General features: G+C 62.1%; 104 protein-coding genes, 1 tRNA gene and 4 pseudogenes (1 of these 109 only partly in view). 41 read left to right on the top strand and 68 right to left on the bottom strand.

Annotated elements, in window-relative coordinates; translation table 11 throughout:
• Positions 1-351, top strand: partial view of a hypothetical protein gene (locus tag FJ938_RS12235; protein ID WP_140693988.1) — the end only. 363 nt of this gene lie to the left of the window's left edge; the window shows 351 of its 714 coding nt (coding positions 364-714); the start codon falls outside the window, past its left edge; it ends in the stop codon at positions 349-351.
• Here FJ938_RS12235 and FJ938_RS12240 read toward each other — a convergent pair.
• Positions 317-1,357, bottom strand: a complete 1,041-nt coding sequence (locus FJ938_RS12240; RefSeq protein WP_140693991.1) for a 2-dehydropantoate 2-reductase — start codon at positions 1,355-1,357, stop codon at positions 317-319. The two genes, FJ938_RS12235 and FJ938_RS12240, sit on opposite strands and share 35 nt — an antisense overlap.
• 128 nt (positions 1,358-1,485) lie before the next feature.
• Here FJ938_RS12240 and dapE point away from each other — a divergent pair, with 128 nt between their 5' ends.
• Positions 1,486-2,679, top strand: coding sequence for a succinyl-diaminopimelate desuccinylase (gene dapE, locus FJ938_RS12245; RefSeq protein WP_140693994.1), 1,194 nt, complete (start codon positions 1,486-1,488; stop codon positions 2,677-2,679).
• A gap of 2 nt (positions 2,680-2,681) precedes the next feature.
• Complete coding sequence (locus FJ938_RS12250) at positions 2,682-3,314, top strand: transporter (protein ID WP_140609875.1); 633 nt, start codon at positions 2,682-2,684, stop codon at positions 3,312-3,314.
• Positions 3,315-3,349: 35 nt separating this feature from the next.
• Here the strand turns inward: FJ938_RS12250 and truA are convergent, their stop codons facing one another.
• From truA to FJ938_RS12275, 5 genes are all read right to left on the bottom strand, one after another.
• On the bottom strand, positions 3,350-4,126 hold the full coding sequence (gene truA / locus FJ938_RS12255) for a tRNA pseudouridine(38-40) synthase TruA (protein ID WP_140693996.1): 777 nt from the start codon (positions 4,124-4,126) through the stop codon (positions 3,350-3,352).
• Positions 4,127-4,247: 121 nt separating this feature from the next.
• Positions 4,248-4,754, bottom strand: coding sequence for an N-acetyltransferase (locus tag FJ938_RS12260; protein ID WP_140693999.1), 507 nt, complete (start codon positions 4,752-4,754; stop codon positions 4,248-4,250).
• Positions 4,751-5,704 (bottom strand): methionyl-tRNA formyltransferase, encoded by a 954-nt coding sequence (gene fmt, locus FJ938_RS12265; RefSeq protein ID WP_140694001.1) that lies wholly within the window; start codon positions 5,702-5,704, stop codon positions 4,751-4,753. The genes FJ938_RS12260 and fmt overlap by 4 nt, the downstream gene beginning before the upstream one ends.
• Positions 5,705-5,748: 44 nt before the next feature.
• Complete coding sequence (locus FJ938_RS12270) at positions 5,749-6,174, bottom strand: type II toxin-antitoxin system VapC family toxin (RefSeq protein WP_140694004.1); 426 nt, start codon at positions 6,172-6,174, stop codon at positions 5,749-5,751.
• Entirely contained in the window at positions 6,171-6,458 is a 288-nt protein-coding gene (locus FJ938_RS12275) for a plasmid stabilization protein (protein WP_140694007.1), read from the bottom strand. Before FJ938_RS12275 ends, FJ938_RS12270 begins: the two co-directional genes overlap by 4 nt.
• Before the next feature lie 125 nt (positions 6,459-6,583).
• Here FJ938_RS12275 and FJ938_RS12280 point away from each other — a divergent pair, with 125 nt between their 5' ends.
• Positions 6,584-6,841, top strand: a complete 258-nt coding sequence (locus tag FJ938_RS12280; protein WP_140694009.1) for a hypothetical protein — start codon at positions 6,584-6,586, stop codon at positions 6,839-6,841.
• Positions 6,842-6,844: 3 nt separating this feature from the next.
• On the opposite strand, the gene def is transcribed toward FJ938_RS12280, so the two are convergent.
• Complete coding sequence (gene def / locus FJ938_RS12285) at positions 6,845-7,375, bottom strand: peptide deformylase (RefSeq protein ID WP_140694012.1); 531 nt, start codon at positions 7,373-7,375, stop codon at positions 6,845-6,847.
• Positions 7,376-7,478: 103 nt separating this feature from the next.
• Between def and FJ938_RS12290 the strand changes: the two genes are divergently transcribed.
• Positions 7,479-8,750 carry a DNA recombination protein RmuC gene (locus tag FJ938_RS12290; RefSeq protein ID WP_140694014.1) on the top strand — a complete coding sequence of 424 codons (1,272 nt, stop codon included), beginning with the start codon at positions 7,479-7,481 and terminating at the stop codon, positions 8,748-8,750.
• Between the two features lie 491 nt (positions 8,751-9,241).
• On the opposite strand, the gene FJ938_RS12300 is transcribed toward FJ938_RS12290, so the two are convergent.
• Entirely contained in the window at positions 9,242-9,436 is a 195-nt protein-coding gene (locus tag FJ938_RS12300) for a hypothetical protein (RefSeq protein ID WP_140694017.1), read from the bottom strand.
• Between the two features lie 408 nt (positions 9,437-9,844).
• On the opposite strand from FJ938_RS12300, the gene FJ938_RS12305 reads away from it, so the two are divergent.
• On the top strand, positions 9,845-10,834 hold the full coding sequence (locus FJ938_RS12305; RefSeq protein ID WP_140694019.1) for a hypothetical protein: 990 nt from the start codon (positions 9,845-9,847) through the stop codon (positions 10,832-10,834).
• Positions 10,835-10,844: 10 nt separating this feature from the next.
• Here the strand turns inward: FJ938_RS12305 and FJ938_RS12310 are convergent.
• Positions 10,845-11,042, bottom strand: a pseudogene (locus FJ938_RS12310) (transposase); the annotation flags it as partial.
• Positions 11,043-11,052: 10 nt separating this feature from the next.
• Here FJ938_RS12310 and FJ938_RS29905 point away from each other — a divergent pair.
• The gene (locus tag FJ938_RS29905) at positions 11,053-11,226 is read left to right on the top strand and encodes a DUF6471 domain-containing protein (protein ID WP_246673284.1); all 174 of its coding nucleotides are present in this window, start codon (positions 11,053-11,055) and stop codon (positions 11,224-11,226) included.
• Positions 11,227-11,720: 494 nt separating this feature from the next.
• Entirely contained in the window at positions 11,721-12,290 is a 570-nt protein-coding gene (gene dcd / locus FJ938_RS12320) for a dCTP deaminase (RefSeq protein WP_140694022.1), read from the top strand.
• Between the two features lie 121 nt (positions 12,291-12,411).
• Here the strand turns inward: dcd and FJ938_RS12325 are convergent, their stop codons facing one another.
• From FJ938_RS12325 to FJ938_RS12340, 3 genes and pseudogenes are all read right to left on the bottom strand, one after another.
• Positions 12,412-13,224 (bottom strand): class I SAM-dependent methyltransferase, encoded by an 813-nt coding sequence (locus FJ938_RS12325; protein WP_140694025.1) that lies wholly within the window; start codon positions 13,222-13,224, stop codon positions 12,412-12,414.
• A gap of 79 nt (positions 13,225-13,303) precedes the next feature.
• Positions 13,304-13,707: pseudogene (locus FJ938_RS12330) on the bottom strand (GFA family protein).
• A 179-nt stretch (positions 13,708-13,886) separates the two neighbouring features.
• A complete protein-coding gene (locus FJ938_RS12340) occupies positions 13,887-14,840 on the bottom strand; it encodes a cation diffusion facilitator family transporter (protein WP_140694028.1) in 954 nt (317 codons plus the stop codon).
• A 215-nt stretch (positions 14,841-15,055) separates the two neighbouring features.
• Between FJ938_RS12340 and FJ938_RS30265 the strand changes: the two genes are divergently transcribed.
• On the top strand, positions 15,056-15,181 hold the full coding sequence (locus FJ938_RS30265; protein ID WP_081294138.1) for a hypothetical protein: 126 nt from the start codon (positions 15,056-15,058) through the stop codon (positions 15,179-15,181).
• Positions 15,182-15,390: 209 nt separating this feature from the next.
• The gene (sugE, locus tag FJ938_RS12350) at positions 15,391-15,705 is read left to right on the top strand and encodes a quaternary ammonium compound efflux SMR transporter SugE (RefSeq protein ID WP_010912766.1); all 315 of its coding nucleotides are present in this window, start codon (positions 15,391-15,393) and stop codon (positions 15,703-15,705) included.
• 149 nt (positions 15,706-15,854) lie between these two features.
• Here sugE and FJ938_RS12355 read toward each other — a convergent pair whose 3' ends face one another.
• Positions 15,855-16,283: a DUF6481 family protein gene (locus FJ938_RS12355; protein ID WP_140609884.1), complete on the bottom strand. Its 429-nt coding sequence runs from the start codon at positions 16,281-16,283 to the stop codon at positions 15,855-15,857.
• Positions 16,284-16,564: 281 nt separating this feature from the next.
• Between FJ938_RS12355 and FJ938_RS12360 the strand changes: the two genes are divergently transcribed.
• The 5 genes from FJ938_RS12360 (at position 16,565) to FJ938_RS12380 (ending at position 21,786) form a co-directional block, all read left to right on the top strand.
• Positions 16,565-17,626 carry an LLM class flavin-dependent oxidoreductase gene (locus FJ938_RS12360; protein WP_140694031.1) on the top strand — a complete coding sequence of 354 codons (1,062 nt, stop codon included), beginning with the start codon at positions 16,565-16,567 and terminating at the stop codon, positions 17,624-17,626.
• A 168-nt stretch (positions 17,627-17,794) separates the two neighbouring features.
• The gene (locus FJ938_RS12365) at positions 17,795-18,964 is read left to right on the top strand and encodes an AI-2E family transporter (RefSeq protein WP_140609886.1); all 1,170 of its coding nucleotides are present in this window, start codon (positions 17,795-17,797) and stop codon (positions 18,962-18,964) included.
• A 71-nt stretch (positions 18,965-19,035) separates the two neighbouring features.
• Positions 19,036-19,869: an arylamine N-acetyltransferase gene (locus tag FJ938_RS12370; protein WP_140694034.1), complete on the top strand. Its 834-nt coding sequence runs from the start codon at positions 19,036-19,038 to the stop codon at positions 19,867-19,869.
• Positions 19,866-20,867 carry an LLM class flavin-dependent oxidoreductase gene (locus FJ938_RS12375; protein WP_140694036.1) on the top strand — a complete coding sequence of 334 codons (1,002 nt, stop codon included), beginning with the start codon at positions 19,866-19,868 and terminating at the stop codon, positions 20,865-20,867. Before FJ938_RS12370 ends, FJ938_RS12375 begins: the two co-directional genes overlap by 4 nt.
• A gap of 127 nt (positions 20,868-20,994) precedes the next feature.
• Positions 20,995-21,786, top strand: a complete 792-nt coding sequence (locus FJ938_RS12380) for an inositol monophosphatase family protein (protein WP_140694039.1) — start codon at positions 20,995-20,997, stop codon at positions 21,784-21,786.
• A gap of 15 nt (positions 21,787-21,801) precedes the next feature.
• Here FJ938_RS12380 and FJ938_RS12385 read toward each other — a convergent pair whose 3' ends face one another.
• Positions 21,802-22,821, bottom strand: a complete 1,020-nt coding sequence (locus FJ938_RS12385; protein WP_140694162.1) for a LacI family DNA-binding transcriptional regulator — start codon at positions 22,819-22,821, stop codon at positions 21,802-21,804.
• 224 nt (positions 22,822-23,045) lie between these two features.
• On the opposite strand from FJ938_RS12385, the gene FJ938_RS12390 reads away from it, so the two are divergent.
• The 3 genes from FJ938_RS12390 to FJ938_RS12400 are packed head-to-tail and all read left to right on the top strand — an operon-like array spanning position 23,046 to position 26,928.
• A complete protein-coding gene (locus tag FJ938_RS12390) occupies positions 23,046-24,632 on the top strand; it encodes a sugar ABC transporter ATP-binding protein (protein WP_140694042.1) in 1,587 nt (528 codons plus the stop codon).
• Positions 24,629-25,963 (top strand): ABC transporter permease, encoded by a 1,335-nt coding sequence (locus FJ938_RS12395; protein WP_140694045.1) that lies wholly within the window; start codon positions 24,629-24,631, stop codon positions 25,961-25,963. The genes FJ938_RS12390 and FJ938_RS12395 overlap by 4 nt, the downstream gene beginning before the upstream one ends.
• On the top strand, positions 25,960-26,928 hold the full coding sequence (locus tag FJ938_RS12400) for a substrate-binding domain-containing protein (RefSeq protein WP_140694048.1): 969 nt from the start codon (positions 25,960-25,962) through the stop codon (positions 26,926-26,928). Before FJ938_RS12395 ends, FJ938_RS12400 begins: the two co-directional genes overlap by 4 nt.
• A gap of 259 nt (positions 26,929-27,187) precedes the next feature.
• On the opposite strand, the gene FJ938_RS12405 is transcribed toward FJ938_RS12400, so the two are convergent.
• Genes FJ938_RS12405 through FJ938_RS12430 form a run of 6 tightly spaced genes read right to left on the bottom strand, consistent with a single transcriptional unit; the run spans position 27,188 to position 34,495 of the window.
• Positions 27,188-27,649, bottom strand: a complete 462-nt coding sequence (locus FJ938_RS12405) for a MarR family transcriptional regulator (protein ID WP_140694051.1) — start codon at positions 27,647-27,649, stop codon at positions 27,188-27,190.
• Positions 27,646-28,230 (bottom strand): amino acid synthesis family protein, encoded by a 585-nt coding sequence (locus tag FJ938_RS12410; RefSeq protein ID WP_140694054.1) that lies wholly within the window; start codon positions 28,228-28,230, stop codon positions 27,646-27,648. Before FJ938_RS12410 ends, FJ938_RS12405 begins: the two co-directional genes overlap by 4 nt.
• Positions 28,223-29,107: a UPF0280 family protein gene (locus FJ938_RS12415; protein ID WP_140694164.1), complete on the bottom strand. Its 885-nt coding sequence runs from the start codon at positions 29,105-29,107 to the stop codon at positions 28,223-28,225. Before FJ938_RS12415 ends, FJ938_RS12410 begins: the two co-directional genes overlap by 8 nt.
• Positions 29,107-30,648, bottom strand: coding sequence for a 6-hydroxynicotinate reductase (locus tag FJ938_RS12420; protein ID WP_140694057.1), 1,542 nt, complete (start codon positions 30,646-30,648; stop codon positions 29,107-29,109). The genes FJ938_RS12415 and FJ938_RS12420 overlap by 1 nt, the downstream gene beginning before the upstream one ends.
• Positions 30,645-33,620 (bottom strand): molybdopterin-dependent oxidoreductase, encoded by a 2,976-nt coding sequence (locus tag FJ938_RS12425; protein ID WP_140694166.1) that lies wholly within the window; start codon positions 33,618-33,620, stop codon positions 30,645-30,647. Before FJ938_RS12425 ends, FJ938_RS12420 begins: the two co-directional genes overlap by 4 nt.
• A 17-nt stretch (positions 33,621-33,637) precedes the next feature.
• Positions 33,638-34,495: a xanthine dehydrogenase family protein subunit M gene (locus FJ938_RS12430; protein ID WP_140694060.1), complete on the bottom strand. Its 858-nt coding sequence runs from the start codon at positions 34,493-34,495 to the stop codon at positions 33,638-33,640.
• 297 nt (positions 34,496-34,792) lie between these two features.
• Between FJ938_RS12430 and pncA the strand changes: the two genes are divergently transcribed.
• Entirely contained in the window at positions 34,793-35,407 is a 615-nt protein-coding gene (pncA, locus tag FJ938_RS12435) for a bifunctional nicotinamidase/pyrazinamidase (protein WP_140694063.1), read from the top strand.
• A 45-nt stretch (positions 35,408-35,452) separates the two neighbouring features.
• Positions 35,453-36,865 carry a sodium:proton antiporter gene (locus FJ938_RS12440; protein ID WP_140694185.1) on the top strand — a complete coding sequence of 471 codons (1,413 nt, stop codon included), beginning with the start codon at positions 35,453-35,455 and terminating at the stop codon, positions 36,863-36,865.
• Between the two features lie 250 nt (positions 36,866-37,115).
• Here FJ938_RS12440 and FJ938_RS12445 read toward each other — a convergent pair whose 3' ends face one another.
• The 8 genes from FJ938_RS12445 to gcvA (FJ938_RS12480) form a co-directional block, all read right to left on the bottom strand.
• Positions 37,116-37,838, bottom strand: coding sequence for an ABC transporter ATP-binding protein (locus tag FJ938_RS12445; protein ID WP_140694066.1), 723 nt, complete (start codon positions 37,836-37,838; stop codon positions 37,116-37,118).
• Positions 37,835-38,560, bottom strand: coding sequence for an ABC transporter ATP-binding protein (locus FJ938_RS12450; protein WP_140694069.1), 726 nt, complete (start codon positions 38,558-38,560; stop codon positions 37,835-37,837). The genes FJ938_RS12445 and FJ938_RS12450 overlap by 4 nt, the downstream gene beginning before the upstream one ends.
• Positions 38,557-39,519, bottom strand: coding sequence for a branched-chain amino acid ABC transporter permease (locus FJ938_RS12455; protein ID WP_140694072.1), 963 nt, complete (start codon positions 39,517-39,519; stop codon positions 38,557-38,559). Before FJ938_RS12455 ends, FJ938_RS12450 begins: the two co-directional genes overlap by 4 nt.
• A complete protein-coding gene (locus tag FJ938_RS12460; RefSeq protein WP_140694075.1) occupies positions 39,516-40,397 on the bottom strand; it encodes a branched-chain amino acid ABC transporter permease in 882 nt (293 codons plus the stop codon). Before FJ938_RS12460 ends, FJ938_RS12455 begins: the two co-directional genes overlap by 4 nt.
• Before the next feature lie 115 nt (positions 40,398-40,512).
• Positions 40,513-41,817: an ABC transporter substrate-binding protein gene (locus tag FJ938_RS12465; RefSeq protein WP_140694078.1), complete on the bottom strand. Its 1,305-nt coding sequence runs from the start codon at positions 41,815-41,817 to the stop codon at positions 40,513-40,515.
• 183 nt (positions 41,818-42,000) lie between these two features.
• A complete protein-coding gene (locus FJ938_RS12470) occupies positions 42,001-43,362 on the bottom strand; it encodes a hypothetical protein (RefSeq protein ID WP_348642280.1) in 1,362 nt (453 codons plus the stop codon).
• 90 nt (positions 43,363-43,452) lie between these two features.
• Complete coding sequence (gene pncB / locus FJ938_RS12475) at positions 43,453-44,757, bottom strand: nicotinate phosphoribosyltransferase (RefSeq protein ID WP_140694080.1); 1,305 nt, start codon at positions 44,755-44,757, stop codon at positions 43,453-43,455.
• 135 nt (positions 44,758-44,892) lie between these two features.
• On the bottom strand, positions 44,893-45,867 hold the full coding sequence (gcvA, locus tag FJ938_RS12480) for a transcriptional regulator GcvA (protein WP_140609920.1): 975 nt from the start codon (positions 45,865-45,867) through the stop codon (positions 44,893-44,895).
• Positions 45,868-46,073: 206 nt separating this feature from the next.
• Here gcvA (FJ938_RS12480) and speB point away from each other — a divergent pair, with 206 nt between their 5' ends.
• The 4 genes from speB to FJ938_RS12500 all read left to right on the top strand — a co-directional run bounded on the left by speB (position 46,074) and on the right by FJ938_RS12500 (position 49,329).
• Entirely contained in the window at positions 46,074-47,135 is a 1,062-nt protein-coding gene (speB, locus tag FJ938_RS12485) for an agmatinase (protein ID WP_140694082.1), read from the top strand.
• Between the two features lie 80 nt (positions 47,136-47,215).
• Positions 47,216-48,022: a transporter substrate-binding domain-containing protein gene (locus tag FJ938_RS12490; RefSeq protein WP_140694084.1), complete on the top strand. Its 807-nt coding sequence runs from the start codon at positions 47,216-47,218 to the stop codon at positions 48,020-48,022.
• 6 nt (positions 48,023-48,028) lie between these two features.
• Positions 48,029-48,685, top strand: a complete 657-nt coding sequence (locus tag FJ938_RS12495) for an amino acid ABC transporter permease (protein ID WP_140694086.1) — start codon at positions 48,029-48,031, stop codon at positions 48,683-48,685.
• Positions 48,682-49,329, top strand: coding sequence for an amino acid ABC transporter permease (locus tag FJ938_RS12500; protein WP_140609908.1), 648 nt, complete (start codon positions 48,682-48,684; stop codon positions 49,327-49,329). Before FJ938_RS12495 ends, FJ938_RS12500 begins: the two co-directional genes overlap by 4 nt.
• A 37-nt stretch (positions 49,330-49,366) precedes the next feature.
• Here the strand turns inward: FJ938_RS12500 and FJ938_RS12505 are convergent, their stop codons facing one another.
• The 10 genes from FJ938_RS12505 to gcvA (FJ938_RS12550) all read right to left on the bottom strand — a co-directional run bounded on the left by FJ938_RS12505 (position 49,367) and on the right by gcvA (FJ938_RS12550) (position 60,983).
• Positions 49,367-50,770 (bottom strand): MATE family efflux transporter, encoded by a 1,404-nt coding sequence (locus FJ938_RS12505; RefSeq protein ID WP_140694089.1) that lies wholly within the window; start codon positions 50,768-50,770, stop codon positions 49,367-49,369.
• Positions 50,771-50,933: 163 nt separating this feature from the next.
• A complete protein-coding gene (locus tag FJ938_RS12510; protein ID WP_140609910.1) occupies positions 50,934-52,520 on the bottom strand; it encodes an FGGY-family carbohydrate kinase in 1,587 nt (528 codons plus the stop codon).
• Complete coding sequence (locus FJ938_RS12515; RefSeq protein WP_140609911.1) at positions 52,517-53,200, bottom strand: HAD-IA family hydrolase; 684 nt, start codon at positions 53,198-53,200, stop codon at positions 52,517-52,519. The genes FJ938_RS12510 and FJ938_RS12515 overlap by 4 nt, the downstream gene beginning before the upstream one ends.
• Positions 53,201-53,215: 15 nt before the next feature.
• Positions 53,216-54,694, bottom strand: a complete 1,479-nt coding sequence (locus FJ938_RS12520; RefSeq protein WP_140694091.1) for a mannitol dehydrogenase family protein — start codon at positions 54,692-54,694, stop codon at positions 53,216-53,218.
• 175 nt (positions 54,695-54,869) lie between these two features.
• The gene (locus FJ938_RS12525; RefSeq protein ID WP_140694094.1) at positions 54,870-55,640 is read right to left on the bottom strand and encodes an L-iditol 2-dehydrogenase; all 771 of its coding nucleotides are present in this window, start codon (positions 55,638-55,640) and stop codon (positions 54,870-54,872) included.
• A 2-nt stretch (positions 55,641-55,642) separates the two neighbouring features.
• The gene (locus FJ938_RS12530) at positions 55,643-56,641 is read right to left on the bottom strand and encodes an ABC transporter ATP-binding protein (RefSeq protein WP_140612714.1); all 999 of its coding nucleotides are present in this window, start codon (positions 56,639-56,641) and stop codon (positions 55,643-55,645) included.
• A 66-nt stretch (positions 56,642-56,707) separates the two neighbouring features.
• Positions 56,708-57,532, bottom strand: coding sequence for a carbohydrate ABC transporter permease (locus tag FJ938_RS12535; protein WP_140612712.1), 825 nt, complete (start codon positions 57,530-57,532; stop codon positions 56,708-56,710).
• Between the two features lie 10 nt (positions 57,533-57,542).
• Entirely contained in the window at positions 57,543-58,415 is an 873-nt protein-coding gene (locus FJ938_RS12540; RefSeq protein ID WP_140612710.1) for a sugar ABC transporter permease, read from the bottom strand.
• Between the two features lie 122 nt (positions 58,416-58,537).
• A complete protein-coding gene (locus tag FJ938_RS12545) occupies positions 58,538-59,848 on the bottom strand; it encodes a sugar ABC transporter substrate-binding protein (RefSeq protein ID WP_140612708.1) in 1,311 nt (436 codons plus the stop codon).
• A gap of 229 nt (positions 59,849-60,077) precedes the next feature.
• Positions 60,078-60,983, bottom strand: coding sequence for a transcriptional regulator GcvA (gcvA, locus tag FJ938_RS12550; RefSeq protein ID WP_140694096.1), 906 nt, complete (start codon positions 60,981-60,983; stop codon positions 60,078-60,080).
• A gap of 110 nt (positions 60,984-61,093) precedes the next feature.
• On the opposite strand from gcvA (FJ938_RS12550), the gene FJ938_RS12555 reads away from it, so the two are divergent.
• The gene (locus FJ938_RS12555) at positions 61,094-61,279 is read left to right on the top strand and encodes a hypothetical protein (RefSeq protein WP_140694191.1); all 186 of its coding nucleotides are present in this window, start codon (positions 61,094-61,096) and stop codon (positions 61,277-61,279) included.
• 64 nt (positions 61,280-61,343) lie between these two features.
• Here FJ938_RS12555 and FJ938_RS12560 read toward each other — a convergent pair whose 3' ends face one another.
• The gene (locus tag FJ938_RS12560; RefSeq protein ID WP_140612702.1) at positions 61,344-62,303 is read right to left on the bottom strand and encodes a sugar-binding transcriptional regulator; all 960 of its coding nucleotides are present in this window, start codon (positions 62,301-62,303) and stop codon (positions 61,344-61,346) included.
• Between the two features lie 244 nt (positions 62,304-62,547).
• Here FJ938_RS12560 and FJ938_RS12565 point away from each other — a divergent pair, with 244 nt between their 5' ends.
• Positions 62,548-63,180, top strand: coding sequence for an HAD family phosphatase (locus FJ938_RS12565; protein ID WP_140694098.1), 633 nt, complete (start codon positions 62,548-62,550; stop codon positions 63,178-63,180).
• 204 nt (positions 63,181-63,384) lie between these two features.
• Here FJ938_RS12565 and FJ938_RS12570 read toward each other — a convergent pair whose 3' ends face one another.
• The 8 genes and pseudogenes from FJ938_RS12570 to ureC form a co-directional block, all read right to left on the bottom strand.
• The gene (locus FJ938_RS12570; protein WP_140694100.1) at positions 63,385-64,152 is read right to left on the bottom strand and encodes a class II aldolase and adducin N-terminal domain-containing protein; all 768 of its coding nucleotides are present in this window, start codon (positions 64,150-64,152) and stop codon (positions 63,385-63,387) included.
• Positions 64,153-64,223: 71 nt separating this feature from the next.
• Positions 64,224-64,865, bottom strand: a complete 642-nt coding sequence (gene ureG, locus FJ938_RS12575) for an urease accessory protein UreG (protein ID WP_140694102.1) — start codon at positions 64,863-64,865, stop codon at positions 64,224-64,226.
• Positions 64,862-65,302 (bottom strand): DUF3995 domain-containing protein, encoded by a 441-nt coding sequence (locus FJ938_RS12580; RefSeq protein ID WP_140694105.1) that lies wholly within the window; start codon positions 65,300-65,302, stop codon positions 64,862-64,864. Before FJ938_RS12580 ends, ureG begins: the two co-directional genes overlap by 4 nt.
• Complete coding sequence (locus FJ938_RS12585) at positions 65,299-65,970, bottom strand: urease accessory protein UreF (RefSeq protein ID WP_140612694.1); 672 nt, start codon at positions 65,968-65,970, stop codon at positions 65,299-65,301. Before FJ938_RS12585 ends, FJ938_RS12580 begins: the two co-directional genes overlap by 4 nt.
• Positions 65,963-66,553: an urease accessory protein UreE gene (ureE, locus tag FJ938_RS12590; protein ID WP_140612692.1), complete on the bottom strand. Its 591-nt coding sequence runs from the start codon at positions 66,551-66,553 to the stop codon at positions 65,963-65,965. The genes FJ938_RS12585 and ureE overlap by 8 nt, the downstream gene beginning before the upstream one ends.
• Positions 66,550-67,155, bottom strand: coding sequence for a glutathione S-transferase family protein (locus tag FJ938_RS12595; RefSeq protein ID WP_140612690.1), 606 nt, complete (start codon positions 67,153-67,155; stop codon positions 66,550-66,552). Before FJ938_RS12595 ends, ureE begins: the two co-directional genes overlap by 4 nt.
• Positions 67,156-67,197: 42 nt before the next feature.
• Positions 67,198-67,792, bottom strand: a pseudogene (locus tag FJ938_RS12600) (hypothetical protein).
• 98 nt (positions 67,793-67,890) lie between these two features.
• Positions 67,891-69,603 (bottom strand): urease subunit alpha, encoded by a 1,713-nt coding sequence (ureC, locus tag FJ938_RS12605; protein ID WP_140694107.1) that lies wholly within the window; start codon positions 69,601-69,603, stop codon positions 67,891-67,893.
• A 167-nt stretch (positions 69,604-69,770) separates the two neighbouring features.
• On the opposite strand from ureC, the gene FJ938_RS12610 reads away from it, so the two are divergent.
• Together FJ938_RS12610 and FJ938_RS12615 are read left to right on the top strand one after the other, a co-directional pair.
• Positions 69,771-70,148, top strand: a complete 378-nt coding sequence (locus FJ938_RS12610; protein ID WP_140694109.1) for a hypothetical protein — start codon at positions 69,771-69,773, stop codon at positions 70,146-70,148.
• Between the two features lie 111 nt (positions 70,149-70,259).
• Complete coding sequence (locus FJ938_RS12615) at positions 70,260-70,754, top strand: hypothetical protein (RefSeq protein ID WP_140612684.1); 495 nt, start codon at positions 70,260-70,262, stop codon at positions 70,752-70,754.
• Positions 70,755-70,852: 98 nt separating this feature from the next.
• Here the strand turns inward: FJ938_RS12615 and FJ938_RS12620 are convergent, their stop codons facing one another.
• From FJ938_RS12620 to FJ938_RS12640, 5 genes are read right to left on the bottom strand one after another with little or no spacing between them, the layout of a single operon-like run.
• Complete coding sequence (locus FJ938_RS12620) at positions 70,853-71,158, bottom strand: urease subunit beta (RefSeq protein WP_140612682.1); 306 nt, start codon at positions 71,156-71,158, stop codon at positions 70,853-70,855.
• Positions 71,159-71,164: 6 nt separating this feature from the next.
• Complete coding sequence (locus tag FJ938_RS12625) at positions 71,165-71,752, bottom strand: HupE/UreJ family protein (RefSeq protein ID WP_140612680.1); 588 nt, start codon at positions 71,750-71,752, stop codon at positions 71,165-71,167.
• Positions 71,753-71,787: 35 nt separating this feature from the next.
• On the bottom strand, positions 71,788-72,042 hold the full coding sequence (locus FJ938_RS12630) for a DUF1272 domain-containing protein (protein ID WP_140694112.1): 255 nt from the start codon (positions 72,040-72,042) through the stop codon (positions 71,788-71,790).
• Between the two features lie 10 nt (positions 72,043-72,052).
• Positions 72,053-72,355, bottom strand: coding sequence for an urease subunit gamma (locus FJ938_RS12635; protein ID WP_140612676.1), 303 nt, complete (start codon positions 72,353-72,355; stop codon positions 72,053-72,055).
• 13 nt (positions 72,356-72,368) lie between these two features.
• The gene (locus tag FJ938_RS12640) at positions 72,369-73,211 is read right to left on the bottom strand and encodes an urease accessory protein UreD (RefSeq protein WP_140694114.1); all 843 of its coding nucleotides are present in this window, start codon (positions 73,209-73,211) and stop codon (positions 72,369-72,371) included.
• 202 nt (positions 73,212-73,413) lie between these two features.
• Between FJ938_RS12640 and FJ938_RS12645 the strand changes: the two genes are divergently transcribed.
• The 3 genes from FJ938_RS12645 to FJ938_RS12655 all read left to right on the top strand — a co-directional run bounded on the left by FJ938_RS12645 (position 73,414) and on the right by FJ938_RS12655 (position 75,734).
• A complete protein-coding gene (locus tag FJ938_RS12645) occupies positions 73,414-73,668 on the top strand; it encodes an acyl carrier protein (RefSeq protein WP_140491308.1) in 255 nt (84 codons plus the stop codon).
• 4 nt (positions 73,669-73,672) lie between these two features.
• Positions 73,673-74,881, top strand: a complete 1,209-nt coding sequence (locus FJ938_RS12650) for a beta-ketoacyl-[acyl-carrier-protein] synthase family protein (protein ID WP_140612672.1) — start codon at positions 73,673-73,675, stop codon at positions 74,879-74,881.
• Positions 74,882-75,029: 148 nt separating this feature from the next.
• Positions 75,030-75,734: a glutathione S-transferase N-terminal domain-containing protein gene (locus FJ938_RS12655; RefSeq protein WP_140612670.1), complete on the top strand. Its 705-nt coding sequence runs from the start codon at positions 75,030-75,032 to the stop codon at positions 75,732-75,734.
• A 53-nt stretch (positions 75,735-75,787) separates the two neighbouring features.
• Here the strand turns inward: FJ938_RS12655 and FJ938_RS12660 are convergent, their stop codons facing one another.
• The 3 genes from FJ938_RS12660 to FJ938_RS12670 all read right to left on the bottom strand — a co-directional run bounded on the left by FJ938_RS12660 (position 75,788) and on the right by FJ938_RS12670 (position 78,006).
• Entirely contained in the window at positions 75,788-76,105 is a 318-nt protein-coding gene (locus FJ938_RS12660) for a hypothetical protein (protein ID WP_140612668.1), read from the bottom strand.
• Between the two features lie 93 nt (positions 76,106-76,198).
• A complete protein-coding gene (locus FJ938_RS12665; RefSeq protein WP_140612666.1) occupies positions 76,199-76,810 on the bottom strand; it encodes a nucleoside triphosphate hydrolase in 612 nt (203 codons plus the stop codon).
• A 95-nt stretch (positions 76,811-76,905) separates the two neighbouring features.
• Positions 76,906-78,006, bottom strand: a complete 1,101-nt coding sequence (locus tag FJ938_RS12670; protein ID WP_140612664.1) for a hypothetical protein — start codon at positions 78,004-78,006, stop codon at positions 76,906-76,908.
• A 201-nt stretch (positions 78,007-78,207) separates the two neighbouring features.
• Here FJ938_RS12670 and FJ938_RS12675 point away from each other — a divergent pair, with 201 nt between their 5' ends.
• From FJ938_RS12675 to FJ938_RS12685, 3 genes are all read left to right on the top strand, one after another.
• A complete protein-coding gene (locus tag FJ938_RS12675; RefSeq protein ID WP_140612662.1) occupies positions 78,208-79,101 on the top strand; it encodes a D-alanyl-D-alanine carboxypeptidase family protein in 894 nt (297 codons plus the stop codon).
• Between the two features lie 423 nt (positions 79,102-79,524).
• Positions 79,525-80,454 (top strand): DUF1003 domain-containing protein, encoded by a 930-nt coding sequence (locus FJ938_RS12680; protein WP_140612660.1) that lies wholly within the window; start codon positions 79,525-79,527, stop codon positions 80,452-80,454.
• Positions 80,455-80,715: 261 nt separating this feature from the next.
• Positions 80,716-80,792, top strand: a tRNA-Arg gene (locus FJ938_RS12685).
• A gap of 62 nt (positions 80,793-80,854) precedes the next feature.
• Here the strand turns inward: FJ938_RS12685 and FJ938_RS29430 are convergent.
• Together FJ938_RS29430 and FJ938_RS12695 are read right to left on the bottom strand one after the other, a co-directional pair.
• Entirely contained in the window at positions 80,855-81,469 is a 615-nt protein-coding gene (locus FJ938_RS29430) for a site-specific integrase (protein ID WP_181169069.1), read from the bottom strand.
• Between the two features lie 818 nt (positions 81,470-82,287).
• Positions 82,288-82,509, bottom strand: coding sequence for a DUF6471 domain-containing protein (locus FJ938_RS12695; protein ID WP_140694118.1), 222 nt, complete (start codon positions 82,507-82,509; stop codon positions 82,288-82,290).
• A gap of 401 nt (positions 82,510-82,910) precedes the next feature.
• Between FJ938_RS12695 and FJ938_RS12700 the strand changes: the two genes are divergently transcribed.
• Positions 82,911-83,540 carry a hypothetical protein gene (locus FJ938_RS12700; RefSeq protein ID WP_140694120.1) on the top strand — a complete coding sequence of 210 codons (630 nt, stop codon included), beginning with the start codon at positions 82,911-82,913 and terminating at the stop codon, positions 83,538-83,540.
• Between the two features lie 333 nt (positions 83,541-83,873).
• On the opposite strand, the gene FJ938_RS12705 is transcribed toward FJ938_RS12700, so the two are convergent.
• Together FJ938_RS12705 and FJ938_RS12710 are read right to left on the bottom strand one after the other, a co-directional pair.
• Positions 83,874-86,174 (bottom strand): primase-helicase family protein, encoded by a 2,301-nt coding sequence (locus tag FJ938_RS12705; protein WP_140694122.1) that lies wholly within the window; start codon positions 86,172-86,174, stop codon positions 83,874-83,876.
• Positions 86,175-86,893: 719 nt separating this feature from the next.
• Positions 86,894-87,436 carry a bifunctional DNA primase/polymerase gene (locus FJ938_RS12710; protein WP_140694124.1) on the bottom strand — a complete coding sequence of 181 codons (543 nt, stop codon included), beginning with the start codon at positions 87,434-87,436 and terminating at the stop codon, positions 86,894-86,896.
• A gap of 654 nt (positions 87,437-88,090) precedes the next feature.
• Here FJ938_RS12710 and FJ938_RS12715 point away from each other — a divergent pair.
• Entirely contained in the window at positions 88,091-88,351 is a 261-nt protein-coding gene (locus tag FJ938_RS12715) for a hypothetical protein (protein ID WP_140694126.1), read from the top strand.
• 128 nt (positions 88,352-88,479) lie between these two features.
• Here FJ938_RS12715 and FJ938_RS29910 read toward each other — a convergent pair.
• The 8 genes and pseudogenes from FJ938_RS29910 to FJ938_RS12755 all read right to left on the bottom strand — a co-directional run.
• A pseudogene (locus FJ938_RS29910) lies at positions 88,480-89,028 on the bottom strand (extracellular solute-binding protein); the annotation flags it as partial.
• A gap of 636 nt (positions 89,029-89,664) precedes the next feature.
• On the bottom strand, positions 89,665-90,648 hold the full coding sequence (locus tag FJ938_RS12725; RefSeq protein ID WP_140694129.1) for an alpha/beta hydrolase: 984 nt from the start codon (positions 90,646-90,648) through the stop codon (positions 89,665-89,667).
• Positions 90,645-91,523 (bottom strand): DMT family transporter, encoded by an 879-nt coding sequence (locus tag FJ938_RS12730; protein WP_140694131.1) that lies wholly within the window; start codon positions 91,521-91,523, stop codon positions 90,645-90,647. Before FJ938_RS12730 ends, FJ938_RS12725 begins: the two co-directional genes overlap by 4 nt.
• Before the next feature lie 501 nt (positions 91,524-92,024).
• Positions 92,025-92,453: a metalloregulator ArsR/SmtB family transcription factor gene (locus tag FJ938_RS12735; protein WP_140694133.1), complete on the bottom strand. Its 429-nt coding sequence runs from the start codon at positions 92,451-92,453 to the stop codon at positions 92,025-92,027.
• A 653-nt stretch (positions 92,454-93,106) separates the two neighbouring features.
• Complete coding sequence (locus tag FJ938_RS12740; RefSeq protein ID WP_210243414.1) at positions 93,107-93,538, bottom strand: DUF2721 domain-containing protein; 432 nt, start codon at positions 93,536-93,538, stop codon at positions 93,107-93,109.
• Between the two features lie 414 nt (positions 93,539-93,952).
• Positions 93,953-95,479 (bottom strand): carotenoid oxygenase family protein, encoded by a 1,527-nt coding sequence (locus FJ938_RS12745; protein ID WP_140694135.1) that lies wholly within the window; start codon positions 95,477-95,479, stop codon positions 93,953-93,955.
• Between the two features lie 200 nt (positions 95,480-95,679).
• Entirely contained in the window at positions 95,680-96,495 is an 816-nt protein-coding gene (locus tag FJ938_RS12750) for a GNAT family N-acetyltransferase (protein WP_140694137.1), read from the bottom strand.
• Between the two features lie 77 nt (positions 96,496-96,572).
• On the bottom strand, positions 96,573-97,805 hold the full coding sequence (locus tag FJ938_RS12755; protein ID WP_348642279.1) for an ATP-binding protein: 1,233 nt from the start codon (positions 97,803-97,805) through the stop codon (positions 96,573-96,575).
• A gap of 1,122 nt (positions 97,806-98,927) precedes the next feature.
• Between FJ938_RS12755 and FJ938_RS12760 the strand changes: the two genes are divergently transcribed.
• The gene (locus FJ938_RS12760; protein WP_140694142.1) at positions 98,928-100,355 is read left to right on the top strand and encodes an efflux transporter outer membrane subunit; all 1,428 of its coding nucleotides are present in this window, start codon (positions 98,928-98,930) and stop codon (positions 100,353-100,355) included.
• Positions 100,356-100,946: 591 nt separating this feature from the next.
• Here the strand turns inward: FJ938_RS12760 and FJ938_RS12765 are convergent.
• Positions 100,947-103,907, bottom strand: a complete 2,961-nt coding sequence (locus FJ938_RS12765; protein WP_140694144.1) for a winged helix-turn-helix domain-containing protein — start codon at positions 103,905-103,907, stop codon at positions 100,947-100,949.
• A 407-nt stretch (positions 103,908-104,314) separates the two neighbouring features.
• Between FJ938_RS12765 and FJ938_RS12770 the strand changes: the two genes are divergently transcribed.
• The 4 genes from FJ938_RS12770 to FJ938_RS12785 all read left to right on the top strand — a co-directional run bounded on the left by FJ938_RS12770 (position 104,315) and on the right by FJ938_RS12785 (position 111,325).
• A complete protein-coding gene (locus FJ938_RS12770) occupies positions 104,315-105,844 on the top strand; it encodes an efflux transporter outer membrane subunit (RefSeq protein ID WP_140694147.1) in 1,530 nt (509 codons plus the stop codon).
• Between the two features lie 12 nt (positions 105,845-105,856).
• Positions 105,857-106,969, top strand: coding sequence for an efflux RND transporter periplasmic adaptor subunit (locus FJ938_RS12775; RefSeq protein ID WP_140694149.1), 1,113 nt, complete (start codon positions 105,857-105,859; stop codon positions 106,967-106,969).
• Between the two features lie 11 nt (positions 106,970-106,980).
• The gene (locus tag FJ938_RS12780; protein ID WP_140694151.1) at positions 106,981-110,058 is read left to right on the top strand and encodes an efflux RND transporter permease subunit; all 3,078 of its coding nucleotides are present in this window, start codon (positions 106,981-106,983) and stop codon (positions 110,056-110,058) included.
• A 571-nt stretch (positions 110,059-110,629) separates the two neighbouring features.
• The gene (locus FJ938_RS12785) at positions 110,630-111,325 is read left to right on the top strand and encodes a TetR/AcrR family transcriptional regulator (protein WP_140694153.1); all 696 of its coding nucleotides are present in this window, start codon (positions 110,630-110,632) and stop codon (positions 111,323-111,325) included.
• The last annotated feature ends 817 nt before the right edge of the window (positions 111,326-112,142 follow it).

The following is a 112,142-nucleotide window of genomic DNA, read 5'->3' on the forward strand; positions in this document are numbered from 1 at the left end:
CGCATCAAGCGCAAGAAGGTCTTTCGTCAGCTGCATGGCCTGCGCTCGCTGATCCACGTCATCGACATGCACCAGCTGACCAAGGATCCGGCGACGCTTTCGGCCAGTTTCAAGCCGACCGCTCACTCCCCGACTCGCCGCCTAACCACCGCCGCCGACCTGGCGCGTTATCTCGACTATTGCTCGGAGATGCTGTCGATCACCGGCAAGGTCGCCGCCCTGTTCGCGCAGTCGGTCAACGACGACGTGGTCATCGACGGCGTCAACGACATCGAGAATCTGAGCTCGAACCTGTCGCGCAAGATCTGGCAGAAGATCACCTTGATCGACGGCCGCCAGCTGCCGCGCTGACCAGCTCCGGCGCCAGGCCCGGCGAGCCGCGCACGCCGGTTTCCGCTTCGTGCACCAAAGCGATGACCCGCTCGACCACCGGCGCCGGCGTGCCGGCCTTTTCAGCCAGACGCAGGATGGCGCCCTGCAGGTCGTCGATCTCCGTCGGACGGCCGCGTTGCAGGTCATCCCACATCGACGACCGCGCTTGCGGGTCGATCGCCAGCATCCGCCGCGCCAGCAATTTGAACAGCCAGTCCGGCAGCCTCAGCACCATGGGTAAAAGCGCCGGCCGCAAGCCGGCGATCCGCGCCGGCTCGATGCCGCAGGCTCTCATCGCCCGCAGCGCCTCGTCGATCTGGCTGGCCAGAATCAGCCGCCAGCGGCGATCGGCGAGCTCGCTTGCCAGCGCCAGGCCTGACAGTGCCACCAGCGCGTTGTTCAGGTTCATCAACAGCTTGCCCCACAGCACGGCCTTGATGTCGCCACGGGTTTCAACGGCAAATCCTTCGACATCGAGAAGATTGGCAAGGCAGTCGCTGTTCTCGATCATGACCTTGCCGTCGCTGGCGCGGCGTACCTCGAGCGGCAGTTCGCCGTCCGACGATTGCACGACATTGAACGGCACCATTCCGGCCAGCACGGTCCGCCGGCCAAGCACGGCGCGCAGCCTGTCGGCATTGTCGACGCCGTTCTGCAGGCTGACCACGATGGCATCCGGGCGAGCATGCGCCTTGATGAGGGCTGCCATCTCCTGCGTCGCACCGCTTTTGACCGTGACCAGGATGACATCCGCCTGCGGCAAGGCGGCTGCGGGATCGGCGGAGATTCCAAGCGCCTCCGGCTTGACCAGGCGATCGCGGCCTTCAAGGTCGCTGATGCGCAATCCCCCCTGCCGCAACGCCGCCTCGATGCGCGGCCGGGCGAGCAGGACAACCTGACGCCCGGCAAGCGCCAGGCAGCCTCCGGCGTAGCAGCCGATGCTGCCCGCGCCGGCGACGACGATCCTTTTTTCCCAACCTGCCATCCTGCCGCTCCGCGCCTGCCGGTAACGATACGACGTGAATACCATAATGTCGGCGGTATCGTCGGGCATTGGGCTGGCCCGTATGTCTGGCCGTGACAGGCCCTCAGCTTTCGACTATCGCTTTTGCCATGACGCTGCCGACCGATCCCGCCACAAACCTCGCCGCCCTTATCCGTTGCGTTTCGGTGACGTCAACCGAAGGCGGTGCGCTGACCGCGCTGGAGACGATGCTGAAGCCGCTCGGCTTCGCGGTCGACCGGCCGGTGTTCTCCGAGGACGGCACGCCCGACATCGAGAACCTCTACGCAAGGCGGTCCGGCAACGGCCCGCATCTGATGTTCGCCGGCCATACCGACGTCGTGCCGGTCGGCGACGAAGCCGCCTGGACGCATCCGCCTTTCGGCGCCGAAATCGCCAATGGCGAGATGTTTGGCCGTGGCGCGGTCGACATGAAGGGCGGCATCGCCTGTTTCATCGCCGCCGTGGCGCGCCATGCCGACACTAATGGCGGCCTTAAGGGCTCGGTCTCGCTGCTGATTACCGGCGACGAGGAAGGGCCCGCCATCAACGGCACGGTCAAGCTGCTCGAATGGGCCACTTCCAGGGGCGAGACATGGGACGCCGCGATCGTCGGCGAGCCGACCAATCCCGATGCGCTGGGCGACATGATCAAGATCGGCCGGCGTGGCTCGCTATCCGGCGCCATAACGGTCAACGGCCGCCAGGGCCACGCCGCCTATCCGCAGCTTGCCGACAATCCGGTGCGTGGGCTGATGAGCCTGGTCGACGCCTTGCTGCATCCTGTCTTCGACAAGGGGACCAGGGATTTCCAGCCGACCAATCTTGAAGTCACCTCCATCGATGTCGGCAACCCGGCCACCAATGTCATCCCGGCCAAGGCGACAGCGACCTTTAACATCCGTTTCAACGACACCTGGACGGCCGAGACCGTCCAGGCCGAAATCCACAACCGTCTCGATCAGGCCGCCAAGCGCAAGAAGTATCGGTCAGGCAAGAAGACGCCGGTCGACTACGATCTTGTCTGGCGCGACCGGCCGAGCCATGTCTTCCTGACCCGCGACGACAGGCTGGTCGAAACGCTGCGCGGCTCGGTCGAGGCTGTGGTCGGGAGGGAACCGGCACTGTCCACCTCGGGCGGCACATCGGATGCGCGCTTCATCAAGGATTATTGCCCGGTGGTCGAGTTCGGCCTGGTCGGCAAGACCATGCATATGGTCGACGAGCGCGTCGCCATTGCCGATCTCGAAACGCTGACCCAAATCTACCAACGCTTTATTGAAGACTGGTTCGGGCAGGGCTGAGCATGCTTTCAGCGGACGAAACCCAAGCTTCGCTGACCGGCGCCTGGCGGCTGATGCTCGGCAAGGCCGATGGCCTGCGACTGCTCGACCTGTCGGCGGACGGGTTTTGGAATTCCTTCTTCGCCATCATTGTCGCGACACCGGCGCTGATCGTCGGCTGGGTCGGCATCGCCAATGAGATCGGTGATCCCGATGCCTTCGCGGGCCGCTTCAGCATGCTGGTGCGCCTGGCGACGGTCGATATAGGCTCCTGGGTTCTGCCGCTGGTCGCGCTCGCTCTGGTCGCGCCGCGTGCCGGCATTGGCGGCCGCTTCGTCCATTATGTCGTCGCCAGCAACTGGGCTTCGGCCATCACCGCCTGGCTGATGCTGCCCTCGGCGTTGATCAGGCTTTTCCTGTCGTCGGCAAACCAGGTCTCGAGCCTTGTGTCACTGCTGTTGTTTTCCCTGTCGATGGTGCTGACCTGGCGCATGACCAATGCGACGATCGGCAGGGGCGCGGCGGTCGGCACCGCCGTTTTCGTCGGCATGTTCACCGCCTCGCTGCTGGTGCTGTTCGGGCTGCAGATGTTGCTTGGCATCACCGTACCGGACGATGTCGGTGCTCAGAGCTTGTCGGGGTTCGTTCCAGGATAGAGCCGACTTTACCCGGGGGTAAAGCCCTTCCGGATTCAACCGGGGGTAGAGTCTTCCGGACTCTGGCTGGGGTAGTCGACCCCGATCAGGAAAAGCCCGTCGGGCGGCGCCACCTGGCCGCAGGCGGCGCGGTCGCGTGCCTCGAGCGCCGCCTTGAGGTCGCCGACGGTCCAACCGCCCTCGCCGATCCGCTTAAGCGAGCCGACCATGGAGCGCACCTGGTTGTGCAGGAAGGAACGCGCCGAGGCCCGCACCTCGATCAGGTCGCCCGTCCGGCTCACATCGAGCCGCTCCAGCGTCCTGACCGGGCTGTTGGCCTGGCACTGCGTCGAGCGGAAGGTGGTGAAGTCGTGCCGCCCGAGCAGGATCTTCGCTGCTTCGTGCATGGCGCCGGCATCAAGCTGCTTTGGCACCCACCACACCTTGCCCTTTTCCAGCGCCGAAGGCGCACGCCGGTTGAGGATGCGGTAGAGATAGTGACGGCCGGTGGCCGAGAAGCGCGCGTCGAAATCGTCCGAGACGGCCACCGCCCTCAGGATCGCGACACGTGCGCCGGCGGCCTGCAGATGGGCGTTGACGGCATCGCGCACCTTGTCGCCAGGCCACGCCTTGGCGAGGTCGACATGCGCCACCTGCGCGGTGGCGTGCACGCCGGCATCGGTACGGCCTGCGGCGCGCAGCCGGACTGCCTCGCCACAGAATTTTTCGATCGCCTGTTCGATCGCCTGCTGCACGGAAGGCTGATCGGCCTGGTGCTGCCAGCCGGCAAACCGGCTGCCGTCATATTCGATGTCGAGGCGAAAACGCGGCATTTGCGACCAGAGCTCTCGCCTCGAGCAATTCCAGGAAAAGTGTGAAGCGGTTTTCCGTCCGGAATTGCGTTTGAACAAAAACGCAGAGCAGTTCGCCGTTTCCGTGAAACGGTGGACTGCGCTACGCGGCGAGAGCGGTGAAGGCCGGGGCGTACACCAGTTTGCCGGCCTCCGGAGCGTCACCCCAGGCCAGTGCCTGCAGCGCCTCGCCCTGATACTCGCTCTCGAATTTCTCGGCGCGGGCGTGGCTGTAGCCGAAACGGCCGTAATAAGCCGGATCGCCCAGCACGACGGCCAGCGTCTCGCCGGCATCCTTGAGCCGAATATGCGCCTCGCGGATCAGCGCCCCGCCAATGCCGCTGCCATGGAACGAAGGTTCCACCGCCAGCGGCGCCAGCGCCACGGCCGCGAAACGCTTGCCGCCGTTCTGGACGAACAGGCGCGAAAACAGGATGTGGCCGATAACTTGGCCATCCTCTTCCGCCACCAGTTCGGCAACGGCATCGCCGCCGGTCACCAGCGCATCGACAAGCCCGGCTTCCGACTGCTGGCCGAAAGCGTGTTCCTCGACGAGGCGGATAGCCTCGCGATCCCGCGGCGTCGCCGCGCGTATCGACATCATGCTCATGAGAACTTCATTCCTTTTTCGATCTTGGCTCCGCGCAGGAATTCCGACGCGGCAGCGGGCCTTCCGCCCGCCCGTTGAACTTCGACCAGCCTGATCGCGCCTGTCCCGCAGGCGACCGTCAGACGGTCATCGAGAATTCCTCCCGACTCGCTCAAATCTTCCGAAAGCAACGGGCCTTCAGACAGCGTCGAGCGAAGCAGTTTTAGCCGCTCCGGGCGGCCGCCAATGTCAATCTCGGACCAGGCGCCGGGAAAGGGCGACAGGCCACGAAGGTGGTTGTGGACCTCGGCCGCCGGCCGAGTCCAGTCCATGCGCGTCTCGGATTTATCGATTTTTCTGGCGTAAGTCACCCCCTCCGCCGCTTGCGCGGTAAATGTAAGGGTGTTCTTTTCCAGCCGGGCCAGCGCTTCCACCATCAGGGCAGCACCGACGCACATCAACCGATCATGCAGATCGCCGGCTGTCATATCGGGGTCGATGGCACATTTTTCAACCAATCCCACCGGTCCGGTGTCCAAACCCTCTTCCATGCGCATCACCATCATGCCGGTTTCCAGGTCGCCCGCCATGATGGCACGCTGGATGGGAGCGGCCCCCCGCCAGCGCGGCAGAAGCGATGCATGGCCGTTGATGCAACCAAGCCGTGGCGCCTCCAGAACCGCCTTCGGCAGCAGCAATCCATAGGCCACGACCACCGCGACATCGGCCCGCAGGTCACGGAAAGCCGCCTGCTCGGCCTCGCCCTTGAGGGATGTCGGCGTACGCACCGCGATGCCCAGCCGCTCGGCCTGGCGCTGCACCGGCGACGGCGTCAACTCCAGCCCACGCCGTCCGGCGGCACGCGGCGGCTGGGTGTAGACGGCTGATATTTCATGCCCGGCTTCGGCGATGGCACGCAGCGTCGGCACCGAGAACTCCGGCGTGCCCATGAAGATGACGCGAAGGGGCATTCTTCTTCCGATATCCTGTTTCGGCATGCGCGCCTTGAGCCGGCTCACGCCTCCGCTTCAAACGGGTTTACGAGCTTCAGGTCAAGCCCGTCGAAGTCGCGGATGTTGCGCGTCGCAAGAGTCGCATCATTGGCGAGACAGATCGCCGCGATCATGGCATCGGAAAGACTGATGGGGCGCCCAATCCTTTCTCGTACTGCACGTAGCTTGCCGGCGAGTCGAGGGATCGAACCGGAAAATTCCACGATACGGCCCGCGAACTGCTGCGAAGTCAACTGATCGAGCACGCGAACATAACGGTCTGATCCCGTCTTGTTCAAAAACCGCTCGGCACCGAAAGACTGCTCCATGATGACTGGCCCGCACATGTAGAGTGCAAGAAGGTCCTGCTTGCGGAACCAGTTGGAGACATTCGGATCGGGCACCGGCTTGCTGGACTCGGACACGACATTGGTATCGAGGACAATCACTCGAAATCCTCGGCGGGACGACCGAAGTCGCGTTTCCTGTCTGCTTCGATTTCGTCCATTATCTCGGAGAACTCATTGCCGATTGCGTTTTCGGCAGTGAACGCCGAACGAATGGCATCCCATGCGGAAAGTCCCGGCTCAGGTTTGGCTTCCTTTTCCGCGACCATGCCTTTGCGCAAAAGATCGATAGCTTTTCCAGACAGGCTCTGGCCAGTCTTCCTCGCAGCCTGCTCGATTTCTCGTTTCAAGGGTTCAGGAATACCTCTAATTAGGATGTCACCCATCGAGAACCTCCAAGTGTGATATCAATGATATCGCCTTAAGAGGCATCTTTCAATGGGAGGCATTAAGTCTACGCTAACCAATGTCCCAGTATGATTCGAAGCACCTGTTCCTCGGGAGGCTTCACATGCTGCGCAGCCAAAAACCTTTCGGAAAACGACGTCCCCCAATCGCGGAATACAGATCGCGAGAGGAGGAATTTACGGAAGGCGAGCTGTCAAAACGAAGTGAGAAGACTTTTGCTATCTATCTGACGCCACTGTGCGCGGCAGCTATTGTCATAGCTTTGATATTCTCATCGGAATCTCGGGCGCTTGCTCTGGAAATTACTTCGAAAGTCATTGAGCTCGGGAAAGACTGGGTTTTGCGTGGTGCGCTCGAATGACCCCTATCCCACCAGCTTGCCCGGTGCCTTGTCCCTGGCGAGCTTCTTGAACTTTTTCACCACCATGTCGCGCTTCAGCTTCGAGATATGGTCGATGAACAGCACGCCGTTGAGGTGGTCGATCTCGTGCTGCAGGCAGGTCGCCATCAGCCCTTCGGCCTCGATCTCCTGCAGCTTGCCGTCGCGATCGAGATATTTCACCCGCACGGAAGCCGGGCGTTCGACCTCGGCATAATAGTCGGGGATCGACAGGCAGCCTTCCTCGTAGACGGAGCGCTGATCGGCGCTATCCAGGATCTCTGGGTTGATGAAGACATGCGGCGCCGGCGTTTCGTCTTCCTTGGCCAGATCGATCACCAGCATGCGCAGCGGTTCGCCGACCTGGATTGCCGCCAGTCCGATACCGGGCGCGTCATACATGGTCGCCAGCATGTCGTCGGCCAGCTTTTGCAATGGCGCGTCGACGCGTTCCACCGGCTTGGAGACCTGGCGCAGGATTGGATCGGGAAGGATGATGAGCGGCTTGATCGGCATGGCGCTCCACCTAAGACCTCGCAGGAATGGCGTCAACCGGTGCGCCCGAGCCTCGTTCACGTTTTGATCTGTGCTATCAGGCCGAATCGGCTATGCTGTCCACATGAATGACCTGAGCACCATCCTTTCGGAGCCCGTCGCACGGCTTGGCGCCTCGACAATCACGCTCGGCCACGCGCTGGCCTTCGGCACATTGCTGTTTTTCGGCCTGTTCGTGGCGCTCGTCGTCGCGCTGTGGCGGTCGGCCAAGGCGCGCGCGGTCGCCGCCGCAGAAGCCGCCGACCATGCCCGCGACGCCGAGGCGCGCATGGCCGGCATTCTTCAGGCACAAGCGGAAATGCAGGGCCGCATGGGCGCCATCGCCGAAGTGTTCGGCGCGCGCCAGGCGGAACTGACGCAGTCGATCGGCCAGAGGCTCGACGCCATGACCGGCCGCCTCGGCCAGACCATGACCGAGCAGACCAAATCCACCCACGAGAGTCTGGCGAAGCTGCAGGAGCGGCTGGCGGTCATCGACACCGCGCAAGGCAATATCCAGTCGCTTGCCGGTCAGGTCGTGCAGTTGCAGGCCATCCTTTCCAACAAGCAGACGCGCGGCGCCTTCGGCCAGTCGCGCATGGAGGCGATCGTCGCCGACGGCCTGCCGCATGGCGCCTATGAATTCCAGGCGACGCTGTCGAACGGCAGCCGGCCGGATTGCCTGGTGAAGATGCCGAACGGCGCGCCGTCGCTTGCCATCGATGCCAAATTTCCGCTGGAGGCGTGGAATGCCATCCGCGCCGCCGATGGCGCCGATTTGCAGAAGGTCGCCGCGCAGGCCTTCCGCCGCGATGTCGAAATCCACGTTCGCGATATTTCGGAAAAATACCTGATTCAGGGCGAGACGCAGGACACAGCCTTCATGTTCGTGCCGTCGGAATCGGTATTCGCCGAGATCCATGAAAATTTCGAGGCGGTGGTGCAAAGGGCGCATCGGGCCCGCGTCGTCATCGTGTCGCCGTCATTGCTGATGCTGTCGATACAGGTCATCCAGGCAATCCTGAAGGATGCCCGCATGCGCGAACAGGCGCATCTGATCCAGGGCGAAGTGATCCGCCTGATGGAGGATGTCGCGCGTGTCGACGAGCGCGTCCGCAAGCTGCAGGTCCATTTCGGCCAATCCGCCAAGGACATCGACGATATCCTCGTGTCGACCTCGAAAGTGACCAAGCGTGGCCAGAAGATCGAGGCGCTGGAGTTCGGTCCGCAGGCCGATGGCGATGCCGGCCCGGAGACGCCATCACGGGCACCGGCCGCGAAACTCGACCCCGGCCCGCGCGTTGCCGATTCAAAGACCGGACAGCTTAGGCTGCGGGTCGTCGAAGGCGACGACTAAAATTTCCGGTGACCGCCCAAACACCGTTGCCGGCCTGGTTGCCAAGCACCGTGAGCTTATGGCGTTGCGCGACAAGTACCGCGCCGAGATCAAAAAGCTGACGATCGATATGACCATCTGGACGCGGCTATCAGGCTGTTCGATCCTGACGTCGACACTTTCCCGCTGAAAGAGTACGTCACCAAGCGCCGGGCCGTGAAGGGCTCTGTGAAGCGGTTTGTACTCAACACCATGCGGGAAGCTACCGCGCCGATGACATCGCGCCAGACACCGAGCTGTGGGTTGCCGACCGTGGCCTAGCCGCCGACGAAGCGACAGTCACCACGATAAGGAAGCGCATCGGCGCCTGCATAAAGGTCTGTATTGGCCATGGGCTGATTGGAATGCGGCTGGGACGGAGGATCACGACATGTTCGGGCCATACAAGCTCTGGCAATTGAAAAGGGGCGGCCAATATTAGGACCGCCCCTTCCACAAAAGAAGTCGATAGCCTAGGCCGGCGGGAAGTCACCGGGCAGTTCTGCCGCCGGCGGGATTTCGGGGAACTTGCGTCCCGACATCACGTCAGCAATCCGGCCAAAGTTGAGGCCGGGGTAGTAGCCCGAAATCCACGAATACGGAATCCGCTTCTGACGGGCCAATTTAATAACCGGAACCATGTCCGGCGTTACCTTACGGTCGTGCATTGCCTTTCCTTTCTCGAAAAGGGTGTGACCGAATACCGGTTGACGTTGATTCGAAGATGAATCATTGTCTTGCTGTTGTGCGTGCGCCGATATTCGGTCGCATGTTTCTGATCCGGGATTATTCGCGGACCAGTGTGGAACCGGAGCATTCGCGCCCCGGCTCCTACCGCCCAGCGGCGGCTGCTGAAACTGACCAGGTCGGCAAACCTCGTCAGATCAGGAAGCGGTCAAGCTATATGGGTTCCATGCCGATTACCTTTGCTCGATGCACCGTGGGGAACGAATCTCCACGGTGCATCCTGTCGGCAATTTGGTCATAATGCAAGCCCGCGGGTTAGACATATTCTGTTTTTGACTTTGATAGCCTTTTCTTGTATGGAGGCTGCACGATTAGAAACGGAGGGCAAAATGTCGGACCAGAGCCAGACCAAGAGTGCCGAGACCAAGACCGCGCAGAAGCGCAAGGTCGGGCGCAGTCCTGCCTATCCCTACATCAGCGTTCAGAAGGCCGTGGAGAAGACGAAGGCCCTCTACGACAGGGAGGGAGAGTATGCCGCGCCGCTAGAATCGGCGTCGGCGGCATGGGGCTATGGGGCTAAGAGCAGCGGAGGTCGCCAGACCCTTGCAACTCTTAAGTACTATGGGCTTATCGACGTCCAAGGCGAGAACGACAAGCGCAAGGTGAAGGTCTCCGACGTCGCCCGCCGCATCCTGCTCGACCAGCGAGAGGATGACACAGAGAAAAAGCAGCTTCTACGGAAGGTCGCCCTAAGCCCATCTGCGCACAAGGCGCTCTACGAGCAGTATCCGTCCGGGTTGGCCTCGGATGGTTCGGTCGTGCATTTTCTCATGTTCGATCTCCACTTCAACAGAGATGCGGCGGCCGAGTTGCTTGCCGAATTTAAGGAAACAGCCAGATACATCGGCCTGTACGGGCCTGACAAAACCGTGGACAAAAATGCCAGCGAGATTCATAATGCTGGCACGGAAAAACCACCGCTCGACATCAAGGTCGGGGATAAGATCCAGTGGTCCAGTCAAGGCGTAGACCAGTTTCCGAACGGCGCGACCGTCCTAGGTTTTTCGGACGACAACCAGTGGGCTTTTACCGATCAGGGGATGTCGGGGATTCCAGTAAGAGAGATCAAAATCATGGAACCTTCCCCCGCACAGACGCCGCCGGCCATGCCGCAACACCTTGCCGACATCGTGGCTCGCTCTGGTCAGAACACCTTGGCGATTGAGGTCAAGAAGGGCTCACGAAAGGCCGTGTTCCCCGTAGACGAGGGGGACGTGACGCTGATCTTCCCGGAGAACATGTCCGCCGATGGGCTTGCCGAGCTTGGTCAGTATCTCGATATCTTTTTGAAGAAAGAGCAAAAGAAGGCGACCCCGTAAGGGTGCCGTCTCATTTTTCACGACGCTCCCAGTAGCCGCACCACTGACCAGACTTCGGGGCGACACCTGCCGCGCTGACAACCATCGCGTATTGAGTGCCATTGGCTTCGCGGCGGTTATCTTCGCGCCATGCCATCTCGGCGGCGTAGGAGCCGAGATAGTCGCCAGCGATGCGGTGATGAATACCGATCTCGGCGCGGCGAATTCTAAAAGGCGAGTTGAAGCGGCGCGGCATAACCTATGCGGCGCTGGCCGAGAAGCTGATAGCAAAGGGCGCGCATGAGAATGAGCGCAATTTGGCCAACAAGATAAGCCGGGGGAGCTTCACCGCCGCGTTTTTTATGATGTGCATGGATGCGATCGGCGCTCGGCAAGTCAGCCTGGAACTTTGATTCGCTGGCGACTCATAAACCGCCAACACGCGGCGTTAACCCCGACCAAGCGACACTTGAAACACGTTGTGATTCGCTTAGGTGTCCTAATTGAACCATAGTGTTCTTGTTATGTTCTCTGTGACTCGAAAGGCACGCACAAGGAGAATGTGACCAGATCGTGTCTGACTGGTTCACGAATCATGATTGCGGTGGTCAACTCGCAAAAAATCAAAAAGGGAGAAAAGAGATGAGGGTCAAGGTCCAAACAGTAGGGAGAGGCAGTCACCCGAGCGAAGTAATGGTGTCTGTAAAGACTGCAAGCGGAGGTGAGGAGCGCTTGGTTGTGCATCGCCGGGCACTTGATGGCGACACTTTGGATATCGGCTACCCAATTAACCAAGGTGATGATAGTTATCTTGTAGAATTGCCTCGCGAGACACTAAACGGATCATGGCGGGTTTGGGTCCCTGACAACTTGGTGACCTGACGCTCCGCCTTTAAAGGGAGGGGCTATGATACTAACCGATAGAGAGATCCAGATTTCTCTCGAAAGTAAGGCGATAATAGTAGAGCCGACGCCAACTGAGATCCAATATAGCTCAACTAGCTTGGACCTCACTTTGGATAAAACTCTCACCATATTTAAGAAACCGAAGATAGGCGTCAGCCTATGCATCGATCCTGCAACAAGTGGTTTTAATCACGAAGACGTATTATCCGAGCTTGGAACCGAATTCGAAATCGACGAGATAAAGGGCTACGAATTCCAACCTCATGAAATGCTGCTCGCTTGGACTAAAGAGTACGTAGAACTACCTTACAACTCAAGAATTGCTGCGCGAGTGGAAGGGAAGAGCTCCCTCGCGAGACTAGGAATTGGCGTTCATCTAACGGCGCCTACAATTCATGCTGGGTTTAAGGGCCAAATCAGACTGGAAATGGTGAACCATAACGTGATGCCTATTCGGCTTCGCGTCGACATGCGTGTCTGCCAGTTAATTTTCGAACAAACCGTAGGGACGCCCGTCCGAGGTTACAAAGGACGATTTGCGGGCCAAATGGCTGGCGCAAAGAAGGGTTAACACCTCATAGAATGGCAAACATCATCATATTTGGGTGAGTTTGCTCCATGATATCAATCCAATTCCTTGTTTTTGAGCAGTTTCGGGCGAAGAACCGCTCCAAGCTTTTCCGGGGATTGCTTTAAACCGCAGCCATGATTATGTGTGCCTGGATTTTGCCGGCGACCTCGCCGCTGCCATGCCTGTCGGCAATCGCCGATGCAGCGTAATCCGTGGCGGCGTCCAGCTTTCCTGGATCCCGGGCCTCGATTTCGGTGCGAAGAACGGTTCCCTGGCAATAGGCGACGGCCGGGATGCGCGGCGAGGATGCGCGGCTTTGTTCGGCTCGCGTCTCGATCACAACACCGGAGAAGCCTGACTCCTCCAATTCGCGGCGGATCAGCGCCTTATCGTGATAGCCGTGCGGCGTGCGTGCCAGAAAGCGCGGCGGATCGTCCGGAAAAATCCTTGCCAGCGCATTGGTCACATCATCGGCAAACACATTTTCCTCGATGCGATCCCAGACGTTGAACAGAAAATACCCACCGGGCTCGAGGACCCGCTTCGCCTCACGATAGGCGGACAGGCGGTTGGGAAAGAACATCGCCCCAAACTGGCAACAAACGAGATCGAAAGCCGCATTTTCAAACGGCAGCGCAAGCGCATCGGCCTGGCGCCATCGGATACGGCCGTCGGGAGCCTGTCGCGAAGCGGCATAGTCGAGCATCGGCTGGTTGAGGTCCGTCACGACATAGCTGGCGCCAGAGGACAGTTTTGGCGCCAATGCGCGGGTGACGACCCCGGTGCCCGCCGCGACTTCCAAAACGGCGCTGGGCGACAAGGCCCCCGCTCGTCGTGCAAGATCCGTGGCAAACGGCTCGAAAATCAACGGCACCATGTAGCGGTCGTAGTTTTCCGGAATCGAGCCGGAAAAAACCTTGTCGGCTTCGAGCATGACGATCACCCACCATGTCTATGGTGCACAGCCTAGCACATGCCTGCAGGTCCTTGGATACGATTTTCGAAAAGAGCGGCTACCGCTCTTCCGCGATCGTGGTCACCTTGAATTCCGGCAGCCACCGCAGGGCCGAGCGATGCCATATCTGTTGTGTCGGGACGAGATCCTCGCGTTGCCGCGCGGTTCCCACCCTAATCCCGTACACCTTCGGACCGTCGCCGACCGACGTCGCGTAAAGATGCGAACCGCAGTCGCCGCAAAACGCCTGGGCGCGCTTGGCGCCACTTGCTCCGGTCTTGATATAGATTCTTGGCGTGCCCCGAGTGATCCGGTAGTGATCCTCGGGCGCGGGAACGGTACGCGAAATGCGGTCCCGGTCAGTTGCTGGCAGTCCGTGCAGTGACAGATCGAGGTCTTCTCCGGGTCGACCTCCGCTTCATAGGTGATGGCGCCGCAATGGCACCCGCCGTCGATCCTCATCGTCGTTCCTCCAAAATTCATCCACTAATCTTAGCGGAGCAAGGCGGCGGGGCAACGGCGGAATGCTGCTGCAAGGTCAATGCATGTCGCCCAAAAGTGACCTCGGCTTTGGGAGAACGACAGGCATGAAAACAAAGAATCTAAAGCCCGTCGCACGAATCCGTTCCACGCGACGCGCCTTAGTCTGACGCCGCCTCGATCACCTGGCGCCGCTGCTCCCAAGTGCCGGTGGTCTGCGGTTTGACGAACAACCGCGTGATCTCCGGCATCTCCTTCTTCAGCCGCGCCTCGATGCGTTCGACACAGGCTTCGATCTCGGGTGCGGTCAGATGGTCCTCGAACTCGATGCTGAGGCCGGCAACGATCTCTTCCGGCCCCATGTGGACGGTCAGGACGCCGTTCGCCCGTTGCACCGCCTGGTCCTGCTGGACGATCTCCAGCACGCGTCTCTGCACTTCGGGTGAAGCCGGCTCGCCGATGAGCAGCCCCTTGCTTTCCCGGGCCAGGAAAATCGCCGTCGCGCCGAGGATAAACGCGATGCCGATCGAAGCCGCGCCGTCGAGTTCCGGCATCTCCAGCAGCTCCGCCGCCAATATGCCGGCAAAGGCGACGGTCAGGCCGAGAAGGGCAGCGCTGTCCTCGAACAGAACGGTATAGACGCTCGGATCCTTGCTCGATTGCGCGGCCTCCAGCCAGCCTTCTCCGCCCTTCTGCCGACGGAATTCCCTCAGCGCCACCAGCCAGGAGCTACCCTCGAACAGGAAGGACAGGCCGAGAACGATATAGTTCACCTTGACGTTGGCGGCAGGCTCGGGCGCCATGATGTGGGTGATGCCCTCGTAGAGCGAAACGCCGGCGCCCAGCGCGAAGACCAGAAGAGCGACGATGAAGCTCCAGAAATAGAGTTCGCGGCCATGTCCGAGCGGATGCGTGCGGTCGGCCGGGCGCGCGGCACGGTGCATGCCGTAGAGCAGAAGGCTGCCATTGCCGGTATCGACCAGCGAATGCACGCCTTCCGATAGCATCGCCGAACTGCCGGTGAACAAGGCGGCGCCGAATTTGGTCAGCGCGATGGCCAGATTGCCGGCGAGCGCTGCATAGATGACCGTTTTTGAGCCGCCGTGCCCGGCCATCGTTTCCTCACCGTTGCCGATGCGTGAGCTTAGCCCCCCGTCCGCCCAAGCTCCACACCTATCCTGAACGCACGAACAGCCAATGCGTTCAGGTCCCGTCGCGGACCCTCTCAAACCGATTGAGGCATCCGCGGAGCGCAAGGCCGCAAACAGCCCTCTTGCTTAGAGGCGTTTCTCTTGTTTCACTTCACTTACCACAATTGGAGGAACGAATCATGGCTAAAGGTGCGATGAAGGCTGGCAAGGAAGCCCGCAAGCCGAAAAAGGACGCCAAGAAACCCGCAGCCGCTCCGGCCCTCAAGGCGCCGCCGGTCAAGGCGATGCGGATCAAGGAAAAGTAGTCTCGGCTAACCGGCGCGGCGAGATCTCGCCGGCGGTATTCGACGATGCCGCCGGGCAGGTGTGATCGGGCGTCTGGACAACCCTATGTTTCCGGCGTGGGGACGACCCCGCGCCTTTCCGAAAATTCGGTCGGGACGACCCGCCCACTGTTGATCACGCATCGGCGGATCGGATCTGTTCCGGTCCGGTGCGGGATGGAGCGTCTCCGATGTCCTGGACTTTTCTGTTTTTCGCCGGCCTGTTCGAAATCGGTTGGGCGATCGGCCTCAAATACACCGACGGCTTCACAAGGCTCGTTCCGACCGTGCTCACGGTCGCGTCGATGATCGTCAGCCTCACCCTGCTCGGCCTGGCGTTGAAGGCGCTGCCCGTCGGCACCGCCTATGCGGTGTGGACCGGCATCGGCACCGTCGGCACGGCGCTGCTCGGCATCTGGCTGCTCGGCGAGCCGGCCACCGCGATCCGGCTCGCCTGCATCGCGCTGATCGTCTGCGGCATCATGGGGCTGAAATTCGCGGCCTGAGGGTGTTCCCCCGCCTCAAGGCCTGGCTCGAAAGTGAGCTCGCCTGACGTCGATGCCGGGCATCGTCCAATGACAGGGACCGACTAGCGCAAAAAAGGCCGCGCCTTGGCGCGTCCCTTTGTCCACTGCCTTCGAGGCGAATGCCGCGCTTAGCGGCCGGTAAAGCCGGGCGGGGCCCTGCCGTTGCGCGCCTTGCGCGCCGCGTAACGCGCGTCGCGCTTGGCCTTGCGTTCGGCCTCGTCGGCGAGCAGTCGGGCGATGCGCTCGGTCTCCTCGGCTTCGCGGATCTTCGCTTCAGCCGCGGCGGCTTCCTCGGCGGCGATGCGCGCCGTTTCGGCGGCGGCCTCGCGTTCAGCCTTCTCGGCCGCTTCGCGCGCCAGCTTTTCCTGCTTCAACCGGGCCTTCTCGGCCTCGCGTATTTCACGGGCCGCAAGGATCGCCTTGCGTTCGGCCTGTCGCGCCAGCACTGCGGGATCGTCTGCTGCCGGCTTTGACTTAAAGCGCTCCAGAAGCGCCTTCTTTGCCTCGTTCGCGGCATTGCGCCGCTCGAAAATGTCTTTTTCCCTGTAGATAGCCAAGTCCACTTCCCTGAAGTCAATTCGCGAGGCTTACATACGCGCGAAAACCGAGAGTTCAAGCGCCAAAACGGTATGGCAGCCATGAATTTCTGGGCTGTTGCGCGCGGGAGACGCCTTTCCTTCGGAAATCGGCATGCACTGTTCACCGTCCGCCCTCTGGCGACGGGGCTGGCGGATCGCTACCTCTGAAGCGAAACGCAAAGCGGCGCGGCGGTTCTGTCCCCGCGCCGCTTTGCACCCTCGCGAACTCCGAATTCGCCGAAAACCAGGATGACATTGACATGGAACTCGGTCTCTACACTTTTGCCGACGTCAGTCCGCAGCCCGGCCCGGGCGCCATCGGACCACATGAGCGCTTGCGCAATCTGATCGAGGAGGTCGAACTGGCCGACCAGGTCGGTCTCGACGTGTTTGGTCTTGGCGAGCATCACCGGCCTGACTACGCCGCGTCCGCGCCGGTCGTCGCCCTGGCGGCGGCAGCCGAGCACTCCAAACGCATCAAGCTCACCAGCGCGGTCACGGTGCTGTCTTCCGATGATCCGGTGCGCGTCTTTCAGCAATTTGCGACGCTCGATCTTCTCTCGGGCGGCCGCGCCGAGATCATGGCCGGGCGCGGTTCCTTCATCGAATCCTTCCCGCTGTTCGGCTACAATCTGGAGGATTATGACGAGCTCTTCGCCGAAAAGCTCGATCTGCTGCTTGCCATCCGCGATCAGGTGAAGGTCACCTGGTCCGGCAATCTGCGCGCGCCGATCAACGATCGCGGCGTCTACCCACGGCCCTTTCAGGACAAATTGCCCGTGTGGATCGCCATCGGCGGCACGCCGCAGTCCGCCGCCCGCGCGGGCGCGCTCGGCCTGCCCCTGGCGCTCGCCATCATCGGTGGCGAGCCGGCGCGGTTCGCGCCGCTGTTCGACCTCTACCGTGAGGCTGCCAGGCGTGCCGGCAGTGATCCGGCGGGCCTTGCCACCAGCATCAACGTGCATGGCTTCATCGCGGACACGACCGAGCAGGCGGCCGATGATTTTTACGGCCCGCAGGCCGAAGTCATGAACCGCATCGGCCGCGAGCGCGGCTGGGGCCCGACATCGCGGGCGCATTTCGACCAGTCGCGCGGTGCCAACGGCGCGCTCTTCGTCGGCAATCCCGAGCAGGTAGCCGAGAAGATCGTCGCCCAGCACAAGATCTTCAACAATGAGCGCTTCCTGTTGCAGATGGCTATCGGCACCATGCCGCATGCCAAGATCATGAAGGCGATCGAGCTCTACGGCACCAGGGTGGCGCCAATCGTGCGCAAGGAGACGGCGAAATCAACGCCGGCGGTGGCGTCGCCCGTCGCCTGAATCCGGCAAGTCCCGCCCGGGTGGCGCCTCGCTCCGCTTGGACTCTATGCGGTTGTTGCGCGACGATCTCGCGGCCTTCCGAAGCCGGCTTATGGAACCTTGCCCGTAACTCCGCGTTTTGGCAGCGCCCGCCATGCGTCCATTGCCGGGTGGCAGGCAAGGGGAAGTATGAAGACCGAGTCCGCCGCTTCGGGCGCAGGCACAGCCGCATCGGACGATCCGCGCGTCGAGGCCCGCGCCGACACGCATCTGATGCGATTGCTGCTTGTCGGCATCTTCACGTTCATGACCGTCTATGCGCTCTATTTCGCCCGCGCCTTCTTCATGCCCGTCATTCTGGCCTTCCTGCTGGCGCTGACACTGACGCCGATCGTCCGGCTTTTGCGCAAGCACGGCATTCCCGAGGTGGCCTCGGCGACCCTTCTGGTGCTGCTCTCGATCTGCGTCTTCGCCAGCGCCGGTTACCTGCTCGCCAGCCCGATCATCGACCTCATTAACAACACCTCGTCCATCGGCCAGCAACTCACCGAACGGCTGGCGCAGTTGCGCCGTCCATTCGAAAAAGTCATGCAGATCTCGCATCAGATCGAGCAATTGACCGAGACTTCCCAGGAACCCGACATACAGAAGGTCGCGGTCGCCCAGTCCGGCATTCTGTCGTCCGCCGCCAGCAACATCCTGTCGGCGGGAACCAGCCTCACCATCATCTTCGTGCTGTCGTTGTTCCTGCTCGCCTCGGGGACGATGTTTTACGAGAAGATCATCCAGTCGTTCGCCAGCCTCACCGAGAAGAAGCGGGCGCTGCGCGTCGTCTATGACGTCGAGCGCGAAATCTCGCACTATCTGCTCACCGTCACCATGATCAACGCGGGTCTCGGCACCGTCATCGGCCTTGGCCTGTGGGCACTCGGCATGCCCAACCCGCTGGTCTGGGGCGTCGCGGCGGCGCTGCTCAACTTCCTGCCCTATGTCGGCGCGCTGCTGACCATCGTGCTGGTCGCGGTGATGGCGCTGATCAGCTTCGACAGCATTTCCTACGCGCTTCTGGCACCGGCCTTCGTGCTGCTCTGCGACATCGTCGAAGGCCAGTTCGTGACGCCGATGGTGGTCGGCCGGCGCCTGGAGATCAACGCGGTGGCGATCTTCATCGCGATCGCCTTCTGGTCGTGGCTGTGGGGCTTCGTTGGCGCCCTGATGGCTGTACCGCTGCTGGTGGTCATCAAGGTGTTCTGCGATCATTTCGAGGGGCTCGGCCATGTCGGCAATTTTCTCGCCGCGCAACAGACCGCCGTGGTGGAGGACGAACCCGTCGAGGAGGACAGCAAGGCCGCCGCATGAGCGGCGCGCCGTGTTTGCGGCATCCTGACTGAATGCCTATATCCGCTCGGACAATGGCCGGTGCCCTTCCGATGAGTGATGTTCCCTTCGACCTCGACGCCTATTTCGCACGCATCGGCCATGCCGGGTCCAGGGATGTTTCGCTGGACATGCTGAAGACGCTTCATTTCCTCCACCCGCAGGCAATCCCCTTCGAGAACATCGATCCGTTTCTTGGCCGCCCGGTCCGTCTGGATCTTGCAGCGCTGCAGGACAAGATCGTCGTTGGCGGGCGCGGCGGCTATTGTTTCGAGCACAATCTCCTCTTCATGCATGCCCTGAAGGCGCTGGGTTTCGAGGTCGGCGGGCTAGCCGCGCGCGTGCTCTGGGGTCAGGACGAGGACGCCATCACGGCGCGTGGCCATATGCTTTTGCGGGTCCAGCTTGCTGGCAAGACCTACATCGCCGATGTCGGCTTCGGTGGCCTGACCCTGACGGCCCCCCTGCTGCTGGATCCCGGCACGGAACAGAAAACCCCGCATGAGACGTTCCGCATCGTCGAAGCGGACGATCATTTCCGATTGCAGGCCGCCATCGGCGGCGACTGGCGCTCGCTCTACCGCTTCGATCTGCAGCCGCAATACGAGGTCGACTATTCCGTCACCAATTACTTCCTGTCGACCAATCCGGCATCGCATTTCCTCACCTCCGTCATGGCGGCGCGCGCCGCGCCCGACCGACGTTTCGCGTTGCGCGGTGCCAAGCTGTCGATCCATCACATTGACGGCCGCAGCGAGCAGAAGGACATAGCCACCGCCGCCGAACTCGCCGACACGCTGGAAGACCATCTCGGCATCATCATTCCCGACCGCGAGGCCTTCGAGGCCAGGGTGCGTAAGAAGAAGATCGTGGAGATCACTGCATGACCGAACTGTCCGTTCTCGACCTGTCTCCGATCGTCGAAGGCAGCGATGCCTCGCACTCGCTGGCCAACTCGCTCGATCTCGCCCGCCATGCCGAGCAGCTGGGCTACAAGCGCTACTGGCTGGCGGAACATCACAACATGCCGGGCATCGCCAGTGCCGCCACCGCCGTGGTCATCGCCCATGTCGCCGGCGGCACCCGCACCATCCGCGTCGGCGCCGGCGGCATCATGCTGCCCAACCATGCGCCGCTGGTCATCGCCGAGCAGTTCGGCACGCTGGCCGCCTTGTTTCCCGGCCGTATCGATCTCGGTCTCGGCCGGGCACCCGGCACCGACATGAATACGGCGCGCGCCTTGCGCCGTAACCTCGAGGCCGGCGTCGACAATTTCCCGCAGGATGTCGTCGAGCTTATGGGCTATTTCCTGCCGGCCGAGGAAGGCCAGCGCCTCAGGGCCGTGCCTGGCGAAGGCCAGAACGTGCCGATCTGGATTCTTGGATCGAGTCTCTACGGCGCGCAACTCGCCGCCATGCTCGGCCTGCCCTACGCCTTCGCTTCGCATTTCGCGCCGGCGGAGCTAGATCACGCACTGGACATCTACCGTTCGCGCTTCCAGCCGTCGGACCAGCTCGACAAGCCGCATGTCATGCTCGGCCTCAATGTCTTTGCAGCACCCACCGACGCCGAGGCACGATTGCTGTTCACCTCGCTGCAGCAGGCCTTCGTCAATCTGCGCACCGGCCGGCCGGGAAGATTGCCGCCGCCGGTCGAGAACTATGACCGCGATCTCGACCCGATGGCCAAGACCATGCTCGGCCAGGCGCTGTCCTGCGCCGTCGTCGGCTCTCCCGAAACGGTCCGGCAAGGCATCGATGCGTTCGTGCGTCGCACCGGCGCCGACGAACTGATGGTCACCGCGCAGATCTTCGATCATGCCGCCCGCCTGCGGTCGTTCGAAATCCTGGCCGAGGCCCACAAATCCCTGGCGGAAGCAGCCTAACTCCTTGTTTCCGCGCAATTCCGGACGGGAGCATTGCACTGTTCTCCCGGAATTGTTCTTGGGCACTTTTGCGGACGGGATCCTTTTGCTAAGGCAGGCTGTCTCCCTCAGGATCGAGCGCCGCCCCGTGAAAAATGACCGTGACGCGCGAATGCAATTCGCCATCGAGTTGGCGCGTCGCGCGGGCGAACTCGGACTGAAATACTTCCGCGATCTGGAAAGCCTGACCATCGAGAGCAAGGGCCATCAGGACCTGGTCTCGCAAGCCGACCGCGAGGTCGAGCTGTTCATCCGCGCCGCCATTGCCGCCGACTATCCGCAAGACGGCATCGTCGGCGAGGAGCATGCCCCGGTCGCCGGCGCGACAGGCTACGTCTGGGTGATCGACCCCATCGACGGTACCGCCAATTTCGTGCGCGGCATTCCGGCCTGGTGCGTGGTGATCGCCTGCGCCCGGGACGGAGAGACGGTTGCCGGCGTCATCCACGAGCCTTCGACCGGCGAGACGTTTCACGGAAGCCTCGGCGGCGGCGCTTTCGTCAACGGCAGGCCGATCAAGGCCAGTGCGGCCACTAGCCTCGAAGAGGGGTCGGTGGGGACCGGATTCTCGAATCGGGCCGAGGCCGAGAACATCGCGGTGCTGATCAAGAAGATCCTCGCCGAAGGCTGCGTCTTCTTCCGCAACGCGTCCGGCGCCCTGATGCTTGCCTATGTGGCGTCGGGCCGGCTGCTTGGCTATGTGGAAGAACACATGAACGCCTGGGACTGTCTGGCTGGCATGCTGTTGATCGAGGAGGCCGGCGGCACGGCTCTGAAGGCGGATCCGAAGACGGTGCTGCGGAGCGGAACAAAGATCATCACGGGCGGCAAGGACGTCTTTTCGAAGTTGCAGGCGCTTTGTTCCGATACCTGGCCCTGATTTGCCATCGGCCGTTCAGGCACTCACGCTCTGCACAACCGCCCCCAGCGGCCGGCACGAATTGCGGATCATCAACCGGCCCTTGAGCACCAGTTTGCGCGGTGGCGCATCACGGTTGCCGGCGAGACGATCAAGCAGCAGATTGGCCGCCTGTTCGCCGATCGCCTGCACGGGTTGCGCCACCGTGGTCAGCTGCGGCTGGAACACATCGGACCACGGAAAATCGTCAAAGCAGGCAACCGAAATGTCTTCCGGGCAGGAGAGGCCGATGTCGCGGATCGCCTTCATGGTGCCGATCACCATCGGGTTGTTGGCCGAGAAGATCGCGCTTGGCCGGTCGTGCAGCGAAAGCAGCTGCATTGTCGCGTTATAGCCGTCGATCTCGTGGAAATTGCCGGAGCGGACCAGCTCTTCGGCCACAGGCAGTCCGGCGGCTTGGAGCGCCTCACGGTATCCCGTCATGCGGTCATGCATGGGCGAAATGTCCGAGGTGCCGGTGATGTAGCCGATGCGCCGGTGACCGAGATTGATCAGATAGGTGCTGGCATCGAACACGGCACGCTGGTTGTCGAGAACCACCGTATCGGTGTCGACGCCCTCGCAGATACGGTCCAGAAGCACCACCGGCACCTTGGCGTCATCGACGATCCCCTTGAGGATCGCGCCGTCGCCGACGCGCGCCACGATCAGCCCGTCGACCATGCGGTCGAGCAACAGTCTGATCTGGTCGTCCTGGGTGTTCAAATCCTCATCGGTGCAGCATAGCATGACCGCATAGCCGGCGCGGTCGAACGCCTGCTGGATGACCGAGACGACATCGGTGAAGAACGGGTTGGTGATGTGCGGCACGGTCAGCCCGATGGTGCGTGTCGTGCCCATCTTGAGGCTGCGGGCGATCGCATTGCGCTTGTAGCCGATATCACGGATCGCCTGTTCGATGCGCTGGCTGAGCTCCGGGCTGACGGTCGCCGTGCCGTTGATCAGTGCCGAAACGGTGGCGACCGAGACACGCGCGGCTTCCGCCACATGCAGCATCGTCGGTGCCGTGGATTTCCGCTGCCGCGTCCGCTTGGATGATGCCATTTTTCGAAACGTTTCGCCCGTGCCAGTTCGCTATACCTACGGAGTATCAAGGTTTTTCGCAAGAATTGAAAAGAGTCAATCCTGCCTTGTTCAGATAGCGGCTTGACATGATCGAAACGTTTAGATTAGCGTTCGGTTCGAATTTGACGAAGACGGAAGGGAGGCCGCCATTTGTCATGGAGCACAGCAGTTCCCTTTCCCCGGGGCATAACGCGCCAGCGGACCAGCCAGATACGGTTCTGAGCGCGGAGCATATTTCCAAGAGCTTCGGCGGCATCGCAGCGCTTAGCGATGTTCGCTTCGACCTGCGCGGCGGCGAGGTCCACGCCTTGATGGGCGAAAACGGCGCCGGCAAGTCGACGCTGATGAAAGTCCTCTCCGGCGTTTATACCGGCTATGAAGGCACGGTCAGCGTCGATGGCCGGCCGGTCAGCTTCGCCGGCGTGCGCGACGCCGAGGATGCCGGCATCGCCATCATCCACCAGGAGCTCAACCTGGTGCCGGAGCTTAGCGTCGCCGACAACATCTTTCTCGGCCGCGAGAAGCTGATCGCCGGGCTGATCGTCGACCGCAAGGCGAGCAGCCGTGCCGCCGGCGCCCTGTTGCAGCGGCTCGGCATCGAACTCGATCCCGAAGCCCGCGTCGGCGCCTTGCGCGTCGGTGAACAGCAGCTGGTCGAGATCGCCAAGGCGCTGTCGATGTCGGCGCGCATCCTGATCATGGACGAGCCGACCTCCGCGCTGTCGCCGGCCGAATGCCAGCGGCTGTTCCGCATCATCCGCCAGCTTGCCGACAGCGGTGTCGCCATCGTCTACATCTCGCACCGTATCGACGAGGTCATGCATCTGGCCAGCCGGGTCACCGTCTTCCGCGACGGGCGCCATGTGCTGACGCGACCGATGGCCGAGCTTGACGAGAATGCCATCATTTCGGCGATGGTCGGCAGGGACCTGCTCGCATCCTCCCAAGGCGAGCGGGATATCGGCGGCGGGACTGTGCTTTCGGTCAGCGATCTGTCGCTGTCGAAGCCCGACCGCCAGGGCTGGCGGCAGGTGATCGACGACGTCAGCTTCGATCTTGCCGCAGGCGAAGTCCTCGGCATTGGCGGTCTGCTGGGCTCCGGCCGCACCGAGATCATGGAGGCGATTTTTGGTTCCGGGGATGGCCGGACCGGCGGCGAGATCCGGCTCGACGGCGCTCCCGTGAACATCCGCTCGCCGCGCGACGCAAGGCGGCTGGGCATCGCGCTGGTGACCGAGGATCGCAAGACGCAAGGCCTGCACCTGCAGGCCTCGATCACTGACAATGTGGCGCTGCCGCTGGTCGGATCGCTGGCGCGCTTCGGCATCCGCTCGCTGGCCGGCGAACAGCGGCTGGCGCGGCAGGCGGTCAAGGCGCTCGGCATACGCTGCCAGGACATCGACCAGCCGGCCGGCACGCTGTCGGGCGGCAACCAGCAGAAGGTCGTCATCGGCAAGTGGCTGGCGACCAGGCCACGCGTGCTTTTGCTGGACGAACCGACGCGCGGCATCGATGTCGGCGCCAAGCGCGAAATCTACGACCTGATCTTCAGGCTGGCGCGCGAAGGCCTGGCCATCGCCGTCATCAGCTCCGAGCTGCCGGAACTGCTGCATCTCTCGGATCGTATCCTGGTGATGGCCGACGGCCGCCAGACCGGCATTCTTTCCCGCGAGGCGGCAAGCGAGGAGGCCATCATGCGTCTCGCTGCGCCGCGCCGCACCCTGTCGAGACCAGCCGCATGACTGCCCTGAAGCTCCTGTCCCGGACCAAGCTCTACTGGGGCCTGATCGCCATCTTCCTGATCGGCGTGCTGGGCTCGCCGGTGAGTTCCAAGGGCAACAACATCTTCCTGTCCTACGGCAATCTGCTCGACGTCCTGCGCCAGGTGTCGACCACCGGGCTGATCGCCACCGGCATGACGGCGGTGATCATCACCGGCGGCATCGACCTTTCCGTCGGCTCGCTGATGGCCATCTGCTCGGTGGTCTGCGCCATGCTGCTGACGGTGCCGGGCGTGACGCCGGGTGTCGTGCTGGGCGTGCCGACCGTTGCCCTGGTGGCGCTTTGCCTTGGCTTCGCCATCACCCGCTTCATCTTCCTCAACCTGGAGAAATCCCGCGCCGGTCCGGATGCCGCCGCGCGCGATATCCGGCTGGACAGCGCTCGGGGGCTGATTACGCCGGCCATCGTCGGCGTGGTCCTGTGCTGTCTGTCCCTATGGTATCTGCTGCCGCAGATCGAACCCAAATTCGGCGTGCTCGGCGTGCTGCTGGTGGCGCCCTGCGTCGGCCTGCTGTTTGGCGCCGTCAACGGCTTCATTATCGTTGGCGGGCGCCTGCAGCCCTTCATCGTCACCCTGGCGATGATGGTGACCGCACTCGGCATCGCCCGGCTCACCGCCGGCCAGAACAACGCGGTGCTGCCCGTCTATACCGGCTCGAATGCGACCGCAGATTTCGAAATGCTGCGCTCGCTGGTGTTCGGCGTGATCCCAATGCCTGGCCTGTTCTTCCTCGGCGCCATCCTGATCTATGGCGCGGTGCTGCGCTTCACCCCGTTCGGCCGCTACGTCTACGCCATCGGCGGCAATGAGGAGGCGGCCCGGCTGTCAGGCATCGCCGCCGGGCGCGTCAAGATCGCCACCTATGCCGTTTCCGGCCTGCTCGCCGGCATCGCCGCCGTGCTCTATGTGGCGCAGTACCGGCAAGGCAAGCCGGATGCCGGCGCCGGGCTGGAGCTCGACGCCATCGCCGCCGTGGTCATCGGCGGCACCAGCCTGATGGGCGGCCGGGGCAGTCTGACCGGCACCTTCTGCGGCGTGCTGATTTTCGGGCTACTCTCCAACATATTGCAGCTCCACAATATCAACTCGAACCTTCAGCTGGTGCTGAAGGGAATGATCATCATCGGCACCGTGCTCGTGCAGGAGCGCAATGCCGGTGATCTCCTGGCCTATCTGCGCCTGGTACCTGCGTCTGTCTGGCGCGGGCAAGCGGCGCGCAAGGAAACGGCCGCCGTGAAGCGGCCGTCACAAGAGACCCCGTCTCTCAATCTCGGAGGAAACAAGAAATGAAACGACGTGACATGCTGAAGCTTGCCGCCCTCGGCGCGGCACTGCTGACCACCACCGCGCTGCTCTCCACCGGCCATGCCTTCGCCCAGGACAAGAAGTGGAAGATCGGCTTCTCGCAGGTGACGACCATCGAGCCCTGGCGCGCCCAGTTCAACAAGGACATCCTGGCCGAAGCCGCCAAGCACCCGGACGTCGAGCTGATCGTCACCGATGGCGAGGACAAGACCGAGAAGCAGGTCGCCGATGTCGAGAATCTGATCCGTCAGGAAGTCGACGCGCTGCTGGTGTCGCCGAAGGAATCCGCCGGCCTGACGGGCGTCGTGCAGCAGGCCATCGACGCCAAGATCCCGGTATTCGTGCTCGACCGCAATGTCGACACCAAGGACTACACCCAGTTCGTCGGCGGCGACAATAAGCTGATCGGCCGCGCGGCCGGCGAATATGCCGTCGAACTGCTCGGCGGCAAGGGCAAGGCGGCGGGCAACGTCGTCGAGATCTGGGGCGGCATGGGCACCCAGCCGGCGCATGACCGCCATGACGGCTTCCACGAATTCACCGACAAGGAGCCGGGCATCAAGTACCTGCTCGACCAGCAGTCGGGCGACTGGAAGCAGGACCAGGCGTACAACATCATGGCGACCGCGCTGCGCAATAACGAGAAGATCGACCTCGTCTACGGTCACAACGATCCGATGGCCTACGGCGCCTATCTCGCCGCCAAGGATGCCGGCCGCGAGAAGGACATCAAGTTCATCGGCATTGACGGTCTGCCCAATGAAGGCGTGCAGCTGGTCAACAAGGGCGAGTTGACGGCGACCTTCACCTATGTGACTCCCGGCGCCGAAGGCCTGCGCCAGGCGATCAAGTTCCTCAAAGGCGAGAAGGTCGAAAAGACCATCACGCTGCCCACCGAGAAGATCACCAAAGAAAACGCCGCCAAGGTGCTGAAGGATAACGGCCTGTGAGGTCGTGAGGGCTTGTGGAATGGGTTGGCGCTGCCCTCATCCCCCAGCCGGGCGTTCATCGTTCGAAAAGCCAAGCAATTGGCTTTTCGACCGCTGCGCGGACCACTTTCTCAACTCCCCGTCACCATACGGGGAGAAGTGTCCGGTGTCCGACCGGAAACATAGGTAACAGAATAGACCGATTGCATGGGTGCACGGACGCCGACAGCATGACGCGGATGCCTCGTCCAACCAACCTCTGCAGCCTGTAAGTCTGCTCTCAAGCCAGTTTCGCCAGCAGCTTCATGAAGGTGGCGATCTCCTTGGCCGAGAGCGGCGCCAGCGTTTCCCTGGTGATCTCGCGGGCCAGCGGGATCAGGCGATCGATCGCGTCGCGCCCTTCGGCGGTCAGGTTGACCAGTAGCCGCCTTTTGTCGACGTCATGCTTGGAGAGTTCGACTAGGCCGCGTGCCTTCAGCCGGTCGATGACACCCTTCACCGTCGCCGCATCCATGGCGATCAGTGTGCCGAGCTGGTTCTGCGAGGTCTCGCCGACATCGCGCAACTTGGCCAGTGCCGCGAATTGCGGCGGCGTCAGGTCGGCGATATGCGCGGCGAAGATCGAGACGTGGCGCTGGTGCGCCTTGCGCAGGATAAAGCCGACCTGCTCCTGCAGGCGGTAATCGTGATCGTCGGCCTCATCGACCTCGACCAGCTTGAGCAGATTGTCCTCGCCGCTCACCGCAGCCCGTCCCAAGCCTTGATATCTTCGGCCGCCAGGCCACCCATACGGTTGTGGACGCGCGGACCGCAGGTCATGGCGAGGCAGAACAGGATTTCGTCGGGGCGCGGCCCGTCGCAGATGCCCACTTCCATGGCGTCGAAATGGCTGCGCACATAGACGGCGTTGATATGGCCGAGGGGCACGTCGAGCCTTGACCCGAAGGCGCCGACCTTCTTGGCCGACGGCACGATCGCCTTGGCGTCGCCGAGCCGCTCGCGCATGGCGTAGCCGCCCGGCACATGCCAGAGCGCGCCATGTTCCAGCTCGCCTGATGTGCCGACGATGGCGCCCTTGCCGTAGCCGTCGATCTGTTTCACGTCGCCGCCGAGGGCTGCGATCAGCCGATCGGCGAGCAGCAGCCCAAGCGGCTTCAGATCGTCCATGGCGCTCTGCAAATCCTCGACATAACGCCCGGCGAACGGGTTCTTGACCACGGCCATTGCCGCGGCACGCCGGCGCGGCACTTCGGCCACCGGCCCGCCATCATGAAAGATCTCCTCGCTCAGCACCGCGATCTTGCGGACTGGAAACTCAGGCATGGGCAACTTCCTTCCGTTCATCCTTGTTGGGTGCGGCGAGCGAGACGGAGCCACCGATACGGGCTTCGCCGCCAAGAAAAAGCGCCGATCCGGCAATCAGGCCGCGCCGGCGAAAATCTTCGGCGACGGCAAGACCATTGTCCAGCGCCCGCGCCACCTCGCCAGGTGCAAGCGCGCCGACGCCTTGCGTCACCAGCCGCGCGCCAAGATCGCTGTCGGGCGACAGTTCACGTGCGGGCACGCGGCTGATGGCAGGGTTGCCCGGCAGGTCCACCGCGTTGGCAATGAGCGTCGCCGCCGCATCGGCCTCGGCGCCGGTCCGCGCGAGCACTGTGACGGCGTCGGCAATGCCAAGCGAGAAGGAACGGCCGCGCCAGCCACTGGTGGCGACGCCGTGAACGCCATCTTCCGCGCGAATGGTGATCCGGTCGGCCATGCCATTGCCGGTGCCGGCGACGGCCAAACCTATAGACCGGCCCTTGCCGATGTGGAGAGCGCTGTCCCCGCCATTGTTGACATAGGCGCGATCGAGCCTGCGGCCGGCAAGCAGTGCGGCGAGCATTTCGTCGGCTACCGATCCTGCAACGGCCGCCATCGGTGTTATGAAGCACTCCGCCAAGGGTATCACGGCCGCTTCCATGCGGCGCGCCGTCGGACCGTCAAAGGCGCGCGGCCGCAAGAAGAAGGCCGGCAGCCGCAATTCGGGAAGCTCTCTGACCAGCTCGATCAGGATCGTCTGGAAGCGCGCGACGGCCTGCTCATAGGCCAGGCGGCATTCCTGCGCCTCACCAAACGCCTCGACGATCAGGTCGATCGGGCCATGGTGGAGATGCAGCCGCTTGCCATCCTGCAGCCAATGCGCTTGCGGGCCGTCCATCATCCGGTCCCGTTCGACGCGGCGCGCCGCAATTGCGCCAGCGGCGGCCATGGATTGCCGGCGGGCGCGCCCGCGCCTTGGCGAGGATTGAGATATTCGCCGCCCTTGGCGACGATATCCCCGACGCTGCGGATTTCGGCCTCGTAGCCGCCGAGCCTGATGTAATCGTCACGGCGCAAGGTGAACTCGATCGGCGCCACCAGCGCCGGCGTCGGCACATAGCCGAAGGCGCCTTCCGGCACTCTGGTGACATCGACCATCAGCGTGATGCCGCCGCCAGGCCAGACATAGACCGGCGCGCCGCCGACCGTCACATAGGTCTTCAGGCCTTGCACCGAGCGGGTGAGGTTGACCGGGTTTTCGGTGACGCCGGCGCGCAGCGAACCGCCGGCGCCGCCGATGAACAGCACGGTGCACAGCGCCGGTTCGCAATTGTCCTCGATCAGCTCGACCGACTTCCGCAGCCGCTCCGGAAACGGCTTCTCGACCGGCTTCAGATCGTCGTCGAGTTCGTAATAGGCAAACTGCTCGCCGGTGGTCGAAACCATCAGCAGCGACAGGCCCGGCCGTGCGCCCTTCCCGGCGTTCCACGCGCCGAGGATCGACAGCGGGTCGGAAATACTGGTACCGCCCCAGCCGAGACCGGGCTCGGAGACCTTGAAGTAGCGGCCGGGCGTCGAACGGCGGCCGATGATCTTTATGCCCGTATCCTGCCAGCCCAGCACCTTGCCGGCCTGATGCTCGGAAACGACGCCGGTGATGTGATCGTCGACCACCACAACCTCGTCGACCAGCCCGCGCCACTGCGTGGCGAACATGCCGATCGTGGCCGAGCCGCAACCGACGCGCATGCGGTGTTCCTGCTTGCCGTCGATGACAGGTGGTTTGCCGGCTTCGACGATGATGATGGCGCCGCCGTCAATGGCGAGTTCCACCGGTTTGCGGTTGCACAGATTGAGCAGCGCGTCACAAGTGGCCCGGCCTTCCGCCTTGGAACCGCCGGTCAAATGATGCACGCCGCCCAGCGACAGCATCTGGGAGCCGTATTCGCCCGTGGTGACATGGCCGATCGCTTCGCCTTCGGCCCGAACAGTCGCGGTTTCCGGCCCGATATGCCGGTCGGTGTCGATCTTCACCTTGACGCCGCAGTACGAAAAAATACCTTCGGTGACGACGGTGACAAGGTCGACGCCCTCGACCTCCTGGCTGACGATGAAGGGGGCCGGCTTGTAGTCGGGATAGGTCGTGCCAGCGCCGATCGCGGTGACGAAGCGGCGGCCGGTGTTGAGCAATTCGCCGTCCCATGCCTCGCCCTCGGCGACGAAAGGAACAATGGCCATGCCGGTTTCCGCCGCATGGTCGAGGATGGTCAGTGGGTTCATGCGCACGATGCGGCCGTCGACATTGCCGTAGCGGTCGCAGGCGCCGGTGCGGCCCTCGGCGATGTAGCACATGACCGGGCAGGCATCGCAGCGGATCTTCTCCGCCACCAGCTTCTCGCCGGGTTCATGGGTTTCGAAGCGCTCGGCAAGCTCGCTCATGGGCGTGCCTCCTTTTCGCGAAGGGCGGCGCGGATACGCGTCGGCGTCGCCGGAATTTTTGTGACCAGAACGCCGGTGGCGTGGCGGATGGCGTTGAGGATCGCCGGCGCCGTCGGGATCAGCACATGTTCGCCCAGCCCCTTGGCGCCAAACGGCCCTTCGGGATCGGGGACCTCGACCAGGATGGTCTCGATCGGCGGGACGTCGCCGATCGTCGGGATGAGATAATCGTGCAGGTTCTCGGTGCGGCCGGGAATGTATTCCTCCATCAGCGCCATGCCGATGCCTTGCGCGATGCCGCCCTCGATTTGGCCTTCGACCATCAGCGGGTTGATCGCCTTGCCGACATCGTGCGCGGCGGTGATCTTGATCAGCTTCACCGTGCCGAGCTTCAGGTCCACCTCGAGCTCGGCGATCTGCGCGCCATAGCCGTAGACGGCGTAGGGCTTGCCCTGGCCCTTGGCATCCAGCGGCAGCGTTGGCGGATCGTAAGTTCCTTCGGCTCGGAAGACGAAGCCGTCGGCATCGACGTCGAGGGAGGCGAGATCGATACGGCGGGCGGCGTCACCATCGAGGATGAGGATGGCGGAACCATCCAACTGGAGCGAAGCGTTTTCGGAGACATTGGCGTAGCGCAAAATGGTTTCGCGCAAGGCGCGGCCGGCCTTCTCGGCCGCCTTGCCGGTGACGAAAGTCTGGCGCGAGGCTGAAGTCTTGCCGGCGTCGGGGCTGATCGCCGTGTCGGCGCTCTTCAGCCGGAAATTTTCCAATGGCAGGCCGAGCGCGTCGGCGCAGATCTGCGTGATCACGGTGTTGGAGCCCTGGCCGATATCGACGGCGCCCTGGTGCAGTATGACATCGCCGTTAGCCGCGATGCCGACCCGGATGGTCGACGGATTGGGCAGCGAGGTATTGCCGCAGCCATACCAGCAGGACGCCAAGCCAGCGCCGCGCTTAATGTCCGCATGGGTACTGTTGAAAGCGTCTGCGTCCGCCGTCGCGCGCCCCCAATGCGACTGCAGGGCCTCGAGGCATTCGGCAATGCCGACGCCAGACTCCAGCCTCTGTCCGGTAACCGTTTCGGAGCCGTTCCGAAGGCAGTTCTTCAGGCGAAAATCGAGCCGGTCCATCCCAAGCTTGCCGGCCAGCTCATCATAGAGCGTCTCCTGCATGATGGTCGCCTGCGGCACGCCGAAGCCACGGAAAGCGCCGGAGATCGGGCCATGGGTGTGGATGGCACGGCCCTCGGCGCGGTAGTTGGGCGTCGCGTAGGGGCCGGATGCATGTACGGGTACGCGGTTGGCCACCGTCGGCCCCCAGCTTGCATAAGGGCCGGTGTTGAAGTCGCCTTCAAAAACCATGCCGGTGACGCGGCCGTCGGCATCCACGCCTATGGTCGCCTTCATCTCGGCCGGGTGGCGCTTGGTGGTCGACATCATCGATTCGTTGCGGGTGTAGGCAAGGGCTGCCGGCCGGCCCGTCTTCAGCGCCACCAGGCCGATCAGCGGCTGCAGCGAGACGTCGAGTTTCGAGCCGAAGCCACCGCCGGTCGCGGTCGGCACGATGCGCACCTTGTCGACGGCAAGGCCGAGCACCTTCGCCGTGTCGTCGCGGTCCATGTACGGCGCCTGCGTGCAGGCGACGACGACCAGCGTGTCGCCGTCCAGATAGGCGTGGCCGGCTTCCGGCTCGATATAGGCGTGCTCGACATAGGAAGTGTCGATCGCGCCCGACACGGTGACCGCTGCATTGGCGAGCGCCGCTTCGGGATCGCCACGCTCGACAAAGCCCTTGGTCAACAGGTTGGCCGGGCGGTTGCCATGGATCAGCACCGCGCCTTCGGCCTGCGCTTCGCCAGATTGGAGAAAATGCGGCAGTTCCGTCCAGCGCACCGGGAAATCCGACAGATCGAGGTCGAGGATGGCCTCGCGCTCCCCGGCGACCAGCGCCACCGCCTCGCCGCGCAGCCGGGCAAAGCCGTCGGCGAGTGCCGGTTGGTCGGCGAAGGGACCAATGACGCCGAAACAGTTTTTGCCCGGAATGTCGGCTGCGGTGAAGACGCCGGCGACACCAGGATGTCTCTTCGCCCAATCGTCAAGGTCACCGAAGACGAAGCTGGCATGATAATGCGGCGAACGGACCACCAGCACGGCAAGCGCGTCGGCGGGAAAGGAATCGCCGCCGAATTTTTCGTCTCCAGTGACTTTCGGCCCACCGTCGAGCCGGATCGGCGAGGACCCGACGGCCTGGCCCGAGAGGGGCATCCTGCGATTGAGGGCGAGATCCAACAATTGACGTTGGCGCTGCCCCTCACCCTTACCCTCTCCCCGTGAAGAACGGGGAGAGGGGGGCGCCAGCGATGCGGCTAATCCCTTCTCCCCGTCACCTAACGGGGAGAAGGTGCCGGCAGGCGGATGAGGGGCAGCGCTGTCGGTCGACGGTTCGGACCGCCCCGCCTCCATCACCGCCGCGATGATCTTCCGGTAGCCGGTGCAGCGGCACAGAATACCGCCCAGCGCATCCTGAACTTCGGTCTCGGTCGGGCTGGGTTTTTTCTCCAGCAGCGCCGTCGCCGCGACCAGCAGCGCCGGCGTGCAGATGCCGCACTGCGCCGCGCCATGCGCGAGGAAAGATGATTGCAGCGCCGACAGCCGGCCATTGGCCAGTCCTTCGACCGTCGTCACCGATGCGCCAGCGGCCGAGGCCGCCGGCATCAGGCAGGCGCAGACCGGATCGCCGTCGACCAGCACCGTGCAGGCGCCGCAATCGCCTGCGTCGCAGCCGACCTTTGTGCCGGTAAGCCGCAATTCGTCGCGCAAGACCTGCGACAGCCGGCGCAGCGGCGGCACATTGACCGAGACGGCGGCGCCATTGACCTTGAAAGCAATGTCGGCGCGCTCAAGGCCGAGGCCCGGTGGAACTCCGCCCGGATCGGTCCGGGTTTCGCTGACGTCAGGCAGCACCGGGCTCATGTCAGGCTGAGCTTGTCTCATGCCGCCGCCACCATGTGGCCGTTCGTCGGTCCGGCTGCCGTCAGCACGGCCCGCGCGACGATCTCGCGCACCGCGTCGAGCCGGTACTCGGCGCTGCCGCGCACATCGGCGATTGGTGAGAGCTCAGTCATCGGCGCGGACTGCACCGCAGCCGCCAGCCCGTCATCGGCCCGTCGACCACGCAAGGCCTGCTCGACACCGGCAAGGCGTTTGGCAACCGCTGAACAGGAACCAACGGCGATCGCTGCTTCCGTGACCGTGCCGTTTTCAACGACAAGGCGCGCCGCCACCATGGCAATGGAAATGACGAGATAGCGCCGTGCGCCCAGCTTGAAGAAGGCCGACGTGCCGGCCGGTTTCGGCACGCTGATGGCCGTTACCATTTCGCCAGGTTTCAGAGCGGTGCGGCGGTTGCCAAGAATGAAATCCGGCAAGGACAGATGGCGCGTCGCGGCTGTCGAACTGAGCTCGACCTCGGCATCGAGGATCAGCAGGCCGGGCACGCCGTCGGCGGCCGGCGAGGCGTTGCAAAGATTGCCGGCGACCGAGGCAACATTCTGGATCTGCGGCGAACCGACCTCGCACGCAGCCTGTTTCAGCGCGTCGAAAGCCGGCGGTAAGGGATGCCTGATGATGTCGGTCCATGTCGTGCGGGCGCCGATGACAAAGTGGTCATCCGTTTCAAAGATGCCGCGCAACGAAGTCAGACCGTTGATGTCGAGGACATTGTCGCGGAAGGGTTTGGCACCCTGTGCCGGATAGAAATCCGTGCCACCGGCCAGGATGCGCCACGCGCCCTCGCCAAGCAACGCGAGAGCCTCGTCGACCGTGGTGGGTTTCGCGTAACGGATCACGCTTTGCCTTCCCAGAGAATGAGCCTTCCCGAATTTGGCCCGCCCAGGACGTCTTGCCTGGAGTTTCTTGCCGGTTCCCGAAACCGGAAATTCATTCGTATGCAAATGATATCAAGCCGGTGGAAATTGTCAAAGCCAGAGTTTGCACCGTTGCCGGCAGCGGGTGAGCCGAAACGCATTTGTTATGGCATGGGAGGTTGACGCGGCCGGCCTTCTGGTCAAGTTTCTGCGTCCGGTCGCGTCAGCGGCATCTTTCTGCTGTAGCCTGAGCCACATGACAGAGAAGAAGGAGGCCTCATGGCCGACGAAGCGCTTGTTGTGATCGACCTGCAGAATGACTTTTGCCCGGGCGGCGCGCTGGCCGTGACCGGCGGCGACGAGATCGTGCCGCTGGTCAACGACATGATCCGGCGAGCCGACCATGTCGTGCTGACGCAGGACTGGCATCCCGCCGGCCATTCGAGCTTCGCCTCCAGCCATCCGGGCGCACAGCCCTTCACGATGATAGACATGCCCTATGGCCCGCAGACGCTGTGGCCCGACCATTGCATCCAGGGCAGCCTGGGTTCGGATTTCCACTCCGGTCTTGCCTGGACCAAGGCCGAACTCGTTATCCGCAAGGGATTTCGCCCTGACATCGACAGCTATTCGGCCTTCTTCGAGAATGACCATACGACGCCTACCGGTCTCGCCGGCTATCTCAGGGAACGGGGCATCGACACGCTGACCCTGGTCGGCCTGGCGACCGATTTCTGTGTCGGCTTCTCGGCACTGGATGCTGTCAGCCAGGGGTTCAAGACCACCGTCCGGCTCGATGCCTGTCGCGGTATCGACCTCAACGGATCCCTCGACGCGATGCTGCAGCGCATGCGCGATGCCGGCGTGGCGCTTGAAGACAGTTTGACGGACTGAACAGTGGGGTATCGGGGAGACTTTTTGCGGATCACCGCAGGTGTGATGACGGGTGCGGTCATCGCGATAGCGGTGACGATCCCGGGCGTGGCCTTCGCGGCCGAGGAACACGGATTGCCGGGTGAAGCGATGTCGTTGTGGTGGGTGCTGCCATTCGCCGGCCTGCTGCTGTCGATTGCCACCGGGCCGCTGCTGTTCCACCATGTCTGGGACCCACACTACGGCAAGATCGCGGCCCTCTGGGCCGCCCTTGCGGTTGTACCGCTGGCGCTTGCCTTCGGCGTCCCATCGGCGACCGAGGCAGTGCTGCATGCGCTGCTCACCGAATACATGCCGTTCATCATCCTGCTGTTCGCGCTGTTCACCATTTCGGGGGGCATTCTGGTCGCCGGCAACATCCACGGCACGCCGCTGGTCAATGCCGGATTGCTGCTCACCGGCGCGCTGCTCGCTTCGGTCATCGGCACGACGGGCGCCTCGATGATCCTGATCCGGCCGGTCATCCGCGCCAACGACGCCAGGCCGTTCAACGCCCATGTCGTCGTCTTCTTCATCTTCCTGGTGTCCAACATCGGCGGCTCGCTGACGCCGCTCGGCGACCCGCCGCTGTTCGTCGGCTTCCTGCGCGGCGTCGATTTCTTCTGGACGACCACGAACCTCTACCGGGAGACGCTGTTTACCGGCGGTGTCGTGCTTGCGGTATTTCTCGCCATCGACATCATCCTGCATCGGCGCGAGGCCGGGGCGCCAAAGATCAAGGACCCGACACCGGATTCGAAAGTGCGCATTCGCGGCCTGCCCAACATTCCGCTGCTGGCCGGCGTCATCGGTGCCATCCTGCTGTCGGCCAGCTGGAATCCTGGAGCGAGCATCTCCATTCAAGGGGTGACTCTTGAACTGCAGAACCTGGTCCGCGACGCGATCATCCTGATCCTCGCCTTCGCTTCCCTTGCCGTCTCGCGCAAGGAATACCGCCAAGCGAACGGCTTCAACTGGGGGCCGATCGCGGAGGTGGCGAAATTGTTTGCCGGCATCTTCATCTGCATCGTGCCGGTCGTCGCCATCCTGAGAGCCGGCCATGACGGCGCGCTGGCGCCGTTGGTCGCGCTCGTCACCTCGGGCCATGGCACGCCCAACGATCTCGCCTATTTCTGGCTGACCGGAGCATTGTCGTCCTTCCTGGACAATGCGCCGACCTATCTGGTGTTCTTCGAGCTTGCCGGCGGCGATCCACGGCACCTGATGACCGAGCTTGCCTCGACGCTCGCCGCGATTTCAGCCGGCGCGGTGTTCATGGGCGCCAACACCTATGTCGGCAATGCACCCAACTTCATGGTCTATGCCATCGCCCGACAGTACGGTGTGAAGATGCCTGGCTTTTTTGGCTACATACTTTGGTCAGGGCTGGTGTTGATCCCGATCTTTTTGGCCGCGGGCTTTTTGTTCTTTGGCGGGTGAATTGGTGCTTTTGAATTGGTACCGTTTGCGCCGCCCCTCATCGCCCTGCCGGGCACTTCTCCCCGTATAGTGACGGGGAGAAGAACGCCTTTGCCAATGGTTTCGCCAATCATCAACGTTGTCGGATGGGCGCCGTCGTCGCTGCCCTCTGCCTTCTCCCCGTCACTATACGGGGAGAAGGTGCCGGCAGGCGGATGAGGGGCGGCGCTACCGTCTGGAAAGTGTTATTGCCGTTGCAGTTGCGGCAATCTCAGCCCACACCGACATAGCGCCTCACCGCTGAGGGGTCGGCACGCAGGTGCTCGACATCGACCGTCTCACGGTTGCGGCCGTTTTCGATGAACGCGACGCGGTCGGCAACAGACAGCACCGCATCGACGCGTTGCTCGACCAGGATGGTGGAGACGCCCATGTCGCGCAGCGTCGACACTGTCTCGCGGATTTTTGCGATCATCGACGGCATCAGGCCTTCGGTCGGTTCGTCGAGCAAGAGTACCCGCGGCTCGAGGCACAGCGCGCGCGCCATGGCCAGCATCTGCTGCTCACCGCCAGACAGGGTGCCCGAGCGCTGCCTCAGCCGCTGGCGCAGCAAGGGAAAGAGGTCGAGCACCCGCTCTCGTGTCGCCTTGCCCTTGCCGCGCGCCATCAGCCCGATCTCGATGTTCTCCGCCACCGTCATCTCTGCGAACAGACGCCTTCCCTGCGGCACATAGGCGACGCCCGCCTTTGGCACCTCATGCGCCGGCAGCCCGGTCAATTCCTGCCCGGCGAGCCGGATCGAACCGGCACTGGCCGGAACCAGGCCCATGATAGCCTTCAGCGTCGTCGTCTTGCCGGCGCCGTTGCGGCCGAACAGGCACAGCACCTCGCCCTTGTTCAGCACGAGGTCGAGCCCGTAGAGCACCTGGACCTCGCCATGGAAGCAGTCCAGCCCCGAGACCACCAGGGCTTGCGTCTTGCCCGTCTCGGTCATGGAGCCGTCCCCAGATAGGCGTCCTGCACCGCCGCGTTGTCGCGGATCGCCTCGGGCGTGCCTTCGGCCAGGATCTTGCCGGCATTGAACACGGTGATGCGGTCGGCCATCTGCATGACGAGAGGCATGTTATGCTCGATCAAAAGCACCGTGGCGTTCGTGGCGATGTCACGCACCAGCTCCACGAAATTGTCGATCTCGCTGTCGGCCAGCCCCTGCGTCGGCTCGTCGAGGATCAGCAGGCGTGGTTTCAGCGCCAGGCCCATGGCGACCTCCAGCAGGCGCTGGTGGCCATAGGACAATTGCCCGGCCGGCATATGGGCGCGGTCGGCGAGGCCGGTGCGTTCGAGTGCCGCCATGACCGCGGCCTGTATCGCGCTCCTGGAATGGCCATGCCGCAGCGTCAGCTGCACGGGCAGCGCGACGTTGGCGTAGACGGTAAGGTTGGCATAGATGCTGGTGATCTGGAAGGTATAGGCTATACCCTGGCGGACGCGGGCATAGGCCGGCAGGTCAGTGATGTCGGCGCCGTCGAAGATGATCGTGCCGGATGTCGGCTGGATGCGCCCGCTGACCAGGCTGACAAAGGTGGTCTTGCCGGCGCCGTTCGGGCCGATGAGCGCACGGATCTCGCCCGGCATCAGGCTGAAGTCGACATTGTCGACGGCGCGCAGGCCGCCGAAATCGCGCGACAGGCCCCTGGTCGTCAGCAGCGGCATCATGGCAGCCATCCAAGCCAGCGCTGGCGAATGGTGCCGAGAATGCCCTTGGGAAAGAACAACACCAGAAGGATGAGTGCGACCCCGACGATCAGCAGATAGGCCGATGTGTAGCCGCTGGTGACGTCGATGACATAATACATGAACAGCGTGCCGAGCAGCGGCCCGAGCGTCGTGGCGGCACCCCCGAGCAGCACCCACAGCAGCGGCAGGATCGAATATTGCACCGATGCAAAGCTCGAGCCGACATAGCCGAACAGCAGCGCATAGGCGGCGCCCGAGGCCGCGCAGGTCGTGCCGGAGACGACGACTGCCAGGAGTTTGTTGGAGAAGGTGTCGTAACCCAGCATCTTGGTCCGCTCCTCATTCTCGCGGATGGCGACCAGCACGCGGCCATATCGGGAGCGGACGATGGCTAAAGTGATCAGCAGCACGATCGTGAATAGCGCCAGCGCACTCATGTAGCGCACGGTCGGGTTGGTGAGGTCGAGCGAGGTCGCGCCGAAATTGAGGACGCGCGCCGGCTGCGGCACGACCTGGCCCTGATCGCCCCCGGTCCACGCCGCGAAGTAGAGGATGAGCAGATAAAAGACCTGCGCGAACATCATGGTGACGATCATGAAGGCAACTCCAGTGGTGCGCAACGCCAGCAGGCCGATGATCAGGGAAACAACGACACCGCAGCCTAGGCCAGCGGCGAAAGCCGCCGGCACGCTCCAGCCGAGCTGGATGATGGCGAGCCCGGCGCCATAGAGGCCGGCGCCGAAGAACATGGCGTGGCCGAGGCTGAGCAGGCCGGCATAGCCGAACAGCATGTTATAGCCCATGGCGAACACCGCCAGCACCATGATGCGGGCGAGCAGGCCGTGATAGTACTCGGGCAGCAGAAAGCTCAGCGCGAGAAGCAGCGCGATGACGCCGAGATGCAGCGCGTAGGCCTTTGCCGGCGAAGCTTCGCTCATCGTGATGCCGTTCCGAACAGGCCGTGCGGCCGGAACACCAGCACGATGGCAACGAGCAGCGTGGCGATGATCTTGGCCAAGGTCGGCGAGAAGAACATCGAGATGATGCCGTCCGACAGGCCGATCAGCACGGCGGCGACCACGGTGCCGCGCAGCGAGCCGAGGCCGCCGATGATGACGACGATGAAGGAGAGCAGCAGCGGGTCCTGCCCCATCAGATAGTCCGCCTGGCTGATCGGCACGATCAGCACCGCGGCGATGGCCGCCAGCATGGCGCCAAGCGCGAAGACGCCGCCATAGACGCGGTCGACGGGGATGCCGAAGGCCTGCGCCGTTTCGCTGTCAAACTGCGTGGCGCGCATGATGAGGCCGATTTTCGTGCGCGTCAGCACCAGCCATGTGGCGATGAGCAGCAGCGCGGAGGCGGCGATGATGGACAGCTTGTAGCCGGAATAGCCGAACCAGGGCAGCAGGATGCGGTAGCTGAACGGCGGCTCGACGGGCCGTGCCTCGGGACCATAGAAGGTCAGCGCCAACTGCTGGATGATATAGAGCATGCCGATGGTGGCGACGATCGTGGCTTCCGGATTGTAATCGAGCCGGCGCAGCACCAGCCGCTCAGCGACCAGCGCAATTGCGCCGACGATCAGCGGCGCGATCACCAGCGCCGCCAGGAAGCCGAGCGCCGGGTGGCCCGATATCGCCGTCGAGATCGCCCAGGCGAGCACGGCGCCCAGCATGAAGAATTCGCCATGGGCGACGTTGACGACGCGCATGACGCCAAACACCAGCGACAGTCCGAGTGCGGTGAGCGCCAGCACGGCTGAGGTGACGAGGCCTTCGAGGGTGGCAAGGAGGAGATGGGGGCCGAAGTGCATGGGCTATGCACCGAGGGATGCGCGAGGCACCCCCCTCTGTCCTGCCGGACAGGGGGAGATGCCCGGCAGGGCAAAGGGGGGTGGCTTGGCGCTCACGCTGGCTGCTGGAATGAGTTCACAGCGCCTGCGTCGTGTAATCCCCTTCAGCCTTGTATAGCCCATCCTCGATCTTGGTCTTGTGCACGACCTTGAGCTTGCCGCCCTCGACCTTGGAGATGTTCTGGATGCCGAAACACTGGTGGATCTTGCCGTTGAAGGTTTTTGCACCCTGCGGATGCTCAGGTCCCTCGGCGAAGGCGGTAAGCGCCTCGGTTGCCTCGACGAGCTTGGCGCGGTCTTCCGGCCCCTTGTAGCCGGCGTCCTCCATCGCCTTCTTGACGACGTAGAGTGTTTCCCAGCAGCCGAACATGTGCGCGGCGGTGGACACGTCCTTGGCATCGCCAACGGCCGCGCCATTATCGTCGATGCCGACGGCGGCGCGGTAGGCTTTCTGCGCGGCGGAATCGTCGGGTTGCGCGTAGCGCGGCGAGCCTTCCCAGAAATGGCTGCCGTCGAGGAATTCGAGCCCGGGGCTGTTGATGTCCACGGCTTCCAACGAATCGATGAAGCCGAACAACTGCGGCCGGTTGGAGCCGTAGAATTCGCCGAGTTCCTTGACGAAAGTGAGCACCGCCGGGCCGACCATGACGTGGTAGATCACCTCGGTCTCGGCCGGGATCTGCGGGAAGTATTTGGTGAAGGAGGATTCCGTCGGCGGGATGGCGATCTGCGCGATCACCTCGGCGCCCTGCGCCTTCAGCGCTGGCGGCAGGTAGTCCCGATGGTCGTAGCCGAAGGCGAAATCGGGGAAGATCTGCGTCACCTTCTTGCCGGCATTGGCCGCGATCCACGGCGCCATCGACTGGATCTGGCTCTTCACATCGGTGATGCCGGGCTGGAAGACATAGCGGTTGAGCTTGGTCGAGGCGACGTGGTGGCCCTCGCTGACGACGAAATAAGGCATCTTGGCTTCGCCGGCGGCAGGCGCCGAGCCGATGACGACATGCGAGAACAGCGTGCCGAAGACGATGTCGGTCTTGTGCTGGGTGGCGAATTTGCCGACGACTTCGGCGCCACGGCCGGGATCGGTGCCGTCATCCTCGATGATGACCTCGACCGGACGGCCATTGATGCCGCCGGCAGCGTTGATCGCCTTGATTGCCGCGGCAGTGGTCTTCTCGTACCAGCGGCCATAGGCAGCGCCAATGCCGGTGCGGTGCGACTGGAAGCCGATCTTGATCGGCGCCGAACTCTGCGCCTGGGAATAGCGGACGAAACCGGGCGCCATGGCGAGGCCGGCGCCGGCGGCCAGACCTTTCAGCGCCGTGCGGCGGCTGAGATCGGTTTTCGGGAGGTTGAAGCTCTTGCTCTTGTCCATGATGCCGTTCCCCTTGTTCAGCGTTAGGAGCGCAAAGTCCGCTCATGTCCGGAAGTCGAAAAATTGCATGTGTACAAACTAAATCACCAAAGTCTGGACACGGCAATGCCGCTTCCCTAGGGGAATCCCGGTTTATTTTCCAGCGCCAATGGCCTCAAGGCATGTCGCCCGAAGGTGGTACGCACCTCAGCCGACCGTCGGCGTCGCGAGCAGCCAGAGGCCGAAGACGGTGTAAGCGATCATCAGCACGGTCAGCGGGAACTGGCCGAGCGCGGCGCGGGCAGGTCGCGGATGCAGGCGCCAGGCGAAGCCGTGGGCGACAAGAACGGCGAGCACATGGCCCGTTATGATGGCGCCGGCCTGGATATTCCACAGCCACCAGGCTGAGCTGGCTCCGGCAACGATCCCGGCCTCGATCTGCATGTCGGCGGTGCCGAAAAGGTTCCAGCCCAGCGCGAACGGATCGGAGAGGGAGGCCAGCGCATACTGGCCGTCGACCAGCAGCGCCGTCAGGTAGTGCGCGACATGATAGGCGAGTGCGATCGGCACGATCGACCACACCAGAAGGCCAATTGGCTGGCTGAGGCGCTGATCGCCACCGGCAAGGCGCTGGCCGAGGAAAACGGCAAAAAGAAACACCGCCGCGAGCAGCACGAATGTCAGAATCAGTCCGAAAGTGCCGCTGCCGATCACTGCCGTGCGTCCCGGGAATTCGAGCGGATTGACGCCGAACAGGCCGAGCCAGAAGAAGGTTTTCGACAGGCCGTCGAAGGAGACCGAGGACAGCGCCAGCAGCAGGAAGGCCACGCCGCTTGGCGGCAACGGCTCGGCCGCCAGCAGCTTGGCCCCTGGCCAGCACAGAGCAAGCCGGCCTTCGCCGTCGCGCTCGACCGGCGCGAAGCGCGCCACCATCGAGAAGAAGACCGTCAGGAACTCGCCGCCGCGGCTCCACTCCCGGTAACCGAACACCAGCATGGCGAGGAAGGTGAGCAGCCAGTACAAGCCGGCGGCCCAAGCGAGACGAGCCGGATCGTCGGGAGCCGGATCGATGAGTTCGAACCAGGCAAAGGCCAGGAACAGGATGACGGCCGGCCAGCGGCCGAGCCATCCGGGGAGGCGCCACGATCCCTCATCCCTTGCGCCGAACAGCCACGAAACCAGGCGCCAAGGCCCATACCAGGGGTTGAGCCATGACCAGAGGTCGCCGAAGACGCCTTGCAGCAGCGTGACGCCGGCCCATAGCAGCGTCCAGACCACGAGCGGCAACGGGTTGGAGGGTGGGTCGCGGCTGCCGAAAAGACCGGCGGCGATGAGGATTGCAAAGCCGGCAAAGGAGATCAGGCTGATGGCCATGCGAGCGCCGTCGCCGAAGGCGAAAACCGGCAGGCGCCGGCGCCAGAATTTATCCAGAGCCGCCGGCGGCAGCAGCGCCAGCACGAGGAAGCTGACAGCCACGGCGAAAGCGCCGCCAACCAGATAGTAGCCGGTCGGGAGAAGCAGGACGTGGCCACGGTCGGAGGCATGGGCGAAGGCGGGGGTGGGTGCGATGAGCAATAAAGCAACAAGCAACAAGGCCAATGACGGACGGGAGCTCTCCGTGGCGAAGGAACTCGAACTATCCAAGAGCCCCGCCACCTCTCACACCTTGACCAGCTGCTCCACGCGATCCTTCTCGCCAAAGATCCGCAGATAACGCTGGATCTCCTTCTCGTCGCCGGTCGCCTTGGCCGGATTATCGGATAGCTTGACCGCCGGCCGGCCGTTGGCCTCGGTGACCTTGCAGACCAGCGATATGGCATCCAGGCTGTTGGTTTCGGTCGGCGCGCAGCCTTCGAAGTCGTTGGTCAGATTGGTGCCCCAGCCGAAGGACATGCGCACCTTGCCCTTGAAGTGGCGGTAGGTCTCCTCGATGGTTTCCACTTCGAGCCCATCGGAGAAGATCAGCAGCTTCTGCTTGGGGTCCTTGCCCTTCTCGCGCCACCAGGCCAGGATCTTTTCGCCGCCTTCGATCGGCGGCGCGCTGTCGGGGCGGAAGCCGGTCCAGTCGGCCACCCAGTCCGGCGCGTCGCGCAGGAACGACGCCGTTCCGAAAGCGTCGGGCAGGACGATCAGCAGATTGCCGCCATAATAGCGCTGCCAGTCCTGCAGCACTTTATAGGGCGCTTGCCGCAATTCCTTTTCCGAGTTGGCGAGGGCCGCGAACACCATCGGCAATTCATGTGCGTTGGTGCCGAGCGCCTCGAGGTCGTTGTCCATGGCCAGCAGCACGTTGGAGGTGCCGGTGAAGGCCTCGCCAATGCCTTCCTTCAGGGCTTCGACGCACCAGCGCTGCCACAGGAAGGAATGCCGCCGGCGCGTGCCGAAGTCGGATATGCGGATGCCGGGCAGCGCCTTCAGCCGCTCGGTCTTGTCCCACATCTTGGCCTTGGCGCGGGCATAGAGCACGTCGAGCGTGAACGGCCCGAACGCCCGCATCGCGGCCCGCGAACGCAATTCATTGATGATGGCGAGCGCGGGAATTTCCCACAGCGTCGTGTACATCCAGGGACCGGGGAAGGTCAGTTCGTACTGTCCGTCGTGCTTGGCAAGCTCGTAGTCGGGCAACCTGAAGCCTTCCAGCCAGGCGAGGAATTCCGGCTCGAAGATCTGCTTGCGGCCATAGAAATTGTTGCCGCCGAGCCAGATCATCTCCTTCTTGGAGAAGCGCAAGGTGCGGGCATGATCGAGCTGTTCGCGCAACTCGCCCTCGTCGATCTCGTCGGCAAGCCGCACCGAGGTGGTGCGGTTGATCAGCGAGAAGGTGGCGTCGACCTTGGGGTACATGCCCCAGATCATCTGCAACATCAGAAGCTTGTAGAAGTCGGTGTCGAGCAGGCTGCGCACGATCGGGTCGAGCTTCCAGGTATGGTTATAGACGCGCCGCGCAATATCGGTCCTGGCCATGTCTCGTTGTCGCCTTCGCTGCCTGCCATCCACAATCGCGACAGGCCTCATAGCATCGAATCAGCCAAAACGCTGCCCGCTTTCAGGCTGGCCCGACAAAAAGAAGGGCCTGAATGCGGCCGGGCCTAGGCTGCATCAGCTCGCGGGTTTGCCGCCCATCACCTTGAGCGCCGGACGTTTGCGTCGGGTCACGAGGCGGCCCGCGACCGGGGCGTCGGCGCGGCTGTCATCCCCGGCCTTCTCGGCGAACAGCCAGTCGATAAACACCTGTACGATCGGCGTCGCCCGCATCTCGTTGCGGCAGACGACGTAGAAATCATCGACCGCCGGCACCGACAGGCTGAACGGCGCGACCAGCATGCCCCTGGCCAGCAGCGCGCTTGCCGTCACGGAATCGCCCAGCGCCACGCCGTGACCGTGCACCGCGGCCTCGGCCGCCATGCGCGCATCACCCAGATGATGGCGACGGCCGCGTTCGAGGTCCAGCGCATCGGCTGCCGCCAGCCAGGTGTGCCACTCGCGGCCGTCGTCGCCATGCAGGAACACATGGTCGGCGAGGTCGCGAACAGTGCGGATCGGGCGGTTGTTGATCAGTGTCGGGCTGACCACCGGGAACAGTTCGAGGCCCGACCATTTGCGCATCCAGCAATCGGCCCAGCTGCCATTGCCATAGTGCACACAGACATCGATATGCGGCGCCCGGATATCCCTGGGGTCGTTGGAAGGGATGAGCGTCAGCTGGATGTCGGGATACTGCGCGGTGAAGCTGCCGAGCCTCGGCGTCATCCACAAAAGCAGCAACGCCGGCACGCAGGACACCGAAAGCGCGCCGCTGCTTGCCGGCCGCGTCAGCCGCTGCGTGGCGGCGGCGATGCCGTCGAAAGCCGTCGACACCGCGGGCAAAAGCTCGGCGCCATGCGGGGTCAGCTTGACCCGCTGGCCAGATCGTTCGAACAGCTTGACCCCAAGCGACTGCTCGAGCGCCTTGATCTGGTGGCTGACGGCGCCATGCGTGACATTGAGCTCACTCGCCGCCTTGGTCAGCGAGCCATGGCGCGCGGTTGCCTCGAAGGCACGCAGCGGGTTGAGAGGGGGCAGGCGCTTGGCCATGGATGCTCGGCTCATTGTGAGATTTTCTCACAGAAAACACCTTAACAATATCAATTGCTTTTTCAATGCGGCTGCCGGACACTTTGCCGCAATCGCATCAAGACCTGAAATCTGCGGGCAGCGAGCGGGGCAAGCGACCCGGCCGGATGATGGTCGGTTCGCCCGAGGTCCCACTGGTCGGCGGCACCAATCGAGGAGGAATGGATATGGGTTATAACAGCGGCAAGCTCGACGCGTTGCGTCGCAAATATGGCGAGAGCCATGGCGGCGAGATGTTCGACCCGAAATTCCGCAAGGTCGCCGACAAGATCTTCTCCAAGAGCGGCACGCGGCTGGCGCCCTATTCGGGCATCCCGACCTTCCTCGCCGCGCCCTACCGCGAATTATCAGCGGAGAACCCGGATTTCGGCGACCTGCAGGTGGCCATGATCGGCGTGCCGATGGACCTCGGCGTCACCAACCGGCCGGGCTCGCGTTTCGGGCCGAGGGCGCTGCGCGCCATCGAGCGCATCGGCCCCTACAATCACGTGCTGGAATGCGCGCCGACGCACGAGCTGCGCGTGGCCGACATCGGCGATACGCCGTTCCGCAGCCGCTACCGGCTGGAGGCCAGCCATGAGGACATCGAGCGCCGCACCAACCAGATCGTCGATGCCGGTGTCATCCCTCTATCGGTCGGCGGCGACCATTCGATCAGCCATCCGATCCTGAAGGCCGTCGGCAAGAAGGCTCCGGTCGGCCTGATCCACATCGATGCCCATTGCGACACCAGCGGCCTGTTCGACATGACCAAGTTCCACCACGGCGGGCCGTTCCGCAACGCGGTGCTCGATGGCGTGCTCGACCCGACGCGCACCATCCAGATCGGTATCCGCGGCTCGGCCGAATATCTCTGGGAGTTCACCTATGAATCCGGCATGACCGTCGTTCACGCCGAGGAGGTGACCGGGCTCGGCATTCCCGCCATCATCGAGAAGGCGCGCAAAATCGTCGGCGATGGCCCGACCTATGTGTCCTTCGACATCGACAGCGTCGATCCGGCCTTCGCGCCGGGCACCGGCACGCCGGAAGTCGGCGGCCTGACCACGCGCGAAGTGCTTGAACTGCTGCGCGGCCTCAAGGGCCTCAACATCGTCGGAGGCGACGTCGTCGAGGTGGCGCCGCAATATGACGCGACCACCAACACCGCGCATGCCGGCGCCCAGGTGCTGTTCGAAATCCTGAGCCTGATGGTGTTCAGCCCGGCCGTGATCGGCAAGGGAACCTGACGCCTGAAATCCAAGGCGGCCGCCGCGCTGGAGCCGGCGGTCGCCTCAAACAATCAAAAGCTTCCAGAAGGGGAATGACAATGACAATCCACTCGACACTGAAATCGTCCATTGCCGCCGTCCTGATGCTGGGCGCCGGCCTCGGTATCGCCACGCAGGCCGCCAGCGCCGACGCGCTCGCCGATATCACCAAGGCCGGCACCATCAATGTCGGTGTCTTCGCCGACTTTCCGCCCTTCTCCTCGGCCAGCGCCGATATGAGCCTCAAGGGCTATGACATGGACGTCGCGCAATACATCGCCGACACGCTCAAGGTGAAGCTCAATCCTGTTGCCGTCACCGGCCAGAACCGCATTCCCTATCTGAACGACCACCGCGTCGATATCCTGATGAGCGTCGGCTACTCGAAGGAGCGCGAGCAGGTGATCGACTTCGCCGCCGCCTACGCGCCCTATTACATCGCGGTGATCGGTCCGGCGGCGATGACGGTCAAAGGCAAGGAGGACCTTGCCGGCAAGTCGATCGCCGTCAATCGCGGCACGCTGGAGGATACCTCGCTCACCGAGGCGGCGCCGGCGTCGGCCGACATCAAGCGCTTCGACAACTACAATGCCGTGATCCAGGCCTTCATCTCCGGCCAGACCCAGTTGATGGTCGTCGGCAATGATGTCGGCGCGCAGGTGCTGGCGCGCCAGGAAGCGCTCAAGCCCGAACAGAAGTTCCAGCTTCTGACCTCGCCCTCGCATATCGGTCTCAACAAGAACGAGGACGGCCTCAAGAAGGCGGTCAATGACGCCATCGCCAAGATGCTGGCCGACGGCAAGCTCGACGAAAGCTCGAAGGCCTGGCTGAAGACGCCGCTCAATCCCGACAACCTCAAGGATTGAGCTCCCGTGGCCTTCGGTTGGCTCCCGGGCGCCCTGGGCGACATCGCGCACGGCGCGGCCACGACGATCCTGCTGATCGCCGTGACCACGCTGGCGGGAACGCTGCTCAGCATTCTCGGTGCCGCCGGACGGCGAAACGGCCCTGTGCTGCTTCGCCGGGCCATCGCCTGGTATGTCGAGGTGATGCGCAACACGCCGTTCCTGGTGCAGCTGTTCTTCATCTTCTTCGGCCTGCCGAGCCTCGGCATCAGGCTCGACCCGATCCTGGCCGCCATGCTGGCGATGACGCTCAACATGGCGGCCTATACGATCGAGATCGTCGGCGCCGGTCTCGACGCCGTGCCGCTCGGGCAGACCGAAGCAGCGCTCGCGCTTGGTCTGCGGCCCCGCCAGGTGTTCATCAAGATCGTGCTGCCGCAGGCGCTCAAGATCATCTATCCCGCGCTCACCAGCCAGATCGTCATCATGATGCTGGAGTCCGCCGTGGTCTCGCAGATCGCGGTGCGCGAGCTCACCTATGAGGCCGACATGCTGCAGGCGCGCACCTTCCGTTCCTTCGAGACCTATTTCGTCGTGACGCTGGTCTATCTGGCCCTGTCGATGGCCTTGCGCCGGCTTCTGGTCACCGGCGGGCGCCGCGCCCTCGGGGCTGGCGTGTCATGATCGAATTCACCCTCTGGGATATCGTGCGCAACCTCCTGCTGGCCACACGCTGGACGGTGCTGTTGTCGCTGGCCGCCTTTGTCGGCGGCGCGGCGGTTGGAATGGCGGTGCTGTTCTTCAGGATCGCCAAGAATAAATGGAGCCGGCGCCTTGCCTCCGGCTACATCGCCCTGTTCCAGGGAACGCCGCTGTTGATGCAGCTCTTCCTGATGTTCTTCGGCCTGCCGATGCTGGGCATGCGTATCGAGCCCTGGACCGCGGCGGTGCTCGGCCTCACCTTCTTCGCCAGCGCCTACCTCGCCGAGATATGGCGCTCCGGCGTCGACGCCTTGCCGTTAGGCCAATGGGATGCCGGCGCCAGCCTCGGCCTGCACTATCTGCAGGAACTGCGGCTGATCATCCTGCCGCAGGCGTTCTCGATCACCCGCGCGCCGACGGTCGGCTTCCTGGTGCAGCTCATCAAGTCGACCGCGCTGACCTCGATCATCGGCTTCGAGGAACTGGTGCGGACCTCCAACGCCATCAACAACGCCACCTTCGAGCCTTTCAAGGTCTACGGGTTGGTAGCGCTGATCTTCTTCCTCATGTGCTTCCCGCTGACGCAATACGCCCGCCGGCTGGAGAAGCGCACGGCGACGCGCTGACAGCTAAGAAACAACGGCTCCCGGAGGCCGTGTGGTTTTAATGCCCGAAGGCGAGCGGCGGTGCCAGGCGGTCCCGTCGCAGCCAGCGTGCCAAAAGCAGCGCTGCCACCACCGCCAGCCCGCTGGACAGACCCATCCAGATGCCGACGCCGTGGAAGCCGAAATGGAAGGCGAGCAGCACGCCGAGCGGCAGGCCGACGCCCCAATAGCCGATCGCGGCATAGATCATCGGCACCTTGGTGTCGTGCAGGCCGCGCAGCATGCCGGCCGCAACCGCCTGGGCGCCGTCGAAGACCTGGAACAGGGCGGCAAAAACCAGGAACGACACGGCAAGCGCGATCACCCTGGCATTGGCCGGGTTGGCGAGATCGATGAAAGCGCTGATCAGGAGATGCGGCCACAGGGTCATAACCAGCCCCATCAGTGCCATGAATGAGACGCCGATGACGAAGGCGGTCCAGCCGGCACGCGACACCCCCTCCGGATCGCCCGCGCCATGCGCAAGCCCGACGCGCACCGTCACCGCCTGGTTGAGGCCGAGCGGCACCATAAAGGAGATCGAGGCGATCTGGATGGCAATGGCGTGTGCCGCCAGCGAATCCGCGTCGATCAGGCCCATCAGCAGCGCCGCGGCATTAAAGATCGTCACCTCGAAGGTCAGGATGCCGGCAATCGGCAGGCCGAGCCGCAGCAGGCCCTTGAAGCGCGGCCAGTCGGACCGCCAGAAGCGGCCGAACAGGCGGTAGCGCCGGAACTTCTTCTCCCACATCACTACTACGGCCATGCCGACGAACATCAGCGTGCTGGAGAGCGTCGTGGCAAGGCCGGAGCCGGCGATGCCCATGGCAGGAACGCCGAGATTGCCGAACATGAACACCCAGTTGAAGACGGCGTTGCAGGCGACGGCGACGAAGACGATGATCAACGCCCAGCCGGGCCGCTCCAGCGCCGAGATGAACGAGCGCAGCACGATATAGCCGTAGAAGGGCAGCACCGCCCACTCCAGCCAGCGCAGATAGATGCCTGCCTGGTGCGCCAGTGCAGGCTCCTGGCCCATGGCCAGCAGAATGGCCTCGCCGTGCCACAGCACGAGCCAGATCGGGATCGAGATCAGGATCGCCAGCCACAGGCCCTGGCGCACGGTGCGGCGCAAATCGCGCACGGAATAGCGGCGGCGGCCAAGCTCGGTCGCCATCATCGGCGAGGTCGCCAGCATCAGGCCGAGACCAAAGATGAGCGGCATGAAATAGAGGTTGGCGCCAAGCGCGCCGCTGGCCAGCGTATCGGCCCCCAGCCGTCCCATCATCATGACGTCGGTTGCCGTCATCGCGGTCTGGCCGAGATTTGTCAGCACCATCGGCCAGGCGAGCGCCAGCGTCGCCCTGATCTCCTGACGCCAAAGATTTTCCGGCGCGCGAGCGCTGGCTTCGATCGCAGACATTGTTCCGCTCTTTCCAGGCGCGGCACGTCGGCGAAAAGCCGGAAGCCGCATGTCAAACCGCAAAACCTTTGGTTTCGCTGTGTTTGCGTCGTCTATTGAACGAAATGCGACATGAAGGCAAGGGAGGAGGTGCCGGAACAGATTGAGCCAGGCAGTTGGCCTTCTATCCAATCGCGTCGAGCGCTTGCCGCTGCCGGTGCATCTCCAGGAAAATCCGGTAGTCGCGATCGAAGCGCGCGCTGGCGGCCGGGTTGGCGGCGCGTGTCTTGCCGCCCTGCTGCATGGCAAGACAGGCGGCGTTGAGATCGGGGAAAAGCCCTGCGGCGGTGGCGGCGACCATGCCGGTGCCGAGCAGCACCGCCTCGTCGGCCAGCGGCTCGACCATCGTGCAGCCGGTCGCGTCGGCATAGAGCTCCATCAGAAGCGGGTTCTTGGTGTGGCCGCCGGTGACATGCAGCGTGTCGATCAGATAGCCGTTCTCGTTCAACGCCTCCAGCACGTGGCGCACGCCGAGCGCGACGCCGACGGCGGTGCGCCAGTAGAGCTTGCACAGGCTGTCGAAGGAGGAATCCAGCGTCAGCCCGCTGATGACGCCGACAGCGTGCGGGTCTGCCAGCGGCGAGCGGTTGCCGTGGAAATCCGGCAAAACGTGCAGCCTTTCGGCCAGCTTCTCGCCCTCGGCGGCGCGCAATTCGGCGACACGCTTGGCGATCCTGGCGTGCATGGCGGCGTCCGGCTCGCCTCCGGCCCCGTGCCAGCGGATGATGTGGTCGAGCAGCGCGCCGGTGGCCGACTGGCCGCCTTCCGACAGCCACAGCTTCGGCAGCGCCGCGCCATAATAGGGGCCCCAGACGCCGGCGAAAGGCTGTGGATCGGGCGACATCGCCATGACGCAGCTCGACGTGCCGGCGATCAGCGCCAGATGCCGGCCGATATCCTGCTCGTCGCCGGCAAAGCCACCGAGCACGCCAAGCGCGCCGGCATAGGCGTCGATGACCCCGGCGCCGACACGGCATTTTTCCGTCAGGCCGAGCTCGGCCGCCGCTTGCGGTGTCAGCTGGCCGATATCCGCGCCGACCGGGCTTGCCTTTTCAGGGAGATTGCCGTGGTCGAAAAGATCGTCGAGGCCGACGATTTCAAAGAAATCGCGCTGCCATGCGATTTCCTCATGCGCCAGATAGGTCCATTTGGCTGTCAGCGTGCATTGCGAGCGGGCCAGCGAGCCCGTCGCCTGCCATGTGAGGAAATCGGTCAGGTCGAATAGATAGCCGGCTTCATTCCATGTCCTGGGCAGGTTGCGCTTCAGCCACATCAGCTTCGGCGTGGCCATTTCCGGCGACATGACACCGCCAATATAGTTGAGCACCTCGTGGCCGCTCGCCGTGCATTCGTCCGCTTCGGCGATGGCGCGGTGGTCGAGCCAGACGATGGTGTCCCAGCGCCTGTCGCCCGACACCGAGGCACTGAGCTGTTCGCCCTGACGGTCGCGCACGACCAGCGAACAAGTCGCATCAAAGGAGATGCCGACGACATCTTCAGCCGCAACGCCGGCTTTTTGCCGGGCGGCGTGCACGGCGGTGCAGACGGCGGACCAGATATCGCGCGAATCATGTTCGGCGTGATCGGGCTTTGGCTGGTTCATGGCGATCGGCCGTTCGGCGCGGCCAAGCAAGGTGCCACTGGTGTCGAGAATGCCCGCGCGAGCGCTCCCGGTGCCGACATCGACCGCGCAGATAAACTGTTTCGTCAAGATGCTCTAACTCTCGCTCCCAGGCCTGCAATCAGATCGGGCAATTGCAGCATGTCAGCGAATATAAAGTCAGGTTCGGTCGACGCAAGCCGCGCTTTCAGGGCGGGGTTGCCGGCATGCGAGCCGCCGGTGAAGGCGAAGACATGCATATCAGCCGCGCGCGCCGCCGCGATGCCGGCCGGACTGTCCTCGATGACGAGGCATTTGCGCGGCTGCGCCCGCATGCTGGCGGCGGCATGCAGGAAAAGATCGGGCGCCGGCTTGCCCCTGGCGACCATGGCAGCGCTGAACAGATGCGGCTCCATGAACCCGAGCAGGCCGGTGACGTCCAGCGCATAACGGATCCGTTCCAGCGTGCCGGAGGACGCGACACAGAATGGTTGGCCGAGCTTGGGCAGCATCTCCTTGACGCCGGGGATCGGTTTCAGCTCTTCACGGAACTTGCGCATGAGATCGACACGCATGGCGGTGAGATGCTGATCGGTGATCTCAAGCCCGAAGTCGCGGCCGAGGATCTCGCGCACGCTTTTCATGCTCTTGCCGAGGAAATGCTCGTAGGCGGCATCCTCGCCGATGCTTCCGCCGGCAAGTTCGATCATGCCGAGCAGCGCCGAGACGGAGAGCGCTTCGCTGTCGACCAGCACGCCATCGCAGTCGAAGATGACCAGTTCAGGCGTCATGGCATCGAATGGCTCTCAGAGCTTGCCATCGAGATAGCGTGTCAGCGTGGCGCGGGCGCCATTCGCCCACAGCACGTTGAGCGCATGGGCAAACGCCTCGACGAATGCCGTGGCGCGGCCGACATCGCCATAGATGTCGTCCATGGCCAGCCAGGCGGCGGGTGCGTCCTTTGCCGCCTTTGCCGTCGCCTGCAGCCGGTCCCAACTCGGGTCGTTCGGCTCGATGACGGCGCCGCTATCGGTCGTGCCGAAGCAGTAGCGGCACCAGAGCGCCGATTCCAGCGCCAGGCCGGCGACGCTTTTTCCCGCCTTCAGGCGGTCGGCGATGGTCGGGATGATGAATTTCGGCTGGCGGTTGGAGCCGTCCAGGCAAAGCCGGCGCACCGTGTCGCCGATCTTGGGGTTGGAAAAGCGCTTCTCGATGAGTTGGTAGTAATCCTCCAGCACCGTGTCCGGCACCGGCGGCACGGTCGGAATGATCTCGTCATGTTCGAGCTTGTCGAGAAAGGCGCGAACCAGCGGCTCCTGCATCGCCTCATGAACGAAATGGATGTCCATCAGCCCGGCGGGATAGGCAATGGTGGCATGGCCGCCATTGAGGATGCGGATCTTCATCAATTCATAGGGAGCGACATCTCTGACGAACTGCACGCCGACCTTCTCCAGCGCTGGGCGACCGGCGGTGAAATGGTCCTCCAGCACCCATTGCTTGAACGGTTCGCAGAATACCGGCCAATTGTCCTCTACGCCAAAGTCCTTGGCCAGGATGTCGCGCTCGCGATCCGTGGTGGCCGGCGTGATGCGGTCGACCATGGCGTTCGGAAAGGCGACATTGTCGCTGACCCAGGTCGCCAGGTCCTCGTCGATCAGGCGGGCGAGCCCAATGACCCCATCCGAGGTGACATGGCCGTTGTGAGGGATGTTGTCGCAGGACATCACGGTGAACGGCACGATGCCGTCGCCGCGGCGGCGCATCAGGCCGGCGAGGATGATGCCGAACACCGTCTTCGGCACAGCGCCCGGCTGGGCGTCGGCGACGATGTCGGGATGGGTCGGATTGAAGACGCCGGAGGCCGGATCGATGAAATAGCCGCCTTCGGTGATGGTCAGCGAAACGATCTTGATCGCCGGGTCGGCCAGCCGTTCGATGATTCCGGCCGCATCGCCCGGCATCAGGAAATCGATCATCGCGCCGGTGACGCGGGCGCTCATATGGCCTTCATCCTGCTCGACCACGGTGGTCAGCCAGTCCTGCTCTTCCAGCTTACCGCGGCCGATCTTCTCGCCGGCGAAAACGCCGGCGCCGACCAGCGCCCAATCTTGGCCGAGCCCCGCATTGAACAGGTCGTCGAGATAGACGGCCTGATGCGAGCGATGAAAGTTGCCGACGCCGAAATGCACGATGCCGGCCTTCAATTTGGAACGGTCGTATTTCGGTCCCGCGACATTGGCGGGAAGCCTGGCGAGATTGGAAGAAGAGAGTTTCACGGTCATCTGCTTTACCCTTCGGCCGGGCTGCGGCCTTGATCATTCTCCCTCTCCCCGTCCTCCACGGGGAGTGGGTAAGGGTGAGGGGCAGCGCCAACGCTTCCGATGGCTGCGATGCCCCTCATCTGCCTGCCGGCATCTTCTCCCCGTGAAGGACGGGGAGAAGAGCGCTTTCACCCCCTCAACTCATCCACTGGCCGCCATCGACGTTGTAGGTCTGGGCGACGATGTATTCGGCGTCGCTGCTGGCCAGAAACACCGCCATACCGGTGAGATCCTGCGCCGTGCCCATGCGGCCGTAAGGCACGCTCTCGCCGACCAGTTTCTTCTTTTCGCCCCTCGGCCGGTTCTCGTATTTGGCAAACAGTGAATCGACGTGGTCCCAGTGCTCGCCATCGACGACGCCGGGCGCGATGGCGTTGACGTTGATGCGATGCTTGATGAGGTCGAGCCCCGCCGACTGGGTCAGCGAGATGACGGCGGCCTTGGTGGCGCAATAGACGCCCACCAGGGCCTCGCCGCGTCGTCCGGCCTGGCTCGCCATATTGATGATCCTGCCGCCCTTGCCCCGCGCGATCATCGAGCGTGCCGCCGCCTGCAGCGTGAACAGCGTGCCGGCGACATTGACCGAGAACAGCTTGTCGTAGCTCGCCCGGGAGATCTCGACGATCGGCGCCAAATCGAACAAGGCGGCGTTGTTGATCAGGATGTCGAGGCCGCCGGCCTTGTCCTCCACCGCCTTTACCGCGGCATCGATGGATGCCTGATCCGTGACGTCGAGCTTCACCGCATAGGTGCCGCCGCCAATCTCGGCGGCTGTCTTCTGCGCGGCCTCGAGGTTGATGTCGGCAATCGCGACGATAGCGCCTTCGCGCACATAGGCTTCGGCGAAGGCCTTGCCGATGCCGCGCGCCGAACCCGTGATCAGCGCCGATTTGCCAGCCAGTCGCATGCTTACATCGCCTTTCCGTCAGGACCGAAGCGATGCAGCTTGGCCTTGTCTGGCGTCAGGTAGATTGTGTCGCCGTGATGGACAGCCAGTTCGCCGTCGGCGCGGACCGTCAGTGGGCCCACGCCATCGGCTTGGACATGCAGGAACGTGTCGGATCCCAAATGCTCGGCAACGCCGACGGTCGCCTTCCAGTCGCCCGCCGTCGTCGAGATCTGCATGTGCTCGGGTCGGATGCCGATGGTCTTGGCGCCGTATTTGGTGGCGGGCGCGCCCTCGATGAGGTTCATTTTCGGCGAACCGATGAAGCCGGCGACGAACAGATTGTTCGGGCTTTTGTAGAGCTCCATCGGCGAGCCGACCTGCTCGATGTTGCCGGCGTTCAGCACGACGATCTTGTCTGCCATGGTCATGGCCTCGACCTGGTCGTGGGTAACGTAGATCATCGTGGTCTTGAGCTGGTGGTGCAGTTCGCTGATCTCCAGCCGCATCGTGCCGCGCAGCGCCGCGTCGAGGTTGGACAGCGGCTCGTCGAACAGGAAGGCCGAGGGCTGGCGCACGATGGCGCGGCCGATGGCGACGCGCTGGCGCTGGCCGCCGGAGAGCTGACCCGGGCGGCGCTCGAGGTAGTTGGTGAGGTTCAGGACGCGCGCCGCATCCTTCACCTTCTTGTCGATCGTCGCCTGATCCTCGCCCGCCATCTTCAGCGGGAAGGCGATGTTCTTGGCCACGGTCATGTGCGGATAGAGCGCATAGGACTGGAACACCATCGCGAGCTTGCGCTTGGCCGGCGCCTCGCCGGTGACGTCACGGCCGTCGATGTTGATGGTGCCGCCGCTGGTGTCCTCCAGCCCGGCGATCAGCCGCAGCAGCGTGGACTTGCCGCAACCCGACGGGCCGACGAAGACGACGAACTCGCCATTCTCGATCACCAGGTCGAGGCCTGGGATGATGGACGTCGATCCGAAGGATTTGGAGACGTTCTTGAGCGTGATGTTTCCCATGGTTTCCTCCCCGAGGGGTTATTGTCCGCCGTCTGTTTGTTCGTGGCGCTGCCTACGGTATGCCCGCTATTTCACGGCACCGAATGTCAGGCCGCGCACCAGCTGTTTCTGGCTGAACCAGCCCATGATCAGGATCGGCGCGATCGCCAGCGTCGAGGCCGCCGAAAGCTTGGCCCAGAACAGGCCTTGCGGGCTGGAGAACGAACTGATGAAGGCGGTGAGCGGCGCGGCATCCGTGGTGGTCAGGCGGATCGTCCAGAACGCCTCGTTCCAGGCCAGGATGATGTTGAGCAGCATGGTCGAGGCAATGCCCGGCACCGCCATCGGGGTCAGCACATAGATGATCTCGTTCCACAGCGAGGCGCCGTCCATGCGCGCCGCTTCCAAAATCTCGCCGGGGATTTCGCGGAAATAGGTGTAGAGCATCCACACCACGATCGGCAGGTTGATCAGCATTAGCATCACCATCAGGCCGATGCGGCTGTCCAGCAGTCCGAGGTTGCGGAAGATCAGGTAGATCGGGAACAGCACGGCGACCGCCGGCATCATCTTGGTGGACAGCATCCACATCAAGATGTCCTTGGTCCGCTTGGTCGGCGAGAACGCCATCGACCATGCCGCCGGTATCGCCACCAACAGGGCCAGGATGGTCGAGCCGACCGAGAGCAGCACCGAGTTCAGGAAGAACTTGAAATAGCCGCTCTGCGCCTGAACCTCGGAATAGCTCTCGAATGTCCCCGACGGGATCAGGTTGAAGCCCTGGATCGCCTCCTGTTCCGACTTGAACGAGGTGATGATCGTATAGAGGATCGGGAAAAAGATCAGCAGGGCGACGATCCAGGCGGCTGCCGTCGCGATGGTCTTGTGCCGGGTGGTGACTGCGCGTGCCATCTTTTCCTCCTTATCTGTCCAGGTTCTTGCCGACGGCGCGCATGGCGAAGAAGGCGACGATGTTGGCGAGAATGACGGCGATCACACCGCCCGCGGATGCCTGGCCGATTTTGAACTCCAGCAGCGCCTTCTGGTAAACGAGGAAGGGCAGGTTGGTGGAGGCGTAGCCGGGGCCGCCATTGGTGGTGACCAGGATTTCGGCATAGACCGAGAGCAGGAAGATCGTCTGGATCAGGATGACGACGGTGATCGCCCGCGACATGTGCGGCAGCGTCAGATAGATGAAGCGGCTGATGAAGCCGGCGCCGTCCATCTCGGCGGCTTCCTTCTGCTCGCCGTCGAGCGACTGCAGCGCGGTGAGCAGGATCAATGTCGCGAAAGGCAGCCACTGCCAGGCGACGATGATGATGATCGCCGTCATCGGATGCTGCCCGAACCAGTCGATTGGTTGTGCCCCGAAGAAGCGCGCTATGTCGGCGAACACGCCATATTGCGGGTGCATGATCATGTTCTTCCAGACCAATGCGGCCACCGGCGGCATGACGAAGAACGGCGAGATGACGAGGATGCGCACGATCCCCTGGCCCCACATCGGCTGATCGATGAGCAGCGCCAGCAGGATGCCGCCGATCACCGTGATCAGCAGCACGCTGACGACGAGTGTGAGTGTGTTGAGGATCGATTGCAGGAAGGCCGGGTTGGAATAGAAGAGCTTGTAATTGGAGAACCAGACAAATCCATCGCGGACCGGATTGAGCGGGTTGTACTGGAGGAATGAGAACCAGATGGTGAAAATCAGCGGCACGATCATCCAGACGAACAGCAGCACCACGGAAGGCGCCATCATGAATCGGGCAAGCGAACGGGTCTGCTGAGTAGCCATGACGGTCACCCTTCAAGGATCAGGCTGAATTTTCAGAGGCATTGAAGACGGCCGCCCGAACTGGGTTTCGGGCGGCCGTTGCCGGTCAGCAAGCTGGCCGGCATTCGGCACCGGGAGGAGCCTTACTTGATATACCCGCCCTCGGTCATCGTCGCGGTGGCGGCGTCCTGGGCCTGCTTCAGCGCATCGTCGACGCTCGACTGGCCGGCAAGAGCCGCCGAGAAGAGCTGGCCGACGGTGGTGCCAAGACCCTGGAACTCAGGGATGGCGACAAACTGCACGCCGACATAGGGCACCGGCTTGACGGTTGGATGCGTCGGATCGGCGGCGTTGATGGACTCCAGCGTCATCTTGGCGAACGGAGCCGCCTTCTGGTACTCGGGGTTGGCGTAGAGCGAGGAGCGCGTGCCCGGAGGAACGTTGGCCCAGCCTTCCTTCGACGCGACGAGCTCCGCATAGTGCTTGCTGGTCGCCCACGACACGAACTTCTCTGCGGCGTCAGCCTTCTTGGTGCCGGCGGGAATGGCCAGCGACCAGGCCCACAGCCAGTTGCCGCGCTTGCCCAGGCCGTTGTCGGGCGCCAGCGCATAGCCGACCTTGTCGGCGACGGTCGAGTTCTTCGGATCGGAGACGAAGGATGCCGCGACGGTGGCGTCGATCCACATGCCGCACTTGCCCTGCTGGAACAGCGCCAGGTTCTCGTTGAAGCCGTTCGACGAAGCGCCCTCGGGGCCGTCGGCCTTCATCAGGTCGACGTAGAACTGCAGCGTCTTCTTCCATTCGGGCTGGTCGAACTGCGGCTTCCAGTTCTCGTCGAACCAGCGGGCGCCGAAAGAGTTCGACATCGCGGTCAGGAAGGCCATGTTCTCGCCCCAGCCGGCCTTGCCGCGCAGGCAGACCCCGTTCACGCCGTTGGCGCGGTCGGTCATCTTGTCGGCGGCCTGCTTGATGAAGTCCCAGGTGGGGGCATCGGGCATCTTCAGCCCGGCCTTGTCCATCAGGTCCTTGCGGTACATGACGAAGGAACTCTCGCCATAGAAAGGCGCTGCATAGAGCTTGCCGTCGACCGTAAGGCCGCCGGCAATGGCCGGGATGATATCCTTGACATCATAGTCGTCGCCGAGCTTGTCGAGCGGTAGGAGCCAGCTTTGCTTGGCCCAGATCGGAACCTCATAGGTGCCGATGGTCATCACGTCATACTGGCCGCCCTTGGTGGCGATGTCCGTGGTGACGCGCTCACGCAGCACGTTTTCCTCGAGCGTGACCCAGTTGAGCTGGATGTCGGGATTGGCCTTGGTGAAGTCGTCGGTCAGCTTCTGCATGCGGACCATATCGCCATTGTTGACGGTGGCGATGGTGATGGATTCGGCATGTGCGGCGAAGGCGAGGGCGCTGGCCGACAACAAGCCCAGGGTGAGCGTGCGAAGTTTCATCAAATTCCTCCCATAAACCAAGATGAGCATTTGCCTTGGCTGTGAGCAATTACTCATTTAGTCTTAATTATGTCAAGACGGATTCGATGCTGCAGCGCAGCACGCGACCCAAGAATGGCGACGAACGGCCGAGGATCCGGGGGGGCGCAATGGCCGGGTTGCCACCGCCTGAGGCCAGGCAGTGGGATCAAAATCTTTGAAATCGGATGTTGGTTCCGTCGCCTGCCGATCAGCAGGCGATTTCAGCCAACAGCCAGTCCCGGAAGGCGCGGATCTTCGGCACGTTGCGGCGCGCCTCGGGATAGACCAGCCAGTAGGCGTGGCCATCGTCACCGACCAGGTCGAAGGGCTGGATCAGGCGGCCGTCGGCGAGTTCGGCCTTGAACAGCGCTCTGGTCAGGATCGCCACGCCATGGCCGGCGATCGCGGCATTGGCCTCGTAGGCCTGCGCGCCCATGCTGCTGCCGGGCCGCTTGGCAAGGTCGTGCGCGTGCACGCCGGCGGTTTCGAACCACTGTGTCCACCAGATGTCACCCGGATCGAGGATCGGCAGCCGCAGCAGGTCGGCCGGCTCCTTGATGCCGCCGATGCTCGCCGCGAGCTTGGGGCTCAGCATCGGCGTAAAATCGGCGTCGAGCAGTTTGTGGGCTTCCAGCCCCGGCCATTTGCCGCCGCCCGAGCGGATGGCGAGGTCGACATCCTCGCGGGCGAAATCCGTTAGCCGGCTCGACGTCTCCAGCCGCACGGCAAGCGACGGATGAGTAATCTGGAAAGAGCCGAGGTGGTGCGCCAGCCAGTTCGAGGCGAAGGTCAGCACAGTCGTGACGCACAGCAGACCATCCGCGCCGCCACGCGCCGCGGCGTAGGCCTGGCCGAGAATGGCAAAGGCTTCGCTGACAGCAGGCGCCAGGCGCTGTCCGGCTTCGGTCAGCGCGATCTGGCGCGGGCGCCTCAGGAACAGCGGCGCTCCGATCCGCTCCTCCAGAACCTTGATCTGATAGCTGACCGCCGCCTGCGTCATGGCGAGCTCCTCGGCGGCCTTGGTGAAGGAAAGATGCCGCGCCACGGCTTCGAACACCCGGATCGCCTGCAGCGGCGGGAGTTGCGAAACCTGGCGCGAGCTGAGGTCCGGCATAAAACCTCCTTATGGGTCCTTATCGACGTTCGATTGGCAAAGCTGGCCGGCAAGACCGACATTCAGTGTCAACCTGTCATTCGGGTTCAGGATAGCGAAGGTTGACGAGCATGACCATGGCGCAACAAAAGTGCACTCCCGCTCCGGATCACCGCTGGATTTCGTGGCTTACGGACGGCTTTGGCTGGTTCGCGATCAGAAAAAAGGCGCATCTCGACATCAGGGACCTGTCGCCGCATCTGCAGCGCGACCTCGGTTTCCTCGATGGCAACGACCCTTTCGGGCGGCACAGATAGCCCTGTTGGTTTTATCGCGACGCGGACGGCATCGACCCGTTCCGCCAGCAGCAGCGGCTGTCGGTCAGACGCCGGCCAAAAGGGCGGTCGCCGTCCGCTCATCGGTGATGAGCCCGTTGACCAGCCGGCGGTTTACGGCCGCCAGTATGCCCGGCAGCTTGCGCTCGCCCATGGCAAGCGCGATGACCAGCGACCTCTCTCGCGACGGCAGCGACGCCGACGACACGCGGTCGTTGGTGATGCCTTCGATCATCCGCCCGTCGCGATCGAACACCCAGCCGACGATCTCGGCGATGCCGCCGGCCTTCTGCAAAGCCTTCAACTCGGTTTCGGAAATGAAGCCGTCCTCATAGAGCGGCGCCTTTGGGCCGAGGTCGCCGATGCCGACGAACGTGACGTCGGCCTCGGCGGCGAGCGCCAGCGTTGGCTGGATCATCGGCTGGTTGAGCAGCATCTCGCGCTCCTGCGGCGAGGAGGCGATGACCGGCAGCGGCATCGGGAAGGAGCGCGCCTTGACCCTGTCGGCCATGGTGAAGATGACGTTGTAGAAGGCAGCCGAGCCGTCCGGCGAGATGTTGCCGGTCAAGGACACCACCTTGTGCTGCGGACACTCCATCGGCGGCAATTGTTCGATCGCCGCCTTCAGCGTGCGGCCTGTGCCGATCGCGAGCACGATCGGGCTCGGCGATCTCAATCGCCTTTCGATCTCGGCTGCCGCCGCCTCGGCAATGCCGATTGTCGTCGATGACGAGGTCGGGTCGCTCGGCACAACCTCGACGAGGTCGAGCGCGAAGCGCGACTTCAGCCGCGCCGCAAGGTCCAGGCAATTGGCGATCGGATGGTCGACGCGGACCTTGATCAAGCCCTCCGACACAGCCAGCGACACCAGCCGCTGCGCGGTCTGCCGCGAGATGCCGAGTGTAGCTGCGATCTGGTCCTGTGTGTTGCCGGCAACATAATAGAGCCAGCCGGCGCGCGCCGCGTCGTCCAGCCTGTTGCTGCCGCCATCCTGCCGGGTATTCACGTCCTGCCTCCCAAAACCGCTGGTCACACGAGCGGTCCGCCTCTAGTTTCGCAGGGAACCGTCTGCTGCGCAATTGTCAATCTCAAGAGCAAATGCTTGGATATCGCGCCTGGGAGATTTTGCCGCCAACCATGTCTGTCGGACAAAGCGGCTGGTCTTGGTCCCGGCCGATGGCACGTTCTGTCGCCCAGATGGTTTATCTCTCGGCGCTAACCCTTTAAGGGATGGCAAAAAGGAGCGTTGCATGACACCGAAGGCGGTTTTCTGGGACATGGACGGCACGCTGGTCGACAGCGAGCCATTGCACGCGGCCGCTCTCGTGGCGGCAATGCACAATGCCGGCCTCGAACCGCCAGCCGACCTGCACGAGCGCGTGCTGGGCGTTGCCGCCTGGCCGGTCTATGAGATGATGCGCGACGAATTTGGTCTCGACATGCCTTTCGACGACTGGATCATGCGCAAATACGAGCATTATCTGCCGTTGGTCGAGGGCCTGAAGCCGCGCCCCGGCGCCATCGAAGTCTTCAACGAATTGCGGGCGCTTGGCGTGCAGCAGGCCGTGGTTTCCAATTCGGACCGAATGATCGTGGACGCCAATCTGCGCATGGTTGGCCTCACCTATCCCGGCATGAAGTCGATCAGCCGCAACGATGTGCGCGAAGGCAAGCCGCACGCCGAGCCCTTCCTGCGCGCCGCTTACCTTGCCGGCGTCGATCCCGCGCACGCGTTTGCGGTCGACGACAGCTGGCCGGGTACCATGGCCGGGCTCGCGGCAGGCATGAAGACGATCTTCTGGCCGGAAGCGCCGATGGAAGGGCCGCCTGGCGCTATCGTCATCAACAGCGCGGTGGAATTGCGCAGGGAACTCGGGCTCTGAGCGAGAATTAACATGGTTCGCGCTGCCCCTCATCCGCCTGCCGGCACCTTCTCCCCGTGAAGAACGGGGAGAAGGGACAAGCTCCAGCGCTAGCGCCCCCTCTCCCGTTCTTCACGGGGAGAGGGTAGGGGTGAGGGGCAGCGCCAAGCTCTCAAATCAAGTGGAGCTCGCGAGAGCCGCAGCGTCAGCTAAAGCGCGGGATCTTCAGTTCCGGTAGACCGGTTCCTGCTCGTCGAGGATCGCCTTCAGCTCGGCGAGGTGGCGCTCGGCCTGGCCAGGATAGTCGTCCATCTCGGCCGCGGCCTTCTCGGCGATGGCGTCGGACAGCGTGCGCAGCGGCCGACCGGTCCACAGCGCCTTGATGTAGGTCTCGGCGGCACGCTCGAAATAGAACATGCGGTTGAAGGCATCGGCAACCGTATCGCCGACGACAAGCACGCCGTGATTGCCCATCACCATTACCTTGACCTTGGGATCGGTGAGAAGCTGCGAACAGCGCTCGCCCTCTTCCTCGAAGGCCAGCCCGCCATAGTGGGCGTCGACGACATGGCGGTTGAAGAACATCGCCGAATTCTGGTCGATCGGCGGCAATGTCGAGTCGGCTAGCGAGGCCAGCACCGTGGCATGGATGGAATGGACATGCATGACGCACCGCGCATGCGGCACATTGCGATGGATGGCGCCGTGCAGGCCCCAGGCCGTCGGGTCCGGCGCGTTGGGGCCGGACAGCGTGTCGGGGTCGTTGGCATCGATCTCGATCAGGTCGCTCGCCTTGATGCGTGAGAAATGCACCTGGTTGGGATTCATCAGGAACTTTGTGCCGCCTTCATTGACCGCCAGCGAGAAATGGTTGGCCACCGCTTCGTGCATGTTGAGCCGCGCCGTCCAGCGAAAGGCACAGGCGAGATCGACGCGCTCCTCGTAAAAGGCCAGGTTGGTCAGCGTTTCCCTTGGCAGGCGGGCAATGCTCATGAAAAATCCTCCAGTTTTCGCAAGAATGCCGCGCTCCGCTGGTGCCCGCAACCGCTTTCGTTTGGTGCAGACTACGCTGCAGTGCTCGCGGTAGCGCTCGCCCTCAGCCCGCCATGCTCGACGATGAATTCGATGACTTCCTGCAGGCCCTTGCCGCGCGACAGGTCGGTGAAGCCGAACGGCCGCTTGCCGCGCATGCGGGCGGCGTCGCTTTCCATGACATCAAGGTTGACGTTCACATAGGGCGCCAGGTCGCTCTTGTTGATGATCAGGAAATCGGAGCGGGTTATCGCCGGCCCGCCCTTGCGCGGGATTTCTTCACCCTGGCAGACTGAGATGACATAGAGCGTGAGATCGGCAAGGTCAGGCGAGAAGGTGGCGGCAAGGTTATCGCCGCCGGATTCGATGAAGATGATGTCGAGGTTCGGGAATTTGCGGTTCAGCTCGGCGATCGCCTGCAAATTGATCGAAGCGTCCTCGCGAATGGCGGTATGCGGACACCCGCCGGTCTCGACGCCGACGATGCGGTCCTCCGGCAGCGCCTGCAGCCGGGCCAGCATCATGGCGTCTTCCCTGGTGTAGATATCGTTGGTGACGACGGCGATGGAAAATTCGTCGCGCAGCGCCTTGCACAGTTTTTCGGTGAGCGTCGTCTTGCCGGAGCCGACCGGGCCGCCAATGCCGATGCGAAGAGGACCGTTGAGCTGGGTCATATCGGGAACTCCATGATGGCAAGGGCTGCGAAGCCGAGCCCGATCAACACGCACAGCGGCGAATAGTAGCGGACGTCGAGCCGCGCGAAAGGTTGCTCGGGCGCCAGCCGCCGCCACCACGGCGTGAAGCCGGCAATACCGCGCCCCAGGAACACCAGCCCGATGAGCAGCGACGTGGCGGCTAGGCCCTCGCGGGGAAAGGGCGAGGCAAAGAAGCCGATGAGCGCCAGCGGCCAGAGCGTTGCCAGGCAAAGGCACGCCGCGACGGCGAAACTGGCGAAAGGCGTCGGCATTTCATCGACGCCGCGAAACCCGACCACCGCCCGGGCGCAGGTCGCAGCATCCCTGCCCGGCCAGATGCCGCCGATGCCCCAATAGACGTGCAGCGCTGTGATCAGCAGCAGGACGAATGAGAGGATGAAGGCAAGCAGGATCATGAGCGGAACAGTCGCGAATACTGGGTTTCGTGCTTCATCGCCATGATTTCGGAGACGAAGGCGCAGCCGCCGAGATCATCCAAAGTCGAGCGGGAAGCACGGGCGGCGGTTGCCAGGGCCAGCGGCTCGAAGCCGGCCAGCAGCAAGGTGGCCTCGCTCTGGCCGATGGTGCCGAGGCGGATGGCCGCCTGGACGAGGTTGGAGAAGAAGGCTTGCAGGAAAGCGGACAGCGCGTCCTGCAGCCCTATGCCATGGCCGCCGGCAGCGGCACCGACGGCAATGCAATAGGCGCAATCGGCCGGCAAGCGCTCCAGAACCGGATTGGGCCAGGCGGCTGCGGCCTTCAGGAAGGCGGCGCCTTGCTGCGTGGTCTCCGCGTGACGTTCCCGCGAGCCGGCGAGCGCCTCGGCCAGTGCCGCGACGTCGTCGAGATCGCCGGCTGTGCGGGCGCGGCGCCAGCTCTCGGCGAACAGCACGGCATCGTTCCAGCCGGAGCCCATCTCGACCAGCGTCTCCAGCCATTGGGCGAGGCTCCCGGCATCGGCAATTAGCCCATCATGCATCGCCCGCTCCAGGCCGTGGCTATAGGCAAAGCCGCCGACCGGAAAGGCTGGCGACAGCCACGCCATCAGCCGCAGCAGCGCCATGTTCGAAGGTTGGTCAGTCATGATCGTGATGGTCGTGCGAATGGCTGTGTGAATGCGCCTCGCTGTGACTGTGGCCATGACTGTGCGCTTCGGCGTGGGCATGAGCGTGGCCGTGATCATGTCCATGCGCGCCGCCATGGCCGGAATAGGCGCCGCGCACCGGCTTGAACGGCTCGGAGACGTCGGTCACCGTGGCGCCCAGCCCCTGCAGCATCGCCTTGATGACGTGGTCGCGCAGGATGAGGATGCGGTGCGCCTCGATCGCCGCCGCCAGATGGCGGTTGCCGATGTGCCAGGCAAGCTCGGCCAGATGCACGGCGTCGCGGGCGCGGATGTCATGGACTTCTTCCGGCGCGGCGGCGATCTCGATGTGGCGGCCATCCTCCAGCACCAGCCGGTCGCCGTCGTTCAGGGCAACGGGCTCGGGCAGGTCGACCAGCACCTTGCTGCCGTCGGCGAGTTCGATGGCGCGGCGGCGCAGATGCCGCTCATCATGAGCAAGAACCGCGCGGCCCGCCGGCGCCGTGGTCCCGGCCTCGTTTCCTGTCAGCACCGAAACCGCGCGCGGGAATTTGGTGAAATCGATCTTGATATCGAGCTTCATGTCATGGCTCCGCCATTGGCTTGTGCCCGCGCACGGGCAGGGCGCGAAAGCACCCGGTCGAAATAGGCGCTGACGCGGCCGGAGTCGATCGGGAAGCGGCCGGCGCGCGCCCAGCCGCCCATGTCACCGAGCAACACATCAACGGCCGAAAAGCGGTCGCCGAGCGCGAACGGTCTGTCGCCCAGCCGCCGGTCCAAGGCCTTGACCTCCGAGGCAAAGTCGTACGTTGCGGCGGGGCCGACATCGACGCGCACTTCCTTGGGCAGCAGGAAGCGGTGGCGCAGCTTGTTCCACAGCGGCGCCTCGAACTCGCTCTGGGCAAAATGCATCCAGGAATCCATCTCGGCGCGGCCGGCAACGCCCGGACTGGCGCCCATTCCCTTCTCCGCGTGCTTGTCGGCGAGATAAACGCAGATCGCCGCCGAATCCGTCACCGTCAGCTCGCCGTCGATCAGGATCGGCACCTTGCCCGACGGGTTGAGCGCATAGGCTTCCGGCGAGCGCAGTTTGACCTCGGCGAATTCATAGGGCTGCCCGAGCTCCTCGAGCATCCAGAGAACGCGGCTGACCCGCGATCCGCGCGATCCGATGGCCTTGTACATGAGAACCTGCCTTTTCCCCGGACTCTAGACCATCCGCTATAATCATACGATCGTGTCGAAGAGCCGCAGGATGAACGATATCTGGTAGATGAGCGCTGCCGCGACGAAAGCGATGTGGAAGCGGCGGTCGCGCACCAGGATCGCGGCGATGCAGAGCGCGACGAAGACCGGCGTGCGGAACAGGTATTTGTTGCCGAAGCGGGCGAAATGCTCCGGTCCTTTCAGCAGCGTGTCGATCACATCGAGCAGGTAGGTCGCGGCCAACAGGCCGAAGAACCAGGCGCGGCGGGAATAGAAGAAGTCCTCGTAGCTGGTGTAGTCCAGCATCGAGTCCGGAAACAGCAGCGCGCAGAGCAGGAACAGCGTGATGGCGTAGAAGATGATGAAAAGGTACTTGCCGAAGGTCCATGTTTCGATGGCGTAGAGGCCAAAACTCCCACCACCAGAAATGCACCAGCGTCAACAGCACCGAGGCGACCCAGGCCAGGTGCACGGGATAGAGCCGGTATTGGCCGGGATGCTGGACGATGCGCGCCACCCCTGACAGCAGGCGGGCGACGCCGAGCCCGATCACCATGCCCATGACGATGCGGATATGCGGGAAGATGTCGTGGGGTGAGGCTAGTTCAGTTGCCATGCGTGATCACGATGCGGCTTTTCGAGGCCGCATATTGCGGTGTCGAATCCTCTGCTGCAACGGATTTTGCGGCACCTGTCGCAATCGCCGTTTTTGCCTTAAAACAGAAAATACCGCTGCGCCATCGGAAGCACCGTTGCCGGTTCGCAGGTCAACAACTCCCCATCCGCGCGCACCTCGTAGGTTTCGGGATCGACCTCGACATGCGGCGTGGCGTCGTTGAGCACCATCGAATGTTTGCCGATGCCGCCGCGGGTGTTTTCGACGGCGACGAACTGCTTGTCGACGCCAAGACGGCCATGCAAACCGGATTCGAGCGCGGCCTTCGAGACGAAGGTCACGGATGAATTGGTCCTCGCCTTGCCGAAGGCGCCGAACATCGGCCGATAGTGCATCGGCTGCGGCGTCGGGATCGAGGCGTTGGGGTCGCCCATCGGGGCGGCGGCGATCATGCCGCCAAGCAACACCATGTCCGGCTTGACGCCGAAGAAGGCAGGGTTCCACAGCACCAGGTCGGCGCGTTTTCCGACCGCGATCGAGCCGATCTCCTTCGACAGCCCGTGCGCGATGGCCGGGTTGATCGTGTATTTGGCGATGTAGCGGCGGACGCGGAAATTGTCGTTGTCGCCGGTTTCCTGTGGCAGCGCGCCACGCTGGCGCTTCATCTTGTCGGCGGTCTGCCAGGTGCGGATCGCCACCTCGCCGACCCGGCCCATCGCCTGGCTATCCGACGAGATGATCGAGAAGGCGCCGATATCGTGCAAGATGTCCTCCGCCGCGATCGTCTCCTTGCGGATACGGCTTTCAGCAAAGGCGATGTCCTCGGGAATCGACGGCGACAGGTGATGGCAGACCATCAGCATGTCGAGATGCTCGGCCAGCGTGTTGACCGTATAGGGCCGCGTCGGATTGGTCGAGGACGGGATGACGTTGGGCAGGCCACAGACCTTGATGATGTCGGGCGCATGGCCGCCGCCAGCGCCCTCGGTATGGAAGGCGTGGATGGTGCGGCCCTTGATCGCCGCCACGGTGTTTTCGACAAAGCCGGATTCATTCAATGTGTCGGTGTGGATCATCACCTGTACGTCATAGGTGTCGGCGACCGACAGGCAGCAGTCGATCGCCGCCGGCGTCGTGCCCCAGTCTTCATGCAGCTTCAGCGAACAGGCGCCGCCCAGCACCATTTCCTCGAGCGCCGCCGGCTGCGAGGCGTTGCCCTTGCCCGACAGGCCGATATTCATCGGGAAGGCGTCGAAGGATTGGATCATGCGGGCCATATGCCATGGTCCCGGCGTGCAAGTGGTGGCCAGCGTGCCATGCGCCGGACCGGTGCCGCCGCCAAGCATGGTGGTGATGCCGCTCATCAGCGCTTCCTCGATCTGCTGCGGACAGATGAAGTGGATATGCGCGTCGAAACCACCCGCGGTCAGAATCTTGCCTTCGCCGGCGATGATCTCGGTGCCGGGGCCGATGATGATGGTGACACCGTCTTGCGTGTCTGGATTGCCGGCCTTGCCTATGGCCGCGATTTGTCCGCCCCTGAGGCCGATATCGGCCTTGAAGATGCCGGCGCCGGCATCGATCACCAGCGCATTGGTGATGACGGTGTCGACCGCGCCCTGCGCCCGCGGCACCTGGCTCTGGCCCATGCCGTCGCGGATCACCTTGCCGCCGCCGAATTTCACCTCCTCACCATGAACGGTGAGATCTCTCTCAACCTCGATGATGAGTTCGGTGTCGGCCAACCGGACCTTGTCGCCGACCGTCGGACCATACATCTGGGCGTAGGCGGCACGAGTTATTCTGGCCATCGGCGATTGCTCCCGAAATGCGCTGCGGTTGAAGCCGGGCTGCACATTGCCGCCATCCAATGGTCACGCAATGACCCGCTGGGCGACACCTTCTCATCCCATTTGGCGGTTGAGGTTGGCAGGTCACCCCAAAACGACCGTTTGCCAAATCGATGGAAGGAAAATCCATGCGCAAATCGATAGTTCTTGCAGCCGCCGCCAGCCTGATGCTGGCCGGTGCCGCCAGTGCCCAGCAACAGCCCACCCCGGCCACGCCCGCCCCTGCGGCGAAAACGCCGGCGCCCGGCGGCCAGCAGGCCGCGCCGGCGATCCAGAGCGTCAACATTGTCGACATCACCGAACTGCCAAAGGATACCCAGACGCAGGTCAATCAGGTGATCGCCCAGCGTGGCGATGCTGGGCTGCAGAAACTGCGCAGTTCGATCGACGCCACCCCCAAGGTCAAGTCCGCCCTTCAGGCCAAGGGAATGACCTCGGCACAGGTGGTCGCGGCCAGCATGGAGCCCAATGGCGCGCTGACCCTGATCACCAAGAAAGCCAGCTGACGAATCGGCGCGGCGGGCCGGTAACCGGTCCGCCGATCGCTTCAAGAAGGGAACCGTGGCAGGGCCGGAGTCGTTTCGTTTCCTGAGTGAAACAAACCCCGAAAGCCAACGATGACCGTCATCACCTTGCCCGATTCCCGATGGCTGCATGCCATCGCGGCGGCTGCGTTTCTGGCCGCGAGCCTTCCCCAGGCCGCGCTGAACGCGCAGGGCCTCGAAAGCCCGGAAACCGTCGACCGGATCGTCGGCTCGCAGGTCAATCAGGAAGAAGCCAAGACAACAGCTGAAATCGATAAAGTGAGTTCGGCGATCGACCGCACGCGTGAAAACATCAGCACGGTGCGCAAGACGTCCAAGCTCGACAAGGTCGACATCGTGTTCCTGACCGACGCCGCGCGCAGCGAGGGCGGTCCGCCGCCGGCTATCGAAAACAAGGTCCGGCAGCATCAGGAGGATGTCGCCGAACTGCGCAAGGAGATCGAGGCCAACGCCTTGCTTTACAATGCCATCGATTCGCGGCGCGTGCTTGCCGAGGACGTTCTCGCCGTGGAGTTCGATGATCCCGGGAAGATCGTCATCTACGCGGCCGCCAAGCCGTCGGACTAGAGCGATTCCAGGAGAAATGTGAAGCGGGTTTCCCGGGAAAAGCGCATGGCGCTTTCCCTTGGGAAGCTGTGCGCGCCGCGCACGAGACGCCACAAAACTCACAGCTTGCCCATCACCTTCTGCTGGAACCCATAGACCTCGCGCTTGCCGCCAAGCGGCACCAGCGTGACGTCGCGCTCCTGGCCTGGCTCGAAGCGCATGGCCGTGCCCGCGGCGATGTCGAGGCGCATGCCGCGCGACTGTTCGCGGTCGAATTTCAGTCCGTCATTGGTTTCGAAAAAATGATAGTGGCTGCCGACCTGGATCGGCCGGTCGCCGCTGTTGGCGACTTTCAGGGTGACGGTCGGCAGACCCTTGTTGAGTTCGATGTCGCCTTGCGCGGGGATGATTTCGCCGGGGATCATCTGATATCACACGACGCCGAAGGCGAGGCCGACGCCGATCGCCGCGCAGGCCGCGCCCGCAACGCGAGCCAGGCCACGCAACCTCTGGCCAAGGCTCAGGCCGGCGGCGATGCCGACGGCATGGAGCAGCGCGGTGGCGATGGCAAAGCCGGCCATGTATTCAAGCCCGCCGGCATTTTCCGGCACTTCGGTGCCATGGGCGTGCCCGTGGAACAGTGCGAACAGGCCGATGATGGCGACCCCTGCCGAGACGGGCAGATCGACCGCCAGCGCCACCAGCAGCCCGAGCGCCACCACGGAGGCCAGTATGCCCGGCTCCACGAACGGCATCGGCACATGGGCCATGCCAAGCGCCGCGCCGCCCAGCAAGACGCCGATAAAGGCGAGCGGCCAGGCCCAGATCGCTCGGCCGCCCTTGAGTGCCGCCCACAGTCCGACCGCGATCATGGCGGTCATGTGGTCGAGGCCGGAAAGCGGATGCATGAAGCCGGCCATCAGGGAGGAGGTGGTGCCGACGCCGACATGGGCATAGGCCGGCATGGCGGCGGCCATCAACAGGATCGCAGAGAGGCAGAGGCGTTTGGCAGGGATCATTCTACTTGCCTTTCATGGTTGCGGTGCCGCGGTGGTCACGCGGCCTTGCGCGGGCCGCAGCCTTCGGCCTTGAGGATGCGCTTCGTCGAAGCCGGATATTTCTTCAGCATCGCGGCAGGTCGGATCGGTCGGGCCGAAAAATTGCCGCCGCAGTTCGGGCAGACCCCATCCAGCACATGTTCCACACAATCGGCACAGAAGGTGCATTCGAAGGTGCAGATCAACGCATCCGCCGCCCCGGGCGGCAGGTCCTTGTCGCAGCATTCGCAGTTCGGGCGCAGTTCAAGCATTTTTCTCTCCTCACCGGATGGGTTGGTGCACGGTCACCAGCTTGGTGCCGTCGGGGAAGGTCGCCTCCACCTGCACGTCATGGATCATCTCGGCGATTCCTTCCATCACCTGTGCGCGGTTGACGACATGGGCGCCGGCCTCCATCAGTTCGGCGACCGGGCGGCCGTCGCGGGCGCCCTCGACGACGAAATCGGTAATCAGCGCGATCGCTTCCGGATGGTTGAGCTTGACGCCGCGCTCCAGCCGCTTGCGTGCCACGATCGCCGCCATGGCGATCAACAGCTTATCCTTCTCTCGCGGCGTCAGGTTCATGCGGTTTCCTGAATCACATTGACCATAATTTGGGCAGCCCCGCCCTTCCGCTGAGCAATCCGACGAGCGGAACCAGCCGGTGGCGCAGCTGGTAGCCGTCCTCGGCGTAGAGCCTCGCAAGAAGCTTGCCAGATCTCTTCACGCTCCAGGCGCTCGCACCGCCCCGGTCGCCGATGATTTCCCGCACCGGATCGAGCAAATCCTCGGCCCGCGCCGACACCATCAACAGCGTGGCCATGGCGATTGCGCCTCCGGCGACTGCCGGACGGGCCATGCTTGCTGCGATGTCAGGCCCGATGCGGAAATCCTCGGCATGGATGAGAAAACCGTTCTGGCGAACTCGCCAGCGGTCCCGGAAAGTGCCCAGCGTGGCGCGTTCGCCCATCGCCAGCCGGCCGAAGACCGTCGCTTCCAGCACCAGCGCCTCGGCTCCGGCGGCAAGTTCGACATCGAGCGTGCGGGCGAAGGCCGCCCGGTTGAAGACGATGGTTTCCTGCGGCAGCCAGACGATGCGGCCGTTTTCGCCGACAGTCAGCTTGACCCGCACTTCGGCTTGGTCGGATGCGGCGCGATAGACCTTCTCGCAGGCCTGGGTCGTTATCGTGGCGCTGGCATCCGCGCCGACATCCACATCCCATTCGAGGCGATCGCCGCCGGTCAGTCCGCCGGCGGTGTTGATCAGGACCGCTTCCAGCGGCTCGACCGAAACGGCCGGCAGCCTGATCTTGGCGGAGCCGTCCTGATAGAGGCGCCGCAGCCGCGTGCGGCCGCCTGCGCTGGCGCAGCCCAGCTGTGCCAGGCCCGCGGCGCGCTGGGCGCGAGGGGCCGAAAACCTCGTATATTCGATGGTGTCCACGCCGTCAGGTTAAGCACTGCGGCGGTTTTGTCGATATATAGCTTGTTGCTTGATGGCGTTTCCGTTTCTATAGAGGGAGCCACCTTGGTGCGGTCACGCGATGCCTGGCGGGGGTGTAAGGCGACGGTCGCGGCCTGATATCGAGGACAACAAGGCGCTGTTCAGTTGGCGTCGGGAAACGACAAAGTGGGGAAGAAACCGTATGGCTGACCAGCTGGCAACGGAAATCATCGAGAAGATCAAGGCCCATGCCGAGCCGGGCGGTGAAGAAATCACCACCAGCACCGAATTGACGGCGCTCGGCATCCATTCTCTGGAGCTGACGGAGATCATCTTCGATCTCGAGGAGCAGTATGGCATCGAGATCGAGATGAACACCGTCGATGCCTGGAGCAATCTCAAGAATGTTGGCGACATGGTCGAGGCCGTTCGCGCGCTGATCGCGAAAAAAGCCTGACCGAATGCTGAAGCGCGTCGTCATTACCGGCATTGGTGGGCTGTGCGGACTAGGCGCCGATGCGCAGGCAATCTGGGCCGAGATGCGGGCCGGCCGTTCGGCGATAGGCCCGATCGACAATCCTTTCCTGCACGATTTGAAGGTCAAGACCGGCTGCGAGATCAAGGCGCTGCCCGATCACGGCATCGAGCGCAGGCAACTGGTGTCGATGGACCGCTTCAGCCTGCTGGCTGTGATCGCGGCGAAGGAAGCCATGCAGCAGTCCGGCCTCGTCCCGCATGCGGACAACACTTACCGGATGGGCACGGTCATCGGCATCGGCGTCTGCGGGTTCGAGACGATTGAGGAGAACTACCGGGCGATCCTGATCGAGGGCAAGAACCGCGCCGGCATTTTCACCGTGCCCAGGGTCATGCCTGGCGCTGCCGCCGGCCAGGTCAGCATGCATCTGGGCCTGCGCGGGCCCGTGTTCGGCGTCACCTCGGCCTGCTCTTCGGCCAACCATGCCATCGCCTCGGCGGTCGACCAGATCAGGCTCGGCCGCGCCGATGTCATGGTCGCCGGCGGCACCGAGGCGCCGCTGGTCTGGGGCGTGCTCAAGGGCTGGGAGGCGTTGCGCGTGCTGTCGCCCGACACGTGCCGGCCGTTCTCGGCCGATCGCCAGGGACTGGTGCTGGGCGAAGGCGCCGGCATGGCGGTTCTTGAAAGCTACGATCATGCCATGGCGCGTGGCGCCACCATCCTCGCCGAAATCGCCGGTGCCGGCCTCTCGGCCGACGCCTCCGACATCGTCGCTCCGACAGTCGAGGGGCCGGAAGCGGCAATGCGCTTCTGCCTCGCCGATGCCGGGCTCAATCCAGAGGACATCGATTACCTCAACGCCCACGGCACCGGAACCAAGGCCAACGACCAGATCGAAACCAACGCGATCAAGCGCGTCTTTGGCGAGCATGCGCGCTCACTGTCGGTTTCCTCGACCAAATCGATGCATGCGCATTGCCTGGGCGCATCGGGCGGACTGGAGATGATCGCCTGTGTCATGGCGATCCGCGAGGGCGTCGTTCCGCCGACCGCGAATTACCGCGAACCCGATCCCGATTGCGATCTCGACGTGACGCCCAATGTCGCGCGCGAGCGCAAGGTGCGCGCCGCGATCAGCAACGGCTTTGCCTTCGGCGGAACCAACGCGGTGCTGGCGTTCAAGGCCATCTGATCCCGGGCCACCATCTGTCTCGGGCGGTGGACTGTCCGTGCGCGGCCAAACTGTCGCCGCATATTGATCATGCCGGGTCGCGCGCATAATTCTTGGCCTATCCCGCCACACCGCGCCCCTTGGCGCAAATCCCCCGCAGGAGTTCCCGATGGCCGATTTGTCCGCCTTTCCGATCACCACCCGTTGGCCGGCCAAACATCCGGACCAGATCCAGCTCTATTCGGCAACGACGCCGAACGGAGTGAAGATATCGATCGCCCTGGAAGAGCTCGGCCTGCCCTATGAGCCGCACCTGATCAACATCAGCAAGGACGAAAGCTGGACGCCGGAGTTCCTGTCGCTCAATCCCAATGGCAAGATCCCGGCGATCATCGATCCCAACGGCCCGGACGGCAAACCGATCGGCCTGTTCGAATCCGGCGCCATCCTGCTCTACCTCGCCGACAAGACCGGCCTGCTCGTCCCGGCGGACGCAGCCCGGCGCTACGAGACGATCCAATGGGTGTTCTTCCAGATGTCCTCAATCGGGCCGATCTTCGGCCAGGTCGGTTTCTTCCACAAATTCGCCGGCCGCGAGATCGCCGACAAGCGCCCGCTGGAGCGCTATCGCGATGAATCGCGGCGCCTGATCGGCGTGCTGGACGGCAGGTTGAAGGGTCGAAAATGGATCATGGGCAACGACTACACCATCGCTGACATCTCGCTGCTCGGCTGGGTGCGCAACCTGATCGGCTTCTATGAAGCGCGCGACCTTGTCGGTTTTGATGACTTCGCCAATGTGGTGGCATGGCTGGAGCGCGGCTTGGCCCGACCGGCGGTGCGGAAGGGCCTGACCATTCCGGCAAAGAACTGACGCGGCCTGTCCAATAGACTGGCTGCCTGGCCGCGGATGACCGGGCCGCTCAGCTACTTGGTCTTTGCTTTCGGGCCGCCCTTGCCGATCACGGAGGCCGCGAGCGAGGCAGCGCCGCGCGCAGTTGCCACCACCGCGCCGGCCGCGATGTTCGCCGCTGTGCGAACGGCACCGGTCTTGGCTGGCGCCGGTTTACGCGGGCTGGCTGTCTTCGCGGCGGCCGGCACGACCTTTCTCGGCGCGGCCTTGCCGAAAGCGGCCTTCGCGTCTTTCGAGCGCTCGGCAAGCGCTGGACCGGCACCGGCCTTCGCCTGACTGGCCTTCGCGGACCTGGTCTTGGCGGCTGCGGGTTTTCTTGCCTTGGTTGCCATTGGAAAATCCCTTACGCCAAACAATCGGGTTCTCGGCCATAACGGCGCGAAAGTCTTAAGGTTCCCGTCAAAAAATATCGAAAATTAAGCGGGTTAACCAATGATCAGATCGGCGACCCGGCGCCGTGCCAGCACCCGTTCGATGTTGGGCATGTCGTTGGAGGCGATCCATGCGCGCGCATCCTCGTCGGAACGCCCATGGCCGTGCCAGCGTTCCATCAGGCGGCGTTCGAGTTCGTTGCGCGGCACCTCGACGAAGATCGAGTAATCGAACAGCGGCGCCAGCCGCGACCACGGCTCCTCATCGAGCAGCAGATAATTGCCTTCGACCAAGATGAATTTGGTCTCGGTGCCGATGATCGCCGCCGCCGCACGCGATAGTTCCATGCTGCGGTCGAAGACCGGGATGGCGATGTCGGGTTCGCCGGCACGAATGCGTTTCAGCAAGGTTTCGAAGCCGGCGAAATCGAAGGTTTCCGGCGCGCCCTTGCGCGCGCGCAGGCCGCGCTGGTCGAGCACGACGTCGTCGTAGTGGAAGCCATCCATCGGCACGACTTCCACGGCCCCTTCCGGCAGCAGGTCATGCAGGCCGGCCGACAGCGTCGACTTGCCTGCGCCGGGCGGCCCGGCAATGGCGACGATGAAGCGCTTTGCCTTGCCGGCGCGCTTGAAGATGGTGGCGGCCAGGTGGGCGATTTCGGACATGGGAGCCTCACTTGCCTGGATGATCGGCATGGTGTTTCCGCCGCATTTTGGCGGCACTCGCTGGAAATTTCAAACCCCGTGTTGCGCAACCCGGCTCAAACAGGGACGGGCTGGCCAATGCGCAGGAAATCGTCGTCGAAGGGGACGTTCCATTGGGTGTCGCCGGCCGAGAGCCGCATCTGGCCGTTGGCCGTGGCGATCGCCCGCGGCGGCGTGCCGCCTGACAGGGGCAGAGCGCCGATGACATGGCGAAAGGAAAAACTGTGCCCTTCACCGAGCGTAAACGCTGTCGCCACCCCTTCGCGCTTCAGCCAGTTGTCGCCGATCGAGGCGGCATGGCCGACAGCCGTGCGCCCATCCTCGATGCCGAGCACGCCCAGGTGACGGCCGCTCCAGGGTGCGTAGTCACGCCCGCCATTGCTGAGCCACAGCATGGTGACCGGCAGTTCGGCCGGGTTCTTCAGCACCAGCACAAGGTCCTCCTCGGCACGGCGCGCCAGCGCCGTCCAGCCCGGCCCGCCATGGTCAGCCTCGACAAGCGTGACGAAATCCTCGCGCCGGTCCTCCATGCAGTACTGCGTCAGGTCGAGCGTGCCGCCGCCGGCGGCGGGAAAATGGCTAAGGTCCGCCGACCGCGCCGGATAGGCCAGCATGAAGCGGCCGCGCGCGGGGTCCGGCTCCAGCGGATCGGCCGGCGTCGCGGCAAGGCGCTTCGGCGAAAAGGCCAGCCTGCCGCCGCCCGTCATCACCGTCATTGGATGATGGGCGACGGAAATCGCGCCGGAACCGCCAGAAAACACGTGTTCCTGATAGAGGAAAGGATGGTCGTCGACGAGCGTGAATATCTTGTCGACGCTGGCGCCCATGACCCTGTGCCGCAGCCGGAATACGGCCCGCCAGCCGCCCTCCGTCGCGCCGCTGTCGACCACGTCCCAGGCGCTATTGGCCGGCCAGCCATGCAGCGGCGCCGCCTCGACATCGCTGCGTGAAAACGGCGCGCACAGGAAGTCGCCGGACAGCCGGACCGTACCTTGCGGCAGGTCCTTGGGCAGCGCCTCGCCCGCATCAATCCATGGCGCGCGGTGCAGCGGTTTTATCAGGCGGCCGCCGCTCTCGACGGTCATGTCGGCGATATGGCCGACGGTGAGATCGAGCGAAACCGAAATGCCCTTGGCCGTGATCGTGCAGGTATCCATAGCGTGCTCACCCGATTCTGAAGGCGCAAGCAGAACCCTTTCGGCGCCCTTCGCGCAAGCGCCACAACCGGCATTTTGCATCAGCGGTGCTTGTGAAGGCGGACAATCCTGGGGCTAACCACCATTAACCAAATGGACGCATCAATCGCGTTACGTTAGCTTCGCCTCATCTCAGCAACCCATCGCCAGAACAGACCTGCCTTGTCCAATTTGCGTTCCTTCCCGCTTGTCCAGAGACTTTTCGTCGCTCTTGGCCTGTTGCTGCTTGTTGCCGGCTGCTCGACCACGACCCCGCCGGACTCGGTGCTGGCCGTGCCCGCGCCACCGCAGAAATACGCAGCGATCGTCGTCGACGCCAGGACCGGCAAGCAGCTGTTCGAAGTCAACTCGACGGCGCAGCGCTATCCGGCGTCGCTGACCAAGATGATGACGCTCTATCTCCTGTTCGAGGCGATGGACTCCGGCCGCGTCACCAAGGAAACCCAAATCCCGGTGTCGGATCACGCCGCCTCGCAGCCGCCCACCAAGATGCGCTTCCGGCGCGGGGAGTCCATCGACGTCGATTCCGCCATTCGCGCCATCGTCGTCAAATCGGCCAATGATGTAGCGGTGGCGGTCGGCGAATATCTCGGCGGCTCGGAGGACCAGTTCGCCGCCATGATGACATCCAAGGCGCGCGCGCTCGGCATGACCGGCACCACCTTCCGCAACGCATCCGGCCTGCCCGACAATGGCCAGGTGACGACGGCGCGCGACATGGCGGTGCTCGGCATGGCCCTGCGTCAGCGCTTTCCCCAGCATTTCCACTATTTCTCCGAAAGCGATTTCATGTTCCGCGGCAGGCTGGTGCGCGGCCACAACGACATGCTCGGCCGCGTGCGCGGCGTCGACGGCATCAAGACCGGCTACATCAGGGCTTCCGGCTTCAACATCGTGACCTCCTACAATGCCGATGGCCGCCAGCTGATCGTGGTGGTGATGGGCGCCGACAGCGCCCGCCAGCGCAACGACCATGTCGAGGCGCTGATCCAGCGCAGCCTGTCGCCCGCGATGGCCGACAGCAAGGCAAGGCTGATGTTCGCCGAACAGCAGTAGCAAGAGAGGGGCATCGGCGCCGCCCTTGATTTCGTCATCCCAGGGCGAAGCAGCCGCGCAGCGGCGTCGCGGAGACCCTGGGATCCATGCCGCGACCTTGCCACGGAGTGCAGCAGAGCGGAGTTCCGCACCGCAGCGGCATTTTGGAAGTCGCGGCATGGATCCTCGGGCCTGCGCCGCGTCGCTGCGCTCCTTGCTCCGCCCGCGGATGACGAAGTTCGAGAGGCTTCGGCTAATCTCGAATGTCTAGATGATACGCCGCCTTCAGCCCGCCAAGAGCCGCCAAAGACCCGCAGCCGGCTATCGTCTTGCAGCTGTCACGCAATCGTGCGGAAGACATGGCATAGGCTGCGGAAACCGACAGTGGATATGTCCCGCCACCTCGGCGTATCCTCCCGTGCAGCGCGACAGCAGGAGCCCATCATGAGCACCACTCCCAAGGCATCCGAGCAGCAAGCCGCCGACAATCAGAACGACAGCGGCGGCGAATATCTCGAGGCGCCGACCACTCAGGAGGATTTGCACGGGGTTTCGGACGAGCATTTCGACACGCCCGAAGTGCCGGACTCCGAACCGGCCGGCCCCGGCGCGTCGCGGATAAAGCCGAAGAAGAAGCCGTCGGCGATCTCGGGCCGCAAATTCCGCAAGCGCGACTTGGTGCGCATCGACGATCTCAGGCCGAGCCTCGCCGACCGCATCCGCTCCGACCATCCTGACCTGCCCAGGGGCGCCCGCATCAGCCGCGAGGAACTCGGCCGCTACCGCATGCGCTACATGGAGGAGTTGCTGCAGCAGGAGCACGGCGAATTCTCCGAGCTCGACCGCCAAGTGGTGGAATCGATCGCCCGGCAGGACACGATCTCCGAAAACTCGGAAGAGGAGTTCGAGGAGCACCGCTCTTTCGCTGACCGCATCTCCGACAACATGGCCGCCTTCGGCGGCAGCTGGTGGTTCCTGATCTCGTTTGCAAGCGTGCTTCTGGTGTGGATCGGCATCAACCTGTTCGAGGGCATGGCCGGCGCCTTCGACCCCTACCCCTTCATCCTGCTCAACCTGCTGCTCTCCTGCATCGCCGCCATCCAGGCGCCTGTCATCATGATGAGCCAGAAGCGCCAGGAAGTGAAAGACCGCCTGCGCTCCTTCAACGACTACCGCGTCAACCTCAAGGCCGAGCTCGAAGTGCGCCACCTGCATGAAAAACTCGACTACCTCATCTCGCGCCAATGGACGCGGCTGGCCGAAATGCAGCAGATGCAGCTCGACGCCATGCACGAGCTGGCGGGAGCGAAAAAGGCGAAACGGGCGACGCGTGGCGTGAGACGCAGGGCAGTGAAGAGTGAAGTGGGGGAGTGACGGGTTGCTAGTCCCCGTGGAATAGGGGGTCCGAAGGACGGGCGAGACCCGTGGCTCGCCCCGGCAAGGTGGCTCGGCGGAGCCGAGACGGAGAGGGGGAGCGCCATATGCAAATAGCCCGCATCAGTGACAGGGGCACCTCGCATCGCATCACGGGCCGCCGCACAATCGCCAATTGCCCGTTGAAGCCCGCGCCCGCTTCCGCTAAGAAGCCGTGACTTGCCGGTTCACCGGCTGGTTCGTTTTCCGCATCGCCGGAAAGCACCCGTAGCTCAGCTGGATAGAGCGCTGCCCTCCGAAGGCAGAGGTCACAGGTTCGAATCCTGTCGGGTGCGCCAATAACATCAACTGGTTACGACGTTTTTGAGCAGGGATCATCGGTTCAAGTGAACCTAAATCCCTAGAAATCAAGAGCTGAAGCTGCTTTCCGCAGGTGGTTTGGTGAGAACCTAGCGTACACTTTGTAGGTGATGCTGGGGTCCGAATGTCCCAGGTACTGAGCAATCTCGTTGAAGTCTACGCCTGCCTCCGCCATCCAAACTGCCGCACTGTGCCGCAGATCGTGCGGCACCGTACCTATGAGCCCAGCTCGCCGGACAGCCCCTGCAAAGCCCTTCTTGATATCCAGAACCCGGCTTCCGGCGTATTCAATCACATAAGGGGTCTGCGCCGCCTCTCTGGCGACAAGTAATTCCGCACGCGTCTGAGCGGTCATTGGGGTGACAGCCCGACCCTTGCGGTTTTGCTCTCCATTGACGGCTAGTCTAATCATATTTCGGTCGAAGTCGACCCTATCCCAAGTCAGCTCTAAGATGGCACTTTTCCGGCCGGCGGTTGTCAAGGCGAGGATGCAGTAGAGCCGAATGTGGGCTTGGCTGCAGCCACCCAGGAGTTTCTGATACTCGGCCTTGGTCAAATGGCAATCTCGAGGAGGAGGCGCACTTGGCGCTTCGAAGAGAGCGCCACCGACCTTGCACCAATTCAGGGCCTGACGGACCACGTTTATTTCTTTCAAGATGGTGGCGTCTTTCCTGCCGGCGAGGCGCCTCACATTTGCGTACGTTTCGCAGACCTCTCTGGTGATTTGATCTGGGCGAAGATGGGCGAAGGTTGCCTTCGCTTGCTTCCAAGCGAAAACCAGTCGGTCATGTGCCGCTACGCGTCCTTTCTTCTCCTCAAGGTAGGCCTTTACAACGTCCCCTACGAGAGATCCAACGGGAGTGGACATATCACGCCTAAAGTCGATCAACCGACGTTGGGCCTCTGCACTATCTTTGGTGCGGAGCGAGCGCCTCTGGGTCCCGCATTCCGCGTCCGACCAGACTGCGTACCAGGAACCTCGGAAAAGTTTTGCACGGATTTCTGACATTCAATTTTCCTTACTGTTTCGCTTGATATTCTGATGAGACGACCCACTCGAAATGAGAGCAATTTGTCCTTGGCAATGAGGTCTCGAATGTGCTGTGCCGAGCACGCCCAGCGGGTACCAAGCGTCTCGGGCGTAAATGACCGTGGACCATCCGGAATATTTTCGTTTAACGGCGTCATGGCCGGCCTCCCATCGTTGAAGGAAAAGTCGGCGTTAGTTGCATTTCTGATCGAATGATGCCGACGATGTTGAACATCGCGGTGGCTTCTTACGGAGAAGAAAACCTGCCTAACGCTGATCTCCGGCATATGGAGATCAAGTGATTTCTGACAACACTGCTAGTTGCTTAGTCTATTGGAATTTGGTCTGAGACTCTCGTGACATCCCCAAACGCGACGATGGATAATCAAAAAGTGGTGGCTTAAGCAGAACGCTCCCCCGGCAAAAAAACGACCAATAGCTGGCTAATCGAGCCTGAGACGATCTGATCCAATAACCATCAGGCACTGAGCGAAGAACACTGCCGAGAACCGGCCACGGGCCAGCTTGTTTCTGATATTCGCCTCGTTTTCCTGCACACCGATCCCGCAAAGTTTGTCGGCCAATTGGCGATATGTAATGCCGCGCAGCTTCAGCTCGGCCTTGAGCAGATTGCTTATGCGACGATCCCAATCCACCTCAGTCATCGGTCCTCGAAAATAAACTTGGCCGCGCCTATTGCGGGCCAACACGTTCGCACCATCTAAGCGGTATTCACACTGAAAACGATGCATAGATCATCGTTTAGCTTCGTCTGACTTCTATCTCAATCCAGACACGCCGACAACCGTCGAGTGTCCATTCCAGGAAGAATTAAATGACCATCGATAAAAACGCAGCAACTCTGTTGAACTCCCTCCTTCGAGAACTCTCGTCCGAACTGGACCTTCACTATGCCGATGGAGATTTCGCAGCGATATCTCCCGCCCTGGACGTTATGCGAGAAGCGGCGGACGCCATCCGAAACGCTGGGTTTTCGATCCCGGACGGATACGAGCACATCGTTCGACGGTCGAACCAGGCGCTGTCTAGAAAGTAAGGACACCTCATGTCATCGAAATACGACCCCTCGATCTCAAGCGCCGCATACCTTGAAATTGCTCGCAAAAGGTCTCGGATTTACAAGATACCCGATATCCCCATGGTGAAATCGATCCTAGAATATGACCGGATCGATTTCGGCGTGGACAGGAGCCACGTCGAAAGGCTTCTAGATCGCGCTTCATGGGACGACGCCTTAGTCCGTGAAAGCCGGAAGCCCCGCGTTTTCCTTGATGCCTTAGTCAATCAGCGTGGCAACGCCGAGATCCGTTGCCTAGGCGGATCCCAGGAGATCCTTTTCAAAAAGGACTTTGCATCGGAGTATTTTACACAGGCCACGTCAGCAGCGTACGGAGCCCATCGGAGCCTTGGCGAACTTGCGTGGTTCCGTGACTATAGCACCCTGTGCTCGGCGGTTGTCTGGAACAAGTGCCCCGTGGCAAAGGCGATCCTTTTCGGATTTAAGGCGAGGCTGGAAGAACTTCGCCGGCAGCTTGCCGCAGAAGTCGAGGTGGTTGGCGCGATGGACATTGAACTCAGCTACGCACGGAACAACGTGTCGACCGTCGGGTTCGGTTTCACCATCCCGTACGAGCGGCTCGTCGAATTGAATAAAGAATCTAGGGACAGTGCTTGAGTCGATGTGGTTGCATGCCGGACGCTAGGCTGGTTCCGCCGGGGATCTTTAGTCCATGGGGAGTACGCAGACTTGCAGGTCGAGAAATAAAAGAAATGCCAACCAAGGAGTCCACTGCTAGCCCCACGCGAAAGATGGATGTGTAGGGGTCGCAGTGCGGCACGTTCGAAATTGCAGCGGGGCTTCAAGGTGAAATTGGTGTCTCACTGTCTCAGATGTTTTTATTTGAATTTCAATCAGAAGAATTTGACAGTCAGACCGAAACTCCGGGCTGTCATCAAGGGCTTCTACAAACTTCAAACATGCTGAGACAGTGAGACACCGAGTCAGTCGCTATGCAGACGTCGGGAGATACAATTCTCGACGCTTCTGCATCTCCTCAGAGATTTGCTTCGCCGTCGCGGAAAGCCAGACCTCCTTATTCGTCCAGGCCCAAAGCCGCGGACGCGCCCCGGTGCCAGGGAGACGAACTTGTGGAAGCTGAATGAAGCCCAGTGTCTTCATGGCCTCAGCCACCGCGGTTGCCGATACGTTGGCTCGAATGTTGGCGCGTGCACGGACTGCCGAGTGCACTTCTTCTCGGGTAACAAGATCTCGGTAGAACGGCGCTTCGCCTTCCGCGATCATCATCTCAAGCTCCCGTACGCAGGCAGGACGTGAGGACTGCACGAGTTGCCGTTTGGCCTCTGTCATTGGTGGCGTCGCCGAAGCGTCGAAACCCGAAATGTCCCGCGTCAGTAGGAAGTGATAGAATGCCGGTGCCTGAGCAAGCCCGTCCCTCCAGAGCCGTGCGTAGTAGCTCGGTTCCTTTGGAACGGCATGAGACTTTATCAGATAGAAGCGGCGGTCGTCGGGCTCAATATTTATCGGAGTGTCACTGTTTGCAAATGCGAGGATCGTCCTCGGGGTCTTTGCGACGTACCGTGGCTCATGCTTCTCATTAACCGTTATCGTTTCGTCGGTTATGATTGGCTTGAGAATTTCGTAGGCGTCCGTCCTATTATCGGTTTTGAACTCCTCAGCCAGCAAAAGGTGTATATTGCTCAACGGCTTGCTCCATTGAGAAATAAAATCGCCACCAACCGCCGTGTACGAGTTTTTCGGGCCAACTATGGCTTTCATCAAATTCCCGAGGAAACTCTTTCCGGTGCCCTGTCCGCCAATAACCGCAAGGACATGTTTGATCTTTATGGCGGGTCTTTGAACGCAGTGCGACAAGGCGTTGATGTAGTGATTGCGTTCACTTTCATCTTCTATGATGTACGACAGGTGATCCTCAATTATCTCGAACGAACCCTCCAACGGTTTTAATGGGGAAGGACGCCAGATGTTGAAGAAGTCATCACCGTCATCGTCCGTCACGATCCTCTCAAACACTCCAGGCAGGTAGTCGATGCCGTCGACCTTCCTGGTGGCAACGTCCAGATTTAGCATCATGTGCGGTGTCGTCTTGCCAGTGAAAGCTCTGTGCTTGTCCGAGAACTCGCGATCTCCAAGGCTGGTGCCGGTGGAAACCTTCACATATTGGGACCTATCTACGGCATAGACGTGTGACGCCATCAACTCTGCAATCTTTGGAGAGCGATTACCTAGTTGCAGTGGCGATTTGATAACCTTACTGCCCCAGAACGCGCATTCCGAGCAGCCTTCGAACTGGAAGTCTGCGTGAATGGAGGCGCAAGTACGGGGGCCGCCTGCTCGACCGAGTTTTGTCTCTGCTTCCCATGCGTTGTATCGGGGATCTTGGGAAGAAAGCTCGTGAAACTTTTCGGCTCCCCCGGAGCACCGTTCGACAATGCTGGCCATGGCGAACCACTCCGGTTCTGACAACCCATCAAAAGAGTCGATGCACTGGCCGACCCAGGCACAACCGAGTCTGACCGCCTCAAGGTCGGGTTTCGACGCCTCCAGCGGGTCGAGCAGCACATCGGATTTTGATGCGGATAGAGTCGATCTTTGGGTTCGCGTGACAGCCTTTTTCGGTCGAACCAATGACGCCAGGAACTCCCGTTCGTATCGACGACTATTGTCGAAGCTCAGAAGTGTGACAGGTTTTGGTGGGTTGGTCTTGTAGTTGAGCGTCCCTGGCGACCGTGTGATCCGAGGTAAGTCGCCCATGTTGTCAATATGGAAGCCACGCGCATGAAACGCTTCGGCAAAGCGAGCGTGCAGCCCCGCAAAGAGTACCTTCGCCTCTTCACGAGAAGCCTCGTCGTCGAAAACATAAGGCTCGGTGAATAGATACTGGGCATAGGCGCCGTTGCCCGAATTGACCAATGCTGTCGGCTCAGGCAGGCCTGCTGTGGCAACGATGCTTAGGGCGGCCTCCAAGTTGTCAGGAAGTTTTTCGTTCTTCGAATGCACCGACGGATCAAGAGACTTTAAATCGAGATCGAAGAAAACCCCGGGCGAAGCGACAAAATTCTCAGCTGTCCCTCTACCCTTTTTAGGCACATGGCCGCAGACGTTCCAGCTGTGGTAGACGTTGCCGTCCAACCCATTGTCGATCATATACGCTTGGGCAGTGTCGAGGTCATCGACCGAGAAAAACACAGTTCGTTGACTGGGCAGCTTCGTAATTCCGATGAAACCATCGGCGAAGCCGGTGTAGATGTCTTTAAGGTGGTTTGTCATTTTTTACCCTGTAACAGCGCCATGCTGTCTTCTTCGCTGAGATGCGGTTGATGACCACCAAGTTCTAGCGATTAGATTGGGACTTCCAATGGATTAAGCTTAAAGCCGGAGACTTTACTGCCTGAGCTGACGATTGTTCACGGTCGCGCCGAGTGCAAACCCGACGATCGACCAACGAACCAGCCCCGCTATCAGAGCAGTGTGCGTGCTGATCTGCACGAAGCTTCTTATTTTTCGGGCAACGGCGGCTTTGTAGTCGCCTTGCACAAGTTACTTCGCGCGCTACCGACCGACCTCAAGCCTCGGGGCGCAGATGCTGCACTATCTGTTCCGGGGTAACTCTCAGATCTCTGAACCACGCCGCGACTGTGCTGGGCAATGGCGGTTTAACGATGTGGGTATTCCATCGCGCGTTGAGGAAAGTTTCATAAAAGCTTGGGTCTATGACTACCCGGCTAGAAGCTTCATTTAAGGTGAGCAATTGATCCACCATTAGAAGGGCGATCTGTCGACATACCGCTAGGCGGGCCCTATCTCGGGTAAGAGCACGATATTCGGCGTTTTCACGCATGACTGCATCCTAATGTGATGGGTGTGCTGGCGGTCGCACATATTTGGCTTGCAGTGAAACCGCCAGGTGCTCCGCGTGTTCGGGCGTTAATAGGGCTACCAAATTGGGAGAGCGAAAAGTTTTCTAAAAGACCGGTTTGAAGTCCATTTCAGTCAATCCATTCATAACGTTTCCCGGATGCATGCAATGATGGAGGCGCGATCACGTACCCTCCTTCGCCTCGAATATCTAAGCCGGGCGGGGAGTTACCGAGCGGAAATGAACAGTCATAGGGCAAGTAGATGTGAAGGCCGCCGGAACCAGTTCGAACCATCGGCGGGTCAGGCCAGGCCGCTTGCTTGATACGCATCTCCACCGACTCTAGCACACCCGTGGCGACATCGACGTCCAAGACGAAGAGCCCGAACTCTTTGCCGGTCGCTATCCCGATGTTCGCCTCCGGCCATTGCGACCACCATTTCCGGATTTGTTCCGCGTTCGTTGTAGCGAGCCGAACCCAATCCTTAATTAACGGACGTTTTCCGCTCTTGGGATCGCCCAAGGCCGGAGGGCTTACTGGCAGCACACGGAATTCCTGCGTGGCGATCAGTAGAGCTTCTTTCAACATATTCATGGTACGGTCCTTTATGATTGAGGATCGTAGATTGTGCGAAGAAAGTGCTGCTTCAATCAGGCGCAGGCGTTGGTCCATAGGGTATTCGCTTATGACTCTTGTTTGGCTATCCCGCGTTCGCTTGACTCACTGATGACGCGCCAACGGGCCGTCGCCCCGAGGCCCAAAACCTGCGTGGACTCGGCAACCCATCGACGCTCATCCTCTCATCGATCTGACCGGATCAGCGGGATGATCTCCGCATCCCATCGAGGTTCGCGGATTTTGGAACAGCTGGCTTCCTACACGGAGATTTGTGTCAGGCGGATTTTTGAATTGCAGCGAGGCGCGGATTTATGGCTGCCTACACGAACCAGGCAACCCGACCTGGGTCAGCCTGGTTACGCGAAGCATCTGGCTAAGAAGGAGTACACCCTTTTTTGACAGGCATTTGGGATAGTGGCCGCCATGGCCCGAAACTTCCTGCGAAAAAAAATTTGAGTTAGCGCGTGCTATCATATCTCCCCCGACCTGTAAGCTCGCGCTTGGCCCTCTCATTCGTCATGCTCATTTCCTCAACACAGTACCCCGCACGTTGAAGCAGAAGGGGATGTAATGACTTGACAGTTCGAGCGGCAGGGGAAAATAGCGCGGTCTGTGCCTCGGCTTGGTATAATGATAGGCTGGGCTTGGGCCTCGCGCCGGAGGTAATTCAAGCGAGATCGTGCCTGTGAGGCCGGGGGGCGTTCACGAATGGAACCCGAGGATCTGAAGTTCCGCATTGAGATCGCTCTGGCTCACGGTCGCCTCAGCCAATGGCAAAAGCAGTTCCTCGTCGACAATCACGCCTGCCCAGTGAAGTACGGCCCCAACACGCGGCTGAGCGAGAAGCAGCGCGCTAAGCTCTTCGAGGTGGTCGGCTATTCCCAAGCGGCGGCCAGGCAGCACCGCACTCGCGCCAGAATAGCTCTCAAGGTCAAGTTGGCAGCAGCGCCGTCGACGGAGCCCGCTTGAGCAAGAGGCCCGGTATCTGGCCGGCCGATTTTCAATCAACGAAGGGGGGCTTCTCGCCTCCTGGCCTTAGAGACAATCTCGAAAGCTCGCGATGATTGCTGGGTCGCCACCTGGCGGCGCGAGGTGATGGGTAGGATTTCGGTGGGCGAATCGAACACATAGACTCCGCAATGGGCAAGCTTCTTCAGCTTCTCGGGATCGAAGAAGAAGTCCCAACTATCGAGCCTATCGACACCAAGCGCGGCTTTGATCTTCGAGGTGTTATACCCAAACCTACCGTGCCCCACATGTAGTTCACCGAATATTGGGTGCCCGGGTCGTACTTGGCGGTGCGCTGCTCAATGACATCCCACATGTTGGCAATGTTGGATAACTTCCACCTGTCCAGCTTCTGGAAAACGCCGGCCTCGACCTGGCGGCCAGGAAACTGGCGCTTGGCACGACGACGTAGTAGCCGGACCCGCCAGCGAGCAGCTTGGTCTCGAGGATCTCGTTCGAGTCAAAGACGTCGTACACGACCTTTATACCGGTGTCCCTGGTGAAGTGGTCGATGACCGAGGGATCCAAGTAGTCCGATCAGTCGTAAAGGTTGACGACCTTGTCGGCAGCGTGCGCGGACAGGGTCATGGCTCCGGCCAGCAACGATGCAGCCGACCAAAGAAGGCCTTGCGGATCATGTGCTCACCATTGGTTGCAGTCCAAGCTGCGATCGCCATACTTCGTACGCGGCCGCGCACGGTTGCAATATTAGCGCATCCTAAAAGGAGCTAGAGTTAAATGGGCAAACTCGGTCGTCGAGTGCGCGCGACCATGACGTGCAGAGCAATCAGATCGTCTGCGGAAGAAGCCGCCTACAAGGCCACTTGCGAAGCTGGTTGGCAATGTCGGCAACTTGAGCAAAGGTGCCGCCTGGGCTGTTCGTTCGGATGTTCGCCTTTGGGATGCGGCTAGGGTCTGCTCGACGACTGACATGCAGCGCATAACGGACAAGGCGTCATCGTTGCGTGAGAACAATCTTATGGAAGGCAAGGGCAACCTGTGAAAACCAAATTTCACACTGTCGAGGTTCACAGGGCTTTTGAGAGCTCGCTTCGCCTTGGCAGTTTTGCGCCTGATGTCGGCCATTGAAGTCAGCTTGCGCCAGACCTCGAAGCGGACATCCAAATCGAAGTCAGTATGTCAGGCCGCTCTCAAGAGTCCCTTGACCTTTCTCGATTCCGCTTGCGAATGGTGGCCCGTCAAAGATGATTAGTCGGGGGCGTGACTGTGCGATTATCATAAATGCCAGGCATTCCGGAATTACTGTTGCAAGTTCAGGAAGATGGGCGCGTGGTATTTTTCAGTGGCGCGGGAATATCCCATATCCATTCGCCTTTGCCCAGCGCCGACACCGCGTCGACCATTCGGGTGAAGCTTGCCCGCGCCCGTCCGACCGTGTGCCGGGCCCTGAGATAGCCATGCACTAGGCCCGGCTCCTCGAACCAGACGGCTCGGCCGCCGGCAGCTATGACGCGGTCGCGATAGGCCTCGCCGTCGGACGACAGCGGGTCGCATTCTGCGGTGATCAGCACCGTCGGCGGCAGGTTGGAGAAATCGGCGTCGGCGAGCGGGTACAGCGTGATGTCGCCGGTCCGGTCGACGCCGCCGGTGCGGATATGCTTGTAGAATTCGAGGTCGCGCACGGTCAGCATCGGCGCCTCGGCGTGGTCGGCGTAGGACCGGCGCGAGTGGTCGCTGCCAAGGCCGGGGTAGATCAGCACCTGGCCGATGGGCTTCTTCGCATGACCACGCGTCGCATGCGCGACGGCGGCGCAGAGATTGCCGCCGGCGCTGTCGCCGCAAAGGACCAAGCGGCTATTGTAAGTCCTGGCGGCCCATTCGAAGGTGTTCAGCGCGTCGTCGAAGGCGACCGGATGCAGGTGCTCCGGGGCCAGCCGGTAGTCGACCGAGACCACCTCGAAGCCAGTGCGGGCACAAAGCTCGGCGCAGACGTCGTCATGGCTGTCGAGCCCGCCCAAGATGAAGCCGCCGCCATGAACATAGAGAACCGTCGCCGCTTTGTCCGACGATGCACTGCGATAGATGCGGATCGGGATGCTATTCGTTGGCGCCCCGGTGATGGTCGTCTCGGCCGTCACGCCTTGCGGATAGCCGGCGAAGAACTCGCGGCACATCCGGTCGTAGATTTCGCGCTGCTGGGAAACCGTGCAGTCGATCGCGTCGGGCGGATAATAGGAATTGGTCTTCTCGATGAAGGCCCAGGTTTCGTCGTCGATTAGCTTTTTGTAGTCGGTCATGCTGCCTGAACGCTCCGCTGAGCCGATGTTGCCGACCAGGTGAGATAGAGGATGGCGGCGAATATGCAGGTCGCACCCAAGGCGGCGCCGAGTGTGATCTGTTCGCCCAGGAAGACTGCACCGCCGATTCCGCCGAATATGCTATCTGCACTGATGATTACCGCCGCCTGGCTGGCAGTCGTGAAACGCTGGACGATTGTCTGGATGCCATACGGTGCAGCAGTCGAGAACAGGCCGAGCAATATAAGCTCTTGCCAAGCCTGCAGCGCTGTACCGGACGACAGATTACCCTCGATGAGGCCAAGTGGCAGGGTAAACGCGGCTGTTCCGAGGAATTGTGCCGCCATGGCAGTGAGAGGACGAGCATAGGCCTGCATGTGGCGGCCAAGCTCGACGGTCCACAGCGCGTAACATGCTGCCGCCAAAAGAACGGTCAGGTCGCCATACCCAAAACCCGAAATGCTGCCTGCAAGCAGGAGGGCACCAAAGAGGGTCAACGCGCCGGCCAGCCCCACTGCCAAGGTCAGACGCTCGCCGATGAGCAACCATGCCATAGGTGGCGTCATCACCGTCGCTGTGGTGATCAGGAAGGAGGCGTTGGTGACCGAGGTGCCACCATAGGCGATCTGTTGAAGCGTGATCGCCACCGAAAACAGCAGCGCCACTCTCGCCAGGCTGGCGTAGAAGCCCCAGGCCTTCGGCATTTTGCTTTCGCGCACGAGCAGCGGTAACACCAACAGCCCGCCGATCAGGCAACGGATGCCGACTGCACTCAATGGGTCGAGATGATCAAGGACCGTCTTTTGCCACACGTTTCCGAAGCCCCACATGGCCGCTGCAACAAGCAGCAGCAGATTGGCTTTCAGCTTAGACATCCACTTCTCCCCCGCGCCCTGAAAAGTCGATGACGAAGGTCCGGACTGCGCGGCTGAGGCTTTCCATGCGGTGAGGCAAAGACTCCGGAACTAAGTAAACGACCCTTCTGCAACCAGCCTCACTCCGGATGGTAGGTTCCTCGAGAAAACCCAAAGGGAGATAAGCAAAGTTCAAAACCACCATTACGGTAGCCGGCCTCGCGATTGCGATGGCTGCCTTTGATGCTGAGGCGTCATACGCTGTTGGCACGTCGAATAAGAAGCTCGTTGAAACGGCCATGAAAGAGCTTTTCCTGGATAGGGATGGGTCGGCAGTCGATCGCTACAGTCGCCGACGGCAACAGCAAGATGATCCATGGCGCTGGACTGATTGGCTTCCCCAACCCGCCGTGGTCGTTGACATCTTCCGCGTCGACGACGGAAGGCTCGCAAGTATTGGGACGCGGTGCAGCAGGACGTGCCTGTCGAGTATTGGAAAGGCCGCATTCCGATGTTCGATCATTACGACATGCCGGCGTCTAAATCTTGGGCAACTACGCTCATCGAGAGGCCGGGCAGCTTGTCGGCCAAGGCGAGCCTGTCGAGTTTTTCGATAACAGCCTTCACTGTGGCAGATGCGCAGGAATAGAAGCGCCACGGCCCTTCGCTGCGGAATTCGATGATGCCGAGTTCGGTCAGTTCCTTCAAATGATGCGAGAGGGAGGCGGGGCTTCCGCCAACTTTGGAAACCAGATCCGTCACGGTCATCTCACCTTCGCTGAGATAGATCACGGTCAGCAGTCGCCTGTGGTGTCCCATCGCGTCTAAGATCGTCGCCGCCATGGTCACGTTTTCGGCGCGGCTCAGTTCAGCCGTCTTCGGCCGAGTCTGCCTGATGAGTGACGGATCGGCTTTGATTTCGGCGAGCCGCTTTCTGACGTATGACCGCACGTATTAACCCAAGGCCGAGAACGGAGTACGGTTCGCTGCCTCGGACGGCAGCGACGAGTGATGGTTGACCTTCATGACAAGAGCGCTTCGGTACCACTGAACCCTATTCAGATTGGGCGCGGCGATCCCGTAGGGATATAGTTTCGCGTGGACAGGGAACTCCGTATTCATTGTGGCCTCATTCGCGGCGAGTTCGAGTAACGAAACGAAACGGTTTCGTTTCGGATTAACCTAGGTTGGGGCCTCCGTCAACAATGCGAAACGCCAGCCCTGAGGCGCCGGGCTTGTGGGGACGTCTTGCCCCAAGCGTTTGGACTGTTTGACGGAGAGCTGGTGCTTGGTTAGGGGTTGAGGTCGACGGTAGGAACAAAGACTTCCGGAGCCGGATAAAGCCGCGTCTTATTGAGATGGAAGAGACATTTAATCACCTAGGAATCTTATCGCCGGCCTTCAAAGTCGGGCAGAACGCCTGCGGCTTCAGGGTTACGATTGACGCGACTCGCCAGAGGCCGCAGTTCACCTTCGAGTGCTTGCCCAGCTCTTCGACTGAGTTTCTAGATTGTGCTACGCGCCTGCTGCGAGCGTGCGCCCGAGCTGCGGGGGCATCGTCCAAGCCGGACCCCGTGGTTGGGACGGCAATACTGATCTGAGATCTATCCCGGGTGGTGGGTCGTGGCCAAGTGGACCTCTCTGAGAAACGCCATCAAGGCCCCGATAAGGGCTAGGACGGCCGCGACAAACTCTACCGCAATCGGGATCGCTACTGATATCGCCAACAAGGCGCCAGCGAACAACGTGATGACCACGCCTGATATCAGCAGCCCGCAAAGGGTGCACAAAGCCATCGCTCCGTAGATAATTCTTATTCGGCGCGAGTGCAGCTTCAATTCGCGATCCAGAAGATCACCCGCCTCCGCCGTAGTCTCGTCGACCCGGCCTTCCAGAACCCTTGTTCGGTCAATCGCGCGCGCCAGGCGATTGGTCAAAACGCCGAGCATTGCGACTACAGCAGTGAGCAGAAACACGGGTGCTACCGACAGCTGAATAACGTGCGCAATCGAGTCGACCTCAGGCTGCATCGCCATAGAGCCTTTCTTTAACAACCGCCCTCGACTCTTTAAGCGTTGTCTGGACAATTAGGTAGAGTGCCGGTCGACAACAGGATCGGTGCGTCATCATCGTGGCCAGGCTCGGTGGTGTGCGACTAGGCTCAGCACAACCAGCAACAGCGGCACACTCGCACGTGGCGAAATCGCGTTCCGGTCGCCGCCAGCGGCGAGGCGAGACACGGAAGAAGAGCTGCAGAACGGCATCACGTCAGGCTCTCCTGATTCAGTCCGGCCACGCTCGCCGCAACGCGAGCTTCATCTCGAGACCGAAGCTCGCGGCGTCCGCGGCGGACATCGAAGATTGCACTAGCTCCCGACGAATCCCGGAAGCGAGCCCGATCGCGGGCAATGTTGTGTGGCCTCGCTTGCGTGCGCATAGTGAGTAGATCGTCAGCCCTCATGAACGCCATCTTCGGCCCGAACTCCGGCTGCTATGCAAGATGACCTGCTCGCGTCTGCCTTCATGGCGATCGCCGGGACCCAATTGCCGTGAAGTCCAGAGCGTAGGCGAATGGGTAGACGGATGGTCGCGAGCGGACCTTCCTCGATATGCTGCGCGTCGAGCACGACGAGGTCGGTGCGGTTCTCCAAGAGGCGACTCACGAGAACGAGGATATACCCGTCACCTTCGGGAGCGTCGGCGCTACGCGGTGCAAACACGGGCTCCTGCACCGCCGAGGTCGGCCCCGGGGACCATTTCTTCATGGTGCCGGAGGCAGTGTCGATATGCATGACGGTGTTGAGGAAGAAGTTCGCTGTCGGCGGTCCGCACCGCTCGAAGTCATACGGGGCACTTGGATCCATCGAACCGGCGTAGCCATGCCGGTATGCCCTCGTGGCATAGCGGTCGTCGACGTGCGGGAATTCTCCGCCAAACTCCGCCAGAGGACGACATTGGGGCGTGGCGTTGGTCTTCATGTCAAAGGTCCAGCGAACCGGTCCACCGCGAACGGTACGGACGTCCTGGACCCTGCCGTCCGCCTCGGGGAAGAAAGAAAAGACGTTACCGTCGGTAACGCCGATGTCGAGATAGACTTTCCCGCCCTCGTCGAACGCGTTGATGGCATGGCCCTGCAGGCCATGGGAGACATGGAACCAGCGCAGGTCCGATGCTTCTCCTTCCCGGGGAAGTACGCCGTAAACCTGGTCTAGGTCCGGCCGATAGGTGAAATGAGGCTTGCCGGCCTTAAGTCGCTCGATATCGGCCGTCAGCGGCATGACCGGTATGATGACATAGTTTTCGGTGACGCCGATGTCATGGATCATCGCCGGATAGGGTGCCTTGAGCCAAAGCTCGCGGGTTACGCGCCCCTCTTTGTCGATCACACAATAGGTGAAGTCCGCCGTCGCAAGACCGTTCGCCTCATAATTGATCGAAATCATCTCCCCGGTGGTGGGATCGATCTTCGGATGGGCGGTGAACGTCTCGCTCGTCAATCCGCCGTCGAAGCGGAAAACGCTTTTCGTCGTTTCCAGCGAATGCGGATCCATTGCGGTCGGCGGACTGTCCTCCTTCAGCGCGAGCAGGCGACCACCGTGAACCACAACATTGGTATTGGCCGTGCCGCGCACTTTTCCGACCACGCTGGGGTCGTCAGTGAAAGGATTGCGATAGGCGCCGAAGAGCGCTTTGCCGGCATCGCGCTCGGCGAGAAACCGCTCGGTACGAGCATACCGCGACCGAAAATGAACGCGGCCTTCCTTGAAGCGGAAGGCGCAAACCAAGCCGTCGCCGTTGAAGAAAATGTCCGTCCCGAACTTCGGCGCAAATTGTTGGTCGGGCGCGACGCGGAAGAAGGTGCCGTCGAGGGCAATCGGCACCTCGCCATCGAACTCGAGATCGAAAATGTCAGCCTCAGTTCGACCAGGCGCGTCGAAGCCGGCGAATATCGGCAAATCGGGGAAACGATGAGTCATTCTTCAACCCTTCCCACAAAGCGAGCGCCATGAACGCGGGCCGCCCGAGCGCGACCTGCCACAATGATGGACCCTAATTTTCAGACTTGCAAACAATGACCATCTCCCGGTTTCACGGCGTTCTCCACATCTTCCACAGCCTTCGCCGCAGCTTTTTCCTGATAACCGAAGTAGTACTCACGGGCCTGTTTCGTTCGACGTCAAAGCTCGCTAGCTAACCGCCACTGCGTGAACCTTGCCGTATTTGCCGGCGTAGCGACCCCGCACCGAAGGTCGGGCGCGAGCCGCAGGCCGCTGCCTTCGACCATGCGCCGGGATATATGGTTCGATGGCGAGACCATCTCGTACACGAACCGCGCTCCGAGTTCTGTGAAGGCGCAATTCACGAGCAGCGCATTGACTAGGCGACCGAGACCCTTGCCGCGCCAGGATCCGGCAACGGCGAGCAAGCCGATCCACGCATGGTCGCAAAAAGGGCTGTGCGCGTTATGCGGAAAATAGGCGTGGCCGGTCGCGGCTATCGCCCCGCTTTCGTCCGCAAGCACGATTGTCTTCGCCAGCGGGGGGCGGGCCACCAGCATCGTTCCCGGAAATGGCGCGAGGCCGCTTGCGGCAAGGAATTGCTGCACCGCCCGCGTCTTAGCACTCTCCGCATCGGCGAGCTGAGGGCGGATCGTGATCCCGGCAGGTAAATCCTCGGCAACAATGGCGTGCGCCTGACTGCCGGCGTCGTGCGGCTCACCGATAAAGATGTCCCAGGTGTCGACCCGGCAGCCCGTGGCCTGCAGCCGTGGGAAAAAGTGGGCGACCTGCCGTAGCGAGATCATTCTAAGGGCCAGCAGTGCGTCCCGTTCCAGCATCGCCTCCATCGCGCTCCAGGGCTGCCTGTCCGGATCGTCGATCCCCATGAACCGTCCGGCATTGTAGATGCCGGGGGTCCCGGCGATCCAATGGCGCATTTCATGGGTGCGCTTTTGCAGCTCCTGCTGATGTTCAGTTCCAAACAAACCCAACATGCCTTCAGTCCTCGTTGATCTCTCGATGAGCCTCACCTGTGGAGGCCATTTGGAGCATAGGTTGTTGCCGGACATATTCAGTCCTGCTGGTGCGGCTGGCTAGGGCGAACCAAGCTCTGATCTAGGACGATGGTCTGCCGCAATCCACCTCCAGGTCGATTGGCGAGTGTCACTCTGCCGCCGTAGTGCTCAATGATCTCCTTGACGATCGCGAGGCCGAGTCCGGCACCGGGAACCGATTGCCTGCGGCCTGGATCGACACGGAAAAAGGGCTCGAATGCCCTGTCCAGAAGCTCCGGAGGTATCCCGGGGCCGCGGTCAGCGATACAAATGACTGCCTTGCGGTCTTGACCAACAACCTCAACTTGGCAACCCTTTCCGTGGGTAGCAGCATTGACCATGAGGTTCCTGAGAGCCCGTCGCAAGCCGAGACTGCCAGCGCGAACGTAGACCTCATCTATGCGGCCCAACTCTACTTTGAGGTCTACCGAGGCAAGCTCTTCGACCACTTCGAGTACGGCTGGCCCAAGCGCGACCGGCTCGGATAAACCTCCCCCAATCTCCTCACGCACTAGCTTAATCGCGCTGTCGGAGATGCGGTCTAGTTCATCCAAGTCGTTCAGCCATTTCGCGCGATCCTCGTCAGGAAGGAACTCAGCACGCAAACGCATACGAGTCATAGGCGTTCTGAGGTCGTGCCCGGCTGCCGCTACGAGACGCATTCTGCTCTCCATCGCCGATTTAAGCCGTGCGGAAAGATGATTGAGAGCGCGTGCGGTGGCCCGAACTTCGCCGGATCCGCCCTCTGGCAGTCGTACGAGCACTCCATCCGGACCGACGCGCGCTACCGCCGCCTCCAGCATTTCTAGGGGTCTGGTAAGTACCGAAGCAAAATAAAGCGAAACGGCTGTGGCCCCGAGGACGATAGTCGCGATCCAGCCTGACAATGCCATCCAGACGTTGAGAGGCGGCGAGAAGTCGGGAATGGGCACAATGAGCCACCTGCCGTCCCGTAAGGGTACCGAAGCAGATTTGCCCACTTTGTCTTCTTCCTGAATGACGATCACACCGTCGCCCGCGCGTCCCGCGGCGTCTTTCAAGCCAGTGGTGTACCAAGTGTCGACTACGCCACTTGCTGGTCGGCTCCGAATGTCGAGGCTGATCCCTTGCTGCTCCACGCTTGACAACTTCGTAAGCAGTTCAAACAGCCTGCCCATTGGCTGAAGAACTGGTTCCGGTGGAGGTCTCCGCGTCACGCTCACAGCAGCCAGCGTGGCGAGACCAACGACGCTGACGATGGAGATTACCAACAGGAGTGTTATCCGTTTCCTCAGCGAAATCATCTTAGCCTGTCGAAAAATCTTTTTGCAGCCATTAGGCCGTTGCCTGGCTTTCTCACAATTTGATGCTTGGTAATTCGCTGCCACAGACGACAATCGACCGAAGACACGCGAAAACCCTTTCGATATCTTGAAGAGTAGAGTCAGAATGTTCGTGGCCACCGTCGGCGGCAAGATATGGGGCAGTTTGTTTCATCCGAAGTCCCTTGGGCGTGGAGCAACGTATTATAGTGATCTCGAGAAGAGGGGCAGCGGATTTTTGTAACTGGATGTTTCCACCGGCTGTTGGGCAATGTTGGGAAACAAATCTCTTACAACAGGAAACATTGGGCAAGATTTGGAAGCATTGCGGAAAAGGAAGCCTCCTATGGTCGCACCATGTCAGCATTAGCCAAGGGTAAGAGCTTGCGAATCCTATTTTCTGCGCTCGGCATTCTAATCGCCACGATGATCCAGCCGGCGCTGGACCAGACTATTGACGAACCTGCAGGTCATCGGTGAGCCGATGGAAGCTGCTCTGCCTGAATGCCCCTCCCATAGCTTGCTGCGGCAAATCTCGGTGCGCCTTCGACGGCCGATGCGACGTCTCCCGGTGTCGCAGCCCGAGACCTTGGTCCCATGGACGTGTCTCCCGAAATGGCGATTGCTGCGCACCTCGGCAGCAGCCGAAAAGATGGCGACAGCTGAGCTTCGCGCTTCATGACGCCCGATCAACTCCAGACTTTCGTTTCGGTGAACTGGCAGCCTTGCGACGAGACGCCCCCAGAGAATCCAGCCGGTTTCGGCAGGCACCCTATAACAATCACCTCACTTTCAGCCTCGGCTCTGGCCAGTCCACTCTCGCCAAACCGAGCCGGGTGCTCTGCGACACGTTCTGCGTCGAGACCTGTGGGTTCTGTGTTGCGCCACCCCGGGAAGGTGGAGCGCACGAATCGAGGAAGTATCATGCCGGACTTTTTGTTCTTGATGCGGCTCCCAGCGTCGGCAGTTCTGCTCGGCGTCACGGACCGGGCCAACCGAGGTGCTGACAATATCCTAGTCTGCGCCTCCATAGCGCCCCCCACCCATAGCTGTTTCCAGGAGAGCTGATCCGTGCGTTATCCATTTATCGCGGCAAGTGCGGCCTGCTTTCTTGCTGGCTGCGCGAGTGTAGGCCCAGATTACACCAAGCCAGCACTTTCTCTCGCCGCCAACTATGCGGAAAATGCAGGCAAAAGTCCTCCAGTGATGCCAGGGACTCGCTGGTGGGAGGGGCTTGGCGATCCCACACTCGATGGCCTGATCGCGCAAGCACAGATATCGAACCTTACTGTTGCTCAAGCCATTGAGCGCGTGGGCGAGGCGCGCGCAACTGCCAAGGCAACCGGCGCCGAAGGATTGCCAGAACTTGACTCGTCGGGCTCCTTCGAAACGAAGAAGACGGATAGCGGCTCTGCCACAACGACTGCTTCCGGTGAGTTGGCGGCGAGTTGGGAGATCGACCTCTTCGGCAAATATCGACGCAGCCGAGAAGCTGCCCTTGCCACGCTGGGGGCCACCGGAGAGGACCTTAACGCCGCGCGCCTCACCCTTCTTGGTGACGTCGCGACCGACTATGTCGAGTTGAGAGGTTATCAAAAACGCCTGGGGGTGGCGCACCGGGAACTCGAAGCAAAGCGACAGGTCCTGACAATTACCCGCTCGAACCGGCGAGTCGGCAACGCGACTATTTTGGATGTTGCTCAGGCAGAAGGCAGTGCAGCTAAAACCGAGGCAAATATCCCTCCCTTAGAAACTTCGTTGCAGGCATCGGTGAACGCACTTGCGACCTTGCTTGACGTCCCTGTGTCGACCCTTCGTACTCAGTTGGCCACCGGCGGCGAAGCTGTCCCGATGCCTCGGCACAGCGTCGGAAGTGGCGTGCCTGCGGATCTTTTGCGCCACCGCCCCGATGTTCGTGCAGCGGAAAGAAGCCTGGCAGCGGCAGTGGCCGATATCGGAGTGGCCGAGGCCGATCTCTACCCGAGCCTGACGCTTTCGGGGTCGTTGACTGTTTCCGTGGAGCGTATCGCCGGCGTGTCGAATAGGAGCACTGGCTGGGCGCTGGGCCCATCACTTGACGTTCCTGTCTTCAACGCCGGTCGGCTTCGCGCGCTGGTCGATGTCGAACGGTCGCAGGCCAACCGACAGTATTTTGCTTACCGGCAAACCGTGATGAATGCCGTCGAGGAGGTGGAAAACGCTCTTGTCAGCTTCAGTCGCGCGAAACGACGGCGAGCGGCCCTAGAAAAGAGCGTTGCCGCCTACAGACAGGCGGTCGACCAGTCCCGTGAACTCTATGAATCCGGTGTCATTGACTTCCTTAATTTCTTGGACGCACAAGACGATCTCTATTCCGCTCAGGACACGCTCGTCCAGAGCGAAGTCGCCATAGCAACGGACTACATTACGCTCTGCAAAGCGCTCGGCGGCGGCTGGACAGCTAGCCCGGCTCCGAAAGCTCGAAAGCCGGGAGTTGATCACCCGAACCCACAAATCTGAGAGGCGGTTGGCGAGAGTTCCATCGGTGCCGCCAGGATGCGACGCCCGCGACCGGCGCGGGCTTCGGTCCAAACCAGATTCGATGTACCCCTTGATTCAGACTTGGGTCGGAGGTGACGGGACGCATGAGGCTGCAGCGGGTTGAGCTTGCGATCTGACGACCTCGATGCCGTCGGGCGAACTTTACTCCGAGGATGAGTTGGGCAACTGATAACCGTTGAGGCGACGCTAGCTTGTCTTCTCGGCGTCTTCAGCAAGCTTGAAGACCATCGCGAGGGCTGTGTCTTGCCCGATAGGCAGTCTTTCAAGCGCACCGTGCACGGGGCGCACCGTGACAAAGGCCTAATTCGCACAGGCGGTCAGCGGTGGAAGCGCCAGGCCGGGCTGGGATACCGCTGCTAAGAAAGAGACAGAAGATGGATCGTGGGCCCCAAACAAAACATGACGCCTCTATTTGCCCCCTGCTCGCAATCAATAGCGCATTCGATCGTCCCGGGTGGGACGTCGGATCCCCTCCGAAGCAGACCCTCCGATCGGCTGCAAAGCGGGTTATCGAACAGCGCTAGGCTGAACGATGTGGTGGCTCGGCTTTTACGCCAGCTGATTGAGCAGGGTCCTCGCCATTTTCAAGTCAGCCGTGTCGAACCCCTCGGTGAAGCGGTTGTAGACGGCCTGTAGCGGCGCCCTCGCATCGCGGGGCCGGCCGTGTTCGTTGAGCAGCCGGGCTAACCTCGTCGCAGCACGCACCTCCCAGGAGAGCGCCCTCTGTCGGCTCGCCCAGTCGAGCGCTCGGCGGAAGAGATCTTCCGCCTGTGTCGCAGCTTCGGACCCGCCCTGGCATAGCAGAAGCTCGCCCTTGATGCGCAGCAGCTCCGGCAGGCACCAGTATTCTTCGTTACGCTCCGACCGGGCAAGCGTCCGATCGATGGCCGCAAGGCCCTCAACGGCCTCTCCCGCCTGACCGAGGGCACTCGCCAGCTCTGCTGTGAAGAACGTGCCGTGAATGTGGAATTCGCTCTCGGAGAGTTCGCCGAGAGCAGTGCGGAGCAGTCGCGATCCGGCTGCGGCATCGCCCTGCCTGACAGCGAGCATGCCCCGAAAGCCTGCTGCCCAGGTGTTCCAGGGCACCATCGCAGAACGGTTCGCGAGATCGAGCAGCATGACAGCGAAGCCGTCGGCCGCCGCCAGATCGCCCCGGAAGAGCGCAACCGGGAACGCCGCCCGCGTCAATACGTAGGACAGCGATAGCGGATTAACGGCTTTTGCCCGGTCGATACCGCTTTGGGCCAGGCGCATCGCCTGGTCGGGAAATCCTTGCAGCCACAGAACCCGTGCCAAATTAGAATACGCCGCCACGCGCCGATGGAACGGAAAGCGAAGCAGGTGTCGGCGATCGGCGAGGGCAGCGTCGCGCGCCAGGGCGCGTTCGAGGTGCCGCCGCGCGCCGACCTGGTCACCCAGCATATGCAGCGCGTCGCCGATCATTGTTTCGCCGTCAACCGCGTCAGCTGGGCGGGCCCTTGCAAAGCCATTAAATCGTACCGCGAACGCTAGCGCCTCCCGATAACGCCCACTCGTGAGATGATGTACGTAGAGCCCCCAAAGGGTTCGCAGGCGATAATCGCAGTCATCCAGGTTCTCTGCGATATCGAGCGCGCGCTGCCACCAGGCCTCGGCTTCGGGAGTGGTTCCGCCAGTCAACAACCGGACGGCGCCCAAGGACGCGAGCAATTGCATCTCACGGCGAGCGTCGGGGCTTGGCAGCGACGCGAGGCTTGACAACGCCTGCTCGACGCGGCGGCAGCATTCCCAGATCAGCGACAAATCTGTCCACAGCGGCACCGCCGCGACGGTCAATGCGATGCCGGTTGACGCATCGCCACCCGGCGAAAAGGCCCAATCGAGTGCGGCGCGCACATCGTCAATGTGGCGGCCGTAATCAGCCAACCACGCGACGGCGGGGCGGGTTTCCCATTCCGCTTCGGCCCGCTCGAACACGTCCCGGTAATATTCGGCGTGACGATGCGCGACCGCTTCCCGCTCGCCGCGCTCGCCAAGCTTTTCGATGGCGTACGCGCGAGTGGTGTCGAGCAGTCGAAACCGGATTCCGGCGCCGGCCGCTTCCGCCAATACAAGGGATTTCGCTACGAGGGTTGAAGTCGCCTCGACGACTTCCGACGGCGCAATTGCCGGCGGACTTGCCGCAACCGCGCCGGCCGCCTCAAGGCTGAAAGGGCCGGCGAATATCCCCAACCTACGTAACACCAAGCGCTCGGGCTCAGGCAGCAGCTCATAGCTCCAGTCGAGTGTCGCCCGCAATGTCTGATGCCGTGGCAACGCCGTTCGCCGCCGGGCGATCAACAGATGGAACATATCGGCCAGCCGCTCGGCGATGTCGCCGACGGGCAGCACTGAAGCGCGCGCTGCCGCCATCTCGAGTGCCAGCGGAATGCCGTCGAGCCGCCGACAGATCGCTGCGATTACTTGCGTAACCTGCCGGTTGGGCACGAAGCTCGGGCTGGCCGCCCGTGCGCGTTCATTGAACAGCCGAACGGCGCCGAAGCGCAACGCCTCCTCTTCTTCGGCATCTTCTGGTGGAAGTGCGAGCGCTGGCACGGGGTAGAGCCATTCTCCTTCCAACTCCAGCGGCTCCCGGCTGGTGGCAAGGAGACGGACCCCGCGGCCGGCACGCAACACGGCTTCAGCCAAGTCGGCGGCGCCTCCGATGACGTGCTCACAGGTGTCCAGCACCAGGAGCAGCTGACGATCGGCGAGGGCTTGCCCGACGCGCAGCGGCGAGAGGTCGCAGACGCCGAGTGGGAGCCCGAGCGCTGTGGCGACCTTGGCCGGAACCAGGCCGGCATCCATCACCGGAGACAATTCGACCAGCCACACGCCATCGGCGAACTGAGGCAGCAGGTGACGTGCGCAAGCCAACGCAAGGCGTGTCTTCCCGATGCCCCCGGTACCAGTCAATGTGACGAGTCGACGGCTAGTGACAAGGCTGATGATCTCGCGCAAATCGTCCTCGCGCCCGACCAGTTCCGAGACGGGCTCCGGCAGGTTCGTCGGGCCCGGAACGCGTAGCGAAGGCGCCATGGAGATGTCCGCGCCCTCGTGAGGGTACGGGATACGAGGCTCGCTTTGGACCTCCCCGGTGAACTGATAACCCCGGCCGGAGACCGTGCGGATCAAATCGCGGTCCGCTCCCAAGGCGGCACGTAGATCCGAGATCTGCGATTGTAGGGCGTTTTCCTCGACGATCCGTCCGGGCCAAACGCGCGTCATCAGCGCGTCCTTGTCGACCACTGCTCCGCGCGCCTCGATCAATGCCAGCAGCACGTCAAAGGCGCGCCCGCCAATCTTTAAGGCGTGGCCGTCCGCGAGCAGCTCGCGCCGGTGCGAGAACACGAGAAAACGCCCGAACGCAAGGCCCGCCCAGGTTTCGGAGCCGGGCTGCATAGGAGATAAGGTAGCAGATGCGCCAGGATATTTCAGTTTTTTCCAGTGAAGCCGGCTCGCGCCAGCATGCGCCCGATTATTCCAGGTCAATCCAACCCCGGAGGAAGATTCACCAGACGCCGCCGAGTAGGGTCGGTGAGCATCCGGTCTTTAACAACGGTGGCCAAAAGAAGGGGAATCCGGATGATTGCCAAATCCTTTACCCAAAGATCGGAACTCGTAGCGGAAGGCACGGCCGGAAACCTTGTCGAGCTGCTGGTTGTCATTGACCGGACGATCTCTCGGGGCGAGGGGCCCTGCGCGGCACGAGAAGGGCGACGGGGAGGCGCGGGTGCCCAGCATGCTGAACCCCGTCGAAGCATACTGACGATTGCACGTCCTGATAACGCGTCTATTTATCGAACCGATCGGTTCGATCTTGACAGGTGATCTCAACCATTATACCTGCGGCGAGTAAATGAACTGAACCGTAAAGTTCAATTTTTTTTTGAGGATCTATGCGTTCGCTCAATAGGTGGCTCCGGCTCAGCATCGCTGTGTCTGCAAGTCTCACGCTTGCTGGCTGCATGGTAGGCCCCGATTTCAGCTCGCCCGCAGCTCCGTCTGTGGAGAGGTACACTGTAGAGCGCCACCTCAAGCCAGCAAGCGCGACGGCTGTCTCGGGGGGGACCGGGCAATCATTTGCCTCCAGGGAGAAAGTCTATGGCCAGTGGTGGAGTCTATTTCATTCGAAGCAGATCAATGCGCTCGTGGAGGAAGCGGTCCGCAACCATCCTGACCTGAAGGCGGCGCAATTCGCTTTGCGCTCGGCCCGCGAAAAGGTTCTTGCCGAGGGCGGTTCCCTCCTTCCCGAAGCGAGCCTGAGCAAATCGGCGACACGCGAGAAAAGCGGCACAGCCTCGGCTTACACACTCTACAACGCCTCGGTCAGCGTTTCATACAGCCTCGATATTTTCGGCGGGACACGCCGGCAGATCGAGGAGTTGCAAGCGCAGGCCGACTACCAGCGTTTCGAGCTGGAAGCGACTTATCTTTCCCTGACCGCCAATGTGGTGACGGCGGCCATCACGGACGCTTCGCTCAGGGCTCAGATCGCCGCAACAGAGGACATCATCAAGGCGGAACGCGACCAGCTCGACCGCGTGCAGCGCCAGTTCGAGCTTGGCGCCGTGGCGCAATCCGACGTGGCTTCGCAGCAGTCAACGCTTGCGCAGACAGAGGCGACCTTGCCGCCGCTCCAGAAGCAGCTTGCGCAGGAACGCGACCAGCTCATGGCCTATCTCGGGCGCCTGCCTAGCGAGGATCAGGGCGAGAAAGTCGATCTTTCCGCCCTGGCGCTGCCCCGGAAACTCCCCGTGAGCCTGCCGTCCTCGCTTGTGCGCCAACGGCCCGATATCCGCGTGGCCGAGGCGACACTTCATGCGGCGACGGCACAGGTCGGAGTCGATGTCGCGAATATGTTGCCGCAGGTGACGCTTACTGGCAGCTACGGCGGTTCCGGCAACTCGACCTCCAACATGTTCTCTGCCGAAGGTGTTGCCTGGAGCGTCGCGGCAAGCGTCACGCAGACCATTTTCGATGGCGGAAGCAACTATCACACGAAGGAGGCGAGTGTCGCGGCTTTCGAGCAGGATCTTGCCAACTACAAGAGCACAGTGATCGGCGCGTTCCAGGATGTCGCCGATTCCTTGCGCGCCGTTCAATTTGACGCTGACACCCTCAAGGCCCAGGCGGCGGCAGAGAAGGCAGCAGCAGACAGTCTGAGAATTGCCGAGGAACAATACAGGGCCGGAGCCACCTCTTACGCGACCATCATCGACGCGCAACAGACGTATCAGAACGCCCGTATCTCGCGCGTGAAAGCCCAGGCCGCACGTTTCACCGACACGGTAGCCTTGTTCCAGTCGCTTGGCGGCGGCTGGTGGAATCGTGTCGACGAAACGCCCGATGCCGCGCCGCGCGTCAAGCCAGGTTACTTCGCCGGGCCTTCCAAGAAGGTGCTGTCGACGGCCTTTTCAAGGAATTGAGGTGACGTAGTCATGATGAAGCGCATGATTTTTATGTTGGCGTGCTTCGGCTTGGTCTTTGGTGGCCTGTACGGGTTCCAACAGTTCAAAGCCGCAATGATTCAGAAGATGATGGCAGGAATGGCGAACCCGACTCAGACCGTCTCTGCCATTTCAGCTGCGGCGGAAGGCTGGCAGGACACGATCGAGGCAGTCGGCTCGCTCAGCGCCGTCAACGGCGCCGATCTTGCCCTGCAGGTCTCGGGTATCGTCAAGGAGATAGCACTCCAATCGGGCGACAAGATCGAAGCCGGCCAAACCCTTTTGCAGCTTAACGCCGATGACAACATTGCCAAGCTCGCGGCACTGCAGGCAACCGCTGAGAATTACATGATAACCCTCAAGCGCGACGAGGAGCAGCTCAAGATCAAGGCGGTCAGCCAGGCGACGATCGATAGCGACATCGCCAACCTCAAGAACGCTGGCGCCCTTGCTGCCCAGCAGCAGGCTGTTGTCGAGCAAATGACCTTGAAGGCCCCCTTTGCCGGCAGGCTTGGGATTCGCGCTGTCAGTGTCGGCCAATACCTCAGCGCCGGCACCACAGCCTTCACACTCCAGGCACTCGATCCGATTTTCGTCGACTTCTATCTGCCGCAACAGGCGCTCGGCCAGCTAGAAGTCGGCCAGTCGATCACCGCCGTTGTCGATACCTATCCCGACCGGAAATTCGCCGGAGAAATCACTGCTATCAATCCGAAAGTCAACTCATCCACGCGCAACGTCCAGCTTCGTGCAGTCATAAAGAACGCCGACAACTCTTTGCTGCCTGGAATGTTTGCCAAGGTCACGGTCTCTATCGGAAAACCGCAACAGTTTATCACGCTCCCGCAGACAGCCATCGTCAGGAATTCCTACGGCGATAGCGTCTTCCTCATTGACGGCCAAGGTGCAAATCAGGTCGCCCGACAGGTGTTCGTGAAAACTGGGCTTATGCGTGGTGACCAAATCGCGGTGACCTCGGGTGTGAAACAGGGTGAGACCGTCGTCGTCGCCGGCCAGATCAAGCTCCGCAACGGAACACCGGTCAAGATCGACAATTCCCACGTTCCTCCGGCCGAACCTTCACCCAACGTGGTTGACCAATAAGGCTCCGTCCAATGCGCTTCACCGACATCTTTGTTCGCCGCCCCGTGCTGGCGCTGGTAGTCAGCGCGCTCATTCTTGTGCTTGGGCTGCGCTCGATCACGAGCCTACCCATTTTACAGTTCCCGCGCACCCAGAATGCCGTCGTGACGGTCACCACCTCATATGCCGGAGCGAGTTCTGAGATCATTGCCGGGTTCATCACGACGCCTTTGGAAAACGCAATCGCGCAGGCCAACGGCATCGATTACATGACATCGACCAGTCAGACTGGGGTGAGCACGATCACCGTCAATCTCCGGCTAAATTACGACTCCGGCCGGGCTCTTACCGAGATCACGACGCAGGCGAATTCGGTCCTCAATCAGCTCCCGTCCGATGCGCAGCAGCCGACGATCACGCTTAAAGTCGGTCAGACGATCGATTCTATGTATATCGGCTTTACCAGCAAGGAGCTGTCGCCGAACCAGATTACGGACTACCTGATACGCGTGGTGCAGCCAAAGCTTCAGGCGGTCCACGGAGTGCAGACGGCGGAACTGATGGGTGCGAAGAAGTTCGCTTTGCGGGCCTGGCTTGATCCGGTCAAGCTCGCCGCCTATGGGCTGACTGCGACCGACGTCAAAAACGCGCTGAAAAACAACGACTACATTTCTGGTCTGGGCACGACGCAGGGCAGGCTCGTCCAGGTCAATCTTTCCGCGTCGACCGACCTGCACAGCCTGGAGCAATTCCGAAAGCTCGTGGTGAAACAATCGGAAAGCGCGATCATCCGACTACAGGATGTCGCGAGCGTCTCGCTCGGCAGCGACGACTACGACTCTGCCACGCTGTTCAACGGAGATTTGGGTGTCTTCATCGGCATCCAGACCGCACCCACAGCCAATCTCCTCGATGTCATCAAGGGTGTGAAAGCGGCGCTGCCGGACATAGAGGCGCAACTCCCCGGCGACGTGGTCATGAAGGTGCTGTATGATTCGACCGCCTTCGTGAATAGCTCCATTCGAGAAGTGCTCATGTCGCTCATGGAAGCGATTGCGATCGTGACGCTGGTCGTCTTCGCCTTCCTCGGAACATGGCGTTCGGTGCTCATACCGGTCATCGCCATTCCGCTGTCGCTTATCGGCACCTTCGCGCTGATGCTGGCGATGGGCTTCTCGATCAATCTCCTCACATTGCTCGCATTGGTGCTCGCCATCGGCCTTGTCGTCGACGACGCCATCATCATCGTCGAGAACGTCAACCGGCACATGGAAGACGGAATGAAGCCGCTTGATGCGGCAATCCAGGCGGCGCGAGAGCTTGCCAGCCCAATCATCGCGATGACGGTCGTCCTCATCGCCGTTTATATTCCGGTCGGTTTCCAAGGCGGCTTGACCGGCGCGCTCTTCACAGAGTTCGCCTTCACGCTCGCTGGGGCGGTCACCGTATCCGCAGTGATTGCCCTCACTCTTTCGCCGATGAACAGTGCCTATCTTTTGAAGCCTCATCAGGAACTCGGCGCGTTCGAGAAGCAGGTCGTACGCGCCATCGACGGCGCTCTGGAGTCGTTGACCAATGGCTATCGCCGCCTGTTGATAGGCACGCTCAAGACGCTGCCGGTTGTCGCAACCTTCGGCCTGCTGGTGCTCGCGAGCATCTATTGGCTCTATACGAGCTCGACCAGCGAACTGGCGCCTAACGAAGACCAGGGGGTCGTGCTGAGCCTGACGACGCACGCGCCGAACGCCACACTGGCGCAAAAGGAATTTTACGCAGCTCAGGCCTATGACCTTATCGCCAAGCGGCCAGAAACCAATACCGTCTTCCAGATCGTGACTGCGGGCCAGTCGATCGCCGGCTGGGTTCTGAAGCCTTGGGATGAACGGAAGGCGACCGCCGCTGACCTGCAGCCGGAGTATCAGACGGCGCTCGATTCAATTGCGGGCGTCCGCGCGTTCGCTTTCCAGATGTCGCCATTGCCGGGCAGCAACGGATTGCCCGTGCAGTTCGTGATCAGCACGACGAACGACTTCGCACAACTCAACACCGTGGCGGAGCAGTTCATGGTGGCGGCGCGCAAGACGGGACAGTTCATCGCGCTCGACAACGATCTTCGCTTCGACCAGCCGCATGCCACAGTTGTCATTGACCGGGAGAAGGCGGCCGAACTTGGCCTTAGCATGAACGATGTTGGCAGCGCCCTTGCTACTATGCTGGGCGGCAATGACGTCGGCTATTTCAGCCTCGACGGACGTTCTTACAAAGTCATCCCGCAAGTCCAGCAGAACGCTCGCCTCAACACCGACCAGCTTCTCGACTTTTCGATCATGTCTAGCGACGGCGTAAGCGTTCCCTTGTCGACTGTCGCCCGAATCGAGACCACCACCGTTCCGGAATCTCTCAACCACTTCCAGCAGGTCAATGCGGCCACGATCTCGGGCGTCACGATGCCTGGTGTCGCTCTGGGGGATGCGTTGGCGACCCTCAAGAAGGTCAGCGCTGACATACTGCCTCCAGGGTACACGATCGACTATGGTGGTCAGTCTAGGCAGATCCAGCAGGAGTCCGGCGGCTTCCTGATGACCTACGCCTTTGCGGTGATCATCGTGTTCCTGGCGCTTTCTGCCCTGTTCAACAGCTTCCGGGACCCGATCACGATTTTAGTCTCCGTGCCAATGTCGCTCGCCGGCGCTTTGATCTTCATCAGCCTTGGAGTCGGCGGTGCCAGTCTCAACATTTACACCCAGGTAGGATTGGTCACCCTTATGGGCCTCGTCAGTAAGCACGGCATTCTCATGCTAGAAGTCGCGAACGAACGGCGAGCCGAGGGAAAGTCCAAACACGACGCCATCGTCGAAGCAGCGAGCATTCGCCTTCGTCCGATCCTCATGACAACCGCCGCCATGGTACTCGGCGTCGTGCCCCTGATCACCGCTTCGGGTGCCGGCGCTGCATCGCGGTTCAACATAGGTCTCGTGATCGCAAGCGGGCTGTCGATCGGGACGCTCTTCACCCTCTTTGTTGTTCCCGCGGTCTACATGCTCATCGCAAAGGGGAACGAGCCGGCAGTGGCGAGCCAAGCCGTGTCAGAACAGGTCAACACCGCGTGAGGATTGCGGAATTTGATGCGCAACTGGAGAAAGGCGGGTATTTTTCAAGAGAGTGCGCTGACTCCGTGTCCGAGCAGCCGATCTTCCGCGACAAAGCCCGTCAAAAATCATCGCCCGTCGTGCAGTGGAGTGAACTTATCGATTGGAAAAGTGCGCAATCAGCGTCGCGCTGCAGCGTTGAACGGACGCGAGCGTCGGGCGATGTGACAGGTCCGGGCTAGTGCCGGAGCCAGCGAGTGGCAGCATTACGGTCCAGCTTCCGACCAATCTCGGCCCGCCTGCAACAACCAGACGGATTGCTGAGGTTTTTGGATCACTGGGTGACCACAAAAAAGTGCATTAGTCACGCGAACCCGAACACTGGTTCACATTCAGCGGCTGCCAGATCCAGTGACGAGTTCCATGGAAACACAATGTATGCTTGAGCAACTCAAGTGACCGCGCCCGCTTCATTGCGGGGCCAGCGGCGGTTTGGCTCGAGTGCATTGCCTTTCGCATTCACAGAAATGGGTTAAATGCCGGGGCGAATGATCTGGAGCAACCAGTCACTGAATGCCAAAAGGGATGAAGCATGACCAGTGTCACAACAAAGCAACAGCGGCGAAGCAAGCGAGCCCACGCACGCAGCGGCAGGCCACCGAAAGAGCTGGCTCATGAAGTGGACGAGCGTATCCTTGATGCGGCTCGCCGAGTGTTCCTAACGCGCGGGCTCGGCCGAGCCAGTATAAACGAGATCGCCCGGCTTGCTCATGCTGGGAAGCCGAGCATCTACGCACGTTACGCCACCAAAGAGGACTTGTTTGCTGCCGTTGCCATCCGCAATGCCACAAATATCAAGGCGGGGATCAGCGACAGCGCCGACGCCGGAAAGACACTCGCAGAGCGACTGACTCGGCTTGGGGTAGACGTTCTGGAGTACCTGTTGGGTGGCGACACAGTCGCCTTTATGCGTCTCTCCATGGCCGAGGTCGGCAGCTTTCCACACTTGCCAAGGGTCGGCCAGATGGCGCGCCAGCAGGGCGCCAACGCTGTGGCAGAGGTTCTGAGCGCAGTTGCCCGCTCAAACGAGATCGCGATCGTCCCCGCCTTTGCACCGGAGCGTGCCGCAACGACCGCCCAGTTTTTCCTTGACCTGGTAATAGGCCCCGCTCTCATGCGCGCCTTTCTTGGAGAAGACCTCAATCAGTTGCGCAGGGAGATCGCAGGCCATGTGGCCCTCAGCGTCAAATTCTTTCTCGCGGCATGCCTGAACGGCGGCGCCGACTGACTTAGCTCCGGGCTTTGACCGCAGCCGGTCCTTCGAATTTGATCTTTCCAAGCTTATTCATCCAGCCAACTAGCATGAACCCAAACTTGTCAACTCAACGAGGGGCTAAAGCTGCTGGTGAAACGCGCGGGAATCGAACCCGGTCAGAGTGACCCGCCAGCCCCGGCCGCATGCCCTGTCGGCGTAACGATCCGGCAGCTACCGACTCAGACCATGTCCAAACCTGGTCAGGCATGCCGATGACCGCCGGCGCATGGGATCTCACCAATGCCGCGCCTGCTTGGGCGTCAGAAGTAGCCAAATTGAAGATTCTGAGCCGGCGCTCGCCAAGCGGTGTGTCGAACTTGCGATCGTCCCACATCCACTCGGGCTGTCGCGGCGACGTTGCTCCCGCTTGAGCAGTTGAGGAGCCATTGCGGGGATCCGTCCAGCGCCTGCGAGGCAGAGATTTTCCAATCGAAGCGCTCTTCCGTAAATCGAGCATCGGGAACTGGAGGCAAGAAGGCCTCGCCAAATAGGCCAACAGGATTTCGTAAATCGTAACAAACGTCCCACACGTTCCATAAGTACCAAACTGTTTCACAAGTATAACATGTATCAAAATTGGTGATAATCGGGCAACATCTGGAGATATATCTGGACGTTTCAGATTTCAGATCGAAAAATACCTTTGAACAAACCATCATGACCGATAATCCCTTGCTGAGAGGCGGCGCGTCACGCCGCTTCGTGGACGGGGTTGAAGGCTGAAAGCTTGGCCGGCCCCTTTAACTTCACTGGAGGTCAAAGAATGAACATCAAGAGCCTACTTCTCGGC

The sequence above is a fragment of the Mesorhizobium sp. B2-4-14 genome, assembly GCF_006442155.1.
Classification (GTDB): Bacteria; Pseudomonadota; Alphaproteobacteria; order Rhizobiales; family Rhizobiaceae; genus Mesorhizobium.

Coding starts and splice junctions, on each gene's coding strand:
- FJ938_RS12545 (WP_140612708.1), bottom strand. CDS start 59,848: ATGAAACTTCGCACGCTCACCCTGGGCTTGTTGTCGGCCAGCGCCCTC.
- def (WP_140694012.1), bottom strand. CDS start 7,375: ATGCCGATCAAGCCGCTCATCATCCTTCCCGATCCAATCCTGCGCCAG.
- FJ938_RS12700 (WP_140694120.1), top strand. CDS start 82,911: ATGTCATCGAAATACGACCCCTCGATCTCAAGCGCCGCATACCTTGAA.
- dapE (WP_140693994.1), top strand. CDS start 1,486: ATGACGCTGCCGACCGATCCCGCCACAAACCTCGCCGCCCTTATCCGT.
- FJ938_RS12740 (WP_210243414.1), bottom strand. CDS start 93,538: ATGGCGATGCAGCCTGAGGTCGACTCGATTGCGCACGTTATTCAGCTG.
- pncB (WP_140694080.1), bottom strand. CDS start 44,757: ATGGCCAGGACCGATATTGCGCGGCGCGTCTATAACCATACCTGGAAG.
- fmt (WP_140694001.1), bottom strand. CDS start 5,704: ATGCCCCTTCGCGTCATCTTCATGGGCACGCCGGAGTTCTCGGTGCCG.
- FJ938_RS12615 (WP_140612684.1), top strand. CDS start 70,260: ATGACCGTCATCACCTTGCCCGATTCCCGATGGCTGCATGCCATCGCG.
- FJ938_RS12745 (WP_140694135.1), bottom strand. CDS start 95,479: ATGACTCATCGTTTCCCCGATTTGCCGATATTCGCCGGCTTCGACGCG.
- FJ938_RS12360 (WP_140694031.1), top strand. CDS start 16,565: ATGGAACTCGGTCTCTACACTTTTGCCGACGTCAGTCCGCAGCCCGGC.
- ureG (WP_140694102.1), bottom strand. CDS start 64,865: ATGACCCAGCTCAACGGTCCTCTTCGCATCGGCATTGGCGGCCCGGTC.
- FJ938_RS12395 (WP_140694045.1), top strand. CDS start 24,629: ATGACTGCCCTGAAGCTCCTGTCCCGGACCAAGCTCTACTGGGGCCTG.
- FJ938_RS12730 (WP_140694131.1), bottom strand. CDS start 91,523: ATGTCTAAGCTGAAAGCCAATCTGCTGCTGCTTGTTGCAGCGGCCATG.
- FJ938_RS12660 (WP_140612668.1), bottom strand. CDS start 76,105: ATGGCAACCAAGGCAAGAAAACCCGCAGCCGCCAAGACCAGGTCCGCG.
- sugE (WP_010912766.1), top strand. CDS start 15,391: ATGTCCTGGACTTTTCTGTTTTTCGCCGGCCTGTTCGAAATCGGTTGG.
- FJ938_RS12750 (WP_140694137.1), bottom strand. CDS start 96,495: ATGTTGGGTTTGTTTGGAACTGAACATCAGCAGGAGCTGCAAAAGCGC.
- FJ938_RS12340 (WP_140694028.1), bottom strand. CDS start 14,840: ATGGCCGGGCACGGCGGCTCAAAAACGGTCATCTATGCAGCGCTCGCC.
- ureC (WP_140694107.1), bottom strand. CDS start 69,603: ATGGCCAGAATAACTCGTGCCGCCTACGCCCAGATGTATGGTCCGACG.
- FJ938_RS12710 (WP_140694124.1), bottom strand. CDS start 87,436: ATGGACCAACGCCTGCGCCTGATTGAAGCAGCACTTTCTTCGCACAAT.
- FJ938_RS12555 (WP_140694191.1), top strand. CDS start 61,094: ATGACCATGGCGCAACAAAAGTGCACTCCCGCTCCGGATCACCGCTGG.
- FJ938_RS12420 (WP_140694057.1), bottom strand. CDS start 30,648: ATGAGCGAGCTTGCCGAGCGCTTCGAAACCCATGAACCCGGCGAGAAG.
- FJ938_RS12500 (WP_140609908.1), top strand. CDS start 48,682: ATGATCGAATTCACCCTCTGGGATATCGTGCGCAACCTCCTGCTGGCC.
- FJ938_RS12515 (WP_140609911.1), bottom strand. CDS start 53,200: ATGACGCCTGAACTGGTCATCTTCGACTGCGATGGCGTGCTGGTCGAC.
- FJ938_RS12540 (WP_140612710.1), bottom strand. CDS start 58,415: ATGGCTACTCAGCAGACCCGTTCGCTTGCCCGATTCATGATGGCGCCT.
- FJ938_RS12635 (WP_140612676.1), bottom strand. CDS start 72,355: ATGAACCTGACGCCGCGAGAGAAGGATAAGCTGTTGATCGCCATGGCG.
- FJ938_RS12630 (WP_140694112.1), bottom strand. CDS start 72,042: ATGCTTGAACTGCGCCCGAACTGCGAATGCTGCGACAAGGACCTGCCG.
- FJ938_RS12570 (WP_140694100.1), bottom strand. CDS start 64,152: ATGAGCATTGCCCGCCTGCCAAGGGAAACGCTGACCAACCTGGCCTTT.
- FJ938_RS12520 (WP_140694091.1), bottom strand. CDS start 54,694: ATGACCGTGAAACTCTCTTCTTCCAATCTCGCCAGGCTTCCCGCCAAT.
- FJ938_RS12655 (WP_140612670.1), top strand. CDS start 75,030: ATGGCCGATTTGTCCGCCTTTCCGATCACCACCCGTTGGCCGGCCAAA.
- FJ938_RS12445 (WP_140694066.1), bottom strand. CDS start 37,838: ATGACCGAGACGGGCAAGACGCAAGCCCTGGTGGTCTCGGGGCTGGAC.
- FJ938_RS12365 (WP_140609886.1), top strand. CDS start 17,795: ATGAAGACCGAGTCCGCCGCTTCGGGCGCAGGCACAGCCGCATCGGAC.
- FJ938_RS12325 (WP_140694025.1), bottom strand. CDS start 13,224: ATGCTCGAAGCCGACAAGGTTTTTTCCGGCTCGATTCCGGAAAACTAC.
- FJ938_RS30265 (WP_081294138.1), top strand. CDS start 15,056: ATGGCTAAAGGTGCGATGAAGGCTGGCAAGGAAGCCCGCAAGCCGAAA.
- FJ938_RS12440 (WP_140694185.1), top strand. CDS start 35,453: ATGACGGGTGCGGTCATCGCGATAGCGGTGACGATCCCGGGCGTGGCC.
- FJ938_RS12415 (WP_140694164.1), bottom strand. CDS start 29,107: ATGGACGGCCCGCAAGCGCATTGGCTGCAGGATGGCAAGCGGCTGCAT.
- FJ938_RS12725 (WP_140694129.1), bottom strand. CDS start 90,648: ATGACCGACTACAAAAAGCTAATCGACGACGAAACCTGGGCCTTCATC.
- FJ938_RS12705 (WP_140694122.1), bottom strand. CDS start 86,174: ATGACAAACCACCTTAAAGACATCTACACCGGCTTCGCCGATGGTTTC.
- FJ938_RS12625 (WP_140612680.1), bottom strand. CDS start 71,752: ATGATCCCTGCCAAACGCCTCTGCCTCTCTGCGATCCTGTTGATGGCC.
- FJ938_RS12280 (WP_140694009.1), top strand. CDS start 6,584: ATGCTGCGCAGCCAAAAACCTTTCGGAAAACGACGTCCCCCAATCGCG.
- speB (WP_140694082.1), top strand. CDS start 46,074: ATGGGTTATAACAGCGGCAAGCTCGACGCGTTGCGTCGCAAATATGGC.
- FJ938_RS12785 (WP_140694153.1), top strand. CDS start 110,630: ATGACCAGTGTCACAACAAAGCAACAGCGGCGAAGCAAGCGAGCCCAC.
- pncA (WP_140694063.1), top strand. CDS start 34,793: ATGGCCGACGAAGCGCTTGTTGTGATCGACCTGCAGAATGACTTTTGC.
- FJ938_RS12490 (WP_140694084.1), top strand. CDS start 47,216: ATGACAATCCACTCGACACTGAAATCGTCCATTGCCGCCGTCCTGATG.
- FJ938_RS12775 (WP_140694149.1), top strand. CDS start 105,857: ATGATGAAGCGCATGATTTTTATGTTGGCGTGCTTCGGCTTGGTCTTT.
- FJ938_RS12665 (WP_140612666.1), bottom strand. CDS start 76,810: ATGTCCGAAATCGCCCACCTGGCCGCCACCATCTTCAAGCGCGCCGGC.
- FJ938_RS12585 (WP_140612694.1), bottom strand. CDS start 65,970: ATGACTGACCAACCTTCGAACATGGCGCTGCTGCGGCTGATGGCGTGG.
- FJ938_RS12240 (WP_140693991.1), bottom strand. CDS start 1,357: ATGGCAGGTTGGGAAAAAAGGATCGTCGTCGCCGGCGCGGGCAGCATC.
- FJ938_RS12505 (WP_140694089.1), bottom strand. CDS start 50,770: ATGTCTGCGATCGAAGCCAGCGCTCGCGCGCCGGAAAATCTTTGGCGT.
- FJ938_RS12450 (WP_140694069.1), bottom strand. CDS start 38,560: ATGATGCCGCTGCTGACGACCAGGGGCCTGTCGCGCGATTTCGGCGGC.
- FJ938_RS12770 (WP_140694147.1), top strand. CDS start 104,315: ATGCGTTCGCTCAATAGGTGGCTCCGGCTCAGCATCGCTGTGTCTGCA.
- FJ938_RS12375 (WP_140694036.1), top strand. CDS start 19,866: ATGACCGAACTGTCCGTTCTCGACCTGTCTCCGATCGTCGAAGGCAGC.
- FJ938_RS12385 (WP_140694162.1), bottom strand. CDS start 22,821: ATGCTGCATGTGGCGGAAGCCGCGCGTGTCTCGGTCGCCACCGTTTCG.
- FJ938_RS12565 (WP_140694098.1), top strand. CDS start 62,548: ATGACACCGAAGGCGGTTTTCTGGGACATGGACGGCACGCTGGTCGAC.
- FJ938_RS12305 (WP_140694019.1), top strand. CDS start 9,845: ATGTCGGACCAGAGCCAGACCAAGAGTGCCGAGACCAAGACCGCGCAG.
- FJ938_RS12530 (WP_140612714.1), bottom strand. CDS start 56,641: ATGGGAAACATCACGCTCAAGAACGTCTCCAAATCCTTCGGATCGACG.
- FJ938_RS12780 (WP_140694151.1), top strand. CDS start 106,981: ATGCGCTTCACCGACATCTTTGTTCGCCGCCCCGTGCTGGCGCTGGTA.
- FJ938_RS12290 (WP_140694014.1), top strand. CDS start 7,479: ATGAATGACCTGAGCACCATCCTTTCGGAGCCCGTCGCACGGCTTGGC.
- FJ938_RS12535 (WP_140612712.1), bottom strand. CDS start 57,532: ATGGCACGCGCAGTCACCACCCGGCACAAGACCATCGCGACGGCAGCC.
- FJ938_RS12260 (WP_140693999.1), bottom strand. CDS start 4,754: ATGAGCATGATGTCGATACGCGCGGCGACGCCGCGGGATCGCGAGGCT.
- FJ938_RS12595 (WP_140612690.1), bottom strand. CDS start 67,155: ATGTACAAGGCCATCGGATCGCGCGGATCGCGGGTCAGCCGCGTTCTC.
- FJ938_RS12715 (WP_140694126.1), top strand. CDS start 88,091: ATGGAACCCGAGGATCTGAAGTTCCGCATTGAGATCGCTCTGGCTCAC.
- FJ938_RS12680 (WP_140612660.1), top strand. CDS start 79,525: ATGAGCACCACTCCCAAGGCATCCGAGCAGCAAGCCGCCGACAATCAG.
- FJ938_RS12390 (WP_140694042.1), top strand. CDS start 23,046: ATGGAGCACAGCAGTTCCCTTTCCCCGGGGCATAACGCGCCAGCGGAC.
- FJ938_RS12400 (WP_140694048.1), top strand. CDS start 25,960: ATGAAACGACGTGACATGCTGAAGCTTGCCGCCCTCGGCGCGGCACTG.
- FJ938_RS12525 (WP_140694094.1), bottom strand. CDS start 55,640: ATGCGACTGGCTGGCAAATCGGCGCTGATCACGGGTTCGGCGCGCGGC.
- FJ938_RS12620 (WP_140612682.1), bottom strand. CDS start 71,158: ATGATCCCCGGCGAAATCATCCCCGCGCAAGGCGACATCGAACTCAAC.
- FJ938_RS12695 (WP_140694118.1), bottom strand. CDS start 82,509: ATGACTGAGGTGGATTGGGATCGTCGCATAAGCAATCTGCTCAAGGCC.
- FJ938_RS12250 (WP_140609875.1), top strand. CDS start 2,682: ATGCTTTCAGCGGACGAAACCCAAGCTTCGCTGACCGGCGCCTGGCGG.
- FJ938_RS12650 (WP_140612672.1), top strand. CDS start 73,673: ATGCTGAAGCGCGTCGTCATTACCGGCATTGGTGGGCTGTGCGGACTA.
- dcd (WP_140694022.1), top strand. CDS start 11,721: ATGATACTAACCGATAGAGAGATCCAGATTTCTCTCGAAAGTAAGGCG.
- FJ938_RS12670 (WP_140612664.1), bottom strand. CDS start 78,006: ATGGATACCTGCACGATCACGGCCAAGGGCATTTCGGTTTCGCTCGAT.
- ureE (WP_140612692.1), bottom strand. CDS start 66,553: ATGAAGCTCGATATCAAGATCGATTTCACCAAATTCCCGCGCGCGGTT.
- FJ938_RS12460 (WP_140694075.1), bottom strand. CDS start 40,397: ATGCACTTCGGCCCCCATCTCCTCCTTGCCACCCTCGAAGGCCTCGTC.
- FJ938_RS12425 (WP_140694166.1), bottom strand. CDS start 33,620: ATGAGCCCGGTGCTGCCTGACGTCAGCGAAACCCGGACCGATCCGGGC.
- FJ938_RS12645 (WP_140491308.1), top strand. CDS start 73,414: ATGGCTGACCAGCTGGCAACGGAAATCATCGAGAAGATCAAGGCCCAT.
- FJ938_RS12410 (WP_140694054.1), bottom strand. CDS start 28,230: ATGCCTGAGTTTCCAGTCCGCAAGATCGCGGTGCTGAGCGAGGAGATC.
- FJ938_RS12275 (WP_140694007.1), bottom strand. CDS start 6,458: ATGGGTGACATCCTAATTAGAGGTATTCCTGAACCCTTGAAACGAGAA.
- FJ938_RS12580 (WP_140694105.1), bottom strand. CDS start 65,302: ATGATCCTGCTTGCCTTCATCCTCTCATTCGTCCTGCTGCTGATCACA.
- FJ938_RS12370 (WP_140694034.1), top strand. CDS start 19,036: ATGAGTGATGTTCCCTTCGACCTCGACGCCTATTTCGCACGCATCGGC.
- gcvA (WP_140609920.1), bottom strand. CDS start 45,867: ATGGCCAAGCGCCTGCCCCCTCTCAACCCGCTGCGTGCCTTCGAGGCA.
- FJ938_RS12610 (WP_140694109.1), top strand. CDS start 69,771: ATGCGCAAATCGATAGTTCTTGCAGCCGCCGCCAGCCTGATGCTGGCC.
- gcvA (WP_140694096.1), bottom strand. CDS start 60,983: ATGCCGGACCTCAGCTCGCGCCAGGTTTCGCAACTCCCGCCGCTGCAG.
- FJ938_RS12455 (WP_140694072.1), bottom strand. CDS start 39,519: ATGAGCGAAGCTTCGCCGGCAAAGGCCTACGCGCTGCATCTCGGCGTC.
- FJ938_RS12300 (WP_140694017.1), bottom strand. CDS start 9,436: ATGCACGACCGTAAGGTAACGCCGGACATGGTTCCGGTTATTAAATTG.
- truA (WP_140693996.1), bottom strand. CDS start 4,126: ATGCCGCGTTTTCGCCTCGACATCGAATATGACGGCAGCCGGTTTGCC.